The following is a 115,343-nucleotide window of genomic DNA, read 5'->3' as shown; positions in this document are numbered from 1 at the left end:
TTCGTTCCGTGCGCACGGCCTGTTGGTTCCGGTGTTCGATCTCGATCCTGAAATGCATCCGACCGAGTGGTCTTTGCCGGCCGTGACATTCGGTGAGAAGTTGAACGAGGCTCTCACGGTGGAAGGCCCTCTGACGTCCGAGCAGCTGCGCTCGCGCGATGGGCTTCGTGGCCGTCAGGTAACTCTGCGCTGACTTCCCGCTCGAACCATTGCGCTGAAACTGAATGTGGAAGCTATGCCGTTGGGCATAGCTTCCACATTCAGTCGAGCGCGTCGAAGGTTTCTACAGCGAGCCGCCTGCAGATCGCGGCGCGCTGGTGTCCGGTCCTGCTGGACTGCTCATCTCGCGAGCGACGAATTCTTCCAGATCGAACAGGTTATGGCCTGCGCGGTCAGCGATGTTGAGCAGCGTCTTCATGCTCGCAACCTCTTCGACCTGCTCCTTGAGGAACCACTGCATGAACTGCTCGCCCACGTAGTCGCCCTCTTCGCGGGCCGTGCTCGCGAGCTGGATGATCTGCTCGGTGACGGTCTCCTCCTGTGCGAGGGCCAGCGCGATGGGCTCGCGTGCATCGGTGAAGACTGATTTCGACGGATCCACGCCGGTGAGCTCGACGGTGATGTCGCGATCGAGGAAGTACTGGACGATCATCATCGCGTGGTTACGCTCTTCTACGGCCTGTGCGTAAAAGTGCTTGGCCAACTGCGGGAGATCAGCATTGTCGAAATACACTGCCGTGGCAATGTATTGGTGCGAGGCGTTGAATTCGTTGCGGATCTGGTCACGCAGAAGTGCGTGGAATTTCGAATGTGTGGTGTCTTTGATGTCAGCGCTCATGTCGTAGAGAATAGGCTGGTCAGAGGGCATTGTCATGCAAGCTCAGCCTTATTGAGGCCACGGTTGCCTACATTAGATTTACCTAACTCTTTACTTTCGACTGCCTGATTTTCGAGGTATTTCGGGGATTTGTCGGCGTGCATACGCCGTCGATCCAGGTGGTCAGGGACCGCTTGTCAGCAAGTCCTGCGGGATCTGACGGTCCTGTGCCAGTGCGTCGAAGAATTGAGATGCGCGATCGTTGTCCCACAGTAGAACGTTGCCGACGTCGGAGTCTTCGAACCCGGCGACGGGAACTGTCGTAGTGACGAGATCGCCGCGCATGGCCCATGCCAACGACGGCAGATTCCAGAAATGGTCGCCCTCGTCCACGCTGAGCGAGGAGGCGGTGTCCTTCATCAACGGCCAGATGCGCAGTGGATTGAGATAGGTAGCTGGACTGGTGGCCTTCGCGAGCAGCGCCGACATGAACTGACGCTGATTGTTCATTCGATCGATGTCGGCGAGTGCGGTTGCGCGTGAACGCACGAAGCCGAGAGCGTCGGATCCGGCCAACTCCTGGCAGCCTGCAGGCAGGCTGATGCCGGCCAGCGGATCGTCGATGGCGGACTGGAGACAGATGTCGACACCGCCGAGTGCGTCGACGATCCCGGCAAAACCACTGAACCCGATCTCCGCGTAGTGGTCGACGCGTACCCCGGTGGCGCCCTCGACGGTCTGAACCAGCAGCGGAGGACCCCCCAAGGCGAACGATGCGTTGAGCTTGTCCTGCCCATTGCCCGGTACCGAGACGTAGGAGTCACGGGGCAAGCTGACCATCGTGGTGGCGCCGCCGCCTTCGGGAATGTGAATCAGAATGATCGTGTCGGTACGACTCGGCCCTACTTCACCGCCCGTCGCCAATGCAGCTTCTTGCTCGGGCGTCATGCCTGCGCGGCTGTCGGACCCGACGAGCAGCCAATTGGTTCCTGGGGTATCGGCGACGCGGCCGTCGTAGTTGCTCAGAGCGTCCATACGGGTCAGTGAGCTGTCGACGAAGTAGACGAGTCCGCCGAGCAGCAGTGCCAACACGAGAAAGACAAGGCCGAACCGTCGACCCCGGTGTCGCTTCTTGCGCACACGTGGAGGTTTTGCCGGCTCCGGACGCCGGGGTGAGCGTTGTGGGGGAGGCGGGGTCCTTCGTCGTGGTGGTTCCGCGCCGTAGCCCTGTTCGGTATAGGGCTGTGGAGTCTGGCGAGGTGCCCAGCCCGGATCGCGCGGATAATGCTGCGTCGGATTCGGTGGGCGTGACGCCGTGCCGGGCTCGGGCGCCTGGGACCAGGCCTGCTGCTGTTTCCGACCGTCCCGGCGGATGACTTGCGTGCCCTCGGGTGGAGGCGGTGGCGGCTGCCGCTTCTGCGGTGGCGGCTGCCGGTTCTGGGGTGGTGGCCGATAACCAGGGGGAGGCGGCCGGTGGCCGGGAGGGGGACCTTGTCGAGGGGCCCCTCTGTTTCGCTGGTCGTCGTTCACGGATCGACTCTACCTACGGCAGCCACGTGAGGTGGCCACGCAAGGCGGTGTAACCGACGAACGCGACGATGTCGATGAGTGCATGCGCGATGAGCAGCGGCCATAGTCGGCTGGTCTTCTGCCAGTACCTTCCGAAGACGAGGCCCATGGCCAGGTTGCCGATGCCGCCCCCGAGGCCCTGGTAGAGGTGATAGGACCCGCGTAGTAGCGCCGATGCGAGCAATGACGAATTCTCGCTGAATCCGAGGCGTCGCAGCCGGGAGATCAGATACACGACCACGATGATTTCTTCGGCGGCCGAGTTGGCGAATGCGTAAGCGACGAGAGCGGGGATTCGCCACCAATGATCGTCTATGGTGCTCGGCACGACAGTGAGATTGAGCCCGAGGGCGTTGGCGACGAGGTAGAGCAGCAGTCCGGGGATGCCGATCAGCGCGGCCAGACCGAGGCCGGGTAAGGCATCGCTTTTCCACCGCGGCTTCGCAAGTCCGATGAGCCGAGGCCCCAGGCCCGCACGCCACAGCAGATACATCCCGAGAGCGCCCGAGGCACAGAGCCGGAGGATACGTAGAAGCTGGTAGAGCAGATCGATGATCCCGAGGCTCGAACTCGAGGTGTTCAGCGCGACGGTCTGTTCCGACAGGCTGCCCGCGACCATTGCGTCCTCGACGAGCGAGAGGATGCTGCTCAGTCCGCTGAGCCCGAACGTGACCAGTAGAACGATCGCAATCTCGATCTTGATTGCTCGTCGCTCGGTCGGGTCCGGTGGTGGGCCGGTGTCAGGCGTGGGCGGAGACAGCCAGCCTTTGAGGGCGATCACGTAACGAGTGTGCCCTGCCGACCGGTGTTCTCAGCTACGAGCTCGCAGCCCGTTCAGAAATGGGCATCCGGCGAGTACTCGGAGAGCACGGCTCAACGCCATGCTGTCGTCGACGGGCTGGCCGAAAGGCAACCGAACGTCGTTGTCGCCGTGGTCGCTCTCGATGCGCAGGCTGATCCCGTACCGATCGATCCCGAGCGGCCGGATTCGGCCCCGACGGAGCGATGGCGGCAGTCTTCTGGCCAGCTGATCGATGAGCTCGGGATGGTCGCTGTCGAGGTGCTGCAGCCAGCTCGTCTCCATCTCCCAGAAGGGGTCGGGCTCGGCGGCGAGGAGGTGTTCGACGTCGACGGGTTCGGCACCGGTGCTGTCGGCGACCACCGAAGACGACAGGATCAGGCGGAGAAGGATCGTTCCGTGGCCGATGTCGAGCAAGGCCGGGTGCGGGTGTTCGGCGGCTACGGCGCCGGCCATCGGCCGCATGAGCGAGGCGGGCACGGGTCGAAGCTCCCCGCGTAGCCACACCAGTGACCGGACCGATTCGCGGAGCTCCAGCGGTGCATGATCGGTCAGCTCGAGGACTGCGGGCACTCCGGCGCCGGAAGGTCGGCAGGCGAGTGTGGCTACTTCCGAATCCTCCGGTACCGCAACTATCACTTCGCCGTTCGAGCGCAAGTGATGAAGCAGGGTGACTACAGGTTCGCTTCCCTCGATCGCCAGCCTTGCACCTTCCGCACGCGCGCAGGCGCTGCGGACTCGTTCAGCGGTAGACGGTCCGGTGGTGGTTGCGCCGATCATGACTTCCTCCGATGCGATGCCTAGTAGGTGAGGCAAACCTAAGTTAGTTGACGCTTGCCTTGATCGCAAGTGTTCGGCGCGAATTTCCCCGGTCTACCGTGTAACGGTGTCCATTCCACTCACCCTGGGTGCGCCCCACCGGCCCGATCCGCAGGCGCTCGTCGCCGGGCTGCTGCAGCAGCGATGCCGCACCGCCGCTGAAGCCTCGGGCTGTCCCGACGCCGTCACCACCGGACCCCCGGTCATCGACGCCTCGGTCCTGGCTTCGGTGCGAACCGAGCAGAACTTCGGTCGGATCGTCGTCGAACTCGACATCGATCCGGACGATCTTCGGAAGAACCGACATGCGTTGTACGAGGTGGTCAGGTACCACGTGAACGTGCGCGAGGACACGCTCGCGGAAGCCACGTCGCTGCGGCTGCCGTCGCCGCTGGTGGTGTTTCCTGATGTGACCGAGGGCGACGTCATGGAGACGGTCACAGCAATCGTCGACGCGCACCGCACTCCTGGGTTCGGAGCGTGGGAATCTCCGCGTCGGATCGCGGATGTCCTGGCGGTGGTCGCGCACGCCGAAGTCGGATTCTCCGCTCGCGCACAATCGGGCGAAGAGGTGCTCGCGATCCTCGCGGCCACCGTCGCCGCACTTCGGGGCGACGACATACTGCGAGCTCTGGCCGAACCCGACGTCGGTGCTCTGATCGCGCTACGACCGGAGGCGGCCGAAGCAGTGCGAACGGTGTTGCTCGGCATCGAAGTGGACGACGCGGTCGGCGCGCACGCAGTCCTTCTCGCCGCCGGCCTTCTTGCAGACTGATTGGTCTGACGCGTTTCAGCGGACCCAGTAGCCTCGGACCGTGCCTGCAATCGCGTACTTCGGTCCATCGGGAACATTCACCGAGATGGCCCTCGGTCAATTCACATCACTCGGCGTTCTCGACGAACTCGGACTCACCGGAGAGGTCGAACGAGTTCCGATGACGAGCCCGCCATCGACGTTGCAGGCAGTTCGCGACGGCGGTGTGGTGGCAGCCGTCGTGCCGATCGAGAGCTCGGTCGAGGGGTCGGTTCCGCCGACTCTGGACGCTCTCGCCGTCGGAACGAGATTGCAGATTCTCGCCGAGACCGAGATCGAGGTAGCCTTCTCGATCCTCGGTGCACCCGGTATGACGCTGGCCGAGGTTCGAACAATCCGCGCGTATCCCATTGCTGCAAACCAGATTCGGCAATGGCTCGACGCGAACCTCCCCGGCGTGGAGGTGCACTTCGCCTCGTCCAACGCCGGCGCCGCCGAGGACGTCGCTGCAGGACTCGCGGATGCCGCAGTGTCGACGGTCCTCGCGGGTGAGCGCCTCGGACTTCCGGCATTGGCCCACGGTGTCGCCGATGTCGGCAATGCGCGCACTCGCTTCGTCCTCGTCGGAGCCCCACGTCCTGCGCTCGCCCCCACCGGAGCGGACCGCACCGCGGTGGTATTGATGCCGGACAATCAGCCTGGTGCTCTGCTCGGTGCACTGTCCGAGTTCGGGATCCGCGACATCGACCTCACAAGAATCGAATCACGGCCCACCCGAACCGAATTCGGGACCTACCGGTTCTACGTCGATTGCGTCGGTCACATCGACGATCCTGCCGTGTCCGAAGCTCTCGGAGCGCTGCATCGCAAGATGGAACTTCGATACCTCGGATCTTGGCCTGTCGCGACGGGAACAGGAAGGACGCCCCCGTCGTTGGATAGAGAGATCGAGTGGTTGGCGGGATTGCGCGCCGGAAAAGGGGACAGATGACGGGCAAGCTGATCCTCGTCCGACATGGCCAGACCTTCGGCAACGTAGCCAAGAGGTTGGACACGCGGCCGCCCGGGGCCGCCCTCACTGATGTCGGTCATGAGCAGGCGAGGAAATACGGGCAGTCCATAGCCGGGAGGCCGCCCGCGGTGCTCGTGTCCTCTGTTGCGCTTCGCGCACGGCAAACCGCCGAACATATAGCGCTTGCCACGTCTTCGATGATGCTCGAGCGTGATGGCCTGCAGGAAGCGTCCGCAGGCGATTGGGAAGATCGCACCGACAAGGAAGCGCACGACGGATTCACCGCCGTCTACGGCGCATGGCACCGCGGCGATCTCGACGCACAGGTGCCGGGCGGCGAGACCGGCCGCAGCGTTCTCGACCGCTACGTGCCGGTTCTCGAGCAACTACGCGAGCAGTACCTGTTCGAGGATGATCCACGCGATGTGGTGGTGGTCGGTCACGGTGCCGCCATCAGGCTGGTCGGTGGCGTATTGGGCGGCGTGGATGGCGCATTCGCCGCGGACAACCACCTCGACAATACCGGGACCGTCGAGCTCGTACCACTTGCCAGCGGCGGCTGGGCATGTGTCCGCTGGGGGACCTTCGTTCTGCCATTTCAAGGCAAAGGCAGCCACACGCTCGACGATCCGATCAGCTGACCGCGCCGATCAGCTGACCGCGCCGATCAGTCGGCCGCGCCTGTGATGAGCTCCTCGATCGCAGATCGCACGCGTCCATCAGAACCAGGCGACAACGACGTCCACTGTCGACCGTCTGCCGCCATGGACGATGTTGCCACGATCCGGCCACGCCGAGTGTCGAAGAATGCGACCGGATTTTGCCCGACAGTCCGGATTCCGGAACCGACTGTGACCGAGGTGATCTCGGCGTGGGCCGAGCACGTGCTCATGGCTGCGGCGACGTCGGCAGCTGCCGACTCCTCGATTCCGATGTGGGAGAGTCTCGCCGAGGTGGCGACGCGATCGGTCGGTGCGCCGTCGAGCGCCTCCGCCAGGAGATCTGTCGGCGCCGCGATTCCGTGAAACTCGAACGGCCTTCTCACGCCGAGTGCATCGAGCAGTTCCTCCGCCGGATTCCCGACCGATGCGCTTAGGCGGAGCCACCCACCCGAAGCCACAGCGAGGACCGAACCGCTCTCGTTGGACGCCAGAGCGATTCCGGTCATCGAAGAATCACTGGTGAACGGCCTGCTGATCAGTCGTGCAGCGATGAACCAGCGCGGCCGATCCAGAACACGCAACCACATCTCGAGGTCGGGATGAACCCGCCCGTCGGGCAACAATCCGTCGTGATCGAGGCCGTCGAACCCACGCCGAAGTGCGGCCGCTCGCTCAGCAGCCCCATCGAACCGCGGGAATACGTCCAGCACTACCGGTAGCTCGACGATTCCGAGGGCCTCGACGAGGTAGTCCATCCGATCGGCATCGAGCTCGGCGGAGGGAACGGTGTGGCCGAGAGGTCGAGTCCCCAAGTCGATCAACGATCGTTCCATGTCGGTTCTGCGCCGATGACCGACGGTGCAACCGTGCGGCCGTCACCGAAGTGCTCGAATTGCTTCAGATAACCAGGCGTCCGGTGCTCTTCGTCTTCGTCACCCTGGGCCCCGGCCGTCGATGCCGGCCCACCGGCACCACGGGCCGTGGCTGCAGCATCGTTCGCGCCCGCCCCGAACACGCCCGAGCCATTGGCGCCTGCCAGAACGCGCTCACTGCCTGCCACCGAGGACGCGCCCCCCGGTCCGTTGGGAGCCCCGAACGCGGTGCTACCGAGACCGCCCGACACCCGGCCGAAACCGACCCCGCCGGTGCCCGCTGATCCGGCGGAACCGATGGACCCGAAGGACATTGCTCGCGTTGCCGCCGAACCCAGTGCTCCAGCATCGGCTCTGCCTGCAGCCGCGAGCGATGATCCCGCCGAGCCCTGCGAAGGGTTCTGTGAGTTCATGAACGTCGACACCGCGGATCCGCCGACGTTTGTGGCCGCGGAAGCAACGGTGGTGACACTCGAGCCGGCGATCGAGCCTGCAGAGCTGGCCACCTGACCCGCGGCAGCCGCCAACGCAGGATTCTGAACTGCTGCTGTGGCTGCGGCGATGACCGCCTGCGCGGGTGAGGTGTGGGCGCTGAACCCGAAGGCTGTCGTTTCCTCGTACGAGGTGCCCCTGGCGATACTGCCGTCGGGCCCGGAGGAACCACCAGAAGTGTCGTTGACGATCTCGGGCGGCCGATCGAACGAGACCGTGATGGCCAGTGGCGTCGTCGCAGCTTCGTAGGCGTCCATGACGAGCGCAGCCCGAACGTCGAGCGTGCGGTCCGTCATCTCGAGCGCTTCGGCGCTGCCGTTCAATGCGCCACCAGAGCTGTACGCGGCAACCTTGGCGGATTTCACAGCAGCTATCTCGACCGGATTCGGCATCGCAGCGACCGCAGTCGTATAGGCCGCAGCCTCGGCGAGAGCGTGTCCGCTGATCTCGGTGGCACGCGTGGCAGTACCTTGCGTCCACGCCGAAAATCCGCCGAAGCGAGCCTGGGCGGCATTGGCCGCCTCGCCTTCCCAGCCGGCCGCGAGAACAGCCATGACCCGACCCACTGTGATCGATGCGTCGGTATAGGCAGCCGCAACCGACCCCCACGCGCCCGCGGCACCGATCAGTGGGGCCGGACCGGTTCCCAGCAGCAACGCCGCTGAATTGACTGTCGCGGTGCGTGGTAGCCACACGACCCCCGTTACTCCCAGTGTCACAACATCTCCCCCGTCATTTACCCAGCCCCGTCAGTGCTCGTGGATAGTCAGCTCTTCAGATTGTCAGTGCCCGACCGTGTTCGAAGTCGACATCTCGGTACGCGGACGCCTGTGCTCGCAGTGCGGAAGCGGCCTCGATCAGTTCGCTGATCGCGTCGGTGGCGGCCGGAGTGAACGAACCCGCAGCGCGAAGGAAGTAGCGATTGGCGAGCAGTGAGACTTCCTCGCTGCCGGCGGGTGTGATCTCGATGGGCACCGACACGGCCGTCAGACTCGTCTGGAGCCGAGCTGCCAGGGCATCCAACTCGGCAGCGGCGGTCTCGAGGGCAACCGGGTCGACGCGCACATTTCCTGGCATAACCCCACTCCTTCGTCACGCAGCGAAAATTTCGCTCTCGTAGAACTTTGACGACGGCACTGCGCAATCGGTTCCACTCCGCGCAAAAAAGCTCAGGTGATTTTTTCTGCCGCAGACCGAAGGGTCCATCGCCCACCTCGGAAGTTCAGATTCGTCACCGTCGCGGGTGGGATGTCCACACGCCAGAACGAGGACGACGGTGCGTCGAGTGCTCTGACGACGACGGCGCGGACGACAGCAGGATGCGTGACCGCCAGCAGTCGACGCCGCTCGGTCGCCATCCTGTTCATCCATTGTCCGACGCGGTAGAACAGCGCGTCGATCGATTCACCGCCCGGTGGGACGGTAGAGGTGTCGGTGAGCCATCCCAGCAGCTCGGATTCGCCGAGGTCATCCATCGTTCGGCCGGTCCACTCGCCGAAGTCGAGGTCGGCGAGGTCGGCGACGATGGCTCCCTGTACGCCGAGTACCGCCGCAGTTTGTCGAGTTCGCCGCTCCGGCGCGATCATGGTCATCTCGGCATCCGTGTCGAAGGTAAGTTCCTCCAAGCGCTTCAGCCCGCCCGAATCGACCGGTTCGCCCGAATGGAACCTGGCGCGACGCATCGCCTCGGTCGTGCCATGGCTGACCAGCGAGAGCCGCGTCACTGTCGACGGCATCGGGCCTCCTCTCCAATCATGGGCTCATCGCACCCTGGTTCCGATTGACACCGGGCCGAGATCGGTGCCAGAGTTCGCGGGTAAGCGCGATGTGTGCAGGCAATTCCGGTGTGAATCCGGAGCGGTTGCGCCACTGTGATCGGACCTCAGCGGTTCCGAGAGCCAGAAAACTGACACATCGCTTCGGTTCGAAAGGGACGCACAATCCCAGGAGGCATTCCATCATGGCCATCGTTCACAATCCCAGCAACGCCACGGAGTCGGCTGCCCTCGCAGTCGTCGCCGCGGCGGTGGTGCTCCTCGCATTCGTCGTGCTCTACCTGGTCGGTTTCGACCAGGGCGCCATTTCACGTAGTGGAATGTACATGCACGAACTGATGCACGACGGACGCCACCTGCTGGGTCTCCCGTGTCACTGACCACGTCGTCCCCGCGTGTGACCACCTTGCAGGGGACCTATCTCCAGTTGCTCGTCCGCGGACTCCTTGCGGGTCTCATCGCGGGTCTGCTCGCGGGCACCGTCGCGTTCGTCATCGGTGAGCCGCACGTGGATTCGGCCATCGCCATCGAGGAGGCGGCGGGTGCGGCCGAGCACGTCGAAGCCACCCCGGGCGCACATTCGCACGACGAGGAAGATGCGCTCGTCAGCCGTGACGGCCAGCGTGCGGGGCTGTTCCTGGCAACCGGCCTTGCAGGACTCGCGCTCGGTGCGATCTTCGCGACGGTGTTGCACTACGCACGACGGTTCACCTCGCTGTCCGGGTCGACGCTCGCTATCGCTGCAGGCGCGCTCGGTTGGCTGGCAATCGAAGCTGTGCCGTTCTTCAAATATCCGGCCAATCCACCTGCCGTGGGCGACCCCGACACCATCGACCAGCGCACCTGGCTGTGGCTCGCTTCGGTCGTTCTCGGGTTGTTGGCGGTAGCAATCGGACTGTATGTCGCAAAATCAGTGGCGTCGCACAGTTCGCTTGCTGTTCGGATCGCGGCTCCGCTGGCGGCGTTCCTCGTCGTCGTAGGCCTGGGATATGTACTGCTGCCCACGATCAACGAAGTCGGCGCGGATTTCCCGGCAACGCTGTTGTGGGAGTTCCGACTGTCCTCACTGGCGACGCAGGCAACGCTGTGGATCGCGCTCGGCCTGGCGTTCGCGTTCCTCACCGATCGGGCCGTCAGCAAGGCTCGGGAGTCGGTCGCGGCGTAGGCGTCGGGTTCAGCTCACCCCGGCCCGCTTCAGCGCCTAGTTGGTTATGGCTTACCCCGGCCCGCTTGAATGGTCCATTCATACGATCAGATGTCTTGAAATCGACCATTCAAGCGGCGGGGAACTACCCGAAACCCAGTTCGTGCAAGCGCTCGTCGTCGATGCCGAAATGATGCCCCACCTCGTGGGCGACGGTGATTGCGATCTCGCGTCGGGCAGTTTCGGCGTCGTCGACCATGTCGAGAATCGGACGACGGTAAATGGTGATCACGTCCGGTAGGTGTCCGCTGTACTCGTAACGGTCGGTGAGCGCGACCCCCTCGTACAGGCCGAGGATGTCCTCGGTTGGGTGCTCTTCCTCGACGAGAATGACGACGTTGTCCATGCGGTCGGTGATGTCCGGCGGAAGCGTGTCCAGGGCGTCGCCGACGGCGTTTTCGAAGTCGGCGCGGCTCATGTCGGTAGGGATGTCATCCTCCCGACGTGATCGGGGCCGCACCGGGCAGCGGCGTGGGGAGGGCCCGACCGTCCGGTGCCGACGGCGGCGGTGCCGGCGGTTGACCGTTGATGAGGATGTCGCCCTGTGCGGATCCGACGATCGTCGCGAAGCCACCCGTGTCGAGCTCGCTGCCTATCGAGCAGCTGACCTGACGGCTACCGGCCAGCCAACTGGTGACGTCGATGTTGTCCCAGAACAGCGTCAGCGTCTTGTCCCGCAGCGCGGTTGGGGAGCCGAGGTATGCATTCACGGCGTCGGTGCAGACCGTCGTGAGGTAGGCGTCCTGGTCGGCCTCGTTGGGGATTCCGTTCGGAAACTGTTGGCTCAGGTCTGCGACCGAGACCACCTCGAAGGCATGGGGCGCGCTGCAGTCGACCGGATCGGCGGGCACGTTCTGCAGGATGCCGATGCAGGTGCCGGGCTCCCACACGTTCGACTGATCCAGGTCGAGTACCGAGCCGGTCATCTCCTGCGGAATTCCCGTGTTGGTGGACTTCTGGATTCCACACCGCAACGTCCGTTCGCCCGATGCCCATCCTGCTTCGCTGGGGAACATCAGCCCGACACTGAACTTGCCGCTCGGATCGAACTTGGCGCCCAGGTAGTCGTCGACGGCATCGACGCAATGCTCGTCGCGTAGCTGCCCGAAGCGTTGCGCACCCGGATACATCGAGTTCGGAGCGAACTCGAGCCCGGGATAGGCACTCAGATCGACGTCGGCTGCTACTTCGAATCGATGCGGATCGGCGCAGGAAACTTCGGCGAGGTCCTGTCGGTCGGTCGCGGGGTCATCGGTCGGCGTCCACTGCAGGCACGTGCCTGGATCGGCCGAGCCGAACGTCTTGGCCGTGACGGCACCTGACGTCGCAGGACTGCTGGCCGAGTGGGTGGCGATCTTCTCCGGTTGCGAGAAGCCGCCGGACACGGAGAGCGTGATCGCAGCAGCCGCGACGGCCCCCACAGCGACAAAGACGAGTCCTCGACGCGCAACGTGCGCCGACACTGTGCGCGGGTTGCGTGTCGTTGTGGGTTTCCCCGGCCGGGCCGGATCGCTGGTGGACATCAACTCCATCATGCCCGAGTATCTTCGGTTCCTATGACAGACCCCGAGGAGACCAGTGCTGACATCGCCGAGCTTGCGGGCCGCCTGTTCACGATGGCCCGCGACGGTGATGCCGAGTCCTTGAAGGCATATTTGGACGCCGGTGTACCGGTCGACCTCAACAACGAGGCGGGGGACACCCTGGTCATGTTGGCGGCCTATCACGGTCACGCGCGCACTGTTCGTATGCTGGTCGGCAAGGGTGCCGATGTGAATCGGCCGAACGAGAAGGGCCAGACTCCGCTCGCAGGCGCGGTCTTCAAGGGGGAGGACGAGGTGGTGCGAGAGCTGGTCGAGGGTGGAGCGGATCCGCATGGTGGGCATCCGTCGGCGATCGACGCGGCGCGCATGTTCGGACGCGAGGACTACCTGGACTTGCTCGGCAAGTAAGGTTTTCCTCGTGATCGACCTGAAGTTTCTTCGTGAGAATCCCGATGTCGTCCGTGCCTCACAGCGCACCCGTGGAGAAGATCCCGCGCTCGTCGACGTGCTGCTCGACGCCGATGCATCCCGACGGGCCGCAGTGCTTGCCGGCGATCAGCTCCGCGCCGAGCAGAAGGCTCTCGGCAAACGCGTCGGGAAGGCGTCGGCGGAGGAGCGTCCTGCGTTGCTGGCAGGGTCGTCCGAGCTCGCGGCGAAGGTCAAGGCTGCGGAGGCGCGTCAGAACGAGGCAGATGCCGCGGTGGACAGCGCGCAACGTGCCTTGTCGAACGTCGTCGAAGAGGGAGCTCCCGCCGGCGGCGAAGACGATTTCGTGTTGATGGAAACCGTCGGTGAGATCCCGACGTTCGACTTCGAGCCGAAGGACCACCTCGAGCTCGGTGAGTCACTGAAGCTCATCGACATGGAACGCGGCGCGAAGGTGTCGGGTTCGCGGTTCTACTTCATGACCGGGTACGGGGCGTTGCTGCAGCAGGGGATGTTGCAGTTGGCAGCGCAGAAGGCCGTCAAGAACGGGTTCACCATGATGATCCCGCCGGTGGTGGTGCGGCCGGAGATCATGGCGGGAACCGGATTCCTGGGGGCGCATGCCGATGAGATCTACCGACTCGAAGCCGACGATCTGTATCTCGTCGGCACGTCGGAAGTTGCGCTGGCCGGGTACCACGCAGGCGAGATCCTCGACCTGTCCGACGGCCCGAAGCGCTATGCCGGCTGGTCGACGTGCTTTCGTCGCGAAGCGGGTTCGTACGGCAAAGACACTCGCGGGATCATCCGCGTCCACCAGTTCGACAAGATCGAGATGTTTTCCTACATCAAGCCCGAGGACGCAGCGGCCGAGCATCGCAAGTTTCTCGAGTTCGAGCGCGAAATGCTTGCGGCAGTGGAACTTCCGTACCGAATCATCGACGTCGCCGGTGGCGATCTCGGGTCCTCGGCGGCGCGCAAGTTCGACTGCGAGGCTTGGGTGCCGACGCAGAATGCCTACCGCGAGCTGACCTCGACCTCGAACTGCACGACCTTTCAGGCTCGACGCCTGAACGTTCGGTACCGCGACGACAACGGCAAGCCGCAGATTGCTGCGACGCTGAACGGAACATTGGCCACGACGCGGTGGATCGTCGCGATCCTGGAGAATCACCAGCAGGCCGACGGGACCGTTCGGGTGCCGGAAGCTTTGGTGCCGTTCGTCGGAACGGATGTCCTGCGCTAGAGCCGTGTCAGATGGTCGGCTCCAGGTCGTCGGCCCAGGCGATGCGCTTCGGATTTCCGTGGCACTCGACGATCGCGGCGTGATCGCTGTCGAAGTAGTCCCACGCCCAGGACAGGAAAGCGTCGACCTTGCTGTGCGCGCCGCTCAGTAGTGCGGCATGGACGCCGAGCCACGCCGCGAAAGCGAGCGGTCCCTCGACTTGATGTCGGTGCGCGCCGACCTCTGCGACGGCGGCCCCGCGGCCGATCATCGCCATGATGCCCTTGTCCTTGTACTGGAAGACCTTCCGACGTTTTCCAGCGATGGTGAGCTCGATGTTGTGGGCCGCCCAGGTTCCTGCTTGCTGAGCGACCGAACCCAACTGGGGCAACGTCTTTCCATCTACGTCGGTAATGTTCGCCACGTCGCCGACGGCGTAGACATTGTCGAATTTCGGGACCGTGAGATCTGCCAGCACGTCCAGTCGCCCACCGGGCCCGGGTTTCGCGTCGCCGGTCGCGGCCACCGGCGACGCCGATTCGCCACCGGCCCAGATGACTGTCCGCGAGTCGATACGGGTGGAGTCACTGAGCACGACGCCGCCGGCATCGACTGCGGTGACGCCGACCCCAAGGCGAACTTTCGCGCCGTGTTCGACCAGCTTGTCGTGTGCGTAGACATGTGAGCGTTCACTGAACGGCGCCAGCAACGCCGGCCCGTGGTTGATGAGCCAGGCCTCCCCGCGACCGCCTGGATGATTCATCTTGCGCAGGGCCATGAACAGTTCGGCGAATGCGCCCGCGGTCTCGACGCCGGTCGGGCCACCTCCGACAATGACGACGTCGAGTGGATCGTGTTCACCACGCAACACCTCGCTGACGTGGTGACGAAGCTTCTCGGCGTCGGCAACGGAGTACAGCGGGAACGAAAATTCTTCTGCGCCGGGCGTTCCGAAGAAGTTGGCGCGTGCTCCAGCCGCGACGACGAGATAGTCGCCCGAGATCTTTTCGCCTGCGGCGGTGAGCGACAGTGAGGCGAAATCCAGGGTGCTGATCTCTGCCTGAACTACCCGGACGTTCTCGAAGCTTTCGAAGATCGCTGCGAGCGGTCGTGCGACGTCGGCGGCAGGCAACTGTGCCGTCGCAACCTGATAGAGCAACGGTTGGAACTGGTGGTAATCGTTGCGGTCGACGATGGTGACGGAAACACCTTTGCGCGCCAGTTCGTGTGCGCAGGCAATTCCGCCCAGACCGGCACCAGCGACCACCACGTGTGTCATGGGTTCCACAGTAGTTACATCGTGCGCTTGAATGGTGCTTTCAAATTATCTGATCGTATGAATGGACCATTGAAGCGGTCAGAAAAACTGTCCCACAACGAAACCGGCGAGCAGAACGGCCGTACCGCCGATTTCGCCGCCGATCAGTGCCCACATGAAAGCGTGTGTCCCGCGGACCGGATGTTCGAATTGATTGTCGGTGTCCTTCAAAAATCCGTGCACCATGTAGCTTCCGACGGCGGCGACGAAGAAGAAGACGGCGACGAGACCGGCCGTGAGGTTCACCGCCGTCGGGAACGAGCTGAATTCGGTGAGTGCGGCGAGGACGAGTGTCGCGAACGAGTACATCAGTGCCGCACGGTGCGCGATGTCGACGTACGGGTGTGCCAGGGCCGTCGGCGATGTCGCCATCTGCCGGAATTTCCAGACCCCCAGTGCCAACGCCCAGAGCAGGATCAGTCCCGAAAGCAGCAGCAGAACCTTGGTGTCGATGCCCAGAGTTGTCACAGATTTCCTCCCCGTCGCGCAGATATGCGTGCACCCGACCGCATGAACGGCGCTCTGAAGCTATCTGATCGTATGAATGGACCATTCAAGCGGGCGGGCGGGCATTCAAGCGGGCGGGCGGCAACTCCCTCACACGACGTCACCGATGCAGTAACCGTTGGACCCGATCGTCAGGGTGAAGATCCGGTTCTGTTCGACACCGGAAACGTCGGTGACGTCGGCGTAGACCGTGGTGTAGACGCCGTCGCGTGCTGCCACATAGACGCTCTCCGGGTTGTACGAAGCCGCTCCGGTGAGCCTGCCGGGATTGTTTGCCAGCGGCGGCACTGTTGGTGCTCCGGTGCCCTGGGGGTCCCAGATGGTCCTGTTGTCGCATACGAGCGGGTAGTTGCCCTCGAGATCCGCGGGGTTCACCGGGGTGCCGGTGAAGCGGCCGAGATACCGCTCGACGGTGTACTCGCCTTCGGTATCGCTGTATGGTCCTGGCGATCCTGTCGGAGTTACCGCTGGACACGCGTATCCCGACGCTATTTCGCTGCGTTCGACGCTGAGCGTGACCGTGGGGCTGCTCCAGGTGACTGCATACTGCCCGTCGACGCCCGGGGCCTTGGCCGCGTCGAGGATGGCCGCGACGTCGCTGTAGAGGGTGGGGATTTCGGTCGGCGGAACCGTCCAGCACTTTTCCGTTACCGCGGGGACTCCGCCTACATCGAGGTCGGTGAGGAATGCTCGTAAGGCTCCGGCTGCCTCGGGGTTCATCGGAACTTCGCCGACGGCCGGACCCACCGGTGGCGGCGTGGTCGCGGTCGGCGGTGTGGTGGTGGCGCGCGGTGTGGTGGCGGGCGGCGTTGCCGTTGCCGAGCGCGTCTCGGTGGGAATGCCTTGCTGGCCGTCACCCCCACATGCGGTGAGCGTGAGAACTGCCCCGAACAGTCCCACACTTGCGAAAACTATGCCTCTACGCGAACTCATCTACAGCTGACCTTCCGACTGCGTCTTCTCCCCTGGGTCTTCCAGCGACTACGCTAGCGGACTGTGGAACCCGTCTATCGATCTGTCATCGGCATCGCTCGTGTGGTCTTCGCGCTGGAAGGCCTGAAATTCAAGGTTGTGGGTGAGGAGAACATCCCTGCCACCGGTGGCGCGGTCATCGCCGTCAACCACACCGGATACCTGGACTTCACCTACGCCGGCCTGCCGGTGCGCACGGTGAAGCGGTACATCCGCTTCATGGCCAAGAAGGAAGTGTTCGACAACAAGATCTCGGGTCCGATCATGCGATCGCTGAAGCACATTGCAGTGGATCGCGGGGCAGGTGCGGATTCCTACCAGGCTGCCGTCGCGGATCTGCGCAAGGGCGAGCTGGTCGGGGTGTACCCGGAGGCCACTATCAGTCGCAGCTTCGAGATCAAGGAATTCAAGTCCGGTGCGGCGAGAATGGCAATCGAGGCCGGCGTGCCGATCATTCCGACGGTCATCTGGGGTGCGCAGCGAGTCTGGACCAAGGGCTTCCCGAAGCGTTTGGGGCGCACCAACACTCCCATCTCCATTGCGGTCGGCAAGCCTATCGAGCCGGTCGGTCCACCGAGCGAGCTCACCGAGAAGCTGCATTCGGTGATGCAGGAGATGCTGCTGGCTCTGCAGGAAGATTACGACCACGAGCCTGGCGCCTATTGGGTTCCCGCTCGTCTCGGCGGTAGCGCGCCCACGTTGGAGCAGGCAGACAAGCTCGATGCCGAGGATCTTGCAGCGAGAAATGCTGCGCGGGAAGCGAAGAAGTCCAAGTAGAGCCTGAGCACGCTACCTGCGGCATGTGCGCTGACCCGCGCATATGCCGTCAGGCGCTGTCTTTCGGCTCTAGCGGTCGTGAAATCCAGGGGTCGAATCGACGCGCAGGCGGGTCAGATTCCGGTAGCTGATCAGCCACCGACCGTCCTCCAGACGGTATTCCTCGTGGTAGTGGCCGTATCCATGAAGGTGCTCGGTCGTGCCGGTGGCCGTGTTGGTCCACCACAGTTTGTCCTCCATCGCCCAGATCCCCGTGGCGGTGGTCGGCGAAGTCAGCGTGATCTCCGGGGTGTGGCCGTGGTGCACGCTGGTAACCGTGACCGCGCCGTCGAGCGTGCTCCGAATAGCCGCGGCCAACGCCTGCGAACCGGTCACCTGTTTGCCGATTTTGGAGGCGTCGGTCTGCGGGGCAGCGTCGGGACTGGCCCATGAGTCGCTGACTACGTCGTCGGTGTGGAAGCCCGCGTAGCGGTCCCATTCCTTGTTGTCCATACATCGCAGGCGGGCGGCGAAGAGCTGCTTGATCTCCTCGATCGCCAGCAGTTTGTCGAATGCGTCGCTCGCGTTGATCGTCATATCGGTCCACGGTGCCAGGCTCTGGGGTGTGGGCGAGTCGAATTTCCGCTGGATGGGATACGTGCGACCGGAGTGCGCTGATTTCAGGACATCGACGCTTGCCACACCAACGCAGCGGCGAGTGCGCCGATGCCGTTGAGTGACCAGTGCAACGCGATCGGGGCGATCAGACTGCCGCTGCGGCGTCGCAGCCAGGTGAAGACGAAGCCTGCGGCGGCTGTCGCGATGACCGCGGCCACGATACCTGCGATCTGACCGAACACCCCGCCGCCGAGGAAATTGCTCAGCCCCGCATTGCCCGCGGTCAGTCCGAGTGACGACGCGATATGCCAGAGGCCGAAGAGCAGTGATCCGGCGGCGAAGACGCCACGGGCACCATAGATGCGTCCGAGCGTGCCGTGCAGTACGCCGCGGAAGGCCAACTCCTCGGGGATGACCGTTTGCAACGGGATGACGATCATCGACGCCACGAGCGCAGCCGAGATGGTGGCGTACCGATCCGCCATGAAGAACGGCCTGGTCATCGGCAGCAGAGCTCCGATCGCAACGACGGTGACGACGAGTCCGACGGCACCGAGCGCGTAGATCGAACCGGTCTTCCATTGCTTCGGTGACAGGCCCAGTTCGGCCCAGCCGAGTCCGCGGCGTCGAGTCAGTGCGACGAGGATGACGGCCGCGATGGGTACCGTTGCGATGCTGGCCCATACCGTGGTGAAGTGCGCGATCAGGTTGGTACCGACGAGCACCAGAACGACGACCGCAACATCGAGGTACGCGTGGAATCCGCGTCGGCGAGATGCCTTCGCGTCGGCCTGGGTCATGAGCATCCCACCGAGTGTACGGAAAACCTGTTCGGTGCCGAGGCGACTACGGCCTGCAGTGTGAGCGAATCCTCACCTCGGCTGGGTGGCCCGGCGTAAGCCCCGCAAGGCAGGCACGACGCTCGCGGCGAAGATGATCGAGGACCACACCGCCGTTTTCAGCAGTGGAGTGCCTGCGGGTTCTCCCAGTGCAATTGCCGTCATGGTCTCGATGGCGCAACTCATCGGCTGGTTCTCCACGAACGGCTGCAACCAGGTGGGATAGGCCGCCAGTGGGACGAAGCCTGGGTTGAAGAACATCGCCAACGAGCACAGCAGCGATACCGATTCCACGAGCGCGGTCTTACCGAGGGCGAAGGATGCGGCGATGACGGCGGTGGCGAATGCGATGCCGAACATCAGCGGCACCGCGAGGAACAGCAGTGCCGACGGGAACGAACCGGTGAAGCGAAAACCAAGCAGAGCCCCGACGGCCGAGATGATCACGGTGGTGACGAGAATTCGCGTGGCCTCGGCGGTCACCCGCGCGGACAGACCGGATGCGCGGTGGATCGGCAGCACCCAGAATCGGGCGAGGATGCCCGCGTCCCATTCGCGACCGAGGGTCACGGCCCCGGCAACCGCGCCGAGCATGCTGCTGAGCAGCGCGGTCATCGGCACCGTCCCGTACAGCGAGTCGTGTCCGGCGAAGGCGGTGACCTGTTGGCCCAGGACGATGTCGAGCATGACCAGCATCGCTGCTGGATAGAGGAAAGCTTGCACGAGGGACATCGGGTCTCGGAAAAGATGGCGCATCAATCTCTGGCTCTGAAGCAGGGTCTGCGGAACCAATACCGTGGTGGAGTTTTCCGTAGTGGTCATGAGCGCCTCGTATTCAGTAAGAGAGACAGGGGTATACAGATCGCCAGCAGCGCGAAGAGCCACAGCGCGGTGGGAGTCATCGTCGACAGGGTTGCCGTGCCGTCGGCCAGATCACGTAGTGCGGTGGTGAACTGTGAGACCGGTTGGTTGCGGACGAACGGCTGCACCCACGTCGGGAACTGCTCGAGTGGAGCGAATCCACTCGAAAGCATGCCGAGCACGAGTTGGGGGAGAATCAGACTCTGAGTGGTGGCCTCGGGACTCTTCGATGCAGTTCCGATGATGTCGGCGCCGAGAATGAGCGCAAGCCCGATGAGCACGAGGACAACGAGGAACATCGCAGTGTCGACTGCGGTGCCCGAGAAGCGGAACCCGATGGCGTGACCACAGCCGAGTGCTACTGCCGAGGACACCGAGCACTTCGACATGCCGGTGGCGACGCGCGATCCCAGTGGAACGCCGGGCGAGATGGGCATCGAGGCGAACCGGGTGTTGATCCCGTCCACGGCGTCGGTCGCGGCGAGAAATGCCACCGAGATTGCCGTGAACGCGATGGCCTGTAATGCGATGAGCGGCATCAGAAATTGACCGAAGTTCTCGACGCCGTTGCCGAACATGGAGATGACCTTCTGCAGCGGAACGTAGAAACAGACCGTGAAGACCACCGGTGCTATCAACGCCGTGACCGCTTCACCTCCACGAACGGCCGTCCGCAGTTGGCGCGCAGAAAGCACCCACCACTGTGAAGCACTGGACCGCTGTACAGCACTGAACTGCTCTGGCGCAGTCACGACGCCACCGCCTCGGTGACGGGGTGGCCGGTGAGGGAGAGGAAGACCTCGTCGAGCGAGGGCCGTCGCAGTGCGATGTCGACCAGTTCGATCCGTGCGTCTTCGAGTCGCCGCAGGACCTCGGTCAGTGTGCGGGCGCCGTCGGGTGCAGGTACCGACACGTGATCGGATTCGGGATCGAACAGGAGCCCGTCCGGACACATCGATCGTAGAACTCCTGCGGCGGCGGAAAGATCGTGTGGATTCAGCGGTACCACTTCACAGAAGCTGCCTCCCGTGCGCGCTTTCAGCTCGGCGGATGTGCCTTCCGCGACGACCGTTCCGTGATCGACGACGACGATGCGGTCGCTGAGCACGTCGGCCTCCTCGAGGTACTGCGTGGTGAGCAATGTGGTGATGCCCTGGTCGGCGAAGCCCGCAACGAGATCCCACACTGCCTGTCTGCTGCGCGGATCGAGCCCGGTGGTCGGTTCGTCGAGAAACACCACCTGCGGCGCAACCACCAGACCGCAGGCGATGTCGATCCGTCGCCGCATCCCGCCCGAGTACCGACCCACGCGGCGCCCGGCGGCGTCGGCGAGGTCGAACTCGGCCAGCAGTTCGTTTGCGCGACGCTTCGCCGCGTGGCGCCTGAGGCCCATCAGCCGGGCGAACATGACGAGATTTTCGAATCCGGTCAGTGTTTCGTCGAGAGAGGCGTGCTGACCGGTCAGCATGATCGAGGCTCGGACGGCGGCGGCCTCGGCGACGACGTCGTGGCCTGCGATGCGGGCGGCGCCGCTGTCGGGGGTCACGAGAGTGGCGAGGACGCTGACCGTGGTGGTTTTGCCTGCCCCGTTGGGGCCCAGTACGGCGAGTACCTCGCCTCGTTCGGCAGCGAAGTCGATTCCGGCGAGGGCGGTCACGGAGCCGAAGGACTTACGGAGATTCGATACTTCGATGGACAGTTCGGTAGTCATGAAAGTTCTCTTTCGTTCGAGGACGAGTTTCAGGACGCAGTGGCGTATGCGAAGCTGGAGAGGTGTTCGTTAAGCACTCGCAAGATAGTTTGCAGTGCAGTGGGTTCCATCATGCGATCGTGAATCGAGTCGACGTCGTGCGAGAAGATCTTCCCGCTGACATAGGGCGCCCAACTGGACGCGGCGCCGTGGGATCGGCCGTCGTCTGTGTCTTCGGTTCGTGCACTGAAGAACACGATGTCGCCGTCGAAGACGGGTGGTCGGTAGCCGGCGAGTAGTCCGAGCGCGTTGTTGTACGAGTTCGCAAGCCGCTCGATGTGCTCGCCCTGTACCGCGTCGGTGCCGAGGGTGTCCCGAACCAGTTGTGCTGCTTGCTCGACGGAGATGTCGGCATGACTACCGTCGATTCCGAGCACCGGTGCGAACTCATCGAAGAAACCGATGGCGCTCATCGGTTCCGGTGTCGCGAGTGCGCAGGATTCCATGTCCGGGTCCAGCATCGCGAGCAGGGATACTTCTTCGCCGCTCTGCCTCAGCCGCGCTGCGACGGCGTGGGCCACGAATCCACCGAACGACCACCCCAGCAGGTTGTACGGCCCGTGTGGCCGAACCGAGCGAATTTCCTCGGTGTACAGCTGGGCTACCTCGTCCAGGGAGGTGGGAGCCGTTCTGGTTCCGGTCAATTCGGGGGATTGTATTCCGTATACGGTCCGACCCGATTCGAGTGACGCGGCAAGCCCGGCGTAGCACCATGCCAGCCCGGATGCCGGATGAATGCAGAAGAGCGGAGTTTCGTCCGCTCCTGTTTGCAGCGGTAGAACTGTATCGAATGGATCAGTGGTAGAGCGGGATTCGGCGTCGTCGATGCAACGAGCCAGCGCCTCGACGGTCGGAGCACTGAACATCCATGCGACCGCGACGTCGACTGAAAGCTCTGTCCTGAGGGCGTCGGCGACACGTGTGGCGAGCAGTGAATTGCCACCGAGGGCGAAGAAGTCGTCCTGCGCTCCGATGGGCTCCGACGGGTCGAGCACCGCGGCGTACATCTGCGCAACGACGATTTCGGTGGCGGTCGCGGGCGGGGAGAAGCTCGAGCGCTCCGTGGTGGGCGCGGGTAGCTTCGTTCGATCGATCTTGCCGTTGACGTTTGTCGGAAGCTCGTCGAGCCGTACCACTGTCGACGGAATCATGTACGACGGCAGTGTCCGGGCCAGCTGGGCGGGGAGGTCTGCAGGAGCACTCTCGTCGGCGACGACGTAGGCGACGAGCCGGCGGTCCTGACCGACCGGATCGGCCACGACGACCGCGCGCCGCACACCGGGGACAGCGGTCAGTGCGCTCTCGATGTCACCGAGCTCGATACGGAAGCCACGAACCTTGACCTGGAAGTCGCTGCGGCCCAGATGACGAAGCTCGCCGTCGCGACCCCAAAAAGCGAGATCACCCGTGCGGTACAACCGGCTTCCCGCCGGGCCGAACGGATCTGCCACGAAGTGATCGGAGGTGATGTCCGGCCGCCCGAGGTATCCGCGGGCCAGTTGGTCTCCGGCTATGTAGAGTTCGCCGGCGACGCCCGGCGGGGTCGGCCGCAGGCGCTTGTCGAGGACGTGAATCCGGGTGTTCCATTCTGGTGTGCCGATCGGCACGCCCGTTCCGGGGGAGTCGACGTGATGGGCGGTCACCGATACCGCTGCTTCGGTCGGGCCGTACAGATTGTGCACTGCAGCCCAGGCCTGCAGTCGCGCTGCCAGCGTCGAAGGGAGTGTCTCGCCGATCGCCAGGATGTGGTGGAGAGAATCGGGCAGCGTGACGGTGGTGTGGGGGACGAGTGCGTCGAGGACGGCCGGGACCGTCGACAGGATTGTGATCTGGTTCTCCACCAGCGTCTCTCGCACTGCAGCCGTGTCGAGCGGTCCGGATCGGTGGAGGACTGCGGCAGCTCCGGTGACGAGTGGCGTCCAGTACTGCCACACCGAGATGTCGAAGGTGGCGGGTGTCAGAACCAGGAGCCGGTCCGTGCAGGTGACGTCGTACTGCTCGGCGTACCAGCGAAGTTGGTTGACCACGGCGCCGTGCGTGAGCGTGACGCCCTTGGGTCGGCCGGTGGACCCCGACGTGAACATCACGTACACGATGTTGTCGGTACGCAACGGAGCGAGTCGATCGACGTCGGTCACCACTGCGGCGTCGAAGTCCGTCAGATCGAGGCGATCGACCTCGATTGCCGAGGCGAACGCGTCTTCGCTGGTGGTGAGTACACAGAGTGGCTGTGCGGCGTGCAGGACCAGGTCGATCCGTTCGGCCGGGTGGCTCGGGTCGAGTGGGACATATCCCGCGCCGGCCTTGACCACCGCGGCCATGGCGACGATCTGATCTATCGACCGGCTCATCGCCAGTGCGACCAGAGTATCCGGCCCTGCACCGATCGAAATGAGGTAGCGGGCAAGCTGATTGCACCTGGCGTCGAACTCGGCGAAGGTCAGCACCTCGGACGTACCTGCCATTACGACGGCGGTGGCATCGGGGGTGGACTCGACCTGGTGATCGATCAACTGTGGCAGCGTCAGGAGTGGCACTGCTCGTGCCGTGTCGTTCCACGTGACCGAAAGCAGTTCGTGCTCTGCGGGTTCAAGAAGATCTATGTCGCCGACCCGAACGCTCGGGTCGTCGAGGGCTGCGTGCAATACCTTCAGCAGGCGAGCGCCCACCGACTCGACCGTCGAAGCATCGAACAGGTCACTCGCATAGGTGAACCAGCCTTCGATTCCCGTGCCCGGAGATTCGACGACGATGAGGTGCAGGTCGAATTGGGAGATACCGGCGTCGATCTCCACGCGTGACGCCTCGAGCCCGGGCAGCTCGAATGTGGTCGGACCCAGATTCTCGAACGAGAACCCGACCTGGAAGAGCGGGTGGCGTGCGGTCGATCGATGAGGCGCCAGAAGTTCGACCAACCGCTCGAACGGTATGTCGGCGTGGGCGAATGCCTGCAGATCATCCTCACGAGTCTGTGCCAGCAGCGCATCGAACCCAGCGGCGAGATCGACGTGGGTGCGTAACACGAGGGTGTTGACGAACATGCCGATCAGCTCGTCCAACGACTGCTCACCGCGGCCTGCGATCGGACTGCCGACCGTCACGTCTTCGGTGTCTCCGAGCGCCGCCAGCACGACGGCGAAGGCGCAGTGCAGCAGCATGAACATTGAGGTCCCCTGTGATCGTGCGAGTTCGACGAGCCGGGCGTGCATCGCGGCATCGACAACGAATGGGACTCGTCCGCCTCGGTAGCTCTGCTGTGGGGGTCGCGGACGATCGGTGGGTAGGTCGAGGAGATCGGGCACCTCGGCCAGTGCTTCGGTCCAGTACTGGACCTGGCGGTGCGCGAGCGAGTTCGAGTCGGCTTCGTCGCCGAGCAGCTCGTGCTGCCACAGTGCGTAGTCCGAGTACTGGATCGGCAGGGGAGCCCAGTCGGGCGCATTGCCGATCAGGCGGGCGGAGTAGGCCATCATGACGTCGCGCGCCAGTGGTCCCATCGACCAGCCGTCACCGGCGATGTGGTGGAGAACCATGACGATGACGTGCTCGTTGTCGCCGAGAGTGAACAGGGTGACCCGAAGCGGGACGTCGGTGGTGACGTCGAATCTGTGCGATGCCAGGTCCACGATGTGTGCTTCGAGCGAGCTGTGCGACACCTGCACCGGAGTGAGCGAACGAATGTGACCTGCAGGCAGGACTACCTGTACCGGACCGTTCTCCGTCTGCGGATAGACGGTACGCAGCACCTCGTGCCGTGCGATGACATCCTGCACCGCTCTTTCGAGCGCACCGATGTCGAGACTGCCGGTGAGCCGAATGGCCATCGGCATGTTGTATGCGGTCGAGGCCGAATCGAATCGATTGAGGAACCACATCCGCTGCTGCGCCGACGACAGGGGGACCTCATGTGGCCGAGATCCGGCGAGGAGTGTCAATCGCCGCGGGTGTGTTCCACCGTCGCGATCGACCTTGGTCGCCAGCGAAGCAGGTGTGGGTGAATCGAACAGATCCCGCAGTGCTACGGATGAATTCGCCGCATTGTTGATTCGTGAGACGACCCTTGTCGCGACGAGTGAGTTGCCTCCCAGATCGAAGAACGAGTCGTCGATTCCGATCGTGTCGATTCCGAGCACCTCGGTGAAGACGTCGACGACGAGTGTTTCGAGCGGTGTCCGCGGGGCACGGTAGCGGCGAAGGCGTCCGGAGAAATCGGGGGCGGGCAGCGACTTCGTGTCGATTTTGCCGACCGGTGTCAGTGGAATCGAATCGATGATCTGAACGAGTGTGGGGACCATGTAGCCGGGCAACCGCTCTTCGGCGTGTCGGCGCACCCTCTCGAGGTCGGCACCAGCCTCGGCCGGCAGCACGTAGGACACGAGAACAGTGGCGCCGGAGGGGCCTTGGGCGCCGACGGTGATGGCGAAATCGATACCGTCCACTTCCGTGAGCACCGCGTCGACCTCACCGAGTTCGACGCGGAAGCCGCGGATCTTCACCTGAAAGTCGGCGCGGCCGAGGTAGTGGAGTCGCAGCCCGTCCCAGCGTACGACGTCACCGGTCCGGTACATACGCACTCCTGAGTGCAGCGGATGCGGAACGAAGAGTGTCGAGGTCAGCTCGGGCCGGTCGTGGTACCCACGGGCCAGGCCGGGACCTGCGAGATACAGCTCACCGGCGACCCCGTCGGCGACCGGGCGGAGCCAGCTGTCGAGAACGAGAATCGACGCACCGTGGATCGGTACTCCGATGTCCACCGGTGAGTTCGGTTGCAGTGGAGCCGAACCCGTCGCCCAGATGGTGGCTTCGGTCGGGCCGTAGTGGTTGAGCATGATGCGCCCTGACGCCCACCGATCGATCACCTCGTGGCTCGGTGCCTCCCCTGCGACGGCCAGAACTCGGACACTGTCCATCGGGTCTACGGTGGCGAGCGCCGCGGGGGTGATGACCATGTGGGACACCTGTTCGTTCGCGATGAGATCGAAGAGGTCTTCGCCTGCCAGTACTGTGCTGGGGGCGATGACGAGTGTCGCGCCGCTGCCGAATGCCATGAGCGCTTCGGAAATCGAGGCGTCGAAGCTGGGTGAGGCGAAATGCAGCACACGCGAGTCGGCGTCGACTCGGAATTCCTCGATCTGCGTGAAGACGAAGTTCGAGAGTCCGCGATGCGACACCGATACCGCTTTGGGCTTCCCGGTCGAGCCCGAGGTGAAGATGAGATACGCGAGGTTGTCCAGATGCGGCGTCTGGACGTTGCAGTGGGTGTGGACGCTCGGGTATCGGTCCGCCGCGTCCAGCCATGTCACGTCGCTGGACAGGGTGGGAAGCACTCCCTCGACAGTGAGGCCGAGGTGTGCGCCGCAGTCGGCGAGCATGGATTCGATTCGATCTGCCGGGAGCGACGGGTCGATGGGCACGAACGCTGCGCCGGTGTGGACGACGGCCCACAGGGAAACGATGGACTCGATCGATCGCGGGATAGCTAGTGCGACCGTTGTTTCCGGCCGTGCGCCTCGTTCGATCAGTGCCTGCGCGAGCCGAGCAGAGGTCTCGTCGAGTTCGCGATAGGTCATTCGAGTTCCCTGGAAGGACAGGGCCGTTCGGTCCGGGTGACGTGCCACCGCGTAGGCCAGAATCTCGGCGAACGTCCGCACCTGCGTGCCTGGACCGCCGTGGATGCCCGCGGCGTGAGGGTGCGCGTCGAGCGCGATGACGGGGAGCTCCGGCTCGGTACCGATGAGTGTGAGGAGATGAATGCACTTCTTCAACAGAGCGAGGGCGAGATCACCGTCGATGGCATTGTTCAGGTACTTGAGCGTGATCTCGATGGATTCCCCGGGCACGATCAGCAGGCTCAACGGGTACGGGGTCGCGTCCTTGCCGACCGCGTCGAGTACCCGCATTCCGGCCAGATCGAGCGAGGAAGCGAGTGCCTCCCGGTCCACCGGGTAGGACTCGAACACGGTCATGGTGTCGAACAGTTCGGGCAACCCGGCAACCTCGTGGATTTCGCTGAGGCCGACGTAGTGGTGATCGAGCAAGCTCGCCTGTTCACCCTGTACGCGGGTCATCAACGAAGACAGTGACTCTCGTGGATCGAGCCGAACACGAACGGGGACGGTGTTGATGAACAATCCGAGCATGTCCTCGACACCCGTCAACGCAGGAGGCCTGCCGGACACCGTTCCGCCGAAGATCACATCGGTACTGCCGGTCAGCGAGGACAACATGATCGCCCACGCGGTCTGAATCGCTGTATTGATCGTGATGCCGTGGGTGCGGGTCAGGGAGTGGAGTGCAGCTGTGACGTCCTTGCCGAGCGAGCGCGAATGCTCACAGCCTGCGGTATCGGCCGCCAAACGGCCGGCAGGTGCGATCAGAGTGGGCGATTGCACGCCGAGCAGCGCGCTGTGCCACGCGTGACGGGAGGCATCGCGGTCCTGCGCGGCCAGCCATGCCAGATACTCGCGATAGGACCGGGCGGGGCGCAATCCGCCCACGCCGTCGAATGCTGCGTACAGCGTCAGCAGTTCCTGGATGAGCAGTGGCGTCGACCATCCGTCGAGCAGGATGTGGTGGTTGGTCATCAGCAGTCGATAGCTGTCCTCGGATGTTCGGATCAACGTGAACCGGATCAGGGGCGGCGCGGCCATGTCGAAGCGCGTCGCACGATCGGACTCGACGATCCGCTCGACGTCCTGCGCGGTCGTGCCGCTCCCGCGTAGATCCCTTTCGGTCCAGGCGACGTCGAGTTGATCGAGAACTATCTGGCGTGGCCCGCAATCCAGTTCCCGGAAAGCAACTCTGAGATTGTCGTGACGGTCGAGCAGAGCCTGCGCCGCGTCGCGCAGCCGCGACGCGTCCACCGTGCCCGCCAGCGTCAGCACGGACTGGACGATGTAGCTGTCCGGGCCGTCGGCGTCGAATACTGCATGAAAGAGCAACCCCTCCTGCAACGGGGAGAGTGGCCACACCTCGCTCAGTGCCGGGAATTCGTTTTCCCAGGCGTCGATCTCTTGCTGTGTCGTGCTCACGAGGGCGAAGTCCGACGGCGTGTGACGAGTGGTGGCCTCGGCCTGTGCGTGCAAGGCCACTGCCGCGAGGGACTCGAGCCACAGCTCGATCAGCGCATCGATGTCCGCCGGGTCGAACAGTTCGGACGCGTAACCGAAGGTGACAGCCAGAGTCGTTGTCGCATCGACCTGTTCGGCGACAGCGTTGATGTCGACCGCTGCCGGCAACGGCATGCTGCTATCGCGTCGTGAAGAGAACCGCGCCGGCATCCATGGGGTGTCGTCCGCGGTCCGCGCCCGACCGAGATAGTTGAACGAGATCTGTGGTGTCACTGCGATCTCCGCGACACCGAGGCCGTGACGCAACATCCCATAGCTGATGCCGTGGTCCGGGATCGACGCCAACGTTTCCTTGACCGCCTTCAGTGCAGCACCGGCGGCAACTCCGCCGGCAAACGCGTCGGCGAGGTCGATGTCGGTCGTATCGAACGCCACCGGGAAGACCGTAGTGAACCAACCGAGCGTGCGCGATAGGTCGGCGCCTGGTACGACGTGCTGTTCGCGTCCATGGCCTTCCATCATGACGACGGTCGTGCTTCGATTTCTCCACGCGCTCACGGCCATGGCGAGGGCGGTCAGTAGTGGCTCGCTCGGTCCGCATCCGAAGCGATCGGGGACGGTGGTCAGCAGGGTGTCCGTCAGCGCTGCGGGCACCGTCACCATCGTCTCCGCTCGGGTGGAGTCGACGTCCATGTCGGGGTCGAGTGCACGCCGACCGAGCAACGGATCGTGCGTCTGTGCGACGGTTGTCCACCTGGAGCGCTCCGACAGATGCTCGACGGCGTGCTCGGCGAGGCCGTGTGCCCATCTGCGCAACGAGGTTCCGGTCTTCGCGAGGGTGCATCCGGCGGCTGTAGTAGCGAAGTCCGGCAACAGGATTCGCCAGGACACGCCGTCGATGGCGAGGTGATGCACAACGATCCAGAGTTTGTTCTCGACCCGCGCGAACTGGATCACCGTGCCCTCGGCAGGGTCGAGGCGATCGGCCGCGTGATCGAGTGCGCGGTCGAGATCTCCAGTGGCGACGGTGTACACCGCGCGGGCGTCGATCGATCCCGGCGGCAGGATCTCGTGAGTCTCGCGCAGTCGCGATCGTAGTGCGTCGTGGTGATCGAGGAGCCGCGCGGCGGCCGATATCAGCGTCTCGTCTTCGGTGCCGGTGGGAAGGGTGATCAGTACGGCTTGGCTGTAGGTGCGGAAGTGTCCGGTCTCGATCATGTCCGCCACGATGGGAGTGGTGGGGACCTCCCCGATGGCGTTGCCGGGCAGTTCGACCAGGACGGGCGTAGCCACCACGTCGGTGGCGACGGAGGCAAGTCCGGCAACAGTTTTGCGCTCGAATACATCGCGAGCAGTGAAGACGATTCCGGCGGACTTGGCGCGTGAGACCAGCTGGATGGAGATGATGCTGTCCCCGCCGAGCGCGAAGAAGCTGTCCTCGGCGCCTACCTCGTCCACTCCGAGCACCTGCTGAAACAGCTCGGCCAGTGCGAGTTCACGCGGAGTCGACGGCGGTCGCGAGGAAGTCCCGACGTCGAAAACCGGAGCGGGGAGAGCGGCCCGGTCCACCTTGCCGACCGGCGTCATCGGCACCGCGTCGAGGACCATAATCGTCGACGGAACCATATATGCCGGAAGGGTTCCCGACAATGCTGCCAGAATCGACGCGCTGTCGAACTCCGATCCTGGGGCAGGCACCACGTAGGACACGAGAACGGTCGCCCCGGTGGCGGTGGTATGGCCGAGCGTCGAGACGAAGTCGGTGTTCGCTGCGGCCGAGATGGCGGCGTCTACCTCGCCCAGTTCGATGCGGAATCCGCGGATCTTGACCTGGAAGTCGCGTCGGCCTGCGTACTCGAGCTCGCCGGTTCGAGTCCAGCGCACGAGATCACCGGTCCGATAGAGTCGTTCACCGGGTGAATAGGGGTCGGCGACGAAGCGCGCAGCCGTCACCCCGGGCCTGTTGTGATACCCGCGGGCCATGCCCGCACCTGACAGGTACAGCTCGCCCGTACCTCCGGTCGGTACCGGCTGCAGCCACCGATCGAGGACGAGAGCGGCGGTACCGCGTATCGGTGTTCCGATCGTGACCGATTCCCCCACCTCCATCGGAGCACTGAAGGTCGAGGTCACGGTCATTTCGGTGGGGCCGTAGCCGTTGAACATTCGTCGGTCGCCTGCCCACCGGGACAGCAACTCGGGCGGGCAGGCATCGCCACCGACGACCACGTCGGTAAGCTGCGGAAGATCTCGTGGATTCAGGGTGCCGAGCACCGCAGGCGTCACGTCGATATGCGTAACTCGTTGTGTGCGCAACAGTTCGGTGAATTCTTCCCCACCGAACAGTCCGGGGGGTACGACGACGGCGGTGGCCGAGGCGCCGAATGTCAGCAGCAGCTCCGAGAGGGATGCGTCGAAGCTCGGCGAGTAGCTGTGGGTCATCCGGGACGTCGAGGACAACGCGAGGCGTTCGATCCCGTCGGCGATCAGATCCGCGAACCCGCGGTGCGTGACCACGACACCCTTGGGAGTTCCGGTCGACCCGGACGTATAGATCACGTATGCCGCATTGTGCGGACGGACCGGTGAGATGCGATCGGCGTCGGTGACCTTCGCCGCGGAGTATCCGGAGAGGTCGGTCGAGGGGAACGCGTGGTCGACGACGATGCCCGCGTGGGAGTCGGTGAGCAGATGGTCGATGCGTTCTCTCGGGTAGCTCGGATCCACCGGTACGAAGGCCGCCCCTGTCTTCGTCACGGCCCACATCGCCAGGATCGACTCGTACGACCGTGACATCACCACCGCAACAGCTGTTTCGGGCTGCGCCCCGCGGTGAATCAGCAACCGTGCGAGTCGGTTCGACCGATCGTCCAGTTCTCGGTACGTCACCTCTCCGGTATCCCACGCGATCGCCACCGCGTCCGGACGCAGCGCCGCGGCGTCGGTGAGGATCGTGGGCAGCGTGCGCATCGGGCCCGGTTCGACGCCGCGGTGTACGGCTGGGTCTTCGGTCATCGCCAACCGCGTCACCGGCGCATACGGATCGGCGAGGAAGCGGTCGAGGAATGTCAGGAATCGTTCGTGATGGCCGGCGAGTTCGTCCGCCGAATACAGTGCAGGATTCGCTTGGAAGTCGAGATGGGTACTGCTGCCACCGATACCGGGATAGACGTTGACGAACAGGTCCTCGATCATTCCCGAGGTCAGTACATGCAATCGACCGACGCAGCTGCCCAACATGATTCGGGTGTCGAACATCATCATGTTGACCGAAGGACCGAACCCGGACACTTCGCCCCCGAGGTCACGAGCGATATCTTCCTGACGGTATCGCTGCCGACGCAGTGACCCGGTGAGCTCGAGTTGCGCAGACCGCACGATGTCGGCGACCGAGGTGTGGCTCTCGCACCGCAAGCGCAGTGGCACCACGTTGGCGACCATGCCACCGGACCGTCGCAGCGACGCCGTCGTGCGGGCCGAGACCGGCAGGCTCAGAGTCACTTCGGCGCTGTCGGTGGCACGAGCAAGGTAAGCGGCGAACGCGGCGACCGTCACCGGGGCAATACTCGACTGCAAGTCTGCAGCAACAGCGGCGAGTCGAGCCGCCGTCGCCGGTTCGAGTTCTCCGCGCTGCAGCCGGGGGTGCGCTGCGGCCGGTGCGGAACGCCCGGCGAGGCTCACGGGATCAGGAAGACCGGCGAGGTGTTCGCGCCAGTAGTCGCGGTCGGTAGCGAACCGGGCCGAGGCGCGGTACTGCTCGTCGGCGTCGACGATCGCGTGCAAATCCTCCGCAGTGGAGGCCGACGCGCCGGGGCCGTCGGTGTACAACTCCGCGCAACGCTTCAGCAGCGTCATCGCACCGTAGCCGTCGAGAGCGATGTGATGGATGCGCGAGTACCAGAACACGAGGTCGTCACCGACCTGCAGAACCGCCATGCTCACCAGGCGATCGGTAGTCATCCTCAGAGGCGAGGAGTACTCCGCGCGCATCCAGGCGTGCGCTGCGGCGGTGGGATCGGGTGCATGTCTGAAATCGACCGTCGGAACCGAATCGTCGACGTCCGGGTCGACGGTCTGCATCGGCATGTCGTCCACCTCGACGAGGCGGAGATATCCGGTACCGAATTCGCGGCCCGCGGTCATCGCGGCGTCCACCAGTCGCGGGACGTCGATACTGCCGTGGATCTCCACGAACTGCGCGATGGAGATCGGTACATCGCCTGCGAGGTGCTGAGCAAACCAGATTCCGCGTTGAGCTGCCGACAGTGGGAAGATTGTGGATGAAGTCTCAGGGGAGAAGTTCATGCATTTCAACCTCGTCCATCTGCGTGCCTGCAAACAGGCACCCTGGGGTGATAGCTGCCCACCCCGGGTTGAGGTGAACACCCACCCTTGGTGAGCGCACCGGCCGCCCTCGGCGGCTACTAGGGCACAATGGCGACGATGCCTGATACCTCTCGGACCCAGCCCCGCCTCGTCGCCAGCGACGTCGACGGCACCCTTCTCGACGCCCACGAGCGGGTCAGTGAGCGCACTCGACGAGCGGTTCTGACCATGGTCGGGGAGGGGACCCCCTTCATCCTGTCGACCGGACGACCGCCGCGATGGATATCACCCGTCGTCGAGCAACTCGGCTACGCACCGATGTGTGTCTGTGCCAACGGCGCGGTGATCTACGACAGTGGCACCGACCGGATTCTCGACACACAGACGCTGTCAGCAGAGACGCTGCAGTGGCTTGCCGACGTCGCGTACTCGGTGTTGCCCGGTTGCGGGCTGGCGGCCGAGCGGACCGGTAAATCGGCACACGATGCCGCGACCCCGCAGTTCGTCAGTTCACCCGGTTACGAGCACGCGTGGCTCAACCCTGACAACACGGAAACTTCCGACACCGAGGTGTTGGAAGTTCCGGCAGTGAAACTTCTCATCAGATTGTCCAGTGCGTCGAGCGGGGACATGGTCGCCGCTCTCGAACCGCTGATCGACGGCCGGGCAGATATCACGTTCTCCACCGACAACGGCTTGATCGAACTGTCGGCGCCCGGTGTCACCAAGGCATCCGGTGTCGCCATGGTCGCGGAGCGACTGTCGGTGGCGGCGAAAGACATTGCTGCGTTCGGCGACATGCCCAACGACATCCCGATGCTGAAGATGGCGGGCCGAGGCGTAGCCATGGCAAACGCGCACCCCGCCGTCCTCGCTGCAGCCGACGAAGTGACGGTGAGCAACGTGGACGACGGGGTGGCGGTGGTCCTCGAACGCTGGTGGTGACTTCTCCGGACTAATTAGGCACAGCCATATTCGGTCGCAGGCTCGACGAAACCGTGGGCTCCTCTGCGATAGCCGCAATCGGTAGCCGCTGTTTCCGTGCCCTCGCCGATGCGTATATGGGCGGCCGATGTGCGTTCAATGGCTTACGTTTCGACTACCGCAGATCCGCCGGTAAAATTGGGATTGATCTGCAGTGGATGCAACATTGGGTCGAATCGGGTGCAGATGGGCGCGCGGGTTCACTTTTCAAGACTGCTCCAGCGTTGTGAAACCATGGCCGCATGACAGTTCGACCGTGCACCGATGATTCGCCGGCTCAGTGGCTACTCACTGCGGACCGCGACTGGTCGAACCTAGCTGTCCGCGGGCCGCTCGGATTCGAGGCATACGCGCGCCTGCGTTTCATCCCGGACCCGACCCACCCAAGCCAACGCGCGCAGGAATCTGACATGAGCCGGCACTCCCTGCCAGAGATCACACAACTCTCCATCGCAGTTTCGCACCTCGCCAACCACACCACCACACCCGACAACTGCTACTTCGCCATCTGGGAAGGATGGGGCGGACTCGAACTCGTCGGACCGGTGCAAGTCCCGTTCATCAATCGTGAAGCAGTCTTGTTCAACGGTGCCGCCGACGATCTCTCGACATGGGTCGACTCGCGCGATCACACCAGCCCCGACAACTTGCCGATTCCAGCATTCGTCTGGCCTGCCGACCAGGCTTGGTGTATCGCCAACGACGTCGACTCCCACTTCGCCACCATCGGCGCGAGCTCCCATGCAATCGGAGAACTTCTCGGTGACACCACCATTGATGTCACCGAAGACGATCCCAGCCGTCCGCAACCCTGGTACATCGACTAGAGCACACACAACCGCTGACGCCGAAACCCATCCGAGGGCGGGGCTGTCAGGGAATACTGCACGTTTTGGATACTGCACATCCCCCGGTGTCAGTTTCAGAAGGCGACTGCACGATGTCAGAAGTGGACAGCACTACTCCACCCTTCCGTACCGGTGTCACTGCGCGTCGCGTTCGCATTCTGAAGCAAGGCACATCGAACGATCCTGCCTCAACATGGCATAGACCACTGTGTTCGTCCACTGACCCTCGCAGCGCCAGTCCGCAACGAAGTGAGCCTCCCGGCGCATGCCGAGCCGTTCGGCAAGCGCAGCGGAGGCGGTATTCCGACCATCCATTTCGGCGATCACCCGATGCACCTCCGGCACGGCAAACACGACGTCGTCGAGCAATGTCTGCACCGCCTCGGTGGCGTACCCGCGCCCGCGCGCATCAGCAGCAAACACCCACCCCAACTCCAACGTCTGCTCTTTCTCAGTAGCGAACCAGGCTGCGACGTTGCCGATTACAACCCTGCCTGCCTCGACGACGAGATTCACACCGCCATCATCGAGACTCGTTCTTCTGCAACGTTGTTCAACCTTGTTTCGAGCCTGTGCCTCATCCCACGGATCATGACACAAGTACTTGCAGACCTCCGGGTCGCTGTAGTACCGCAGCAAAGCACCCGCATCGGTCGAACGGTATGACCTGAGAATCAACCGGTCGGTCTTCAGCTCCATACAGTCAACGATGCCACGTCCATCTCCTGGACCAGTCATGTGAGTTTAGAAGACATCCACATCCCGTCGGAAGTTGATGACTTCACCCACCTCTCGCGATCGCCAGAGAGTCTCGTTCAATATATGAGACGTGGCAGTTCAAGGTTGAAAACCTATGCAAGAAAACGGGATTGAAGCGATCATCTCGTAAAGCAACGTGACGCTCGCACGGGTCGAACACGCCAGCTACGGAGAGATCTACACAGAACGGTACGGCACCTCGACATACCCGCTGCCCCTGTCAGGGTCCAGGGCCCACACCTTGCTCAGATCTCGTGGATCGCGTCGGATCACGAACTGGCCCAACTTCTCTCGTAGAGCGATCCATGGTTTCAGAGCGTTCGAGAAGTGCTGGATGTGGTGGATGGCGAACCCCGCCCGAGTCAGGCGGCGCCGTATGACGGGAAGGAAATCCACCAGGAATGCGGTCTCGTCCACCACTGTCGACGTCGACAGAGCATTGTCGGCGTCGTTGCTGCTGGTCCACTGCGCAGCGGTGCTCCGGCGGATTCCGGTGTGCACGTCCGCGTGATAGGCCGCGATCGCCAGGGGCAGTCAGCGTTCCAATTCTCGTAACGTCAGTCCAGCCGTGCCCTTCGAGTCGTAGCTGCCTCGTTCCGTTGGGTTCGAGAACGTGGTGCCGTGGAGTTCGTGAACCTGGGTCATGACGGTGCCGAGGATGCGTTCGACGATCCCGCAGTAATGCGGTCGAGCGAGTGGTCGGTAACCGAGGTCGATGCCGTGCTGCTCGTAATCGAACACCCTCCGACTGCGAAGGTGCTACGGGGGCCTCGCTGGTTCAGGTCTGGTAGGAATGAGCCATGGCATCCGAATCGCCGAAAGGCGCATGACCAGCTCGCGCGTATTCCGGCCCGGTCCTTTAGCCGGCCACGGCACTGATCTCTGGCTGCTCGACGTCGGAAAGCCCGTCCTACTGCACCGCACCCGAGACGGATCCACCGCGACGCACGTCATCCCCGGTGGCTCCTATGGTTCCGACATCGTCGGCCACACCCCGCGGTGGTTGCATGCCGACGGTTTGGGCTGCTGGATCGTCGGCGCCGACGGAATTGTCCACTGCGACCACACGGGCATTGTCACCACGGTCCAGGCCACCCGGATATCAGGATCAGCTCTGATGAACGGCGAATTGGCGACGTCGGTAACCGGTGTCGACGAGCTCACCCTGCGCACGGTGGGCGGTGTGTTTGCGACTGTCGGACTTCCGGCCGAGGTGCGGACGATCTACCCGTCAAGCCACGGGTTCGTGATACTGATGCGCACCGGTCGCTATGAGCCGGGAGTGCAACGCGGATCGTGGTGCGCACATGTGGGACTCGACGGAACCCTTGCGCTCGGCACGGCATGGGAGATTCGTCCCTGGCGCGGGTTGGACACTGTGGTCGACGTGGGAACGCAGATCGCCGTCGGCAAGGGTGCCTCGTTCGGGCAGGTGCTCGACACGGAACTGACGCCGGCGTTTTCGCTGCCGCTGACGTCGGAGTTTCCGCCCTGGGCGACGGCCGCAGGTGTCTGGATGGTGATGCGATCGTCCAGACTGGTTCATAGACTGGGTGATTCGGCGTTTGCGACGCAGTCCGACATGGCGCAGCCTCATTTCACCTACTTCTGTCTCGACCGCGGCCTGACGCGTCCTGAGCGGTGGGCTGGTGCTCCTGGGTTTCCGATCGGCCTGGCGGTAGTACCGGAGCTCGGCGAATTGTGGATCTCGACGATGACCGGCACGTTCGTCGGTGCGACCGGGTCGGGCCCGGTGTCGATGGAAGAAGTCGAATTCGATTCACTCCCTAACCTTCCTGTCACCGCGCCGCTCGAACTGGGCGATCCGGACGAGTGGACCGAGCGTCAACGCATCCGATTGCTGGCGGAGAACAAAGCCGCGGGCCTGCTCGACATCGAGATCGACGGCTGGTTCCCCACCACGACGTTGATTCTGACGTTCCGCATTCGAGGGATGAACGGCGTCTGTGCACGGTCGGTGTCCGTCTTCGATCGTGACGGTCGGCCGCGGTTGTGGCCGGGCGCGCCGACGTTGATGGAGTGGATCAACCTCGACATCATGGAGGCGGGCGGTCTCGAGCGTCTGCGCAAGAAGGAGCCCGGGAGGTTCGGGTATATGTGGACGTGATTTCTAGTGGAGCGGCTGAGAGGCACGTACCTCGGCCCAAGTGCACAAAGACATTTTCGCGGGACAGTTTTGCCTCATGACCATGTACTGGTAAATCTACGAGTACGTAAAGGAGTGGGATCTTCCGCTGATGCTCGGGCCCCGTTGCCGATGACCAGGGACGCAGAGCCCGGTCGCGGTTCGAACGCAGCACGGGCTCGACCGAATTCGAGTGTCGGATGGTCCGCGCCGCGTAGCGATCTTCGGTGTACCGCTTGCGAGTGATGGGATCGACTTGTCTTGTGCGACAAAGTCGGTGAGGTTTATCGCCGAATCGGCTCCGCCGGGAGCCCGCTCTCATCGAGCACAAGCCACGGCACCAGGCCCTCCGCCTGATCGACGCGGCCCCATAGTGGCAACCTGATCGATCTGATATCCCGCTGCACATCGTTGAAACACCTGCACATCACCTCTCCTGTTCGAGGTGATGTCTACCGATCCGGAGGTCTATCCGTGGTAGGAAGGCGTGTCGCCCCGTAACCCGGTCAACAGATCGAACCCCGCCGCGGCGTCGGCCGCAGCGGGGCCCGAAACCTACGGCGCCGGTGCTACCTCGGGTGCGGCAGGAGCCGGTTCGATCGGAGCCGACACGGCACCTTCGTCCATCTTCTGCTGGTAGGTGTCGTTGTAGGTCTTGATGACCGTAGTGACGATTCCGGTTGCTTCGTTGAAGATCAGCGACCCGTTCTCGAAATCGGTGCGCAGGCCCTCAGGGACGCGGTATTCATCCGTACTCGGAAGTCCGAGATCACCGTTCTCCCCACCCAGGGCGAGGAACTGCTCGAAGATTTTGCCGATCACCGCGACTGCTTGACCGGCGATGGTCGTGAAAATCGAGCCGTTGGCAAACCCGGCGGACTGTCCACCCTTGACCTGGACGAGGCCGCTGACCGGGCTTCCGAGAATTCCGGTTTCGCCGCCCGAAGCCAACCACTTCTGTGCGATCGGGTTCTGATCGGCGAGGCGGAGCAGTTCGTCGACGAGAGCCGGAACTCCGGCACCGAGCGTGCTGCTGACGTCCGTTCCCGCGGAGTTAGGGGTCTGTGCCTCCGGTGCTGCTGCCTCCAGGGCCGGTTCCGCCGGATCGGTCTCTGCAGGAGCAGAACTCACCTCGGCACCGCCCAGCGACGCCTCGGCGATATCGCGAATCTCGTCCAGCTTTGCGTAGGCACCGTCGCCGGGGCATGCGGTGTTCCCGACGTCACGGTGCGCAAAGATGACCGGCAGGTCGACGCTCTGGCCTTGGCCGACGAACGTGAACTCGGTGCCCTCGGACGTCATCGTCGTGCTGCCCTTGGGGTCGAGTCCGGCGAGTCCGAGACGCCAACCGAGGAACGACCCGACCGAATCGATGGTCGCCTGTGGTGGCGCTTCGGTGGAGAAGTCGCCCATCATGGCGATGCCCATGGTGTTTTCGTTGAACCCACCGGCGTGTGCACCCTGCACCGGCTTGTCCAAACCGCCTGCGCGGCCTTCGAATATCTGGCCGTACTTGTCGACCAAGACGTTGTAACCGACGTCGCACCAGCCGAGTGTCTGGGCGTGGTAGGCGTAGATGGCCCGCACGATCTCGACCGACTCGGACTTCGAGTACTCGTTGCTGCCTGCGGTGTGATGCACTGTCGCGCCGCCGAGGAAGTCGTCGTAGTCCGGGGTGGCGCAACGAATGGATTCGTCTGCGCCCCACTGTGACCGCGAGATCACCTTCGGGCCCGTACTTCCCGCGACAGGTGTCGCGAGATCACTGAGTGTGGCGTCCGCGGGGGACGTACCGGGCTGAATCAGGACGGCACTGATGCCGTCGATGGCCGACGCAAGCGGAGTGTCCTGCTGACGCAACGGCTTCGAGACGGACGCGGGTGTGTAACCGAGTGGCTGCTCGGGAGCGGGCGCCATCTCCGGAGCGGGCGCTGGAGCCGGTGCCGGGACTGGGGCGGGCGCCTGCGGTCGCGGAGTCATCAGCAGCTGAACTGCCTTGGTTGCTCCCACGAAAATCGGCTCGGTGCCCTGCTTCTCGGGTGCGGTTGCCGCGTCGTCGACGCCTGTGTCGACGGGTTCGGTTGCGAGCCAGGGGCCCCAGGATCCGTCGTCGAGCTGGCGACGAATCTGCGCCGACGCGTTGTCGAGACCCGTCGACGTCAGGGCCACCATGCTGAACGGGGTGTCCTGCTTCAGTTCCTTGACGACAGCGCCGAGTGGCGCGCCGGGATCGTCACCGGCAGGAGGAGTTACCGGAGCCGACACGTCGCTCGGTGCCAGCGGAACCGGCGCCTGTGCCGACGGTATCGAGGAGTCGGGGACCGTCAGGCCGGGGATCTCCGGTATCTGGAACGGCGGAATGGCGATGTTGTCCGGGAGCGGCAGGTACTTCAGATCGGACAGGCGGAGGTCGGGCAGCGGAAGACCAGTCAGTTCCCTGAGGGGGATGACGATGTCCGGTGCTGCCGCCAGAGCCGTTTCGACGATCTTGGTAGGCACTGTCACCGGGGTGGTCTCGTTGGCCGATCGAACATCGGTGGACGCAGAATCGCCGGAGATGCTGTACGCCGCGAAAGGGCTCGCGACGGCCAGCAGGGCGACAGCGCCGAGAACGATCGACGGCTTCGTTCGACGGTGCAAGGCGGTACTCCTGGTTGTAGGCGAACTGTTCATGAGGTGGTGCGTTCCGATGTGGCGGTACTGGCTACAGCCACATGGGTCACATCCACCCCATCCGACACAAGGCTAAACCTTAGCTTGAGAGTTAGCCATCGCGAGGATTGCCAGTACGTGCGGCGCGTCGAAACCCACCGCCTACGCTTTTGTCTTGTGACAGTCCATTTCATCGGTGCCGGTCCCGGTGCGCCCGACCTGCTGACACTGCGCGCAGTCGGGCTACTCAACACCAGTCCAGTGTGTGTTTACGCTGGTACATACATCGACGACGCGATTCTCGCGCACTGCCCACCGGGCGCTCGACTCGTCGACACCGCTCGCCTCGACCTGGACACGATCACGAAAGAACTCGTCGACGCGCACCGACGTGGTGACGACGTCGCAAGGCTGTGCTCGGGTGATCCGTCGCTGTACTCCGCTCTCGCGGAGCAGTCGGCCCGCCTGGACGCCGCTGGAGTGCCCTGGGATGTCACTCCCGGAGTTCCCGCGTACGCGGCGGCCGCTGCCACGCTACGGATCGAGCTGACGGTCCCAGAGGTGACACAGTCCGTGGTGCTGACTCGGACGCAGGCGCGCTCGACGGCGATGCCGGATACCGAGGCGCTTTCGCGGTTCGCCGAAACGCGGTCGACGCTGGTGCTGCATTTGGCTATCACCCGGATCCGGGCGTTGGTCGAGGAGATCGTCGGTGAGTACGGCGCCGGCTGCCCGGCCGCTGTCGTCTTTCATGCAAGCAAGCCCGATCAGCTCGTCCTGAACGGAACCCTCGCCGACATCGCCGACCAGGTCGAGGCCGCAGGGCTCCGCCAGGCTGCGGTCATTCTCGTCGGACCTGCGGTGGGCCGCACCCCCGGTGTGGAATCGCACCTCTACGACGCTTGCCGAGATCGAGCATGAAAATTCACCTCGTCGGAATCGGTGGCGGGCATCCGGACCAGATCACCGTCCAGGCTGTCGGGAAGCTTCGCGAGGTCGATGTGTTCCTCGTCGCGGACAAGGGCGCATCGGTCGGTGATCTAGGGAACGCGCGCGCGGAAATTCTGCGACGTCATGTGCCGGGGGAGTACCGCGTGGTCGCGGTCCCCGACCCGGAGCGGGACCGGAAGCCCAGCGACTACGGGACCGCAGTACTGGACTGGCACGACGCCCGTGCCCGCGCCTACGAGGAGGTGCTGCTCGGTCTGGACCCGTCGGTGACCGTGGGATTCCTCGTCTGGGGTGACCCTGCGCTCTACGACAGCACCATCAGAGTGATCGAGCGGGTCCGTGACTTCGGAACCCTCGATATCGACTACGACGTCACGCCGGGCATCAGCAGCGTGTCGATGCTCGCCGCCGCCCACCGCCTGGTGCTCAACCGAATCGGTGGTCCGATCACCATCACCACCGGCCGGGCCCTCGAGAGCGATGTGGCCGCCGGAGCGGACAACATCGTGGTCATGCTCGACGGACACCTGGCCTGCCGAGCGTTGGTCGGGGAGAACCGTTGGGGCATTCACTGGGGCGCCAATCTGGGAACAGTGGACGAAAAGTTGGTGTCCGGCAGGTTGGACGACTGCATCGACGAGATCGACCGGGTACGCGCCGAGGTCAAGAAGCAGCACGGCTGGGTGATGGATACGTACCTTCTGAGGTCAGGAGCGGAGCCTGCGGAGTGACTCGGAGAGGTCAGGAGCGGAGCCTGCGGAGTGACTCGGAGAGGTCAGGAGCGGAGCCTGCGGAGTGACTTTGGTAGTCAGGAGCGGAGGGTGTGCGGGGTGTCGGATACCCTGATTGCCCGTGACTGCCGTAAACCCTGTGCCTGTTGATTCCGACGCCTCCGTGACCGGCCGATACGACCTGATTGTCGTCGGATCCGGGTTCTTCGGACTGACTGTGGCGGAGCGCTCGGCGTCTCAGCTGGGCAAGCGTGTTCTTGTTCTGGACCGCCGCCACCACCTTGGAGGTAATGCGTACTCGGAGGCCGAGCCCGAGACGGGTATCGAGATCCATAAGTACGGTGCTCACCTGTTTCACACTTCGAACAAGCGGGTGTGGGATTACGTGAATCAGTTCACGGACTTCACGAGTTACCAGCATCGTGTGTTCGCGCTGCACAAGGGCCAGTCGTATCAGTTCCCGATGGGCCTCGGCCTGATCTCGCAGTTCTTCGGTAAGTATTACTCTCCTGCCGAGGCGCGTGCGCTCATCGAGGAGCAGTCCAGTGAGTTCGATTCGAAGGTTGCGCAGAACTTCGAGGAGAAGGCGATCTCGCTGATCGGGCGCCCGCTGTACGAGGCGTTCATCCGCGATTACACCGCCAAGCAGTGGCAGACGGACCCGAAGAATCTGCCGGCGGGAAACATCACGCGGCTGCCGGTGCGTTACACGTTCGACAATCGCTACTTCAACGACACGTACGAGGGTCTGCCGGTCGACGGTTACACCGCGTGGTTGGAGAATATGACCGCCAGCGACCTGATCGAGGTCCGGTTGAACACCGATTGGTTCGATGTGCGTGATGAGTTGATCGCCGAGAGCCCGGATGCCCCGATTGTCTACACCGGCCCACTGGACCGCTACTTCGACTACTCCGAAGGCGAATTGGGTTGGCGCACAATAGATTTCGAGACCGAAGTGTTGGCGACCGGTGATTTCCAGGGCACACCGGTGATGAACTACAACGACGCTGACGTCCCGTTCATTCGCATTCACGAGTTCCGCCACTTCCATCCCGAGCGGGCGTACCCGGCCGACAAGACGGTCATCATGCGAGAGTTCTCGCGATTCGCCGAGAGCGGCGACGAGCCGTACTACCCGATCAATACTCCCGCGGACCGCCAGAAGCTGGAGGCGTACCGCGACCGCGCGAAGAAGGAAGCCGCCGAGAACGGGGTTCTCTTCGGCGGGCGGCTCGGCACCTATCAGTACCTCGACATGCACATGGCCATTGCCAGTGCGCTGAACTTGTACGACAACACGCTCGCACCACATTTCGAGTCGGGCGCGGCCCTGGCAGGAGACAAATGACGGCCAAGCATCTGCTCGAGGACGGCGCCCTCGACTTCGCCCCCTACTTCGGTAAATCGCTTCTGCAGCGGGTGCTGTTGCCTCGTCCAGGTGAGCCGCTCGACGTGCGCACGCTGTACCTCGAGGAGGCGACAACGAATGCCCGACGGGCACATTCGCTGTCGCGCACCTCGTTGACGGTCGGCGCCGAATCGGAGGTGTCGTTCTGCACTTACTTCAATGCGTTTCCGGCGAGCTACTGGCGCCGCTACAGCATCCTGAAGTCCGTTGTGCTGCGCGTGGAGGTCTCCGGGCATTGCCGGATCGATGTCTACCGCTCCAAAGCGGACAGCTCGCGTATCCACGTCGAGGGCCGTGAAGCAGTCGACGGTGATGCGGCACAAGAGTTCGTGATCGATCTCGGCCCGTTCGAGGATGGCGGTTGGATCTGGTTCGACATCACCTCCGACTCCGAGGTCGTCCTGGAGAGTGCCGGGTGGTTCGCACCGATCGAGGCACCGGGCGAGGCGACGGTGGCCGTCGGGATCCCGACGTTCAACCGACCCACCGATGCGGTCAAAGCGCTTGTGGCACTTGGCTCGGACCCGCTGGTGCTCGATGTGATCAAGGCCGTCATCATGCCCGATCAGGGTACGAGAAAAGCCAGGGACGAGCCCGGATTCGACGAGGCCGAAGCAGGGCTGGGTGGCCGTCTTGCCATCCATGACCAGGCCAACCTCGGTGGTTCCGGTGGGTACAGCCGTATCATGTACGAGGCGCTGAACAACACCGACTGCCAACACATTCTGTTCATGGACGACGACATCGAGATCGAGCCGGACTCGATTCTTCGTGCGCTGGCAATGTCGCGATTCGCGAAGGTTCCCACGCTCGTCGGCGGCCAGATGCTCAACCTTCAGGCCCGTAGCCACCTGCATGTGATGGGCGAGGTCGTCGATCGCAGCAACTTCATGTGGACCGGTGCGCAAAACGTCGAGTACGACCACGACTTCAGCGAATACCCACTGCGCTCGAGCAAGCTACTGCACCGACGCATCGACGTCGACTACAACGGCTGGTGGATGTGCATGATCCCGCGCGTCGTCGCGGAAGAACTCGGTCAGCCGTTGCCACTGTTCATCAAGTGGGACGACGCCGAATACGGTTTGCGCGCAAGGGAAGCCGGATACCCGACGGTCACTCTCCCCGGTGCGGCAATCTGGCACATGGCATGGAGCGACAAGGACGATGCCATCGACTGGCAGGCGTACTTCCACCTGCGTAACCGACTCGTCGTCGCCGCGCTGCACATGCCCGGCAATGGTCGCGGCCTGGTGCTCGACACCGTCAAGGCCACCGTCAAGCACCTGCTGTGCCTCGAGTACTCCACCGTCGCCATTCAGAACAAGGCGATCCGTGATTTCCTCGAAGGGCCCGAGCACATCCTCGAGATCCTCCCTACATCGCTGGGTGAGGTGCACGCACTGCGCAAGACCTTCCCCGACGCCGTCGTCGTCGGTTCTTCGACCGAACTGCCCCTCGCCTCGGGCGAGGAAGTAGGAGCCGTCGGAGTGCCGACGAATCCGCTGTCGAAGATTTCTCGCCTGGCCAAGGGGCTCGTGCACAACTTGAAGCCTGCGCACGACCGCCACCACGAGCGCCCACAGCTCAACGTGCCGACGCTCGATGCGCGGTGGTTCCTGCTCTCGCAGGTCGATGGCGTCACCGTCACCACTGCCGACGGCCGCGGAGTCGTCTACCGTCAGCGTGACCGCGAGAAGGCGGCGGCACTGTTCAAGGAAGCAATGTCACTCCGAACCGAGCTCTCGCGCCGGTTCCCTGAACTCAAGGGTCGCTACCGCGACGCCGTCCCTCACCTCACCAGTAAGGAAACCTGGGAACGTGTCTTTCGTTACGAGGGGTAAGGGCGTGAACGGCTCGCCTGCCGAGGTTCGCATCCTGTCGAAGATTCAGTCGACGGTCGGCGCGCAACCGGGGGCCGTTGCAGTGGCTCGGGGTATGTCGCACTTCGGTGAGCATGCTCTGGGTTGGGTCGCCATTGCGGGCATCGGCGCTGTGCTCGATGCTCCGCGCAGGCGACAGTGGGCTGGCGTCGCCGTAGGCGCAGTGGGTTCTCATGCCGCGTCGATCGTGATCAAAAGAGTTGTGCGGCGTCCGCGCCCCAACGATCCGTCGGTGCACATCAATGTCTCCACACCCAGCAAGTTGAGCTTTCCGTCTTCGCACGCAACATCGACTACGGCAGCTGCCGTGTTGCTCGGCAGGTTGACCGGACTACCGTTGGCAGCGGTCCTGGTGCCCGCCGTCTTAGTACCACCGATGCTGCTCTCGCGGCTCGTTCTCGGTGTCCATTACCCGACAGATGTACTTGCAGGATCTGCGCTCGGCGTGATATCGGCAGCCGCCATCCTGAAGTTCGAAGGAGACAAATGAGCGAGGAAGCCTCCGTCGTCGGAGCACCACCGAAGAATCTTGCCGAAGGCGTGATCAAGGCGCTTCGACCCCGGCAGTGGGTCAAGAACGTCCTGGTACTCGCTGCGCCGCTGGCTGCGGGATCCGTCACCGAAGGCGACGTGCTTCTTCCCGTCGCACTGGCCTTCGTCGTGTTCTGTTTCGCGGCATCGGGCATCTACCTGGTCAACGACGCGCTCGATGTCGAGGCCGACCGCGCGCACCCGACCAAGCGTTTCCGTCCGATCGCTGCAGGTGTGCTGCCGGTCAACCTCGCGTACGCGATGGCCGTGGTGTCCCTGAGCCTTGCCGTCGGACTGTCTTTCTTCGCGAACTGGAAGCTCGCCCTGGTCATCGGGGTGTACATCGTCGTCCAGTTGGCGTACTGCTTCGGACTCAAGCATCAGGCCGTGCTGGACATCTGCATCGTGTCCTCGGGATTCCTGCTCCGCGCCATCGCGGGTGGTGTTGCTGCGTCCATTCAGCTCTCGCAGTGGTTCCTGCTGATCATGGCGTTCGGGTCGCTGTTCATGGCTGCCGGTAAGCGATACGCGGAGTTGCAATTCGCTGAGCGCACGGGCGCGAAGATCCGTAAGTCGCTGGAGAACTACACGACCACCTATCTGCGATTCGTGTGGACGCTCTCGGCTACCGCCGTCGTGCTCTGCTACGGCCTGTGGGCTTTCGAACAGGATGCCGCCACCACCACCAACTGGTTCGCCATCTCGATGATTCCGTTCACTATCGCTATCCTGCGTTACGCAGTGGATGTCGATGGAGGCGAGGCAGGTGAACCCGAGGAGATCGCGTTGGGCGATCGGGTATTGCAGGTACTCGCGCTTGCGTGGATCGGAGTAGTGGTTGTCGCCGTCTACCTCGCGTGAGGTGCTGCCCGCCCCTACACGCACGTCGAGGACGATCTTCGGCATCGGTGTTGCCGTGTCCGCACTGCTGTTCCTTGTCGGTGCCTGGGAACGGCGGTGGATCGCCGACGATGGTCTGATCGTTCTCCGTACGGTCCGCAATCTTCTGGCCGGCAACGGCCCGGTCTTCAATGCCGGAGAGCGTGTGGAGACCAATACCAGCACCATCTGGACCTACCTGGTCTATGCGGTCAGCTGGCTCAGTGAGATACGTCTCGAGTACGTGGTTCTGACCATTGCTTTGGTCTTGTCGACCGCTGCGATCGTGCTGGCGATGTTCGGTACCTATGCGCTTCGGACGCGGTCGGCCGGCGTGGTGGCCTACCTTCCCGCAGGGGTGCTCGTCTACATCGCGGTTCCTCCTGCCCGAGACTTCGCCACTTCGGGTCTCGAGACATGTCTGGTCATTTTCTGGATTGCAGCGCTGTGGTTGCTGATGGTCCGCTGGAGCACCAGAACCATCAGTGGCCCCGCGTGGCTGTTCCTTGCTTTCTGGGCCGGCCTCGGTCCGCTGGTGCGCCCGGAACTCCTCATTCTGTCGGGGCTCGCGCTCATCATGCTGTTTCTTGCGCGTCAATCCTGGAAGAGTCGTCTCGCAGTCTTCGTCGTCGCAGGCATCGTGCCGGTCGGATATCAGATCTGGCGGATGGGTTACTACGGGTTGCCCTACCCGAACACCGCGGTGTCCAAGGATGCGGGCGGCGCGAAATGGGCGCAGGGCTTCGATTATCTGTGGAATTTGCTCGGACCGTACATGCTGTGGTTGCCGCTGCTGCTGATGCTCGTCGTAGGCGTGGTGACGGCTGCCATGTCAGGCCTCGGAGGCCTGCGAATTCCGAGATCGCGCCGAGATGCGCAAAGCCTTTTACGCAGCCGGACCGCTGTCGTCGCATTCGTCCTGATCGGTGGACTTCTCTCAGCTGTTTATGCAGTTCGAGTCGGTGGCGATTTCATGCACGGTCGCACACTCCTGCCGGCATTGTTCACTCTCCTTCTCCCTATTTCGGTGTTGCCCGTGACAATTCCGAACAAGAATTCCGATATACGACAGGTCCTGATAGCGGCTGGTGGCGGCGTTCTGTGGCTGGTGACGATCGTGTGGGCTTTCTTTGCCGCCAACACGACTGGAATGCCGGAAGGGTCCATTGTCGGTCGCAGTGGAATCGTGGACGAGCGTGCCTTCTACTCCCTCAACACCGGGCATGCGCACCCGATTCTCGCCACGGACTACCTCGACTACCCGCGCATGCGACCGATGGTCGAAACTATCGCGAACACCCCGGACGGCGGGCTCCTGTTGCCCTCGGCACAGTTCACGTACTGGGATGTCGTGCCGCCGCCCCTGCCGATCCCACCTGGTGGCGCTGGTCACACGGTCTACTTCTTGAACCTGGGCATGACGAGCATGAACGTCGGCCTCGATGTGCGGGTAATCGATCAAATGGGCCTTGCCTACCCGCTGGCTTCTCATACCGAGCGGCTGGAGAACGGCCGCATCGGGCACGACAAGAACTTGTACCCGGACTGGGTCGTCGCCGATCTGGGTCTCGTCGACAAACATCCGTTCCTGCCCTGGTACATGGACGAGGACTGGGTCGCCCAGGCGCGTGTAGCTCTGTCGTGCGATGACACCCGTGAACTCATCGATTCGTACCGTGCCCCGCTGACCGAAGAGTTGTTCGTCAGGAACATCAAACGTTCGCTGTTCTATGCCGGCTACCGATTCGATCGAGTTCCGGAGTACGAAATACAGAGATGTGGTTTAGAGCCCCCTATCCTGCAGGGGGACAATTAGGCGGCCGTCGGTTGCTTCGGTATCCATTCGAGGCCAAGATGGGATATCTCATTTTAGTAACGGGTATCGCGCTTCGGCCGATGTATGCGAAAGATGTGTGTGAATGCTGGTCCCGCAAGGGCCAAATTTCATACCGCTGAAACGGGCGAATAGCCCACTGGTACGGCTCACCACACCGCTGAGAGGTAAGACTGCATGCTGGGAAGAACCAAGAAGAGCGGCGCGGGACGGGTGCGTCGGGTGCTCACAGCACTGATGCTCGCCGTGATCCTGCCCGCCGGTCTGGCCGTGGCCGGGACAGGCGCAACCGCCAACGCGGCGTTCGATCAGCGAGCGTTCGACTTCGTCACCGACTCCAGCATGGGCCCGATCAAGAGCCGCATCTGGCGCGCTGCTGACGGCAACACCAATCGTGTGGTCTACCTGCTCGACGGTCTGCGCGCCACCAACGACATTTCCGGCTGGGAGCACGAGACCGACGTCGGCGCGTACTTGGCGTCATGGAACATCAACGTCGTCCAGCCTGTCGGCGGTCAGTCGAGCTTCTACAGTGACTGGTACGCACCGTCCAACTTCAACGGACAGCAGACCACGTACAAGTGGGAGACGTTCCTGACGCAGAATCTGCGTAACAACCTCTCCAGCCGCCTCGGCTTCAATCCGAATCGCAATGGCGTCGTCGGCATCTCGATGGGCGGCAGCGCTGCGCTGACGCTCGCCGCCTACCACCCTGACCAGTTCAGCTACGCGGGCTCGCTGTCCGGCTACCTGAACATCTCGGCGCCCGGAATGCGCGAAGCGATGCGTCTCGCGCTCCTCGATTCGGGTCGCTTCAACATCGACGCGATGTGGGGACCGCCGTGGGATCCGGCGTGGTTGCGTAATGATCCGTTCGTGTTCGCACCGCGACTTCGCGACAACGGCACCCGCGTGTGGGTCTTCGCAGGTAGCGGTCTGCCAGGCGGGCTCGATCAGCCACGCTCTCCGATCGACTACTTCAACACCGGCAACGCCATGGGGCTCGAAGCAATCGCGCTGGCCAACAGCCGCGCGTTCCAGATCCGCATGGCGAGCCTCGGCGCGAACAACGTGACGTACGCATTCCCGGCAGTGGGAACCCATCAGTGGGGCTACTGGCAGGAACAGGCTCACATCATGGCACCCGATCTGAGTGCGAATATCGGGTAAGGTACCCCGCGAAGTCCCCGTTTTCCGGCCTTTTGTGAGAGTTCACGACGTTTAAGGGCTGGTCAGCGGGGCTTTCACAGGCTAGTCTCAGTTTCGATATCAGCCCCAGGTGGATCTGCGGCATCAAAGCCGCAGTTTTGCTCTGGGGCTGCTGGTTGGAATACCCTCCAGTCTTAGTTCACCACCGAAGACCCCTTTGCTTACGGCCCGACAGGGCCGAAGATGCCCTGTTGGCACGCCGGGCGCCGCAACATCGCGGAGACCTGCAGTAGACGAGAGAGAGCACGATTTCATGCGATTTGCTGGCCTCAGCAGTAAAGCTAGGTGGGGTAAGCGCCTCATCGGCGTCGGCGCGGCGGCCCTGGTCCTCCCACTCGCCGTCGGCGTAGTGGGTGGCGCAACCGCTCTCGCAGCACCGAGCGCAGTGGTTCACAAAGCCCCGGCCGGCGGACGCGAAGACCTGTTCGTTCCGTCCGAGATGGGTCCGATCAAGGTCCAGGTCCAGTGGGCAGCGCGCGGCGGCGATGCCGCTCTCTACCTGCTCGACGGACTCCGCGCCCGCGACGACCGCAACGCATGGTCCTTCGAAACCAATGCACAGGACCAGTTCGCAGGCGACAACGTTTCGCTCGTCATGCCCGTCGGTGGGCAGGCCAGCTTCTACAGCGACTGGTATGCCGCGTCCAACCTCAACGGCCAGGAAGTCACCTACAAGTGGGAGACCTTCCTGACGGAGGATCTTCCGGCCTACCTGGAGAATTACGGCGTTTCGCGTAGTAACAACGCTGTCGTCGGAATCTCGATGGGTGGCTCGGCCGCACTGACGCTCGCTGCTTACCACCGCGACCAGTTCAAGTTCGCCGGTTCGTTCTCCGGATACCTGAACATCTCGGCTCCCGGTATGCGTGAAGCCATCCGCGTGGCGATGCTCTCGCAGTCTTGGTTCAACGTCGACTCCATGTGGGGACCGCCCTGGAGCCCGGCGTGGCTTCGCAACGACCCGTTCGTCTTCGCTCCGAAGCTGAAGGGCTTGTCGCTGTACGTGTCCGCTGCCAGCGGCCTACCCGGCGAGTTCGACAAGCCGCGTGCTCCGATCGACTTCTACAACACGGCAAACGGCATGGCTCTCGAAGCCCTGGCGCTCGCCAACAGCCGCGCATTCCAGGTTCGTCTGGCTACGCTCGGTATCCCTGCGACGTTCGACTTCCCGTCGAGCGGCATCCATGCGTGGCCGTACTGGTCCGCCGAGCTGTTCAAGGCCCGTGGTCAGATCCTAGAGGCTCTGAACGCCTGATTTCGATCACGAGATCGAGTTCTGAATTCGCGTAAATGCCGTCCTGCACAAGGTGCAGGGCGGCATTTCTGCGTCTGTGGGCGTGAGCTCGAGATCGCACCGATTAACAATTGCACCACCAGTCACAGCGAGCCTCGTGTGCTTCGGCGTAGTTCGCGTGTAGAAAGACATCGTCAGCAAGAACGAAGGAGAGTCATCATCATGCGCAGTGGGCTTGCTCGGTTCGGAGTAGCAGCGGCATTGGCCGTCGCCCTGGCATCGCCGTTCGGCGCTGCCGGCATCGCGCAAGCGACTCCGGTACCCGCGTCGCTGCCTGCGCAGACGCAGGCACCCTCCGGAGCTACCGTCACCGACGTCGATTGGCTGTCGGACCGTCGCGTAGCGCTCTGGGTCACGTCTCCGTCGATGGGCACTCCGATTCAGGTCCAGCTCCTGCTTGCGCGCGACTGGAACATCAACCCGCAAGCGGTCTTCCCGTCGGTGTACATGCTCGATGGTCTCCGGGCAACGGACACCGAGAACGGTTGGACGCTGGAGACGGACATCGAGTCCTACTTCGCCGACAAGAACGTCAACGTCGTACTGCCGGTCGGTGGACAGTCGAGCTTCTATTCCGATTGGATCGACCAGGATCAGGGGAAGAACTATCAGTGGGAGACGTTCCTGACCAAGGAACTCCCGCCGATCCTCGAAAACGACTGGCGAACCAACCAGACTCGCGGTGTCGTCGGCCTGTCGATGGGTGGCACGGCCGCGATGTTCCTCGCCGCACGCAACGAGGGCTTCTTCACGTTCGCAGCGTCGCTGTCCGGCATTCTGACGACGACGTCTCTCGGCATGCCACAGGCGATTCAGTACGCGATGACCGACGCCGGCGGGTACAACTCCAAAGCGATGTGGGGTGCGCCTACCAATGAGCTCTGGGCTCAGCACGACCCATATCTGTTGGCCGATCAGCTCGAAGGCGTCAGTCTCTATGTATCGAGCGGAAACGGCGCTGCCGGACCGTACGATCCGCCGTCGGGCATCCCGGGCGTCAGCTCCAACTACGCCGGTATGGGTCTGGAAATTCTTTCGCGCCTGACCTCTCAGACATTTGCGACCAAGCTGAACAAGCTCGGCATCCCCGCCCAGGTCAACTACCGGCCGTCGGGAACGCATACGTGGGAGTACTGGCAGTTCGAGCTGCATCAGCTCTGGCCGCAGCTCGCCGGCGCACTCGACGTCGATGTGGACAAGCCCGCGTGCAACGCCGCCGGAGCGATCGGTAACGCGTCGGGCGCAAATTCCTGGCTGGGCGACTGCCTGACACCGGAGTACAACGTCGCAGGCGGTCGGGCACAGGACTTCAGGTTCGGACGCGTCTTCTTCTCGCCCGACACCGGCGCTCAGGTGGTCGCAGGTGCGATCGGCGGCAATTACCAGGGCTCCGGCGGTCCTTCGGGCCCACTGGGCTTCCCGAAGACCGGCGAGTTCGCAACTCCTGACGGACGAGGACGCGGAAACGCATTCCAGAACGGAATGGTCTACTTCACGCCGCAGACCGGTGCCCACGCTGTGCGTGGTGCGATCCTCGACGAGTGGGCACGCCAGGGCTACGAGGGTGGCCCCTTGGGTTACCCGGTGCTCGACGAGGTGGCGACACCGTCGAAGCCTGGCGCGGTGCAGGGCTTCGAGATCGGCGCGATGTACTTCAGTCCCGAACTCGGTACCCACTCGGTGCAGGGAATGATCCTCGGCAAGTACGGCCAACTCGGTTGGGAGAACGGCCCACTCGGCTTCCCGAAGACCAGTGAGCTCGGTCCGATCAAGGATGGCGGCCGGTTCAACGAGTTCGAGGGTGGCAACGTCTACTGGAGTCCGCTGACCGGGGCGTGGGCAATTCGCAACGGTGAGATCTTCGATGCATGGAAGAGCGTCGGCTACGAGGGTGGCCGATTGGGATATATCACCAGTGATCAGTTCGATATCGACGGTGGCGGCGTGCAACAGAACTTCCAGTTCGGCATCATCACTGTGAAGGGTGGCAAGGTCACAATCGCGCCATGATCGCTGCGTGAAAGGTTCGGGGTCCCGCTTCAGGTTTCTCTCAGCGGAACTCTGTACCCTCACGCGTTGAACGATGTCGCTCGTGAATCATGCGCTTGTGAGGACTGGATTGAACATGCGAACGTCTCTGGCCCGAACCCTGTCGATGGGTGTTCTCGCCGTAGCTGCAGGCGGAATGTTGGTCGCCTGCGGAAGCGACGATTCCACCGCCACCGGAGTACCGACCACCACCGCCACGACGACGACGACGGAATCGTCGTCCACCTCGGCAACGACCTCGTCGACGTCGGCGAGCGAGTCGACGACGTCGGCCGCCGTGACGAGTCCCGGTGAGGCGGCGACGGCACCACCGGAGCAGCCACAGCCTGTCCCGGAGGATTTTCCGGGTGCAACCCAGGCGCCGGTCGACGATCGAGGCCAAGCCTTTCTCGACGAGTTGAAAAAGGCTGGGGTCACCCCGGCAGGCAACGGTGAGATCGCGATCTCGACGGCCTCCTACATTTGCTCGGCACAGTCGCAGGGTGTCGCACCGGACGAGATCTCGACGTTCGTGACAGCCAACGTGGGGGTCGAGGCCAGCGCTTCGGGTACGCAGATCACAGCTGAGCAGGCAGGCGAGACCGCGCAGCTCTACATCACCGCCGCGCAGAACACGATTTGTAAGGCCTGACGGACTCGATGGCGAACGGGACGAAGAAAAAGAGGCGTCTGCTACCGAAGCTACTTGCGGTAGCAGTCGTTCTCGGTCTGATCATCGTGGCTGCGTGGTATCTGCTTGCCGGAAGGCTGCCGAACACTGTGCCTTCTCCGATTCCAGAGCCCGGTCCGGGCGAACAGACGTCACAACCGGCGGATTGTGCCGATGTCTCCGTCATTGCCATTCCCGGTACCTGGGAATCGTCGGCGACCGATGACCCGTACAACCCGTCGGCCAATCCGTTGTCGTTGATGCTGAACGTGACTCGGCCTCTGCAGGAGCAGTTCGAGCCGGGGCGGGCGAGCGTGTACACGGTCCCGTACGTCGCGCAGTTCTCCAATCCGATCGCGTTCCCGCCCGACGGTCAGCAGTCTTACAACAACTCCCGCACCGAGGGTGCTGCGGTAGCGAAGGCCGAAATGTCCCGCGTCAGCGAGCATTGCCCGCTGACAAGTTACATCCTGACCGGCTTCTCTCAGGGTGCTGTGATCGCAGGCGACATTGCGGCCGAGATCGGTGCAGGCAACGGCCCGGTCTCAGCGGACAAGGTTCTGGGCGTGACGTTGATCGCGGACGGGCGCCGTGACGGCACCTCCGGTCAGGACATCGGACCGCCGGTCGACGGCGTCGGCGCCGAGGTTGCGCTGGGCGGTCTCGACTTTCCCGGCGTCACGATGACCGGGGCCCGCGCAGGCGGATTCGGTTCACTCGATTCGGTGGTCAATCAGATATGTGCGCCAGGCGATCTCATCTGTACTGCCCCGTCGGAAGGTTTGTCGCTTCGGAACATTCCGCAGAGCCTCGGAATTCTCGTGGGTGCTGCAGGTAATCCGGTGCATGCGTCGTACAACACCTTCGTCGTCGACGACAGCGGCACGACGTCGACGCAGTGGATTGCGCAGTGGGCGGCCGGTCTGATCGAGCAAGCGCCGTCGATTCCACACTCCTGAGCAGAGGGGCGGGGCCCAGTGGAGGAGTCACAAGGTCCGCACCGCCCTCTGAGGAATAGGCACAAAGCTGGTCCTCGTGTACCCCGGCAGGTGTATTCCCGGGTGGTGAGCAGATAGAGTGGCCGCTTGGACTAGGCGCAATCGGCGCTGGAATCTACGCGTACCCGCATCGAGGAGACCTATACATGTGTTCCGCCCAAGCCCCGGATCTACCCGCTGACGGGCAGATCAGGGCGCTTCGTCCGTTCCGCTTCGCAGCTGGCGGTGAGGGCAACGCCGAGGAGGGTGGGGCGCGCAAGTTCATCAAGCTGGCGCAGCTGGCAGAGGAGCTCGGCTACGACAGCTTCATGATCCCGGATCACCTCGGCAATCAGGTCGGCCCGATTGCAGCGCTCGGAGCGCTCGCGGTGGCGACGGAGAAGATCCGTCTGGGTACCGCAGTTCTCGCGAACGGGTTCCGGCATCCGGCGATTCTCGCCAAGGACGCCGCGACCATCGACGTTCTTTCGGGTGGTCGCCTCGAGCTCGGGCTGGGCGCAGGTTGGATGCGGGACGAGTACGACAAGGCAGGTATCACCTACGACCGGCCGGGCGTTCGGATCGAGAAGCTCGAGGAGAGCCTCCAGATTCTCGATACTTTGCTTCGCGGCAAAGAATGCAATTTCGAGGGCAAGCACTTCAAGATCACCGGATTGAAGGGCAGCCCACGGCCACGTCAGGGACCGAGACCGCCGATCTGTGTCGGCGGCGGTGGCCCTCGGATGTTGGCCCTGGCCGCAAAGTATGCCGACATCATCTCGGTCGTACCGAGTTCGACGAAAGACGGCAAGCTTCGTCTGTCCGGTATGACATTGGAGAAGACGCTCGAGCGCGTCGAGCTCATCCGTGAGGCAGCCGGTGAGCGCTTCGAGGAGATCGAACTGAACTGGGCCATCACGACCATCGTGGTCACGGACGATCGTGAGCAGATGGCGGAGATGGCATTGGCTGCTCTCGACAACGGCTATCCGCCGAACGTCGACGTGGATGTGAAGTTGAGTATCGAGGATATTTTGACCTCGCCGTATCTCGCGTTCGGAACCTACGAGGAAATTGCCGATCAGATCCGTAACGTTCGCGCGAAGACGACGATGTCCTATGTCGGGGTTTTCCCCACACAGATGGAAGCGTTCGCGCCGGTCATCGGTTTGTTGAAGGGTGAGTGACCGGACGTTCGGCCGTCGAAGGGCGGGGCCGGCGGGTCTGGCCTTCCTGACAATTACCAGCTAGTAATATTTCACGCTGTACTGCGTTTGCGTGAGTCGAGAAGAAAATTCGGGGCGCGGGCCGTTGCCCGTTCGTGCAGCAGCAGCGGATTCCGCGGAGGAGAAGCGAACACATGAGCCACACATTCGATGAATACATCGATGAGAACGGCCACATCGTCATCGGCGAGGGTAAGACTCTCGTCCGCCATGTCGAGGTGAACGTTGCACAGAATGCCGACACACTGGCATATCGATTCATGGACTATTCGACCGAACGCGACGGTGAAGCTCACGAGCTCACCTGGGCGCAGTTCGGACGTCGTCTACGCGCCGTGGCCGCTCGTCTGCAACAAGTCACCTCTCCGGGTGATCGTGTCGCAATTCTGGCGCCGCAGGGGCTCGATTACGTCATCGCATTCTTCGCAGCCATCTACGCGGGCACCATCGCTGTTCCGCTCTTCGACCCGGACGAGCCGGGTCACTCCGACCGGCTGCATGCCGTGCTCGGCGACTGTGAGCCGTCGGCCATTCTCACAGCAACCCAGTCCGCAGCAGGGGTTCGAGCATTTTTCCGAGGACTGCCCGCCGCGCAGCGTCCGCGCATCATCGCCGTCGATGCCATTCCAGACAGCGTCGGCGAGACCTGGGTGGAACCGGACGCCAAGCTCGACGACATCGCGTATCTGCAGTACACCTCGGGTTCGACCCGCACCCCGGCCGGTGTCGAGATCACCCACCGCGCGGTCGGCGTCAACGCCCTCCAAATGGTGGACAGCATGGAGATCACCGTGGATTCACGCGGTGTCACCTGGCTGCCGATGTTCCACGACATGGGATTGCTGACGGTCATCCTGCCCGCCCTGGGCGGCCGGTACATCACCATCATGAGCCCACGTGCGTTCGTGCAGCGCCCATGGCGCTGGATCAAGGAACTTGCCGCGGTCTCCGACGGCGCGGGCACGTTTGCGGCTGCTCCCAACTTCGCTTTCGAGCATGCCGCGCAGCGTGGGTTGCCGAAGAACGGCGAGACACTCGATCTTTCCAATGTCATCGGGCTCATCAACGGCAGTGAGCCGGTCACCACGTCGTCGATGAAGAAGTTCAACGACGCTTTCGGTCCGTACGGCCTCCCGAAGACGGCAATCAAGCCGTCCTACGGCATGGCGGAGGCCACGCTGTTCGTCTCCACCATCAATCACCGCGACGAGGCCAAGATCGTGTACGTCGACCGTGTCGAGCTCAACGCGGGCAACTTCGTCGTCGTGGATCAAGATGCGGTCGGCGCAATTCCACAGGTCTCCACTGGTGAGGTTGCTCGAAGCCAGTGGGCTGCCATCGTGAACTCCGATACCGCGAGCGAGGTCACCGACGATCACGTCGGTGAGATCTGGCTGCACGGAGAGAACATCGGTCTTGGTTATTGGGGCCGTGAGCAAGAGACCATCGAGACTTTCCACAACAAGCTCGTCAGTCGTATCCCTCAGGGATCGCATGCCGAGGGTGCAGCCGACGACGCCAAATGGATGCGCACCGGTGACTACGGCGTCTACCACGGCGGCGAGCTCTACATCACCGGTCGCGTCAAGGACCTCGTGATCGTCGACGGAAGAAATCACTACCCACAGGACATCGAATTCTCCGCGCAGGAGTCCAGTAAGGCCTTGCGTCCAGGATTCGTGGCGGCATTCTCGGTTCCACTGAACCAGCTGCCCGAGGTCGTGTTCGAATTCAGCGGCTCAGCCCTGACCAAGGACCCCGACGACAGTTCGGAGCAGCTCGTAATCGTTGCCGAGCGCGCGCCCGGTTCCGGCAAGGCCGACCCAGCACCGATCGCAGGCGAGGTTCGCACCGCGATTTCCACCCGCCACGGTGTGACGGTTCGCGATGTACTCCTTGTGCCTGCCGGTTCCATTCCGCGTACTTCGAGCGGCAAGATTGCTCGACGCGCATGCAAAGCCGCTTACATCGAGGGCACCCTGCGCGGCGGTCACCAGCAGAACGCTTTCCCCGACGTGGAACAACCGGACTGAGTGTCACCCGGACGTTCTTCAGAGACCACCTTTTCCAATGGACAGGTAGCTTGGTGAGTTGATGGCAAACCATGAGATCGATGCCGTACGAGTGACAGACAGCTCTGGGGCGGATATGACCGTGTCGCAGCTGCGTGAGTGGCTGCGCAACTGGGTCGCCGACGCCACCGGGCAGCCGGTTGCGCAGATTTCCGACGATCGGCCGATGGAAGAGTTCGGTCTCGCCTCTCGCGACGCCGTCGCACTCAGCGGTGATATCGAGGAACTCATGGGTGTCACGTTGACCGCTACGGTCGCGTATCAACATCCGACGATCGCGTCGCTCGCCATCCGCATCATCGAAGGCGAACCCGATGTTCCCGACGAGGCCGCCGACGACGCGTACTACCTCCAAGGCAGAGCGGCTGGTTCTTCGCACGACATCGCCATCGTCGGCGTCTCGACGCGCTTCCCAGGCGCAGGGCACACGCCCGAAGAGATGTGGACGATGCTCAGTGAGGGCCGCGACGGCATCACCGACCTGCCCGAGGGGCGGTGGCAGGAGTTCACCTCCGATCCGGTCATCAAGGCAGCTGTCGACGCGACCGTCACCAAGGGCGGCTACCTCGATGACGTCAAGACGTTCGACGCGGAGTTCTTCGCGATGTCACCCAATGAAGTCGTCAATGTCGATCCTCAGCAGCGGCTGGCACTGGAGCTCACCTGGGAAGCCCTCGAGCATGCACGGATCCCGGCCAGTTCCGTCAAGGGCTCGCAGGTCGGGGTCTTCATCGGTAGCTCGTCCAACGATTACCAGTTGCTTGCTGTCAGCGACCCGGCGGTTCACCCGTACGCACTGACCGGTACTTCGACGGCCATCGTCGCTAACCGGGTGTCGTACTTCTACGACTTCCGTGGACCGTCCATCGCGGTGGACACCGCATGCTCGTCCGCACTCGTGGCGGTGCACCAGGCAGTTCGAAGTTTGCGCGACGGCGAATCCGATCTCGCCGTAGCCGGTGGCGTCAACATGTTGCTGGCACCGCCGATCACCGTTGGCTTCGGCCAGACGGGAGTACTGGCGCCGGACGGCAAGATCAAGGCCTTCTCCTCCGACGCCAACGGCATGATCCGATCCGAGGGTGGCGGCCTCGTCGTGCTCAAGCGGGTCGAAGACGCCGAGCGCGACGGAGACGACATTCTCGCGGTCATCGCCGGTTCGGCGATCAATTCTGACGGTCGCTCCAATGGTCTTCTCGCACCGAGTCCCGACGCTCAGGCGGACGCTCTTCGCTTCGCCTACCGTGATGCCGGCATCAACCCGTCCGGGGTCGACTACATCGAGGCCCACGGCACCGGCACCATTCTCGGCGATCCCATCGAGGCGGACGCGCTCGGACGCGTCGTCGGACGGGGCCGTAGCGAGGACAAGCCCGCGCTGCTCGGTTCGGCGAAGACGAACTTCGGTCACCTCGAATCCGCTGCGGGTGCAGCAGGTTTGATCAAGGTCGTCCTAGCACTACAGCACAACCGGTTGCCTGCCTCGCTGAACTACGCGGGCCCCAACCCTTACATCGACTTCGACAAGGCGCATCTGAAGGTCGTTTCCGAGGGAGCCGAGTGGCCTCGATACACCGGCAAGGCCGTCGCCGGGATCTCCGGTTTCGGTTTCGGCGGCACCAACGCGCACGTCGTGGTCACCGAATACGTCAAGGCTGTTCCGGCAGCTCTCGGCGCGGAAGTTGCACCAGCGGAAGCTGATACACGCATACAGGTATCTGATGTCGAGACCACGGACCCGGTTGCCGAAGCCGAACAGATTCTCGTGGAGTCCGTTCCGCAGACTGTCGTGCTGGCAGTCTCGGCCGCACTGCCCTCCAGGCGTAAGCGCGCCGCTTCGGAGCTGGCAGACTGGCTCGAAACCGAAGCCGGAAGCATCACTCCTCTTGCCGATGTCGGACGGGCACTGGCCAAGCGGAACCACGGACGTTCTCGTGCAGTCGTTCTCGCTTCGACGCACGCAGAAGCCATCACCGGATTGCGTGCCATCGCCTCTGGAAAGCCAGGGCAGGGCGTGTTCTCCGCGGACTCGCCTGCATCCAACGGAGCCGTCTGGGTGTTCTCCGGCTTCGGCTCACAACATCGCAAGATGGCACATGCGCTGTACCGCAACAATGCAACGTTCGCCGCTGCGGTGGACGAGGTCGACGAACTGCTGCTCGACGAGGCCGGTTACTCCATCAAGGAGATCATTCTCGACGATTCGCAGAACTACGAGTTCGAGAACTCGCAGGTCGCCATCTTCGTCATTCAGATTGCTCTGGCGGCAACACTGCGTGCCCATGGCGCCGAACCTTCAGCCGTCATCGGACATTCGATGGGTGAGGTCGCTGCGGCATACGTCGTGGGTGGGCTGAACCTCGAAGACGCGGTTCGCATCATCTACGCGCGCTCACGACTTCTCGCGGAAGGCCAGGAAGGTCTCGGTGCGGCGTCCCAGGGCGCAATGGCGCTCGTGGAGTACACGCCGGACGAGGTCACTGCGCTCACCGATCAGTTCCCCGACGTCGAGCCATGTGTCTATGCGGCTCCGACACATACGACTGTCGGCGGACCACGCGGACAGGTCGTGGCACTCGTCGAGATGGCCGAGGCCGCTGGCAAGATGGCCCGCATTCTCGATGTGAAGGGTGCAGGCCACACTGCTGCAGTCGACCCACTCCTCGGTGAGCTGGCGGCGGAGTTGGCAGGCATCGAGCCTGGAAAACTTCGTGCCGGTGTCTATTCTTCGGTTGACAAGCAGGCGCACTACCGCGCCGGCCACGAACCGATACACGGTGTGGAGTACTGGACCAAGGGCATGCGAAACCCGGTCTACTTCACGCAGGCAGTCGATATCGCCGTCGGCGACGGTCACACCACGTTCGTCGAGTTGGCTCCCAACCCCGTCGCGCTGATGTCGATCGCGGGTACGGCATGGGCTGCAGGAGTTGCCGATTCGACGTTGATCCCGACACTCAAGCGTAAGGAAGACGAGTCCGAGACGTTCCTCGCGGCACTCGCTCAACTGTACGTACATGGTCACGTCCTCGATCTGACGACGCTGTTCGACGATGGCGACTACGCAGCCATTCCGCGTACCTCGTACCTGCGCAAAGAGTTCTGGCTCGACTCGCGAATCAACTCGAGCGGTAACTCCCACGTCCCCGGTTCCCGGGTTGCGCTGCCGGACGGTCGGCACGTGTGGGAGGTGCAGGCATCGGCTCTCGGAAGTTTCGACGAGCTGGTGAAGGCAGCAGCGTCGCAAGTTCTTTCGAGCGTCGAACTCGGACACGCGGTGTCACACGCAGCGGTCCCCAAAATTGGGACCGTCGTCACGACGGTGACCTCCCACCTCGGTGGCGCGTCCGTTCAGGTGCACGCCCATCAGGGATCTGCGTTCACTCTGCTGCACGAGGCCGTGGTCACCTCCGGCGATCCGCTACCGGAACCCGTTGTCGCTGTGGCGCAGTCGTCGACCTCGCCGATGGAAGAGCTGCCGGAGGTCGTCGAGACGTTCGGTGATCGCTGGGACGCGAACGGTAGTCAGAAGCTAGAAGACCGGTTGGCGATCATCGTTGCCGAGTCGATGGGATACGCCCCAGAGGACCTCCCACCCGAGGTGCCGCTGATCGAACTCGGTCTCGACTCACTGAGCGCTGTGCGTATCAAGAACCGCGTCGAATACGAATTCGACATACCCACCGTGCAATTGCAGGCAGTACGAGATGCCAACCTGCTCGAGGTCGAGAAGTACCTGCGATACGCGCTGGAGAATCGTGAAGAGGTTGCGGCCCTCGCCGAGCAACAGGCCGCGGAGAAAGAGGCCGAGACTCGTGACTCGGTTTCCCCGGCCGCGCCCGCCGAAGCCGCACCCGACACGACGCCTGCTGTAGCGCAGACCGATTCGATGTCGGACCTGGGCGGCAAAGAAGGGTTCGCCGAGGCTGCAGGCTCCGACGTTCCGCCGCGCGACAACGCCGAGCGGATGACGTTCGCGACGTGGGCCGTCGTGACGAAGGAGTCCGCCAAGGGCATCTTCAACACGTTGCCGATCCTCGACGACGAGGTGGCCGAAAAGTTGGCGGCCCGATTGACCGAGCGGGCCGGTGGCGAAGTCACTTTCGACGACGTCCTCGACTCGGAGACCATCGAGCAGCTGGCCGAGAAGGTACGTCCGCACCTCGAAGGCGGCGAAATCGACGGAGTGGTACGCAACTTGCGCGCCCGCCCCGAAGGTTCCACGGCCACCCCGGTGTTCGCATTCCACTCGGCGGGCAGCTCCACGGTCGCCTACGAGCCGCTGCTCCGCAAGCTCCCAGCCGGAACCCCGATGTACGGACTCGAACGCGTCGAAGGCCCGATCTCCGTGCGCGCCGCAGAATATGTGCCGCTGATCCGTGCAATCCAGCCGGAAGGTCCCTACGTATTCGTCGGATGGTCGCTCGGCGGCATCCTTGCGTACGAAGTTGCCAGGCAAATGGAGGAACAGGGCATCGAGGTGGCCTACATCGGGCTGCTCGATACGGTGATGCCGGGAACCGAGATCCCGGACACTCGCGACGAGGTGCGCAAGCGGTGGGAGCGATACGCGGCCTTCGCCAAGAAGACCTACGACGTCGACTACCCGATTCCGTACGACAAGCTGGTCGAAGCCGACGACGAGGGCCAGATCCGAATCATCACCGATCTCGTCAAGCTCAGCGGTGCGAAGATCCCCGGCGGCATCATCGAACATCAGCGAACGTCCTGGTTGGACAACCGTGCCATTCAGACAGCGGAACTGAAGCCGTACGGCGGACCGGTGACGCTGTACATGGCCGACAAGTACCACGACGATGCCATCGCCTTGGAGCCCGCCTATGCCACCCGTGAAGCCCACGGTGGGTGGGGGCCTGTTGTGAAGAACCTCGAGATCGTCGAGATCGGAGGCGATCACCTTGCGATCGTCGACGAGCCGTACATTGGCAGAATCGCGGCACACATGACGAAGAAGCTCGAAGAAATCGAGTCAGGAGCTAAGCCTTGAGTGGTACCACCGCCGAAAAGTTGGCCGATCTGCGCGCCAACCTCGAACTCGCCAGAGAGCCGGCGGGTGAGATAGGTATCGCCAAGCGGGCGAAGAAGGGCATCCCGAGCGCTCGACAACGCGTGGACTCGCTACTGGACCCGGGCAGTTTCATCGAGATCGGTGCACTGGTCAAGGCTCCGAACGATCCCACCGCGCTGTACAGCGACGGAGTGGTTACCGGGCACGGCACCATCGACGGGCGACCGGTTGCCGTGTTCTCCCACGATCAGACTGTCTTCGGTGGCACCGTCGGCGAGATGTTCGGTCGCAAGGTAGCGGGCATCATGGACTTCGCGATCAAGGTCGGTTGCCCGGTCATCGGAATCAACGACTCCGGCGGCGCGCGCGTGCAGGATGCCGTCACCTCGCTCGCGTGGTACGCCGAGCTCGGCCGTCGGCACGAGCCGTTGTCCGGCATGTGCCCGCAGGTATCGATCATCCTCGGCAAGTGTGCCGGCGGCGCCGTTTACGCACCCATCAATACCGATGTCGTCGTCGCCACCGAAGAGGCGTACATGTTCGTCACCGGGCCGGACGTCATCAAGTCCGTCACCGGAGAGGACGTCAGCCTCGACGAACTCGGAAGTGCACGCAAGCAGGCCGAATACGGCAACGTCCACCACGTTGCCGCGGACGAAGAAGCAGCATTCGCATGGGTACGGAACTACCTGAGCTACATGCCGTCGAGCTGCCAGGAAGACCCGCCAGTAGTCAATCCGGGTATCGAGCCCGAGATCACCGAGTCGGACCTGTTGCTTGACAAGGTCATGCCCGACGCCGACAACGCCGGCTACGACATGCACGACATCATCCTTCGCATGTTCGACGACGGCGAATTCCACGAGATGTCCACGGGCATCGCACAGAACGTCATCACTGGACTCACCCGCGTCGACGGTAAATCGGTCGGTGTAGTCGCCAATCAGCCGATGTTCCTGTCCGGAGCACTCGACGCCGACGGCTCGGACAAAGCAGCACGCTTCATCCGGATCTGCGACGCCTACAACATCCCGCTCGTCTTCATCGTCGACACTCCAGGCTTCCTGCCCGGCGTCGACCAGGAGAAGGTCGGCGTCATCAAGCGGGGCGGACGATTCCTGTTCTCCTACATCGAAGCATCGGTTCCCAAGATCACCGTCGTGGTTCGCAAAGCCTACGGCGGCGGCTACGCAGTCATGGGCTGCAAGCAACTGGGTGCCGACATCAACTTCGCTTGGCCGACCGGCCGTATCGCCGTCATGGGCGCAGAGGGTGCCGTCAACATCATCGGCCGCAAGCAACTCGCCGCGGCAGGAGACAACGCCCCGGCAGTGCGAGCACAGCTCATCAACTTCTACAACGAGCACGTAGCAACACCATGGGTCGCGGCCGAACGCGGTTACATCGATGCAGTCATCGAACCGTCCCAGACGCGCCTCGAACTCCGCAAAGCACTCAAGCTGCTCGAGAACAAAGAGGTGTTCAAGAATCCGCGGAAGCATCACCTGCTTCCTATCTAATTTTCTCGCTTGAATGGTCCATTCATACGATCAGTTAGCTTGTGTGCGCCATTCATGCAGTGCGCGACGGCTGTTCGGCCGGTTCGAGGCGCGCCTCACCATCCGCTTGAATGATCCATTCATACGATCAGTTAGCTTGTGTGCGCCATTCATGCTTGGGCGATGTGCACAGGTGGCCGCGGGCGGGCAAGTGCACGGGCGTAGCCGGCTCGAAGGTCGTCCAGTACCCCTGATGGGTCGTCTCTGATCTGCTTCGGCAGGTGCGCAACGATGATGATTCCGATACGTTCCATGTCCGCTCGACGTTTCAGGGTCTTGGCGTGGTCGGCTGGGCTCAGGTGATGGGCGAACGAGTCTATCTGCCAACCGAATCCGACAGTATCTATCCAGCCGTCGGGTCGTCCGAGAAATCTGCCGTCGGTGTCGAGGATGTCGCGGTTGTGGACCATTTTCGGAAGCCCCGAGGTGATGTAGAGCTTCTGTGCTTGAACCTCGGCAACGGAATGCGCATCGTCGGCAAGTTCGCTCGCGGCTGCCCAACCGACGGCGCCGTGACGTCGGGGGCCATCCCTGAGTTCGCGGACTATCTCGTCGAGATCGGCCGCACCGCGTTGAACAGCTTCCGCGAACAGGCGAGTGCAGGCCCCGGTATGCCGCAATGCCCGTGCGGCGTCGACGAGCGCGCGTGGCAGTGGGGCGACGGCCAAGCGGCCACGATGTAATGGTTCCGGTAGGCGGTGCGTCCGCTCGACACGTACGAACGACGACGACGCTCGACGCATGGTCGCCGGAACGAGGATGTGGACGTCGCCCCCGACACGGTCGAAGCCGTGCTGCATTACGGCGGTGCCACCGGTGAGCATGCTCTGTTCGCCGCCATAGAGCAAAGCGGCAGATTGTTGTTGTAGAAGCGTGGGACTGCCATTGTGCAACAGGATGATTCCCGGCAGTATTCGACGCCACTTGCCGCCGTCAGCAGTTCGCAGGGTAATAGATCCGTCCGACACTCCGCATTGTCGAAGTGCCCGACGGGTGATGACGCCGTTGAGGGATGCCCCATCCAGGATGTATCGGTTCGTTGCCCAGCTACCGCGTTTCATAAATGGCAGTTTGCAGAGTTCGGCGACGGTCGAACGCCCTGCGACCAGGGCAGGCCGGACGCGTGTTGAGGCAGGCTTTGACTGTGGACAACTCGGCGTAATTGCCGAGACAAGGCTCCTGAATGTCAGTGCCGTGCGCTATGTGGGCCGGCGATACCGCCCTGATGACCGGCCCACCACCCGTCGCGCGCTGCTTGAATGGCGCCCCGAAGCTATCTGATCGTATGAGTGGACCATTGAAGCGGGTGGTGAAAGCCCACCCACCCCAACGGCCCACCACCCGTCGCGCACTGTTTGAATGGCGCCCCGAAGCTATCTGATCGTATGAGTGGACCATTGAAGCGGGTGGTGAGGCCCGCCCCAACGGCCCAATAGCCGTCGCGCACTGTTTGAATGGCGCCCCGAAGCTATCTGATCGTATGAGTGGACCATTGAAGCGGGTGGTGAGGCCCGCCCCAACGGCCCACCACCCGTCGCGCGCTGCTTGAATGGCGCCCCGAAGCTATCTAATCGTATGAGTGGACCATTGAAGCGGGTGGTGAAAGCCCACCCACCCCAACGGCCCACCTCCAACGGTGAAGCTACTTGTCGAACACCCGCAGATTCCCGGGAGTCCAGAGGCCCGACCTGGTGACCTCGGAGGTGTCGATGGTCGGTGGGACTGCTTGTGGGTAGTACTGGTCGTAGCGCTCGAGGGAGCCCCAATCACGGGCCCAGTCGCGGTCCAGGTAGGTGGGAACGGTGACGGGCTTGGCGAGGAGTTCTGCCCAGCCGAGGGGGCCGCCGTTGTCCCCGGATTGCCAGGTGTCGGTAGAGCTGACGGCCAGTGGACGGTCGGGGAGGATGCGGTAGTTCGGTACTTCGGCGACGCCGTATTGGTGGTCGAAGGGGCGCTGGCACGGGAATTGGAGTCCGACGGCCCAGTCGAGTAGGACGGGTTGTTCGCTGCCGATGAGGCTGTTCAGCGTTTCGAGCTGTGGTACTCGCGGCGGGGTGAACGCGAACCATTGGTCGCCGGTGAGGTTGGGGTCGTTGGCAACGATGCGTACGGCATCGGCGCTTTCGGGTAGGTCCGCGATGGGGATGCGGAGGTTGCGCCACGATGGAGCGGGTCCGATGTCGCGGGGCAGGTAGGTGCCCTGGACGTCGATCGTTCCGTCGGGTTGGCGAGTGCCGTACTCCACGAGGAGGGACTGCCCGTAGGTCAGTGCGCCGGTGTCGTCGACCGACAGGATGCGTCCGGCGGCCGAGATGACGATCAGCGGTGCGGTGTCGGATCTTTCGGGGAGTGCGTACCAGCTGGAGGTCGCCGACGCGGGTTCCTGGATTCCGGGTTGGTAGGAGCCGAGGACCGGGGTGGTGGCGGGGTCGAGTCCGAAGGGGAGTGCGGCGGTGGATCCGTTGACGCCACGGTCGCCGATTCCGCCTCCGGTTCCGGAGCTCTGGCCTTCTTCGAAGGCCGGTCCGACACTTTGCTGGTCGGTATTGCCTTGTCCTGGTTTGACTTCCACGGCGTCGGCGCTGAGGTCGGTGGGAATGCCGTTGGGAGTGAATTTCGAGGGGTCTTCGCCACCGAGGGGCCCGGTTTCGGCGTTGAAGCCGGCGGGGATCGGATCGAGGACGCCGGCGTTGGGATCCGATTCGACGAGAACGTCGGTGGCCAAACCGCAGCTCTTGCCGGTCAGTGATTCGATATTGGACCGGGCCAGTGAGTATGCGGGGTACTGCGAGACGGCTCCCTTGACGAGCGAGAGGATCTCGAAGAGGACCATGAGTCCGGCGACGACGGTGAGCGGTGCTGCAGCGAATTTCTTGATGCGTCTGCCGCGTTCGCTGGTGGCTCGTGGTTGCGGTGGCGCGTATCCCTCCCTGAGGTACTGCCAGGCAGCGAGCGCCAAGGCGAGTGCGAACAGGGCGAGGAACAGTGTTCCGGATTCGTTGCCGGCGAGGGACACGGTCTTGTCGAACCACGGGACGCCGTAGCTCGAGACGTACCAGTAGCCGTTGATGCCCGAAAATGCCAGTGCGAGAACGAACATCAGACCGGCAAGGAAGATCGTGCGGTTTCTGCGCGATCGGAGTGCACTGGCCGAGATGGCGACGGCCGTCAGTGCCGCGAGGCTACCGGCGATACCGGCGTACGAACCGAAGTGGTGCGTCCACTTGGTCGGGTTGAACATCATGAAGAAGATGGTTCCGAATACGACGCCGATGAGACGCCATGCGGGTCCGTTGGCAATGCCGGGGACGCGTCGACGTCGCAGCAGGATGAACAGTGTCGAGAACAGGCACAGCAGCATCACCAGGAATGCGAATCGGCGTGCGACGGAACCGTCGACGGTCTGGACGAACAGGTAGTAGTAGCGCAGGAAGTCCTGGTACCACGCCTCGCTCGGGCCGATGGCCGTACGGACTCGGGTGGATTCGATGACGGTGGCGAAGGTCTGGTCGGCGAAGACGACGACGAGAACGAGGAATCCTGCCGCTGCAAGTGGCGCTACGAGTGCCAACGTACCGACTTGGCGATGACGTCGAATGACGATTCGAGCCATGGGCCGTGCGCCTGCCAACAATGCTGCGACACACATCAATCCGGTAGGTGCGGCAGCGAGTGTGAATGCGCCGATCAAGAAAGCGGCGGCCGCGGGTAGCAATCTTCCGGTTGCGATGGAGCGTTCGATCGAGCACCAGGTGAGCAGCGCACCGACGGCAACGATCGGCTCCGGGCGCAGTCCGTTGTTGTACGGCAACCAGAACGCAAGGAATACCAGACCACCGGTCCACAGTGCGACGTTCGATTTGCGTACTGCGCGACCCAGGCGCGGAACTACCTCGCGGCTGATAACCATCCAGCACAGGATTCCGGCGATCAATGCGGGTAGGCGGATCCAGGGGCTGGCCGTGGACACCTTGGCGAACAGTGCGAGGACATCGTAGTACCAGCCGAACGGTGCTTCGGGGACGCCGAACCACCGGAAGTAGTTGGCCATGTAGCCGGACTTCTCGGCCGCGCGGGCCATGGTCAGCAGGTAGCCGTCGTCGGAGGTATTTGCTCCGACGAAGTGCCAGCCGATCAAGACGCCGACGACCGTGAAGTCGATGCCGGTGAACTTCCACCAGTTCGACGGGAAGAAGCGGCGGTGACCGCGGCCGTCGATGCCGTCGAGTCGGCCGAGCGCGCCCACAGCGAGGATGGTGCAGATGACCGCCAGGATCATTGCGAGCAATTTGAGGATCGTCGGGCTCGAGGAGAACCGCGAGTCGACGTCGATCGTCGCCGACATTCCTGCGGGCGCGGCACCGGAGAGGTCGGTGAAGAGTCCGACGACCTGAGGACGTAAGTCGCCGTCGAGTCGTCCGGAGCGTGGATTGCCCTGCCTGTCGGACAAGCCGGTGAACTCGGCCGTGGTCGAGTCGATGTCCGAGGTGATCTCGATGGAGCCACACGCGGCGCCCTGAACGTCCGCGCGCGGTGCTGTGGCGACGACTACGTTGCGGTCCAATACATCGACGGAGGCTTCGCTGACGCGCACGAAGAGGCTGTTGAGCGCTGCCCCTTCACCCTGAGGTGGTGCGGTTGCCAGCAAGAGGCCGCCCGACGGCGGTAGCTGTGCGACGGCGCTGCACGGGATGCTCGCAGTGAAGGCGAGGGGAGCCTGCGACACGAGAGGTGCATCGATGTCTTGCAGCGAACCGGCCTCGGGCCAGTTGATCGTCGACGTGGTCTGCACGACCGGAAGAAACGGGGTCAGGATCGCGAGAAACGCGCCTAGCAAACCGGTGATGATGGCAACCAGGCGCGTGGTGCGCACCTGGGATCGAAGATCGACTGCAGAACCCTTCCTCGGTGAGGCGGAGGGCACGGCGGAAGAATCTGTCACGGCGTCGGGCACGGTTGACGATGGTATGCGAGCGCGATCGGTTCACCGCATTCGCATCGTGAAAGAACCGGGAAGATACCCGTTTCATTCGACCCTGATCGGGCCCTCCGACTCCCATCCGCTGCGTGTCACGGTCCCGACCGTCAGCTCTGCGGGCGTTGCGGACGGATCGAGTGGGCTGAACCGTTCGAGTGATCCCCAGTCGCGGTCGAGGTCGTCGCGCAGATAGGTCGGGACGACTTCGGCGGAGAGTACGAGTTGTTGCCAGCCGAGGGGGCCTCCACCGAACGCGTCCATGACCGGACTGTGCGCGGCCGCGCCACTCCGATCCGGCAGTATCCGGTACTCGGGCAGTTCCGCGACGCCGTCTTTGTGGTCGAACGGGCGTTGGCACGGGAATCCGAGCGCGACGGTCCAATCGAGCATCACCGGTGTATCGGATCCGATGACGTCGACGAGCGGGACTGTGCGCGGTATGCGCGGGGGTGTCACGGCAAGCCATTGGTCGGACGAGATGTCGGAGTCGGTTGCGACCAGTCGGACCCGATCGGCATTCTCGGGAATCTCGGACAAGGGCACGCGGAGATTGCGCCAGGACGGCTGCGGTCCGACGTCGATCGGAGTTACTCGTCCGAGAACCTGATCGCCGGCGGCATACTCCACTTCGAGCGGCTGGCCGGATGCGACGATGCCGTCGGAGTCGACGGATCTGATTCGGCCGGCCGCGCTGATGGCAAGGAAATCCCCGTCGGGCAATGTGGGGAGTGAGAACCACTCGGTGGTGAGGGTCGAGGGCTCCGATGTGTCCGCGCCGTAGCTGCCGAGGATGGGTGTGCGCGAGGGGTCCAAACCGAAGGGCAGTGCGACGGAGCTTCCGTTGATGCCCGTGCCCTCGGTGGTGCCGCCTTCGGTGCCTGAGGACCCGGAGGAACTCGACGTCTGCTGATCGGTTGTCGTGTCGTCGCTGAATCCGCGTGTGCTCTCTTGCGATACGTCTTCTTCGTCGGCGGTGAGGTCGGTCGGGACACCGTCGGGTGCGAAGCCTGCGGTGCCCTCACCTGCGAGGGAATCTGCAAGGGTGGAACCGATCGGCGTCAGCATCGCCTCATTGGGGTCCTGTTCCACCAGTACGTCGTTGGCCAGGCTGCAGGAGTTTCCGGTCAGTGCGTTCAGGTTCGAGCGCGCCACCGAGTAGGCCGGATACTGTGCGACCGCACCTTTGACGAAGGACGCGAGTTCGAACAGCACGACGAAGGCGGACATGACCGTCAGAGCCGAGACTCCGAAGCGCGCGGACCTGGCAGTGGCACGGTAGGGCGCGCGTAAATGCTGCCATCCGGCGTACAGCAGCGCGAGAACTGTCAGTCCGAGGAAGATGGTCGAGAAGCCTTTTCCGAGGATCATCGGAGGCTTGTCGAACCACGGGATGCCGTAACTCGAGACGTACCACCAGCCGTTGGAGCCGGTGAACGCGAGAGCGGTGAGAAACAGTACGGCTGCGGTGAACAGAGTTCGGTTTCGTGGGTTGTCGCGTGTGGCCGATGCGACGGCGATCGCAGCAACGGCGGCGAGTGACGCGGCCAGACCGGCGTACACACCGAAATGGTGGGTCCATTTGGTCGGGGTGAACATCATGAGAGCCAGTGCGCCGATCACGATGCCGACGATCCGACGCGAGGGCCCCAGTGCCACACCGGGAATGCGGCCGTTTCGACGCAGCATCACGACGATCGTGGTGATGACGCACAAGATCATGACGAACACAGCGAATCTTCGAGCGAGTGAACCGTCCGGTGTGATCTCCATGAGCGAGTCCCAGCGGGTGCGCTCTTCGAACCACGGCACGTTCGGGCCCACAGCGGCACGTGCCCGCGTTGCTTCGAGGACCGTCGAGAGGGTTTGGTCGGCGAAGACCGCGGCGACGATTACTACACCCGACGCGAGAATCGGTAGCAGGACCGGGAACCAGCCGACGTGACGAGCACGCGAGATGAGAACGCGGACGAGCGGTCTACCTCCTGCCAGCAGCGCCGCGACGCAGATGAGTCCAGTGGGCCCGGCGGCGAGCGAGAACGCCGCGATGAGCACAGCGACGGCTGCGGGAAGCAACCGGCCCGTCGCGATGGCACGTTCGACCGAGCACCAGGTCAACAGGGCGCCGAGGGCAATGACGGGCTCGGGGCGAAGACCGTTGTCGTATGGGAGCCAGAACGCCAGAAAGACGAGCCCGGCGGTCCAGATCGCAACCTTGTCCGACCGCACTGCGCGACCGAGGCGCGGAATCACCTCGCGGCTGATGACGGCCCAACACAGCAGACCGGCGATCAGCGCAGGCAGTCGCATCCATGGGCTGGCCGTGGACACCTTGGCGAATGCGGCGAGCATGTCGTAGTACGGCATGCCGAACGGAGCCTCTGGGACACCGAACCAGCGGTAGTAGTTGGCCATGTAGCCGGCGTGTTCGGACACTCGTGCCATCGTGAGCAGGTAGCCGTCGTCCGAGGTATTGGCGCCGATGAAATGCCAGAGAACCAGAACGCCGGCGACCACTCCGTCGACGACCGTGATGCGTAGCCAATGCGAGGGGAAGAATCGGCGTCCGCGCCGTCCGTCCCGCAGGTCCAACCGGTGCAGCGCGATCAGCGAGATGATCGTGAAGATGACTGCGGCGGCCATCGCGAGTTTCTTGAGAAGCGTTGGGGTGGAAGAGAATCGCGAGTCGATCTGGATATCGACACGCAAGTCGGCCGGCGCAGCCCCCTGCAATTCGGTGAAGATGCCGACGGTCTGCGGGCGCGCGTCGCCGTCGATCGAGCCTGTTGCATCGGTGCCCGGTGCCGACGCGGTCGATCCGGTGTTCGTCGAGCTGATGTCGACCGACGAGCAGGACGCCAGCTGTGCGTTGGTGAGAGTGAGCAGGACGCGCTCGCGCAGCACGGCCTGCATGCCGCTTTCAGTGCGGGTGACGACCAGTCCGACGCCTTGTGCGTCGGGGGCGCTGGGCGCGGTGGTGGAGAGAACGAGTGTGCCGGGCGGTGCGTTCTCGATCACGGCACATGGAATGGACGCGTCCAAAGACAGCGGTGTGTAGGAAATCAACGGCGCTTCGACGGACGTCAGCGTCCCGTTCTGCGGCCAGCTGATCGACGCCGAATCCTGAGTGACCGGCAACAGCGGTGTCAGGACCGCAGCGAGCACGGCGATCACGCCGGCGACGACGGCAACGACTCCGGCGGAGATGCGTGGCGACGATTTCCGAGAAGTCGGGTTCGGTGCGGTGGCTGCGGCGGTGGACACGGTTGCCCATGCTATTGCACGGTCACGTCGTCGCTCGTTTCGTGCAGGTCAGTGTGTCAGGGTGTGAGCGCACGCACGTCCCAGACCCACACCCCACCGTGGAACTGGGCTTGGGTGCCCAGGAGAGTATCGACCGTCGCACGCAATGCCCTGTTGTTCTTGCCCGGTGGAAGCACGACTACGTCGGCGTTCCAGTAGTCCAGATCTTCGATGGCCTGCTTCTTCTGCTCGGCGGTGATGTCCGGAACCGTGCCGGAGTTCTGGATCGAGCCCAGCAGAAGTGCTGTCCTTCGGTCGACGGCACCGTATTTCGCCTTCTTGTCTTCGTGATCGCTCGGTCCGACGAAGTAACCGGCTGCCAGCGGGAAACCCATCCCGGCGTCGATCTGCCACAGCAGCGGACGGGCGTCCTCGGGTCGAGGTAGCGGAACGGTGACGATCGAACCGCCGTCGAGGTAGTCCCGCCATTCGCCGTCGGCGAAGAACGCCGGCGTCGGGGTTCTCTCCACCGCCTGCAACGGCGTCGGGAACAACGGAAGGAGAGCGAGCGCCAACGCGATCGACCACAGGCCCGGCAACGGGCGAAGGCCGCGTCCGAATGCCTTGTCGGTGGCCAACACCAGGATCAGCGCGAGTGCGGGCACCGCGCCGAGGACGAATCTAGTTTCCAACACGGATTCGACGAGTGGGGCCTCCGCGAACCACTTCCACGGAAGTTCGATTCCGGTGTCGTTCTTGCCGATGTACAGCACGGTCCCGAGTGAGAGGACACCCATGACGACCGCGGTAGCGGCAGCCGCTCGCACTCGGGCGTCGCGCCACATCCACAACGTCGCAGCGAGACACAGCACGAGCAGTGGCCAACCGAGATAGGCGTTCTCCTCGGTGGCATTGATGCGCACGTCCTGGCCCGGTGTCACCTTTCCGCCGATGGACTGCGTCGGGAACTGGAAGAGGGCTTTGGCGTCGTTACCCATGTTGCCGTGCTCGATGAACGAGTAACTCTGCGGACCGAAGAATTGCCACCACAGCGGAACAGCAACGACTGCGACGGCGATCACGGCTGCGATCGGCAGGCTTTTGGCCGCATTGGCGACCGCTGACACGATGCTTCGAGGGTTGCCGAGGTAGAAGACGGCGGCGAAGATTCCGAACGAGATCGCGAAGATCAGCAATGGTTCTTCGCCGAGCAAGATCTGCAGCGCAACGACGAGTCCGAGGGCGATCGTCCGCTTTGCCGTCGGTCCGTCGTGTGCGATGTGGATGACCATCGAGGCGATCACCGGCAGCAGGAACAGGACGACGAAGTTCGGATGACCGTTGGCGTGCGAGACCATGGCGGGGGCGAAACCGCAGAGTGCACCGCCCAAGGCGGATGCGCCGCGCGATGCGCCCAACCTGCGCGCAAACAGCCAATACCAGGCGTAGGCCGTACCGGCGAGACCGACGGTGAGCCCGATCGCCCAGGTCACCGTGGGGCCGAACAGTAGCGTGATCGGCGCCAATGGGATCGACAGACCGAACATCGCGGTGTTCGCCATCATGTTGACGCCCGCGGGGTAATTCTGCAGATCACTCCACAGTGGGTTGTCGAGATGCGCGACCGAGTGCGCCGCGACGGAGAGGAACCACTCCCACATGGCCTGGTCCTGGCCACTGTTGTAGAGGTATCCATTGCTGAGGTTGCGCCATTGCCCCTGCATGACGAACAGTGCGAGGACCGCGAACAACGAGGCAGCCGCCACGTCGGCGCGGTCCACGCGCGAGATCAGCACAGTGCGTACACGCGTCGAGATCGACCCGCGTTTCGACGCCGGGGCAGTCTGCGGCTGCTCGAGCACAGTCCGATCAGTGTTTGTCATCGCGCTGCACGTTACGTGAACGTTATGTGATTCTTCTAGGTGTTGCGGGTGACCAGGGCGAACGGACCGATGTCGGTGACGGTGAACCGCTGATCCTCGAACAACGATGCGTCGAAAGTGACGGTGTAGCGGCGGACGTTCGGATCGTTCGGGTACACGTCCTCGGCCAACCGAAGGGTGTAACCCTCGGCCCCACGCCGGAACAGGAACGCATCCGGCGCCGCCCATGCACTGCCGTCCATGGCCGCGATCAGTTCGTCCGGAGACTCGAGCTTCGCCCAGTCTGCGATAGCTGCAGCGCGCTCGTCGAACTGGGCGAGCGGATTCGCATAATGCGAGGTCAGGCCTTGGAACCCGAAGTACGGGTAGTAGCTCAGGAACGACGTGTCGGCAGTCAACACGATCGTCTCGTCCCGAGGTCTGCCGATCTGCTCGCCGATGGCAGCGTCGACTTCGCTGTAGTACGACACCGCGCTCGGCGGACGCATGTCGGCGCGCACGCCGTCACCGTCGGTATCGGAGTAGGCGACGGTGATCTCGGTCTGGAGGATCTGCGGAATGCTCTGTGCGAACGCCATTGCCCCGACGGCCGCGATCACGACGGCCGCAATCTTGAACCGTGACGGTTCGTTGATCGCCTGGTAGATCGCTTTGGAACCTTCGAGGAAGCCGAAAACGCCTGCTGCACCGAGCCATACGATCAGGACGGCTTCGAGTCGGAACGACAGTAGCGTCGTGCCCGCGACGGTGGCAGCCATCGACAGAAGCGTCCATAGGTAGACCGCGACGACGCCGATGCCCAACGCCTGGGCGCGACGCGAAGACGCCGCCCGCACCGCGAGCCACAACGTTCCCACAAGGCACAGTGCACCGACCAACGAGAACTCCAACATCGGAAACGGCAGTGTCGCACCGGCCTCCGGAAGATAGTGCAGAGCGGTACCCGACGTCGACGGCGTCCCGGTCAGAGCGGCCGCCAGATAGGGGAGCCACACGGTCAGCGCCACGAGAGCGGAGATAGCTGCGATGACGACGAGTCGGACGGCAACAGGAATCGCCGCGCGCCAGCTCTTCTGGGCCCTGATATCCACAATCGCCGAAACGACGGCCATCAACGTAACCGCGAACGCAGCCAGACCCAGGTACAGGGTGTAGAAAGTGGCGGCCAGGCCGAGGAACAGGCCGGTGCCCACGACCGCTCCCCATCCCCAGGAGCCCAGCGATCGCTTGCGTTCGCCTGCTGACCGCTGGGGTTCGTCCGCACTTCCCGACCGCTTCAATGGTCCATTCATACGATCAGATGGCTTGAAGGCGCCATTCAAGCGCCCGCTGATACCGGCAGCCACCGGCCTGTTCAGCGCACCCCAGGCCAACAAGAGTGCAGGCGCGATCAGCAGGGCGATGACGGCGCTGTAGGCCTCGGGAGATGCGTAGGCGACGACCAGTGCAGTGGTCACTGCGCTGACAGCGACGGCCCAGTCGACTCGCACGAGTGCTTTCCACAGCGTGAAGGCCAGCACCGCGGTGACGGCGAGGAATCCGATTGCGAACGGCTTGAACACTTCCCAGCCATCCATGCCGAGCAGGTTTCCGACGCGTCCGCCCAGCCAGAACCATCCCGCGGGGTAGAAGGGCGGGATGTCCGCGTACGTCATGTCGCGGAGTGCGGCCGAATCGGTGAGCCGCGTCAGGTATTCGGTCCGGAACTCCTGGTCGACGGAGATACCGAACAAGTACAGCTTGGTTGCGGCCAGCGGCATTCCGAGGGTGATCGTCACGAATCCGGACAGCCCGACCCACGTCAGTGACTTCGCCAACCATTCGAGCTTTCCTCGACGGTAGAGCGCGATTGCCACTGCGAACGCGATGGCGCAGGCGACTTGGCCGAGCGTCGTCACGGCGCGGGTGACGTTGGACGAGTTGAATGCCGGCCACTCGACGAGTGAGAAGGCATACAACCCGACCGTCGCAACAATTGCCGCGACGAGAGCGGCCAGTACGCCTTCGAAGGCCGTGCCGAGCGCTCGTCTCATCTAGATAGGGAGCTTGCGGAAGATCGGCCGCGGGACGTGCCGCAGAACCATCATCACCAGACGCCATGGCGCCGGCGTCCAGATGATTTCCTTGCCCTTCTGCGAAGCGTTCACCGCGAGCTTCGCGATGACCTCCTTGTCGACGGTCATCGGCGCTTCCTTGACGTGCGCGCTGAACTTGGTGCGCACCATTCCCGGCCGAACGACCGTGACGCGAGGACCGAACTCGCGCAACGCTTCTCCGAGTCCGAGGTAGAAGCCGTCGAGTCCGGCCTTGGTGGAGCCGTAGACGAAGTTGGACCGGCGAACCCGCTCACCCGCCACCGAGGACATGACGATGATGCGGCCGTAGGCCTGTGCTTTCATCTTCTCGCCCAGCAGTACACCGACCGAAACCGATGCCGTGTAGTTGATGTTCGCGGCGAGCACTGCCTTGCGCTGGTCCTGCCACAGTTCCTCGGCGTCGAAATCCACCGCGAAGGCGACGATTGCGACGTCGACGTCACCCTTGGACCAGGCTTCGTTTATCACCTTGGGGTGCGACGCTGTGTCGAGCGCATCGAAATCGATGACGTCCACGGACTTGGCGCCCTTGGCGTTCAGCTGCGCTACGGCGCCGTCACGGAGAGGGTCGTTCGGCAATGCGGCGAGAATGACGCGTGCCGGTGACTTCGACAGGTACTCCTCGGTGATCGCGAGACCGATCTCGCTTGTCCCGCCGAGTACGAGAATGGTCTGTGGGTTGCCCACAGCGTCGATCGTCACAACAATTCCAACCTTCTGGCCATATCGGAGGCGAAAACGCCTGTGGGGTCGACGGATCGGCGGACCTTGATCCACTCGTCGATCCGGGGGTACATCGCATGGAACGTCTCGGCGCTGGTGCGTGAGTCCTTCGCCGTGTAGAGGCGTCCGCCGAATTCGAGGACGCGCTTGTCGAGTTCTCGAACGAACTCGCCCAAGCCTGCCTTGATCGGGAAATCGACGCAGATGTTCCAGCCTGGGATCGGGAAGCTCAGTGGCGCTTTGTTTCCCGGACCGAACAGCTTGAAGACGTTGAGGAAGGAGTAGTGCCCCGACTTCTGAATGTCGACGATGATCTTCTTGAACTCGTCGACAGCCTCCGGCGGCACCACGAACTGGTACTGCAGGAACCCGTTCGAACCGTATGCACGATTCCACTCACCGAACATGTCGAGCGGGTGGTAGAACGCCGTGAGGTTCTGAACCTTGTTCCGGTAATTACCTGCTTTGAGGTACCACGCCTGACCGACGGCGCCGAGCGTGAACTTGTTGGCAAGCCCGTTGGGGAACACGTCGGGGAACGTCAGCAGCGGCTTCGCGTTGAAGCGCAGCGGATCCTTCTGCAGTTTCTCGGGCAGCTGATCGAGCCTCGCCAAGGACCCACGCGACACGGCGGCACGGCCGAGCTTCGGCGGGGCGGCGATGGCGTCGAACCAGGCGCTCGAGTAGTCGTAGTTGTTCTCGCTGCCATCACTGTGCAGGGCGATGGTTTCGTCGAGGTTCCGGGTGACGTCACCGTCGGCGATGAAATAGGCCGTCTCGGTCGGCGTCATCTCGATGGTCGCCCGCAGGATGATCCCGGTGAGGCCGTTGCCACCGACAGTGGCCCAGAACAGCTTGGCACTTTTTCCTGTCGGGATGAGGTGCCGGATCTGGCCATCAGCGGTGAGGAGCTCCATCGAGCGCACATGGTTGCCGAAGCTGCCGGCGCTGTGATGGTTCTTACCGTGGATATCCGTGCCGATCGCGCCACCGATGGTGACCTGACGTGTCCCCGGCAACACCGGAACCCACAGGCCGAAGGGCAGTGCCGCGCGCATCAGCTGGTCGAGACTGACGCCGCCGTCCACGTCGACGATGCGAGTTCCAGCGTCGATGCTGTGGATGCCGGTGAGCGCCGTCATGTCGATGACGAGGCCGCCCGAGTTCTGCGCATTGTCGCCGTACGAGCGGCCAAGGCCACGCGCAATGACGCCGCGGCGCAGGTGAGAGGGCTTGCTGTCGTTTTGCTCTGCGACTTGTTTGACTGCGCTCGCGATGAGCTCCAGGTCGGAAGTCGAGAGCACCTCACCGGTGGACGGCGAAGTGCGGCCCCATCCGGAAAGCGTGCGGGTCTGAGTGGGTAGCGGCGCAGTGTTCCCGGCCTGTGGTTCCAGGGGGAAGAGTGCGTCGTCGGCTGTCGTGGACATCGGTCTAGAGGGTACTCGGTCATCTGGGTCGCTTCGCAGGCTGCGCTCTCGTCGATGAGACAGCTAGTGTGGGTGATCGTGCCGCAACCCGACGACTGGTCAGCCGAAGACGAGGAACTCCAGCACCACGTTCCCCTCCCAGTCGAGCTGCCGCTGACCGAGAACATCGCCGACGACGCCCTCGATCTCAAGACGCAGGTGCTGCGCTTCTTGGCGACGGGTGTGTTGTCGGCCATCGTGGATCAGGGCGTCAATCTGATCCTGCACTTCGTGTTCGGGGTCGGGGTGACGTTGGCCAAGGCGATCGGCTTCGTGCTCGGCACCACCACGGCGTACCTGATCAACCGCCGGTGGACGTTCAATGCGGCACCGTCGCGTGCCCGGTTCCTCGCTGTCGTCGCGCTGTACGGAGTCACCTTCGCCGTCCAGGTCGGCATCTATACCTGGCTCTACCAGGTCTTTCCTGACGGCTTCTGGTACGCGAACGTGGCCTTCGTCATCGCGCAGGGCACGGCGACGGTCATCAACTTCCTCGTTCAGCGGTTCGTGATCTTCAAGATTCGGTAAATATTGTGGTGCGCTAAGTTTCCTTGATCCTGGGCCGAGGTCCTGGTTCAATAGGGCCACAGGAGGGGAGTATCCCCCAGCAGCTTCGTCGTCACCACGGCCCGGCAATCCGGGCCCGGCGAGCGGCCCGCGTCGGGCGGGAGAGACCTCCAGTTCACAGAACTGGAGGTTGTCATGTCTGTTCCATTCTGGGCTTGGGTGGCAGTACTCGGCTTCATCGTCGCCATGCTCGCGGTCGATTTGTTCGCTCATCGGCAAGCACACGTCATCGGAGTGCGCGAAGCGGCCGTCTGGTCAGGTATCTGGGTCGCCTTCGGCGTCGGTTTCGGAGTACTGATCTGGGCCACTGCCGGTGCAGAGTTCGGCCAGCAATACTTCGCCGGCTACTTGATCGAGAAGTCGCTGGCGGTCGACAACGTGTTCGTGTGGGCCATCATCTTCACGTATTTCGCGGTGCCCAGAGAGTTGCAACACCGCGTCCTGTTCTTCGGTGTACTCGGTGCTCTGGTCTTTCGCGGCATCTTCATTGCCGGGGGATCTGCCCTCATCGCCAGCTTCAGCGCGGTTCTCTACCTCTTCGCTGCGTTCTTGATCTTCACCGGCTACCGGATGGTGCGTCAACGCAACGAGCACCTCGATCCTGAACAGTCTCGAGCTCTGCGGCTGTTTCGTCGCTACGTTCCCATGACCGACGCGTTCTACGGGCAGAAATTCGTGGTGCGCATCGGGGGCGTGGCGTTGGCCACTCCGCTGCTGGCGGTGCTGGTCCTCGTAGAGGTCACCGACATCGTCTTCGCTGTCGATTCCATCCCGGCGATCTTCGCCGTCACCGACATCCCCTTCCTGGTGTTCACCGCCAACGCATTCGCCATTCTCGGCCTGCGCGCGATGTACTTTCTGCTCGCGGACCTGATGCACCGGTTCGTGTACCTGAAGGTGGGACTGGCGTTGGTCCTGATCTGGGTAGGCATCAAGATGGCACTCAAGGTGGACGTGTTCTACATCCCCACCGCCATCTCGCTCGGCGTCATCTCGTCGATTCTTGCGATCTCCGTGGTACTCAGTTTGCGAGCCACACGAGGGCAGGCTGCCCACCCGCAGGTCGACCGGTCGGCGTCTCCGTTCCGAACTGCGACAGAAACGGAACTTGCTGCGGCTCAGCCTTTGTGGAGCAGGCGCGGTCGACGGACAGATCGTTTGTAGCCCTCTCGGCGCACAGCATCGGGTGTTGGGGCGACGCCGGCACGGCCGCGGTGTCGCCCCGACGACGACTCACCGGAAGATGGGGAGGTTCCCCGCTTCGAGGGCTTCGGCGAGGGTGGGGGCGGCTTTGTCCTTGTCGGAGAGCTCGTAGGTCAGAGGTGAGCCGTCGCGGCCGGTGGTGGGCCAGTCGATGCCAAGAGCCGGGTCGAGTGGGTTGATATCGCGGTCCAGCGCCGGGGTGTACTCGAGCGAGCACAGGTACATGACGGTGGAGTTGTCTTCCAGAGACAGGATGGCGTGGCCGAGTCCTTCGGAGAGGAACACCGCTTTGCGGTCGACATCGTCGATCAGCACGCTGTCCCACTGCCCTAACGTCGGGGATCCGACCCGCAGGTCGACGATGACATCGAGGAACGCTCCGCGGGCGCAGGTGACGTATTTCGCCTGCCCGGGCGGGTTGGTGGTGAAGTGGATCCCGCGAAGGACTCCGGCAGCGGAGACCGAGCAGTTCGCCTGCAGCAGATCCAACGATCGCCCGGTTGCCTCCTCGAACGCCGACGCTTTGAACCATTCGAAGAACACACCGCGATCGTCACCGAACTGGCGCGGGGTGAATTCGAACGCACCGGGGATTTTCAATTCACGAAAACTCATCTACACAAATCCTCTACTTGCCGCGATCGACGAGGTCGAGCAGATACTGCCCGTACCCGGATTTGACCAGCTTTGTTGCCCGTTCCCGCAGTTGATCGTCGGTGATGAATCCCCGACGCCACGACACTTCCTCCGGTGAACCAATTTTCAGGCCCTGCCGTTGCTCGATGGTGCGCACATAATTGGAGGCGTCCAGTAGCGAATCGAAGGTGCCGGTATCGAGCCATGCCGTCCCGCGGGGCAACACTTCCACGGCAAGACGCCCAGCGTCGAGGTAGTGCCGGTTGACGTCGGTGATCTCGTATTCGCCCCGCGCCGAAGGCTCCAGATCGCGGGCGATGGCGAGTACGTCGTTGTCGTAGAAGTACAGGCCGGGGACGGAGAAGTTCGACTTCGGGACTTTCGGCTTCTCTTCCAACGAGATCGCCTTGCCGGCGGCGTCGAACTCGATGACGCCGTATGCGCTGGGATCCTTCACCTCGTAGGCGAAGACTGCTCCGCCGTCGATGTCACCGAATCTGCCCAGCTGCGATCCCAGTCCGGGGCCGTAGAAGATGTTGTCGCCGAGCACCAAAGCGGCACTGTCGGAGCCGATATGGTCCGCTCCGAGGACGAACGCCTGAGCGAGCCCGTTCGGCTCGTGCTGAACCTTGTATGTCAGGTTGATGCCGAACTGGGAGCCGTCACCGAGCAGACGTTGGAACTGCTGCGAATCCTGTTCGGTGGTGATGATCAGAATGTCGCGGATATTGGCCAAGATCAGCGTCGAGAGTGGGTAATAGATCATCGGCTTGTCGTACACCGGCACCAACTGCTTGCTGATGCCCATCGTGATCGGATGAAGACGCGACCCGGTACCGCCCGCCAGAATAATTCCCCGCATATTCGGAAGTCTCGCAGATCAGAAAGGTCTGCGCGCGTCCGCGGTCATTGCCATTCGATGCGAAACGGCTGTTCCTCGGTCTGTAGTGGCCAATTTCCCGGCCAATCGACCAGAGGGTCTGCGCGGAGTTCGTGTACCTCGGCGGGTATGGGTTTTGCGTCGAGTTCGATGCGGTCCCAAGTGGTGTCTTTCGCTGAAACTCGCCGAGAAAACTCACGCAACTCCGGCGACGCATGTGTCGATTCGGCGAGGCGCGCAAGAAACTTTGCAGTGACGATGTGACGCGCGGTCGATGCCCCGATGGTGACACTCTCCGCGTGCCGACGTGCCGCATCGAGCCGATTCAGCGAGTCGAGTACGCGATCTCGAGCAGCACTCGTTGCTGGGTCGTCGGTCGTGCGTCCTGCCAGGGTGCTGAGCCTTCTCCGACGGAGAACCTCTCGTCGGGAGTGAAGATCAGTGGGGTGATGTCGACAGTCTTTCCGGTGTCGATTGCGGTTTTTCCTTTGTCGAGAAAGTCGGTCAGCGGGGTCAGATGCTGTTCGATGGTCCGGCCGATCCGGCCGGTGGGATCGGCGATCGCATCCAGGAACCGCCCGAAGTCGTCGACCACTTCCTCGATGTTGCGGACAAGTTCCATGGTCAGATCCATAGCTTGCCAGCATATTTCGACAATCCGTTCGATCTGCCAGGCTTCTTCCTAAGACGGGGATCTTCTTGGCCTGATAGTTCGTGATGAACGGTGCCAACCGTTGTAAAATCTGTCCGGGGATGGTGCCGCTGAGGCCTGCATGTTCGCCGATATAGCGATGGCTCGCCAAGGTGCCGTGACCGATACGGTCCGCCAGACTTCCGAGGCCGGCGACCTCAGCGGTATCAACCTCGAATCCTCCTGTCATGTCAGCTCTTTCGAAGTGTGGAAATCAGGTCGTCGATCTCGGAACAGCTCAGTGCATTGTCAACGTCGCGTTCCGCTCGGACTATGAAGACAACGACCTCGGCGGTCGCGTATCCGGGAGTGGCGACCACGTCGAATGTTGCTTCTCCCGAGGCGCAATGCTCCTCGGCTTCGGGGATATCTTTCACCGTGGCCCGGTATCGAACAGCGGGTTGGTTGTCGATCACGAATTTCTCGTGGCCGCTGATCGACACGTTCGGCTTCTGCGAATCATCAGCACCCGAAAAGATCATTTCTGCCTTCGCGACCTCGGCCAAAGCGGTCGCATTCAGATCCAGAGTGCGCCGGCCAGTTATGCCGGTCATCGCGCGTTCCGAGTGCTCGCCGTCCGAACAGTCTGTCCTGTCGTAGAAGCCGAGGGCGCCGTACCTTGCAGATGTCCCGTCATCGCCGGTCCACCCCGCAACGCCCGTCTGCCAGACGTCCCAGCCGGTAGGAACCTCGTAGGTCAACCCGAACTTGGTTGCAAGGGGCTGAGGCTGCCCGTCGGGCACTTGGATCTTGGGGGGCGGCCGTTCTATCGACGGAAAACCCGGTGGGAGGGGAGACGCGGTGGCCTTCGCAGCAGTCCCCGGTGGCGGCCCCGCGGCTGTCACACCCTCGTATCGATCCGGCACTTCAGGCGAGATCTTCGGCAGTCCCCACAGCAGTGCGTTGAAGACGACCAGGCTTACTGCCAGTCCTAGAAGTTTTTTGCGTTGCCCCATGGCACTCCCCCCGAAGTCGCCGGCACGCTAACACGACGCAACGACAAGGTCGGCTCGAAAGCGGTAGGGCCGGTATGGTCACCCTTATGAAACTGCTCGTTACCGGTGGCGCCGGGTTCATCGGTGCCAATTTCGTGCATCAGACCGTTGCCGAGCGACCCGATGCGCAGGTGACGGTGCTCGATGCGCTCACCTATGCGGGTAACCGCTCGTCACTGGACTCGGTGGCAGACAAGATCGACTTCGTCGAAGGTGACGTCGCTGATGCAGAACTGGTGAACCGGCTTGTCGCGGAGACCGATCTCGTGGTTCATTTCGCCGCTGAGTCGCACAATGACAACAGCTTGAGCAACCCGTGGCCGTTCGTCCACACCAACGTCATCGGTACGACGACGCTGCTGCAGGCCGTCCGCGAGCACGACGTCCGCTACCACCACATTTCTACCGACGAGGTCTACGGGGACCTCGAGCTCGACGACCCGGCGCGTTTCACCGAGTCGACTCCGTACAACCCGTCGAGCCCGTATTCCTCGACGAAGGCGTCGAGTGACCTTCTGGTGCGGGCGTGGGTGCGGTCGTTCGGGGTTCGCGCCACGATCTCGAACTGCTCAAACAATTACGGCCCGTACCAGCACGTAGAGAAGTTCATTCCTCGGCAGATCACCAACATTCTGTCCGGTGCCAGGCCGAAGCTGTACGGCGCCGGGCACAACGTGCGGGACTGGATCCACGTCGACGATCACAACCACGCGGTGTGGACGATCATCGAGAAGGGCGCGATGGGCGAAACGTATCTGATCGGCGCCGACGGGGAGAAGAACAACCGTGAGGTCCTCGAGACGATCCTCGAGGAAACCGCACAGGCCGCCGACGCATTCGATTTCGTCACCGATCGACCGGGCCACGATCTGCGCTACGCGATCGACTGGACCAAGCTTGAAACCGAATTGGGTTGGACACCGGAGTACGTGGACTTCCGCAGCGGCCTGAAGGCGACGGTCGACTGGTACCGCGAGAACGAGCAGTGGTGGCGTCCGCAGAAGGATGCAACCGAATCCGGTTATGCCGAGAAGGAATCGGTAATAGCACGCTGAGAACTGACAGTGGTGTCCTGCGGGGTCGGAGTGTGCTGCAGCATGCGTCGACCCGCAGGATGGCGCTTCATTTACTCTGGATAATTGTTCTCACCGGTGCTATCACTCTCGGCATCGAGCGGTTCGGGTTCAATCCGACTGATCAGGGCTTCGTTGTAGCTCAAAGCTGGCGGGTCCTTCACGGAGAGATTCCGCATCTCGACATCATTTCGGCACGGCCATTGGGGTCTGCGTATCTGCATGTTCTGGATTTACTGCTACCAGGCCCGTTGTTTCTGATATCGATTGCAGTTGCAACACTTCAGATGATCATCCTGACCGTAGTCCTCGCGTCGTGGACGTCAGATTATCCACTCAGGCAATGGGGCCTGTTGCGGACATCGATGGTTGTCGCAGCGGTGTTTCTCAACATCCATTTGTTCCCGATCAATGCGTGGCACACCATCGATGGCATTTTTCTCGTCGTATGTGGTTGGTGGGCATTGGATATCGGACTACGTACAGATCGAACACTCCTCTATAAGTTCGGTCTCTTCGCGCTCGGATTCGCCTCGATAACCAAACAAAGTTTCGTTCCTGCAGTCGCAGTCGGTCTCGTTGTCCTGCTTGTGCATCCCGCTTCGAAGAAGCGTCCGCGTTTTCGGCGTCTCGGAATCGACATCGTGGTGCTCCTGGCGGCGCCGCTGGCCTATCTGTTGGTTGTCACTGCGGCCGGCGGTTTCGGTGACATGCTTTCGCAACTGACCGGTGGTGTCGCCGCCACGGGCAGACGCATCTTCGATCCAGGTTTTTCGTCATCGTTTGTAATCGCGATCGCGGTGTTCGTCTCGGCCATTGTTTTCATTATTGTTCTTCCGCAACGTGTTCCGGCCCGATGGTCCAGGTGGCTCAGTGTATTGCCAGCCTCGGTAGCTGTAGCAACGGTGCTACTCGTCGTCTTCCAGGGAAGGCTGGAACGTGCGGGAGTGTGGGGCATCGTCCTCTTCTGGATGCTTGCCGCATGCGTTCTCGTCGATGCACATTCCCGTCGAACCATTCCGTGGCGACCGCTGGGATTGCTTCTCCTGGCCTGGATGGCCAGCCTGTCCTGGGGTTACGACTCGCCGACGCTCCTGGCAGGCAGCATGGTCTTGTTAACGCTCGACCTGGTCAAACGGAACCTAATCTTGCCGACCGTATCGGAACAGAATTTGTGGATTCGACGGGGCGAAGCTCTTGCTGCGGCGGCAACGGTCACTGTCGTCGTTGCCGGGTTCGTGACTGTGGAGCAGGCACAGAATCCGTACCGTGACCGCCCACGCGATGAATTGGTGGCGGACCTCGGCACCGCAATTCCTGACATGCGCGGGATCGAATCCAACCCCAGTACGTTCGCCTACATTCAGCAGATACGTCAGTGCATCGAGGCCTATCCGGCGGAAGATGTCGCCATTCTTCCCGACAATGCGTTCGTTTACCCTGCGCTGCATTTGCACAATCCATTTCCGCTCGATTGGATGCTACCGATCGAGCTGATCGGAGATTCGCGCGAGAGGATACGGGCGGAGGCGGATCGGATGCAGGAGAACGATCAGTACCTGGTCTTGTTCGCAACCGTCGGACCCGAGCAGTTGGCGAGTGCATCCGAGGTTCCTGCGGTGGTCGCACCTACAGCTCCGATCGTGGACCCATCCGGTGTCCTGTCGGACATTCGCTCTCGATTGAAAGGTCGCGCAGTATCGTGTGGCAGCTTCGTCGGTGTCTGGGCGCCCCAAGCCGAGTCCCCAGCTGGACCTTGACTGGCAGCTACGCCTTGATCGGCTGCGCTACCCGAGAATGCTCGTGGACGAACATGTTTCGTAGTGCGCGAGAGCCGGCCAGTGCCGCGACTATTCCCGCGAGGACTTCGCAGAGTGTGAACACCAGACGTGAGGCGAGTGCCAGACCGAGGGCGACGCCGGCATCCATGAACGGAGACAGCGCGGCAACGATCACCGCTTCGCGAACGCCGATTCCCGATGGCACGACGATGACCAACACCCCGGCGCACATTCCGAGGGCGAGAGCCCCGATGCACTCGATGAGGCCACCGACTTGAAAACCGGCGGTGCTCGAGGCGAGGATCCACAGGTGGACCCCGTAAAGAATCCAGCTTGCCCCGCACCATCCCAAAGCCAGGCCGATCTTGCGCATGGTGAGCGGCTTGTGGAGCGGCGGGCGCCGCAGGAGCTTCAAGGCCAGGTTGACGAGATGCGTCAGGACCGGGGGATACGCGCAGACGAGTGCTATCGGAACCAGCACGATGACGGCGACCGCTGCCACGGTGCTGACCTGAAACAGCGCCGGCAGTCCAAGTAACCCGACGACGAGAGCAGAGGTCGTGCTGAGCCCGACTGTGACGAGAACGGCGGTGAAGCCTGCTGCGCGAGATACGCCAGCGCGTCGAACAAGCTCGGTCTGGAGAACGAATGCCCATACGCTGCCGGGAAGGTACTTTCCGAGTTGGCCGACCAGATAACAGCGGGCGGCGTCGAAAGCGGGGATCGGCTGCTCCAGTGCGCCGAGCGCATGCTGCCAAGCACGAACGGCCGCACCCATTCCGAGAAACACGAACAGTGCCGACGCGATGAGTGACCACCAGCTCAGCTGGTCGATGGTGTCCTTCACCTCGGACCACTGTGATTTCACTGCGAAGACGATGGCGACGAGAATCGCCAGAGTGACCGCGACGCGGGCGACGTTCGCCAGGACGGTACGTTTCGTACGTTTCGTACGTTTCGGAGCGTCGTCAGCAGGCGTGGATTCCGGTTCTTCGATAGAACTCACCGGGTTTCACCCTTTCAACGACAATGTAACGAATCCCGACGATACCAATAGCCCAGCCGTTCTCTGGACGAACCCGCGGGTGGTCAGGTCAGAAGCGGTTTGGTGACCAGCCCGTTCCACCAGGCGAATGCCTGTGCCGCTGTTTCGCTCAGCTCGTCGAGCGCCGGCAGGGAGCCTTCGGAATAAGCGGCGGCAATGGCGTCGATATCGGCAGAGTCATAGCCTTTGCGCGACATGCCGACGGTATTCGCGCTGTGCAGAAGTGCAGGATTACCCACGACGGTGGCGAATGGCGGAACATCCTTGGTTGCGATGCCACCCATGCCGACCATGGCGCCGGATCCCATCACGCGACGCTGATGGATCGTGCTGTTCATACCCATGTTGCATCCGGCGCCCAAGGTCACATGTCCGCCGAAGGTCACGGCCGGCGCAGCGATCGTGCCATCGCCCAATTGGCAGTCATGGCCGACCGATATTCGATTCATGATGAACGAATCGGAGCCGATCGTGGTCGGGCGTTCGCTACCTTTGTGCACGGCGGTGAGTTCGCGAATGACGGTGCGCGGTCCGATAGTGACGCCGAAACCATCGCTGGCCTCGGTGTACGACGCGAAGTGAGGATGCCCGTAGATTTCGGGTGGTGCTCCGAGGACCGTCTGCGCGCCGATCCAGCAGTCGTCTCCCACCTCCAGGGGGCCCGTGAGCACGGCGTACGGACCGATCGTGACTCGGTCACCGATTCGTACTCCGTCGCCGATGATTGCCGTCTCATGGATTTGGCAATTGCTGCCTACCGAACTTGCTGACACTCGAGACTGCCCTCCTGGTCGAACCACTGTTTCGTCCACAATCATTCAGCAGGGACAGTACCCGCGGGGCCAGGGCGGCAGGAACCGCGTGGTGGGTTCGATAGTGTCCTTGTGTGATTGTCCACATCGGCGGCTATCGAGTCGTGAACGAAGTCTTCCGAGGAGACGCCTAGTGATTTCTGTTTCCAGCATCTCTTTCGGGGAGGATGTCGAGCGCGAAGTGCTGGACACCTTGCGATCGGGAATTGTCGCCCAGGGACCGAAGGTGAAGCGTCTGGAGGACGGCTTCGCCCAGTTGGTCGGCGCACGCCACGCCGTGGCCGTCAACAACGGCACAACGGCGCTGACCGCTGCGCTGCAGGTGCGCGATCTCGAGCCGGGTGATGAAGTGCTCACCACACCCTTCACTTTCGTCGCGACGCTCAATGCCATTCTCGAATCGGGGGCTACCGCCAGGTTCGCGGACATCTCCGAATCGGACTTCAATCTCGATCCGGCGACCGTCGAGAGCAAGATCAACGACCGGACGAAGGTCTTGATGCCCGTTCACCTCTATGGTCAACCGGCCGATATGAGTGCGTTGATGCCGCTCGCGCAGTCGCACGGTCTCGCAGTCGTCGAGGATGCCGCGCAGGCGCACGGGGCGACGTTGGATGGAAAGGGCGTCGGGACTTTCGGCACCGGCTGCTTCTCGTTCTATGCGACGAAGAATCTCACGACCGCCGAGGGCGGAATGATCACGACCGACGACGATGCGGTGGCCGATCGGCTCAGGGTGCTCCGTAATCAAGGCATGCGGTCGCGCTACGTGTACGAGATGGTCGGTCACAACTATCGTATGACGGATCTGCAGGCCAGTCTTGCTCTGCCGCAGCTGGATACGTATTTGGAGCAGGTTGCTCAGCGCCGAAGAAATGCCGAGCTGTTGCGAGACGGATTGAACGATGTTGTCGGCTTGACCCTTCCAAGCGAACTGTCGGGAAGAGGGCACGTGTGGCACCAATTCACCGTCATCGTGGCCGAAGACGCGCCGATCAGCCGAGACGATCTCGCTGAGCGTCTGATGCAACGCGAAATCGGAAGCGGCATTTACTATCCCAAGACGGTGTACGACTACGACTGCTATCGCGAGCATCCTCGCGTGATCATCGAGGACACGCCCGTAGCGACGTCGGTTGCCGCGCGGTGCCTGAGCATCCCGGTTCACGCTCGGCTATCCGGCACCGACATCGACAAGATCGTTTCCGCCGTGCGCGAAGCAATGGGAGTCTGACATGAGCACTTCTCTACCGAGGATCGCCCTGGTCGGTTCAGGCCAGATGGGCTCGCTGCACGCCCGAGTCATCTCCCAGTCGGCATCGTGTGAGCTTGCGCTCCTCATCGAGCCGCGAGAAGAGCAGGGCCGGGCCGTCGCCGAGCGTTTTTCCACGACGTGGGCAGCAGATTTCGACGACCTGAAAGGAATCGACGCTGTCGTCGTGGCGGCGGCTACGCAGGCGCACTACGACATAGCCGGGCGGATATTGGATCTCGGCAAACCGGTGTTGGTCGAGAAACCGCTTGCGACGACGTACGAGCAGAGCGCAGACCTGGTCGAACGAGCCGCTGCTGCGGACGTTCCGCTGATGTGTGGATTGCTCGAACGATTCAATCCCGCGGTGCGCACAGCACGAGAGTTCGCCGGGGAAGTGTGGCAGGTGAACGGGGTACGTCATTCACCTTTCGTTTCTCGCATCGCGACGGGTGTGGCCACCGACCTGCTTATTCACGACGTCGACCTGGCCATCGGTTTCATCGGTTCCGAACCGACTCGAGTGAAGGGGGAATTCGGGTACTTCCATCCGGCCTCCCGTGACAATCAGGCGGAGGACTGCGCCGACGCCGTTCTGCGTTTCGAGTCGGGTTCAGTGGCGACGATCTCGGCAAGCAGGGTGAGCCAGCGAAAGATCCGTCAGCTTTCCCTTCTGGAGACCGATCGATTGATCGAGATCGACTTGTTGCGTCGAGACATCACGATCTATCGACACATCGCCGACGACATGCCGGCGGACCGGGACGGCTACCAACAACAGACAGTGATCGAAATTCCCACCATTCGATACAGCGAGGAGCCGCTGTCCGCGCAGCTCAATCACTATCTGTCACTGGTTGCTGGAACGGGTGACATCGCTGGCGAACGAGACACGATCCTTCCCGCGCATCGCGCCGTTCACGAGGCGACGGTGTCGGCTTCTTCCTGAGCTCGTTTGCGTACGGACACCTTCCGTCGACGGTATGCAATGTCGACAACGGTCAGTAGGAGTGCGGCGACCGCAGCGAGCGCGTACGCAGCGATCGACAGGCGTTGCCGCGGAGGGGCGAAGGAGATGGCCAGTTCATGATCACCAGGTGGCACGGTCACTTCCAAGAGGCCGTGCCACCCTGCGTTCGCCGGGATGTCGACGCCATCGATCGTCGCGGTGTATCCGGGCCACGCCAGGCGGGCGAACGAAATGTCGCCCCCGGTGCCCGACGTCCGGACACTCTCGCTCTGTGCGCTCGAATCTCCTTCGGCGACAAGCACGCCGGGGGACGTGTAGGACACCGTGCCGGGAAGGCGACTGATCTCGTTGCGCTGCATCACCGTACGGACGTCGTCGCGCTCGGTGATACGCCAGCCCGGTGGAGCAGACGCTGCGGCTACTTCGGGAAGCAATGCATCTTGAACGACGAGGGTATCGACCCGTAGGTAGTCCACGAGCGGGATGTCGATGTCGCCGTTGACCGGCTGCCACAGCGCGTCGTACAGCTCAGGGCACACTGCGCCGCGGTAGTCCATGCACAGTGCGTTCTGAAAGTCGGTGAATCCGATCCCGGTGTAAGAGTTGACACTCGAATCTACGGTCGATGCAAGTATCTCGTTGCCGAAAAGGATGCGACCTTCGGTGATGTCGCTCGGATTCGTGTCCTCGAGTTCGGCGAGTTGCAACACGGTGCCCTGGTATCGGTCGGTCTGTTCGGAAAGCCGCGCGGTACTGGACGGATCCTGGCGCGAATCGGCGATTACGTCGACGCTGAGTGTGAAGACCTGAAAAGACATCACCGTAACGGTGCCAAGTGTCAATGCAGTGACCAGTCCGCCAGTGCTCCACCGACGCCACGACAAGTACGACGCGACCGCCAGTAGAAGCACGATTACCGTTGCGACGGTGTGCCGTCCGGTGAGAGCTGGCGACGACGCGAAGGCCAGGTAGAAGCCGATTGCAATCGTCACTGACGAGAGGGTCAGTCGCCGACGTACATGGTCTCGGGCGAGGCCGAGCGACATGGACAGCGACAACGCAACGATCAGCCCGAGATAGAGATACTCGACCAATCGAATGGGCCATCGGAACATCCCGACGTTGGAGGGCCCGAACGTGAACAGCAGGAACACGACCGTGATCGCAGCGAGGCTGACCAGTCGACGGCCGTAGGTCGCTCGGAATCGGGGCGAGGCGAACAGTGCCCTGATCCGGCCCCATCGAATGAACGGCAACAGAGGTAGAACGAACCACCCCAAGTACAACGAGGGAAGAACTTCGATCGGCCCGCCGAACGTCATGATGACGGGAAAATATGTAGGACTGCTGAGCCCGGCCAGCCCGCCGAACTGAGGTTGAAGGAACGCGTCGTTGCTGATGCCAGTGCTGCCCGCCCGCGTCGTCACCTCGACGCTGAGAAAGAGCGGCAGGTAGGTGACCAACGCCGCACTCCCTGCGCACGCACCTGTCGCTACGACGACGAGCAACCGCCGGAATCGACGCTCGAGGAGAAGCTCCAGCCCGATTCCGGCGAGGACGATCACGGCACCGAGGGCCGCATAGGGGTTGCCCATGCTGACGGTCAGAGCGCCGATGACGAATGTGAAGAAGGGGTTGGTGCGTCCGCGGGAAAGCCGCAGCGCCGACCACCAGAAAAGGGTTACCCAGGCCACCGCCATCATCCCGGAGGGCCACCCACCTGCCTCGTAGAACAGCGTGAATCCGCCGAACGGAAGAGTCAGTCCGGCCAGAAGCGCTGGCCCGCGACGCGCGCCGTACTCCCGGCACAGCAGGAAGGTAGCGACTGCGAACAGAGCCAGGAACTCGACCATGACCACGTAGGCGGCGACCGACAGATTCTCGAAGTAGGACGTCAAGACGTAGTTGGCGAGATTGACGGGGTTGTACAGCCCGTATGCGGCCTCACCCGCGTAGTTTCCGCCCACCCACGCGTCGGGGTTCATGGCGAGCCAGTGCCCGGAGCGCAGTTCGGTGCCGATGCGGTGCCACGACGGCACGAAAGACTCGAGCATGTCGCCGGCGTAGTAGAAGCGATCGTTGATCAACCGAGGAACAGTCGCGATCAATGCGACCGCGACGGCGATGAATGCCGCGATCGACCACTCGGGGAGACGTCGTACACGCCGTCGGGATGGATCGGGCGCGATAACAGGAGTGGCCACGGAGCCAGAGCCTACGAGATGGCCGGACGCTCCCGCGATACGATGCCTGTGAGAACGCTGGAAAGGCGAGTGAACTAGATGACGGGCAGTACCGAGGCAGTCGGTTTATCCGTTGTCATACCTGCACACAATTCCAGCGCGGTGATCGAGAACACCGCGCGACGACTGATGAACCGTCTCTCGGGCGGCAACGCCGAGATCATCGTCGTCGAGAATGGGTCCACCGACAACACCTTCGCCTTGTGCACGAGCATGGCAAAGCGATGGGACGGCACCGATGTGGCGTTCACCGTATTGCAAAGCGAAAAGGGCCTGGGTAACGCACTTCGAGTGGGAGTTCAGGCGAGTCGCGGAGCCCATGTGTTGCTCACGGCGGATGACCTACCGTTCGGATTCGACGACTTGGACGGCGCGGACGCACTCGCCTCACGGAACGGCGGTCATTTCCCGGCGTTCGTGGTCGGCTCGAAAGCCCATAGCGAATCTTCGGTCGAACGGGGAGCCTTACGCGGTGTCCTCACCTGGGGATTCGCATCGCTACGGCGGATTGTGCTGGGTATGCGCACGGGTGATCCGCAGGGCACCGTACTCGTCGACGGGGACTTGATCAGAGGCCTTGCCTCGGACATCGTGGAGCCTGGCTTTCTGTTCACGACGGAACTGGTCTATCTGGTCGAAAAGCTCGACATTCGCCCGCAGGAGGTTCCAGTCCGACTCAGCGAGGACCATGACAGCCACGGGACGCGCGTCTCCAGAGCAGACGTAGTGTCCATGGGGCTCGGCCTGTTCAGAATCCGCAAGCGTCATCAACATGGCGCGAAACCGACATGGGGGAGCGTTTCGCGCTCTGTATGAACTGGGATTGCTTGGTTGGGTTGTTACTCTGCGAACCAAGTCGCCTCGCGCCGAAGTGATTGTTCGACATCCAAGTTGTGGGAAGTAGTGGGAGCATTATGGAAAAGCCTGCGTCGGTTGCGCCTGTGGATGGGAGCACTGTCGCGGTGCGTAAGGCCCTCACCGAGCACGAGAGTTCCTCGAGACTGGTGGTGCAGCGAGGATTGTTCACCGGCCCCACCCCGCTGGTGAAGGATGATCTCTACGCCACGATCGTCAAAGGGCGCGCGCATCGTGAAAGATTTGTGGTCCACCTGGAGAAGGGTGCGACGGTCGACACCGACACCTACTTCGGTCGGTTCGCTGCTAGTTATTTCCAGCGTTGGACCACGGTCACCGAAGTGCAGCTCCAGTTCCGACACGAGAACGACAGCAATGCCACGGTGCTTCTCCGCGCGTCCGACTCGGCGGGGAACGCTCGGACCCTGAGCACTCGCGTCCTCGAAGGCTCCGGGACGACATCGCTCGCTGCCACACTCGACACCTTCGTAGACGGCGGCACGCTGTGGGCCGAGTTCACGGCCGTCGACGGGCAACTGACCATCCGTGATCTCGAATGGACCGTGCCTGCTCCGCCGGTGATTCGGCCTGCTGCGATTGCCATCTGTACGTTCAACCGCGCTGACGACTGTGCAGCCACGGTTGCTGCGATCGCCGGTGACGACGGGATGGTCGCTGGAATCGACGCGGTGTATGTCGTGGACCAGGGCACCGATCATGTATCGGATCGCGAACTGTTCACCGACGTTGCCTCCCGTCTCGGAGACAAACTGGTCTACATCCGGCAACCGAACTTGGGCGGCGCCGGCGGATTCACTCGCGGCATGTTCGAGGTCTCAGCCATCAACGAGCACGCAAATCTGATCTTGATGGACGATGACATTCTCTGTGAACCCGAAACGGTCCTGCGGATGAACGCGTTCGCCAACGTCACCGTCGAGCCGACTCTGGTCGGCGCGCAGATGCTGTACCTGATGAACCCCGAGCACTTGCACGTCAGCGCCGAAGAAGCGGACCTGTCGAAGCTGAGGGCCGGTCGATGGGCGGCAGGCTCGAAGCACGACGCCAATCTTCTGAAGAAGAAGCGTCAGCAGAACAAGCGGGTCGACGCCGGTTACAACGCGTGGTGGTCGTGCTTGATCCCCGCCGAGGTCATCGCGCAGATTGGGCTTCCGCTTCCGCTCTTCTTCCAATGGGACGACATCGAATACGGAATTCGGGCACGTGCGAACGGATTTGTTACCGTCACGCTCCCGAATGCAGGTGTCTGGCACGCAGACTTTCACTGGAAAGACCGCGATGACTGGGCGAAATACTTCAGTGTCCGCAACTCTCTGATCGTTGCTGCGTTGCACAGTGATTTCGATGCGAGATCGTTGAGCCGGCAGATGGCGCGTGATATCGCTCAGTACCTGGTCTCGATGCAATACGGTCTGGCGTTCACGATGATTCGTGGAATCGAGGATTTTCTCGAGGGACCCAAGATTCTCGAGGACGGTGGAATGGCCGTCCTGAAGTCCATCCGAGCCGAGCGTGGGCAATTCCCCGAAACCGTCAAGCACCCGGCATCCGACATGCCCGGCATTCGATCGTCGGATCTGGTGACACGTCATGCCGGGTTCGAACCGAAGAAGAATCGTATCGATCTCGTGCTCGGCAAGCGGGCAGCGTTTCAATGGCTTGGACGCACCATTCCAGGAATTGCGAGTATCCCTGCAGCCGAAGCACATTGGTGGCACGTATCGCTGTTCGATCATGCGGTGGTCACCGACGCATCGCAGTCTGGTGTCCGGATCCGTAAGCGCGACAAGGAAAAAGCATCCGAGCTGTCGGCTCGCGCAGCGAAGTTGCTCGCGCGATTCCGCCAGGAGGCAGCGGAAACACAGTCGGAGTACCGGCGAGCCGCTCCGCAACTGACGAGTCGCGAGAACTGGGCCCGGCTCTACAGCTGAACCCGGGCGTAGGATTTCACCCATGAGTGGGGCCGACCTCGAAGAACTGCGCCATCTTCGTCGTGCCCGCGATCTGATGGATCGCGAGTACGCGAGTCCTCTCGACGTCCCGACGCTGGCTCGCGCGGCGTACATGTCGACGGCTCATTTCAGTCGTCGGTTCCGCGATGCTTACGGTGAGACGCCCTATTCGCATTTGATGACGCGTCGCATCGAGCGCGCCAAGGCGCTTCTGCGTCGCGGAGACATGAGCGTGACCGAGGCGTGTTTCGCCGTCGGCTGTACCAGTCTCGGTTCTTTCAGTGCTCGCTTCACCGAGGTCGTGGGTGAGACACCGAGCGCATATCGGTCACGCGATCACGACGACAGTCGGGTGGTGCCCAGTTGCTCTGCCATGGTGCTGGGACGCCCGCGTCGGACTCGGGCTCAACCGAGCAGGATCGAAGAAGCACAGGTCGTCCCGGAGTTCTAGATTTGCAGACATGACAGTCTCATTGAGCCACGTACATGTCCTCGTCGACGATCCCGACGCCGCGCTGCTGTTCTACCGCGACACCCTCGGGTTGGAGGTGAAGAACGAGGTTGCCAACGACGGGTTCCGTTGGATCACGCTGACCCCCGCCGCCCAACCTGAAATCGAGATAGTCCTGTCGCAGCCTCATGCCGGTCGATCGGTGGAACTCGGCGACGAGCTGGCCGCCCTACTGGCGAAGGGCGAGCTTCCCGGGGTGCTGTTCCGCACCGACAACCTCGATGCGACGTTCGAAAAGGTGCGGGCAGCGGGTAACGCCGAGATCCTGCAGGAACCCGCGAGTCAGCCGTGGGGAGTGCGTGACGCCGCCTTCCGTGACCCGGCAGGAAACCTCGTACGCATTTCGCAGGCCTGACCCGGCCTCCGATCGCCTACAGTGACGGCGCTCGCCTGATCCGCACGACCACCTGCTCGTTGTCCGCGGTGTAGCCGAGGTAATCGAATTCGGTACCCGTGCGTGCGACGAACTCGGTCCACGCGCGGTATTCGTGATTACGCCAGCCCGGGAAGTTGAAGTACTCGTCGAAGGCGATGACGGTCCCGACGACGAGTCGGTCGGCGACCAGGTCGAGCACCGTGATCGTCGACGAGTACAGGTCCGCGTCGAGGTGTAGGAACGCCAGGTTGTCGTCATGGTGCTTCAAGAACTCGGGCAGCGATTCCTCGAACAGGCCGGGCACGATTTCGGCACCGGGGACCTGGGGCAGGTTCTCCTGCTCGAACAGGCCTTTCGGGAATCCGCTGCGCCAGGTTTCGGGCAACCCCGAGAAGACATCGAAGCCGGCGACGATCGTCACGTCCTTCTTCGACGCCGACTCCTCGGCGATGATTTCCAGGGTGGTGCCGCTGGCTACCCCGAATTCGAGTGCCATGCCGGGGACGGACACTTCACCGAGCGCGAAGCGGAGCGTTGCGTGCGGACGGAGGAAGGTCGGCGCTTTGGGCATGACCTCCTCGGCGAACTCGGCGCTCTGCGCCGCAGCCTCGACGTCGGACGCGTACGGGATGTCGCGACGCATACGCATTTCCAGGCCGCGAATGAACGCGTGGAGGTCGTCGATCTCTCGGCGTTGACGGTCGAGGATCTCGAGAAGCTTGGCTTGCTGATCGCCCGTCTGCTCGGCCAATTGGGCCGTCTGCTTGTCGAGAACTTCGCCGATTGCCCGCTGTATTTTCTCGCGTGCCGAATGCCGAAGTCGATCCGTCAGCTTCCGAGGTTCCGTCATGCGCACACGGTAGCCGAGGACGGCCCTATGTCACATGAGCAGGGCCACCGACTTACCGCCGGAAATGCTCCCGCCGGCCGAGCCGCCTGAGCCGCAGCCACTCGGCGAGCCCCTTCGGGTTGTGAGTCGTCACAAGGAAGTACCAACCGAACCGAATCCATTCCTGCGGCAGCAGCTTTCGCATTCCGGGCTGCGACATCAGATATCCGCGATTTCGGTACGTGAAGTACCGCTTCGTCGCATCGTCCGGATACTGCGTGTGCATACGTCCGCCGAGGATCGGCTTGAATTCTGCGGCACCGTTGGGGTGCACATACGCCGTCGTCAAGCAGGTACCGAACTTCAAGCCCGACCGCTGCAGCCGTCGGTGCACCTCGACCTCGTCGCCGCGGACGAACAGTCGCAGATCCGGTACACCCACCGCATCGATGGTCGACGCCTTGAACAGTGCGCCGTTGAACAGCGAAGCGATGCCTTCGAGTAGATCGTCTTCGGGATTCTGCGGGTCGATCAATTCCGAACGAAGGCGTCGCCACGAGGTTCCGCGGCGCAACGGAAACGCGAGCCGATCGGGATCGTCGATGTCGCAGACGACGGGGGAGACCTCGTCGAGGCCGTGCTTCTGTGCACAGGCGTAGAGCGTCGCCAGGACGTCGGGGCCCTCGGGCCTGCCGTCGTCGTCGGCGAGAAAGACCCAATCGGCCCCGAGGGACAGCGCGTACAGAATGCCGAGTGCGAAGCCGCCGGCTCCACCGAGATTGTGATGTGACCCAAGATAGGTGGTCGGGATGTCTGCCGACTCGACGAGTGCGCGGACCGCGTCCTCGTGCGCATTGTCGACGACGACGAGATGATCGAGCGGTCGGCTCTGATGCGCCACGACGTCCAGCGACAGGGCTAGGAGCTCACGACGCTTGTGGGTGACGATCACCCCGACAATTTTCTCAGGCACTGTCGCGCTCGAGTTCCTTCAGAATCGTCGCGACGTGATCGCCTGCGTCGTCGCCCTCGTAGGCCCGCACGACGTCCTCGATTCCGCCTTCTTGACGGATCTCCCCGTGATCGATCCACATCGCGCGATCGCACAGCTGGGCCAGGAATTCGTTGGAATGACTGGCGAACACCAGAATTCCGGAGCGCTTCACCAGCTCCTGAAGGCGGATACGGGCCTTCTTCATGAACTCGGCATCGACGGCACCGATACCCTCGTCGAGCAGCAGAATCTCCGGGTCGATGCTGGTGACGACGCCCATCGCGACGCGCACCCGCATACCCGTCGAGTATGTCCGTAGTGGCATGTCGAGGTACTCGCCGAGCTCGGTGAAATCAGCGATCTCGTCCATTTTCGCGAGCATCTGCTTGCGTGTCTGGCCGAGGAACAATCCGCGGATGATGATGTTCTCGTAGCCGGAGATCTCGGGGTCCATTCCGACGCCCAGATCGAACACCGGCGCGACGCGGCCACGGATCGAGGCACTGCCCCGGGTGGGCTCGTAGATGCCGGACAGCAGCCGCAGCAGCGTCGACTTGCCTGCACCGTTGTGTCCGACGAGCCCGATGCGGTCCCCGTCTTTGAGGTTCATCGTGATGTTCTTGAGCGCCTCGACCACGACCACGTCGGAGGAGTTCCGATCGATGGATCCACCGGCCTTGCCGAGGAATGCTTTCTTCAACGAACGCGTCTTGGCGTCGAAGATGGGGAAGTCGACGCAAGCGTCGTGCGTGCTGATGCTGACAGACAAAGTTTCAGACCCCTAAACCCAGTAGGGCACGCGGGCCCGGTACTTCTTGAGCGCGAAGATGGCGAGCAGCCAGCCGACAATCGTGAACGCGATCACGATGTACCAGTGGTACAGCTCCTGAGTTTCGCCGAGCATGGGTGCCCGGATGATGTCGAGATAGTGAAAGAGCGGGTTGAGCTCGACCAATTTGGCGCGTTTGGCAGCGTCGCCGCCCATCGACTCGAGGCCTGCTGTGGTCCACACGATCGGAGTCATGAAGAACAACAGCGTCACCATGCTGCCCAGAATCGGCGCGATGTCGCGGTAGCGGGTGGAGACGATGCCGAACAGAATGGCCACCCACAGCGCGTTCAGCGAGATCAATACGAGAGCCGGAATTGCAGCCAGATCCGACCAATGGAAACCGTTCGGCGGGAAGAACACGGCGATGATGATCACGTAGATCAGCAGGTTGTGGCCCAGCAGCAGCAGTTGACGCCACACCAGCCGATAGATGTGCACACTCAGCGCGCTGGGCAGTTGTTTGATCAGCCCCTCGTTCGCGACGAACACATCGGCACCTTCGAGGATCGACGCACTGATCAGACCCCAGATGATGAGGCCGACAGTGACGTGCGGCAGGAAGGTCTTCAGGTCGACGTCGAGAAGTACCGAATACAACAAGCCCATCGCGACGGCTTGGACGCCGGTGGCGATAGTGATCCAGAAGGGTCCGATCACCGAGCGGCGGTAGCGCTGCTTGATGTCCTGCCAACCGAGATGCAGCCACAGTTCGCGCTGGCTCAATCCCGTCGTCAGATCGCCGAAAGCGCGCGTGAACGTCTGTGAGTCCGAAACAGGAACGGGAACGGGCACGCGTTCTCCTGCTTCGCTCTCGGAATTCTTCGGTGGGGCCGACACGACGGTCGACCCTACCCGTTTACAGGTACTGACCGGTACCGCCTCCGCCACCAGGGCCGCCGACGCCAGGGCTGAGCATTCCCCCGGCCGGTAATGCACCCTGGCGCATCTGCTCGAGCTGGGCGCGCGCGGCCATCTGTTGCGCGAACAGTGCCGTCTGAATTCCATGGAAGAGACCTTCGAGCCACCCGACGAGCTGGGCCTGTGCGATGCGCAGCTCGGCGTCGGAGGGAATGGCGTCCTCCCCGAAGGGCAGTGCCAGGCGTTCGAGTTCGTCGCGGAGTTCGGGTGCCAATCCCTGCTCGAGCTCACGAATCGACGACTGGTGGATGTCTTTGAGTCGGGTTCGGCTGGCGTCGTCGAGGGGCGCGAGGCGCACTTCCTCGAGCAACTGTTTGATCATCGTGCCGATCCGCATGACCTTGGCGGGTTGCTCGACCATGTCCGATAGAGGTTGGTCGGCGTCGCCCGGATCGGCGGGCCGATGCGGGCTGCTTCCCGCTGCTCGTGCGGCCGCAGCGGTTGCCTCCGCGCGGCTCAGTGCGAGAGGCTCTCCATTGGGGCCGATCACGACGACATGGTCTCCGGCTTCGGGATTCGAGTTCGAGTCCGATTGCGTCATAACGCTATCCTTGCGCGTTGCCAGGGATTGCGCGACGAGCGGGTCCAATTATCCTGTTCGTGGGGGCGGGATCGGGGGAAACAACCGTGCGAGTCGACAGGGCGGCGGATGCGAATAAGGGATGTGGAAAACACGCTCACGAAATCGACGCTTAGAGTGTCCGGCATGGGGTATGACGTCGCACGTGTCAGAGGGTCGATTCCCTCACTGGGCGACGGTTGGATTCACCTCGACCCACAAAACGGGATGCAGATCCCCGATCGTGTGTCGACCGCGGTATCGACGGCGTTTCGTGGAAGTGCGCCGAATCACAACTCCGGACACATGTCCTCACGTCGTAGCGCCGGGCTCCTCGAAGCGGCCAGGCAGGCCATCGCCGACCTAGTCGGCGGTGATCCGGCAGGGGTAGTGCTCGGGCCCGATCGCGGAACGATGCTGGCCTGGCTGGCGGAGTCGCTGTCGACCCGTCTCGGGCTCGGGACCGGTCTGGTTCTCTCCCGGCTCGACGAGGAAGCGAACGTTGCGCCATGGCTGCGCATCGCCAATCGCCACGGCGCACGTGTGAGCTGGGCCGAGGTCGAGATCGACACCTGTGAGCTGCCCAGCTGGCAGTTCGAGGAGCTCATCACCTCCAGTACCCGTCTCGTAGCGGTCACCGCTGCGTCACCGATCGTCGGCTCGGCTCCCAACGTCCGGGTCGCGGCCGATCGTGTCCACGCCGTCGGCGGCCTCATCGTCGTCGATGCTGCAGGTGCGGCGCCGTACGCCCACGTCGATATCGAAGAACTCGGGGCCGACGTCCTCGCCGTCAACGCTTCCGCGTGGGGCGGGCCTCAGGTCGGTGCGCTCGTGTTTCGTGATCCCAGCTTGATCGACCGCATACCGTCGATGTCGCTCGACCCGTTTGCGAAGGGCGCCGAGCGGTTGGAGGTCAGTGGGCATCAATACGCATTGCTCGCCGGTGTCGTCTCCTCCATCGACTATCTCGCCAATCTCGACGAGGGCGCCACCGGGACGCGACGCGAACGCCTTCAGCTGTCCATCGGTTCGCTACAGGATTACCACGACAAACTGTTCGACTATTTGATTCGGCGACTGGCAACGCTCGATCATGTGATGGTTCTCGGCGACTCTCCGAGTCGCATTCCCACGCTCAGCTTCACAGTCTCGGGAACCTCTGCCGACAAGGTTGCCGAGCATCTCGCTCAGGCCCGGATCGGAACGGTCAGCGGAATCCACAGCGGAAGCCGGTTGCTCGATGCGTTGGGTGTCAACGACGAGGGTGGTGCCGTCACGATCGGGCTCGCTCCGTATACGACGCGATACGAGATCGATCAGTTCGTCGAAGCATTGTCCAAGCTGGCGTAGACGCCCGGACGGCACGAGGTAGGTACCGCCGGGCCTCTACTGCAGAATTACTGCACTCGCAGGATCACCTTGCCGATGGTGTCTTCGGCGTCGAGCATTCGATGTCCCAGGGCCGCATCGGTAATCGGAATTTCGGCGTGGATGACAGGACTGATCTGCCCTTCGCTGATCATCGGCCACAGGCGAGCGGTCATGTCCGAGACGATGTTCGCTTTACTCGAGGGACCGGTTTCGGGTCTACCGCGTAACCCAGCGGCGTGGACGGTTCCGCGTTTGCCGAGCAGCGCGCCGAAGTTCAACTCACCCTTGACGCCGCCCTGCATGCCGATCGTGATGAGCGTGCCGTCCATTGCGAGCGCATTCACGTTGGGCTGCAAGTACTTTGCGCCCATGTTGTCGAGTATCAGATCGGCACCGTGGCCGTCGGTTTCGGACCGCAACACCTCGACGAAGTCCTGGTTCTTGTAGTCGATGGTGATGTCCGCACCGAGCGTCCTACAGAAGTCGAGTTTGTACGTCGAGCCGGCTGTGACTGCGACGGTGACGCCGAACGCCTTTGCCACCTGAATGGCGTGCGTGCCGATGCCGCTACCGCCGCCGTGGATCAACAGGACCTGTCCGGATCGCATGCCGCCGTACATGACGAGATTCGACCACACAGTCGATGCCACCTCGGGAAGTGCCGCAGCTGCGTGCAGATCGAGCTCACCGGGAATGGGGAACAACTGGGTCGACGGCACGACGACCTGCTCTGCATACCCGCCCCCCGCGAGGAGTGCGCATACTCGGTCGCCGACCTTCCAGTCGTGTACGCCCTCGCCGAGCTCGGAAATCACGCCCGAACATTCGAGCCCCATAATGTCGCTCGCGCCGGGAGGCGGTGGGTAGTTGCCTTGCCGCTGCATGAGATCGGCACGGTTGATCGCGGTGGCAGCGACGTCGACGACGACTTGGCCACGGCCCGGGCGCGGATCTGGGACCTCGGTCCACGCCATGACGTCGGGGGACCCGAATTCGGTCAGTGTGATTGCGTGCATGGCTTCCAGCGTAGGCGCGGTGCCGTAGCCACATTCAACGTCCCAGCGGTGTGCAATTCCAGGCAACTTTTCGGCAAGTATTGTCGGGACAAATCGGACATCGAAGGCAGGGATTTACAAACTAGTAGCAGTCCTTGCCTAATATGGTCGGGTGACGGCCGAAAGATCCTTTGGTCCAGGGGGGGACCCGCAGTGGCTCGATGCTGCGGAAATGAGAGCGTGGCGCGCCTATGTAGACGGCGGCCAACGATTGATGGGGGTACTCAACAAGGATTTGCAGGACGCACATGGCCTGACAATGGCGGAGTACCGGATTTTGGTGATGCTGTCCGAATCACCGGACGGATCGCTACGTATGAGCGATCTCGCCGACGGCGTCCTGTCCTCGCGTAGCCGGCTGACCCACCAGATTCGCCGCATGGAAGGCGACGGGATGGTCTTGCGGAACACCTGCGTCGACGACGGCAGAGGCGTGCTGGCCGTCATCACCGACGAAGGCGCCCGCAGGCTCGCCGAAGCGGCTCCGACACATGTGTCGAGCGTCCGGAAGCATCTGGTCGATCTGCTGACACGGCGGCAGCTGACGGTACTCGGCGACATCTTCGAGGAGGTAGACGCAGCGATGGCGGAGTCGGAGGTACAGGCGCGGTGACCGACCGCGATTCGCCCCGCGGCGCACGGGGCGTTTAGTATCTTCTACGGAAGCGTGGCAGAGCGGCCCAATGCACTCGCCTTGAAAGCGAGAGACGTGTAAAAGCGTCCGGGGGTTCAAATCCCTCCGCTTCCGCTGTCAGGGAAGGCCCTGATCTCACCGAGAGGTGCAGGTCAGGGCCTTTTCTCTGCCGAAACCGCGACGGCCAGTGTTCCGTCTGGCCACGTTTTGGCCACACTTCGCGCCGAAACAGCACGATCGAGAGCGGTTGCAACGGCGTCGAGATCGTCATCGAACAGGTCCGCGTAGACATCGAGTGTCATCGCCGCCGAAGCGTGGCCGAGCATCCGCTGTAGCGCTTTCACGTTCACTCCCGCACTGATGGCCAGGCTTGCCGCAGTGTGCCGAAGATCGTGCGGAGTGAGCCGAGGTACCCCCGACTTGGCTACGGCCCGCGTGAACCATCCCGTCGAGCTGACCGAGCGTCGGAGGTACTCGCCACCGCGACCGGAGAACACCAGCTCGTCACGGCCTTTACCCTCGCATACCCGCGCCAGCTCGTCGACGAGAAAGGCCGGCACCGGGACGGCCCGCGACTTGTGCGACTTCGGAGTCCCGACGTGAATCTGCTGCTCGACCTGAACCGCGTTGTCGACAACATTCAGACGCCTCCGGAGTAGATCGAGATGACGAACACGTAGGCCGATCGCCTCGCCCCATCGCACACCGCAGTACGACAGGACGAGCACGAGCACCCGGTGCTGACCGGCTGCCGTCGCGAGCAGCTCGACGTCGTCGTGTGAGAGATACACGTGAGTCTTGCGTTGCTTGCGTGGCAGATTCTCGACGCCGCGTGCGGGATTCTTCGCCAGTCGCTTCGCCTTCACAGCTGAGTCGAGCACGCCAGCGAGAACACCGTAGGCGCGGATGATGACCGTCGCGCCCTTGCCAGCTCGACCGAGATCCCCGATCCATCGCTCGACGGAATCGAGCGTGATGTCCGCGAGTTGGACCGAGCCCCAACGCGGTTGAACGTGGACGCGCCATGCCGTTTCTATCGACTTGTAAGCAGACGGTTTAAGGTCAGATTCTTTGCGCTGCAACCAATTCGGGCCGAACTCCGAAACGGTGATCCGGCCGAGTTGTGGCGGCACGTACTCACCGCGCATCATCTCGACTTCGACGGTGGCAGCGAAGTCCTGGGCGAGCCGCTTGGACGTGAACCCGCGCTTCTGTGTCGACCGGCGCTCGGGAGTTCGGTAACGGACGCGCCAGCGTTTGCCGGCCGCTGTCTCGTAGGGCTCGATGGTGGCCATCAGTCGTCATCCTCGTCTTCGAATAGGTCACCGACACCGATACTGACAGACATGTCGACGTCGTTTCCGTTGGTCTGCATCCGACGTGCCACCCGAAGGTCGGTCGGAGCCGATTCGGACGCGCGGGCCGGGACCGACTGCGGCTGCAAAAACGGCGGTTGAGAACGCACAGCGAAGTCCAGCGACTGGGCGGTAAGTGATCGCATCCCGTCGAGGAAGTACCAGAAAAGTCCGGCGCGGACACCCGCCATTCCCGTCACTGCGATCTCGCGGTTTGAATCATAGTGCGCAGGCATTAGCAGCATGTTCGGCGAAACATCAAGTGCCACAGCGAAAGCCAGTAGGTCATCAACATCTACCCGTCGCGACCCTGTCTCCACTTGGCTGATCGACGAATTGCTGATCGGCCGGCCGACTTCGGTGAGGCGCTCCGATAGCGAACGAAGGGTGAGGTTGCGCTCACGTCGGATGCGCGCGATGTTCTCACGCACCGTCTCACCGGTCGGCCCGAGGGTGATTTGCTTTGCTGCCATGATCCAAATGTATCTCCGATCTTGCGAGCACGAAAGCGATGGTGTACGAATGAAGACAACCCAAGCAAGATTGGGATAATCGAAGCAAGGAGATGCCAGATGGAGAAGTCGCCGCTCGCAACGGCCGATGAGGCCGCCGAGTTCCTGCGCACAACCAGTAGGAAACTCGCGGAAGCTCGCTACAGAGGAAACGGGCCTCGTTTCGTGAAGCACGGTCGCCGAGTGCTCTACGCCTGGGCCGACCTGAAGTCGTACGTCGAGGCGAACACGTTCCAGCGCACCGATGACCGTCCAGTGAGTGCCTGATGCCATTCACGCCCGACCCGTACGAAAACGCCCCCGACGCCGGGCATGGCATCGAGGGCAATGAACCCAGCAACCAGGCAGGAGCAGATTCAATGAACAGCGTAGACCTAACCTCTACCGAGCCCGAGTGGATCACCTACGAAGATGTCGAGGAGTCGAACCTCGGCTATACCGTCGAGCACCGCCAGGTGGACGGACTGTTCGGCTGCGGCAACGTTGCCATCACCGTCGAGGCCCGGCGTGACAATGAAGGCACCATCCCGTTCGTCGCAGTCCGGACCGACCTCGAAGCCATGCTCGACGTGGACGGCATCGACCGCCTGATCGCAGCTCTCGCGTGGGCCCGTCAGGATCTCGCACGGGTCGCGGGTGATCTGCGATGACTTCAGCAACCCGCCTCATGCTCGTTGCCGATACGCCGCTGCCGAGCAATGGCGACCTGATCCAGAAGCATCTACGAATGCTCAAGCGGCGCAACGCATCCCAGAATACGATCGATGCGCGAGAGGGAGCGCTCAAGCGTCTGCAGAACTGGCTCGACTCGTCGCTGCTACTGGTCACGCTCACGGTGCTCGAAGACTGGCAGGACAGTCTCAAGGTCTCGGTGAGTTCGATCGCGACGTACACGATTCACGTGCGGAGCTTCTACAGATGGGCCGAAGAGCAAGGGCTTGTCACCACCGACCCTGCCCGGCACATGGTGGTGCCGAAGGTGCCGAGGCGGTTGTCCAGACCGATTACCGAGGCCGATCTGAGAGACGCGCTCACCGCATCGAAGTTCGATCCGCAGCTTCACTGCATGTTGCTGCTCGCGGCGTTCTGCGGACTGCGTGCCGCAGAGGTCGCGGCGTGCCGAGTCGAAGACTTCCGGCCCGGTGAGAGCAACGGGGGAGCCTTCCTCGTCGTGCACGGCAAGGGTGACAAGGATCGGGTGGTGCGCGTGCCACCGAAGGTGCTGGCCGAGATCGAAGCGCTGGGGAGGAAAGCCGGACCCGTGTTCCCGAATGCGCTCGGTGGACATTTGCGGCCGAACCGCGTCACTCAAGTGGCATCTCACTTCTTCCAGGGCATCGGTTTGTCGTACACCTTGCACAAACTGCGGCACCGCTTCGCCAACGCGCTCGCTGATCTCGGAGCCGACGTGCGCGACATTCAGTCGAGCCTCGGTCACGAGAGCCTGCAGACCACGACGCTCTACCTCGCAGCCAACTCTCGGCGCGGTGCCGCCTCGATCGACCAGCTCTCCGAGACCTTGGGCGGTGCGTGATGTTCGCGACGATCGATGAGATGACCGACGAGCCGGTGACCGTGACGGCCGAGGGTGACCGGGTGCGCATTCGTTACGGACGTGGCGCCACGCTGTCACTCGAAATCGGTGAAGCGGTGGATCTGGTTGACGCTGTCGCGACGGTGCTCGGTGAGGTAGCCGAGAAGCGATGAGTGCCGACCCACCGTTCCGCTTTGAGTGGGAGAGCTGCGTCAAGCGCTGTCGAATGCCTGGCAGCGCCAAGTTCCTCGCACTTACATTGGCCACATTCGGATCGTCCAAGACGGGAACGAACATCCACCCAAGTATCGCTCGTCTCGCGCGCGAGATGGAGGTCACCGAGCGGACCGTGATGCGTGGCATGAAGTGGCTTCGAGAGAACGGGTGGATCGTGCGCGAGAAGCAGGGCAACCGATGGAGGAATCAAGCGGACGAGTATCGGCTCTCGCTTCCAACTGATGTGCTTGAGCAGATGTGGCTGGACCCGAACAGTCATCCCTACGAGGGAAGTTCACCTGACACCAGTGTCACTCAGACTTCCGATCTCTACATGACACCAGCGTCACCTGGACTGATGGACCAGGCCGAAGTCTAGGTGACATTTGCGCAATGTCTACATGACATTTGCGCAAGTCCAAGTGACATTTGAGCCCGGTCTACATGACACCAGTGTCACCCCATCCTTAATGAACCTGGAAATAGAACCTGGAAATAGATCCTGAGTGGTTGCGTTCGAACTCAACCACCGACGTGCACGCGAGTGAGAGAAGAAAAATTATGATCAATCGGTTTGGTGAAGAGATCGAAGAACAGAGCCGCGACGACCGTCCACACGACCCACGCTGCCGCAAAGGCTGGCTCGGTTACGACCTCGACGGACGACCCATTCCGTGCCTGCAGTGTCGCCCACACCTACGCAAGACAGCCGACGTGTACGACTCGGGGGATAGGGCGTCGTGATCGCTGCGACTCGCGACGAAAGATCTCCTCCGCGGCAGGGAATGTTTTCTCACCCAGCGCTCGAAGTACACATGTACACCGCAATGTGAACATCCAAACAGGAGCCAAAATGACCGCAGAACGCAAGATTCGGCCGATCGATCGATCCAGGGCAGCGCGTGCAGTGCTCGCGTTTCTCGACAACGACCTGGGCCAGCTCAACCGCTCACTACTGGAGGCGAACGAGGCACGCGAGGTCGATCTTCTGATTGGGGCGCTCGCTGAGGGCCTGGGCGAAACGCTGGTGCAGTCCTTCGGCGAAGATGCCACGCACAAGCTCATGGATCGAGTCATCCTCGGCGAACAGACCGGATTTCTCTCGTGAGCGACGACCAGGAGCCGGAAGCGGTGCCCATGAAGTCCGTACCTATCGAGCCGGAACAGGGCTGGCCACCGGAGCGCCCGAAGCTGGTCGAAGTGCCGGCCGAAAACGCCGACGACTGGGATTCTCGAATCTGGCACTGATCGTGCGGTAGGGTCGATCTCGAAGTAAGCGATGAGGAGCCTTCGGGCCAAGTCACGAGATCGAGACTTCATCGGAGATAGCGCAGTTCGAGCCATCGGTCACAGCCGGTCAAGTGCATGAGGAGCCTTAGCGGGCCAAGTGCGTGAGGAACCAGCCTTCAATCCGCCCGCTCACTGGCAATCCCACACCCCCACTTTCGCGGTGCCTCGATGCACCCCCATTTGCCTACGGAGGCACAATGTTTCGAATCAAACAGCTCCAGGAAGAGGCGGTCGACGTCGTCAAATCGGCCCGTGCGATCGCCGAAAAGGCGACTGGTGAAGACCGAGAAATGAACACCGACGAGCGCGGCAGGTTCGATGCTGAGATGACCAAGGGCCGTGAACTGCTCGACCAACTCAAGGCTGCGAAAGAAAACGAAGCTGAAATCGAGACGCTGAAATCGCTCGGTGGGCCACTCGGACCGGACGACCGAAATCACTCCACCGGATCGAAGTTCCTCGGCATCACCGGACCGGCCGTCAAGGGTCTGGCTCGGTCGATCGCCGGAACAATGCTGCGCGAGGAGAACGGCCGTAAAGCGGTCGCTCCGGTCGGTGTCAGCCTCACTCAGATTCCGTTGCTCTCGCAGTCTCCTGTCGACCTACCGCGTGCGCTGCAGACCTTCCTCGAGGTCATCCCCAGCGCCACCGAGTCGGCACCCTCATGGTCGTATCTCAAGCAGACCGTGCGGACGAACAACGCCGCACCGGTCGCAGTCGGAGCGGTGAAGCCGACGTCGCTGTACACCTGGGACAAGGCTGACGGAGCGCTGCACGTCATCGCGCACATGTCCGAGCCGATCGACAAGTACCTGCTCGAAGATGTGAACTCGCTGACGTCGTGGATCGAGAACGAGCTGCTCTACGGCCTCCGGGTCGCAGTCGAGAACCAGGTACTCAACGGCAGTGGCACAGCCCCTGCACTGCGCGGTCTGAACAACGTCTCGGGCGTCCAGACTCAGGCATTCGCTACAAACCTGCTCACCACGGCGCGCCAGGCCATCACCAAGTTGGAGATCATCGGCAAGTCGCCCTCGGTGTTCGTGCTCTCGCCCTCGGACTGGGAGTCACTCGAACTGTCCTCGACTACCGCCGCCGCCGTCGACTACCGCGGACTGCCGGTTGATCGGGCGACGCAGAAGCTCTGGGGCGTGCCGGTCTCACTGTCGACGGCTCTCGCTGCCAAGGCGGGCGTGCTGCTCGACACGTCGACACTGCGGATCGTCACCGACACGCAGGGCGTCGAGCTGAAGTGGTCGGAGAACTACGCCGACGACTTCGCCAAGAACCAGTTGCGGGCACGCTGCGAGGGCCGTTTCGAGCTCGAAGTTCAGCAGCCGCTCGGCACCGTCAAGATCGCCACTCAGGCGGCATAGTCCTCGGCAGTCTCAGCCGTTCGCCTCCTAGGGCGCTGAGACTGCCGACCCGATCCACCCTCAATCTTTCAGGGCCGCTGCGAACGAGCCTGAAAGTCTCACTGTGGCAATTGAACTCGGAACTGCCTACATAAGCATCTTGCCCGAAACGAGCAAGATTGCACCCGGCGTCACTAAGGCTCTCGCGGGCGCAGAGGGCGGCGCAGCCGCGTCCGGTGGCCGCATGGGCGTCGGTCTACTCGGTGGCCTCACGAAGGCTGTCGGTATCGCTGGCGGCATCGGAACGGTGCTCTTTGGTGGGTCGATCCTCAAGGGTGGCCTCGACCGGCTGACGACCATCCAGGACGCGACCGCATCGCTCACCACCATCATGGGCGATGCGGGCAAGGCTGGCGCACTGCTCGGCGAGATCAAGAAGACCGTCCAGGGCACACCCTTCGCGCTCGAGGACTTCGCCACCGCTGGGAAGAACCTCGTTGCAATGGGCGTCGGAGCGGAGAAGGTTCCGGGCTACCTCACTGCAATCGGTGAAGCTGCAGCCGCATCGGGCAAGGGTGCCGAAGGTGTTTCGTCGATCACGGACGCCTTCGGCAAAATGGCCGCTACCGGCAAGGTCTCACTCGACCAGGTGAACACCATCGCCTACGCCGGCGTTCCCGCCTTGCAGATCCTCGCCAACGGCTTCGGTGTCACGACGGCCGAGATGTCGAAGATGATCTCCAAGGGTGCCGTACCGGCAGCCGAGGCGATGGACATGCTCTCGAAGGGCATTGTCGAAGGGTCAGACGGCGCAGCGGGCGCTACCGCTGCCTACGCGGGCACGATGGCCGGACTCCGCACAACCCTGTCGGGCGCCACCGGTGGGCTCAAATCCGCTGGCGACCGCCTCGGTGCTGCGATCCTCGCTCCGTTCCTGCCGATGGCAACGACCGGCATCAACAAGCTGACCTCCTTCACGGACACGCTCACCACCAAAGTCACCCCGATTGCGCAGAACGTCGCGGACACCATGACTAAGGTCGGGTCCGCATTCGCAACCAGTGGCGCGTCGATCGAGGGCAATGGAAGCGCCTTCGAGCGGGCAGCCGTTAAGGCGCGTCAGCTCACCGATGGTCTACAGGGCGTCTACGCGATTTTGGTGAACGGGGACTTCAAGGGCGCGAAGATGACCTTCGGGCTCGAAGAGGATTCGAAAGTCGTCGACACCCTGTTCCGTATCCGGGACGGCGCGATCGAGCTGATGGGTGCGTTCAAGGACCCGAGCTCGGAGAAGTTCTCCAGTGCGCTCAGCGGCATCGCGGCGGCGGGAGGTCCGGCAACCGAATCGATCAATTCCACCAGGGATGCGGGCGCGTCGATCATCGACACGTTCCAGCAAGTCGGTGCGGCGGTCGCGGTCGCGGGTACGTCGATTCTCGGCCTCGCGGGTGACTCGACGACGGTCGCGGCAGCGGGCATTTCAGTACTCGGTGATGCGATGGGGTTCCTCGCCGAAAATACGGAAATTGTTGCGCCACTGCTGATTACGCTTGCCGCCGCCATGGTTGCTGCGAAGGTAATCGACGAGGCGTATCAGATTGCGATCATCGCCCGCACGATCCTGATGCCCGCACAGATGCTTGTGCAGCGTCAGCTCACGCAGGCCCTGATCGCGCACACTGCAGCACTGCGATCGGACATTGTCGCCAACGGCGGCTCTGTTGCGGCTGAGCGGGCCTCGATCGCCTCGCGTGTTCAGAGCGCTGTCGCGACTCGCGCGCGGACTGTGGCCGCTACCGCCCATGCAGCAGCGACGAATACTGAGACCTCGGCGCTCGCACGGTTTGCTGCCGCTCAGCGGCTCGCTGCGGCCAATTCGGGTCTGCTGGTCGGAGGTATGCGGAACGCGGCAGCCGGTGTCGCCACGTTGGGTGCAGGCGCAGCCGGAGTCGGCGCGGCGGGCATGGGGGCACTTCGAACCGGAGCCGGTCGGGTCGCAAGCTTCCTCGGTGGCGGTGGCGGCTTCATGATCGGTATCGCAGCAGCGATCGGCGCGGTTATTGCCTTCAAGTCCTCCTCGGACAAGATGAACGAAGGACTCGAAGCGAACCGCAACTCGGCAGCCAACTGGGCGAACTCGATGATCGAGTTTCGTGGCAGTCTCGACGACGCATTCAGCTCCTCGGGCGGTGACACCGATTCCGGGGTCAAGTCCCTGGTGTCCGGTCAGCTGGAACAGATCGATGCCGACCTCGAGGCCGCATCCGAACGCATCCCCAACGCTTGGGACCGGATCACGGCATCGTTCCAGGACTCGTTCAGCTTTGGGGAGGGCACCAAGCTCGGTGACATCATGGATCTCGGCGACATCGGCCGTGACGCCGAGGAAGCGCAGGCAGCATTCGAAAGCCTGAATCTGTCGCAGCGAGATCTCACGGATGGTGTCACCGGGTCGGCGGCGCAGTGGAGCGACCTCAAGACGCAGCTGATGAGCACAGGCGAATCCGGTCAGATTGTTGTCGACAAATACCAGCAGATCCGCGACGAGTTCGTGCAGTCGCAGACGTCGGCCTCTCAGCTCAAGGATGCATTCGGAGCTATCGCCGAGGGTGGTGTCGGAGCGGCGACGGGTGTCGATTCGCTGACTTCGGCTATGTCACGTCTTCGTGGCGATCAGATGTCAGTGCAGGACGCGCAACAGCAGGTCAACGACAAGTTACGGGCATTCAGTGAGGCGGCTACTACCGCTGGCGCTTCGGTCATCAACGCTTCGGGTGAGATCGACACGGGCACGGCGGCGGGTTCGCGACTCTACGACTCGATGAAGGGCGTGCAGTCGGCCTTCGACCAGGCTGGCGCTTCGGCAGCACAGTCTGCAGTGGAGCAGGGCCTATCGGCCGCTGACACCGCAAACGCGATCGAAGCGGCCGGGCAACGGGTGCGCGACAGCTTCATCGACCAGGCGGTCGCTGCAGGCATCCCACTGGCCGAAGCTCAGAAGCTCGCCGACACCTATCGTCTATTCCCCGGAGAGATCAAGACCAACGTAGGACTCACTGGCGCTTCGGAAGCTGACACGCTCCTCGACGCCATCGCCAACAAGAAACGAATTGCGCGACTCTCGGTCGAGGTCGCAGACGGCACCAAATCGTATGGTGCCGCCTTCTCCGAAGCGTTCCCGGTCCCACAACGCGCCAACGGCGGCATCGATGGTCCGCTGCCCCGGAACGCTGAGATCCGCAATCCCGCGAAGCGACTCGTCCAGTGGGCCGAACCGGAAACGGGCGGCGAGGGATTCATTCCGTTGGCTCCCGCGAAGCGGCCTCGTTCTACGGCAATCCTCGGGCGCATAGCCGACATGTTCGGCTACCGCCTGGAGAAGTACGCAGACGGTGGTATTGCGAACGCGATCACAGCGGGGCAGGGCGTCACCGGTAACGAGTACCTCTGGGGCGGCACGGGCCCGTCAAACTTCGACTGCTCGGGATTCGTCGGCTGGCTGCAGCAGATCGCGATGGGAATCGTCGGGTCGACCAAGCGGCTCTACACGACCTACAGCCTGATCGAGGGGTCGACTGCAGGTCTGGAATCCGGGCTCGGACCCTCCGGCACTCTCTTTCAGGTGGGAGTGTCGGACGAGCACATGGCGGCGACTGTCGACGGACACAACGCAGAGTCGGGTGGAGCTCTCGGAGCCTCAGCGATCGACAACGGCGCGGCCGGTGCGGCCGACGCTCAGTTCGGGTACAAGTTCCACTTGCCGAATGCTCTACTCAATCCGCAGCCGACAGCCGCAGAAGCGCCGGCCGATTCCACCACACCGGACAGCTCGACGACACCGGCCACGACGAGCGACCCTGCACCGTCAGCAGCCGCGGCAAGTGCACCCGCCACTCCGGAACTGTTCTCCGTCGCCGACCGACTCAAGAAGCTCGGCTCGGACCTCAGCAGCGTTGCCGTCGACGCCATGCTCGAGCAGCTGCCGTTCGGGCTCGGTGAGTCGCGCTTTCTCTCGACTCCGCTAATCCCGGCAGCACCGAGTTCGTTCCCGAAGGAGGATCTCGCCAACCAGCTACCAGTGACGCCCGGTCAGCCGAACTGGCTCGTGGAGATGGACAAGGCACTCCGGCGACCTGCCAACGTCCCTGTGTTCGACACAGGCGGCGTGCTGGCCCCCGGGTACAACCTCGTGAACAACCTCACAGGCGGCAGGGAGACGCTGGCAAACGTGACGGGGTTGCTCGGAGCTGAGCCCGGTGGGCCCGTTATGGGTGCCGGTGGATCCGGTCCCGACTTCTCGATCAACCACGTCACGATCACTGGCCACGACACAAAGGAGGTCATGCGGCAGATGAACTCGCTACAGACACGGCAGATGATGCGATACGGCGGCAAGCCGTGATGGGCGTGGCCACACTTTGGCCACACTTGGCCACGAAGAAGGTCGATCCACGGAGATCAAGGAAGCACTAAAAGCGCTGGTGAAGAGTGGTTCACCGCATTGACCAGCAGGGCGCAAAAGGGTTCAAATCCCTCCGCTTCCGCCACCAAGGCCCTGATCTCACCAGTCGGTGTAGGTCAGGGCCTTTTGTCTGCTCCGCCCACAGTGGCAGCGTTCTCTGCCTACCTTTGCCCACCACGCTGCGCCCTAATCCTGGCAGCGTCCGGACGGTTGCCTAGTGCACGCTGTGCGGTCGCAGCATCATCAGAGCGGCGTTGACTCCAGCGCTGATGGAGGTGTCAGTTTTTCAGAATTCGACTGCCACGAGCTATGCGCCGTCCACCTGTTCGTAGTGTTCGACTACAGGGAACGGGTCATAGTAGTGATGCAGCAGTGTGCGCCACTCTTGGTATTCCGGAATTTGTCAAGGTGGATGAGTCCAGTGGGTGTTACGCCGCTATCGAATCGTGCTCTTGATCGGTGTCAGTTGTTTCTGCTGGTTTGTTGATCCACGCGGTGTCGGGGAGGTCGAGGATTTTCGG

Annotated in this window: 95 protein-coding genes and 1 tRNA gene (1 of these 96 running past the window's edge); 51 read left to right on the top strand and 45 right to left on the bottom strand. The window is 62.9% G+C overall.

Going from position 1 to position 115,343, the window contains the following annotated elements:
* A protein-coding gene (locus O1W68_RS05400; RefSeq protein WP_269301889.1) for a DUF5926 family protein crosses the window boundary here: on the top strand, positions 1 to 193 show its 3' end. The gene continues 719 nt to the left of window position 1, outside the view; only the last 193 of its 912 coding nucleotides appear in the window; the start codon falls outside the window, past its left edge; it ends in the stop codon at positions 191 to 193.
* 90 nt (positions 194 to 283) lie between these two features.
* Here O1W68_RS05400 and O1W68_RS05395 read toward each other — a convergent pair whose 3' ends face one another.
* The 4 genes from O1W68_RS05395 to O1W68_RS05380 form a co-directional block, all read right to left on the bottom strand.
* A complete protein-coding gene (locus O1W68_RS05395) occupies positions 284 to 838 on the bottom strand; it encodes a ferritin (protein WP_269301888.1) in 555 nt (184 codons plus the stop codon).
* 162 nt (positions 839 to 1,000) lie between these two features.
* Positions 1,001 to 2,191: an LCP family protein gene (locus O1W68_RS05390; protein ID WP_269302797.1), complete on the bottom strand. Its 1,191-nt coding sequence runs from the start codon at positions 2,189 to 2,191 to the stop codon at positions 1,001 to 1,003.
* Between the two features lie 169 nt (positions 2,192 to 2,360).
* Positions 2,361 to 3,167 carry a CPBP family intramembrane glutamic endopeptidase gene (locus O1W68_RS05385; RefSeq protein WP_442972288.1) on the bottom strand — a complete coding sequence of 269 codons (807 nt, stop codon included), beginning with the start codon at positions 3,165 to 3,167 and terminating at the stop codon, positions 2,361 to 2,363.
* A 30-nt stretch (positions 3,168 to 3,197) separates the two neighbouring features.
* A complete protein-coding gene (locus O1W68_RS05380) occupies positions 3,198 to 3,965 on the bottom strand; it encodes a DUF2470 domain-containing protein (protein WP_269301887.1) in 768 nt (255 codons plus the stop codon).
* 106 nt (positions 3,966 to 4,071) lie between these two features.
* Between O1W68_RS05380 and O1W68_RS05375 the strand changes: the two genes are divergently transcribed.
* The 3 genes from O1W68_RS05375 to O1W68_RS05365 are packed head-to-tail and all read left to right on the top strand — an operon-like array spanning position 4,072 to position 6,411.
* Positions 4,072 to 4,779 carry a hypothetical protein gene (locus O1W68_RS05375; protein ID WP_269301886.1) on the top strand — a complete coding sequence of 236 codons (708 nt, stop codon included), beginning with the start codon at positions 4,072 to 4,074 and terminating at the stop codon, positions 4,777 to 4,779.
* A 40-nt stretch (positions 4,780 to 4,819) separates the two neighbouring features.
* The gene (pheA, locus tag O1W68_RS05370) at positions 4,820 to 5,749 is read left to right on the top strand and encodes a prephenate dehydratase (protein ID WP_269301885.1); all 930 of its coding nucleotides are present in this window, start codon (positions 4,820 to 4,822) and stop codon (positions 5,747 to 5,749) included.
* Positions 5,746 to 6,411, top strand: a complete 666-nt coding sequence (locus O1W68_RS05365) for a histidine phosphatase family protein (RefSeq protein WP_269301884.1) — start codon at positions 5,746 to 5,748, stop codon at positions 6,409 to 6,411. Before pheA ends, O1W68_RS05365 begins: the two co-directional genes overlap by 4 nt.
* 26 nt (positions 6,412 to 6,437) lie before the next feature.
* Here O1W68_RS05365 and O1W68_RS05360 read toward each other — a convergent pair whose 3' ends face one another.
* From O1W68_RS05360 to O1W68_RS05345, 4 genes are all read right to left on the bottom strand, one after another.
* Positions 6,438 to 7,265, bottom strand: a complete 828-nt coding sequence (locus O1W68_RS05360) for an ESX secretion-associated protein EspG (RefSeq protein WP_269301883.1) — start codon at positions 7,263 to 7,265, stop codon at positions 6,438 to 6,440.
* Entirely contained in the window at positions 7,250 to 8,515 is a 1,266-nt protein-coding gene (locus tag O1W68_RS05355) for a PPE domain-containing protein (protein ID WP_269301882.1), read from the bottom strand. Before O1W68_RS05355 ends, O1W68_RS05360 begins: the two co-directional genes overlap by 16 nt.
* A 55-nt stretch (positions 8,516 to 8,570) precedes the next feature.
* The gene (locus O1W68_RS05350; RefSeq protein ID WP_269301881.1) at positions 8,571 to 8,873 is read right to left on the bottom strand and encodes a PE domain-containing protein; all 303 of its coding nucleotides are present in this window, start codon (positions 8,871 to 8,873) and stop codon (positions 8,571 to 8,573) included.
* A gap of 92 nt (positions 8,874 to 8,965) precedes the next feature.
* On the bottom strand, positions 8,966 to 9,532 hold the full coding sequence (locus O1W68_RS05345; RefSeq protein ID WP_269301880.1) for a histidine phosphatase family protein: 567 nt from the start codon (positions 9,530 to 9,532) through the stop codon (positions 8,966 to 8,968).
* Between the two features lie 224 nt (positions 9,533 to 9,756).
* On the opposite strand from O1W68_RS05345, the gene O1W68_RS05340 reads away from it, so the two are divergent.
* Both O1W68_RS05340 and O1W68_RS05335 read left to right on the top strand, forming a co-directional pair.
* Positions 9,757 to 9,951 (top strand): CbtB domain-containing protein, encoded by a 195-nt coding sequence (locus O1W68_RS05340; protein WP_269301879.1) that lies wholly within the window; start codon positions 9,757 to 9,759, stop codon positions 9,949 to 9,951.
* A gap of 17 nt (positions 9,952 to 9,968) precedes the next feature.
* Positions 9,969 to 10,736: a CbtA family protein gene (locus O1W68_RS05335; protein ID WP_442972287.1), complete on the top strand. Its 768-nt coding sequence runs from the start codon at positions 9,969 to 9,971 to the stop codon at positions 10,734 to 10,736.
* A gap of 124 nt (positions 10,737 to 10,860) precedes the next feature.
* Here the strand turns inward: O1W68_RS05335 and O1W68_RS05330 are convergent, their stop codons facing one another.
* Positions 10,861 to 11,193 carry a metallopeptidase family protein gene (locus O1W68_RS05330; RefSeq protein WP_269301878.1) on the bottom strand — a complete coding sequence of 111 codons (333 nt, stop codon included), beginning with the start codon at positions 11,191 to 11,193 and terminating at the stop codon, positions 10,861 to 10,863.
* A 13-nt stretch (positions 11,194 to 11,206) separates the two neighbouring features.
* Positions 11,207 to 12,298, bottom strand: coding sequence for a septum formation family protein (locus tag O1W68_RS05325; RefSeq protein WP_269301877.1), 1,092 nt, complete (start codon positions 12,296 to 12,298; stop codon positions 11,207 to 11,209).
* A 33-nt stretch (positions 12,299 to 12,331) separates the two neighbouring features.
* Here O1W68_RS05325 and O1W68_RS05320 point away from each other — a divergent pair, with 33 nt between their 5' ends.
* On the top strand, positions 12,332 to 12,727 hold the full coding sequence (locus O1W68_RS05320) for an ankyrin repeat domain-containing protein (protein WP_269301876.1): 396 nt from the start codon (positions 12,332 to 12,334) through the stop codon (positions 12,725 to 12,727).
* Positions 12,728 to 12,737: 10 nt separating this feature from the next.
* Complete coding sequence (gene serS / locus O1W68_RS05315) at positions 12,738 to 13,991, top strand: serine--tRNA ligase (RefSeq protein ID WP_084348162.1); 1,254 nt, start codon at positions 12,738 to 12,740, stop codon at positions 13,989 to 13,991.
* A gap of 7 nt (positions 13,992 to 13,998) precedes the next feature.
* Here serS and O1W68_RS05310 read toward each other — a convergent pair whose 3' ends face one another.
* From O1W68_RS05310 to O1W68_RS05300, 3 genes are all read right to left on the bottom strand, one after another.
* Positions 13,999 to 15,249, bottom strand: a complete 1,251-nt coding sequence (locus O1W68_RS05310; protein ID WP_269301875.1) for an NAD(P)/FAD-dependent oxidoreductase — start codon at positions 15,247 to 15,249, stop codon at positions 13,999 to 14,001.
* 78 nt (positions 15,250 to 15,327) lie between these two features.
* Entirely contained in the window at positions 15,328 to 15,756 is a 429-nt protein-coding gene (locus tag O1W68_RS05305) for a hypothetical protein (protein ID WP_269301874.1), read from the bottom strand.
* Between the two features lie 129 nt (positions 15,757 to 15,885).
* Positions 15,886 to 16,728, bottom strand: coding sequence for a hypothetical protein (locus O1W68_RS05300; protein ID WP_269301873.1), 843 nt, complete (start codon positions 16,726 to 16,728; stop codon positions 15,886 to 15,888).
* Positions 16,729 to 16,791: 63 nt separating this feature from the next.
* Here O1W68_RS05300 and O1W68_RS05295 point away from each other — a divergent pair, with 63 nt between their 5' ends.
* A complete protein-coding gene (locus O1W68_RS05295; protein WP_269301872.1) occupies positions 16,792 to 17,544 on the top strand; it encodes a lysophospholipid acyltransferase family protein in 753 nt (250 codons plus the stop codon).
* Positions 17,545 to 17,613: 69 nt separating this feature from the next.
* Here the strand turns inward: O1W68_RS05295 and O1W68_RS05290 are convergent, their stop codons facing one another.
* From O1W68_RS05290 to O1W68_RS05265, 6 genes are all read right to left on the bottom strand, one after another.
* The gene (locus tag O1W68_RS05290) at positions 17,614 to 18,120 is read right to left on the bottom strand and encodes a nuclear transport factor 2 family protein (RefSeq protein ID WP_269301871.1); all 507 of its coding nucleotides are present in this window, start codon (positions 18,118 to 18,120) and stop codon (positions 17,614 to 17,616) included.
* An 83-nt stretch (positions 18,121 to 18,203) separates the two neighbouring features.
* Entirely contained in the window at positions 18,204 to 18,947 is a 744-nt protein-coding gene (locus tag O1W68_RS05285; RefSeq protein WP_269301870.1) for a CPBP family intramembrane glutamic endopeptidase, read from the bottom strand.
* A 66-nt stretch (positions 18,948 to 19,013) separates the two neighbouring features.
* Entirely contained in the window at positions 19,014 to 19,802 is a 789-nt protein-coding gene (locus tag O1W68_RS05280; RefSeq protein WP_269301869.1) for an ABC transporter permease, read from the bottom strand.
* Positions 19,799 to 20,593, bottom strand: coding sequence for an ABC transporter permease (locus tag O1W68_RS05275; RefSeq protein WP_269301868.1), 795 nt, complete (start codon positions 20,591 to 20,593; stop codon positions 19,799 to 19,801). The genes O1W68_RS05280 and O1W68_RS05275 overlap by 4 nt, the downstream gene beginning before the upstream one ends.
* Positions 20,590 to 21,552 (bottom strand): ATP-binding cassette domain-containing protein, encoded by a 963-nt coding sequence (locus O1W68_RS05270; RefSeq protein WP_269301867.1) that lies wholly within the window; start codon positions 21,550 to 21,552, stop codon positions 20,590 to 20,592. The genes O1W68_RS05275 and O1W68_RS05270 overlap by 4 nt, the downstream gene beginning before the upstream one ends.
* A 29-nt stretch (positions 21,553 to 21,581) precedes the next feature.
* A complete protein-coding gene (locus O1W68_RS05265) occupies positions 21,582 to 32,963 on the bottom strand; it encodes an amino acid adenylation domain-containing protein (protein WP_269301866.1) in 11,382 nt (3,793 codons plus the stop codon).
* 129 nt (positions 32,964 to 33,092) lie between these two features.
* Here O1W68_RS05265 and O1W68_RS05260 point away from each other — a divergent pair, with 129 nt between their 5' ends.
* On the top strand, positions 33,093 to 33,929 hold the full coding sequence (locus O1W68_RS05260; RefSeq protein WP_269301865.1) for an HAD family hydrolase: 837 nt from the start codon (positions 33,093 to 33,095) through the stop codon (positions 33,927 to 33,929).
* A 281-nt stretch (positions 33,930 to 34,210) separates the two neighbouring features.
* Positions 34,211 to 34,795: a hypothetical protein gene (locus tag O1W68_RS05255; RefSeq protein WP_269301864.1), complete on the top strand. Its 585-nt coding sequence runs from the start codon at positions 34,211 to 34,213 to the stop codon at positions 34,793 to 34,795.
* Positions 34,796 to 34,951: 156 nt separating this feature from the next.
* On the opposite strand, the gene O1W68_RS05250 is transcribed toward O1W68_RS05255, so the two are convergent.
* The 3 genes from O1W68_RS05250 to O1W68_RS05240 all read right to left on the bottom strand — a co-directional run bounded on the left by O1W68_RS05250 (position 34,952) and on the right by O1W68_RS05240 (position 36,316).
* Entirely contained in the window at positions 34,952 to 35,515 is a 564-nt protein-coding gene (locus O1W68_RS05250; RefSeq protein WP_269301863.1) for a GNAT family N-acetyltransferase, read from the bottom strand.
* Between the two features lie 237 nt (positions 35,516 to 35,752).
* Positions 35,753 to 36,076, bottom strand: coding sequence for a Mu transposase C-terminal domain-containing protein (locus tag O1W68_RS05245; RefSeq protein WP_269301862.1), 324 nt, complete (start codon positions 36,074 to 36,076; stop codon positions 35,753 to 35,755).
* Positions 36,077 to 36,109: 33 nt separating this feature from the next.
* Positions 36,110 to 36,316 (bottom strand): hypothetical protein, encoded by a 207-nt coding sequence (locus tag O1W68_RS05240; protein ID WP_269301861.1) that lies wholly within the window; start codon positions 36,314 to 36,316, stop codon positions 36,110 to 36,112.
* An 85-nt stretch (positions 36,317 to 36,401) separates the two neighbouring features.
* Between O1W68_RS05240 and O1W68_RS05235 the strand changes: the two genes are divergently transcribed.
* The gene (locus tag O1W68_RS05235; protein WP_269301860.1) at positions 36,402 to 37,703 is read left to right on the top strand and encodes a hypothetical protein; all 1,302 of its coding nucleotides are present in this window, start codon (positions 36,402 to 36,404) and stop codon (positions 37,701 to 37,703) included.
* Positions 37,704 to 38,276: 573 nt separating this feature from the next.
* On the opposite strand, the gene O1W68_RS05230 is transcribed toward O1W68_RS05235, so the two are convergent.
* Positions 38,277 to 40,394 (bottom strand): N-acetylmuramoyl-L-alanine amidase, encoded by a 2,118-nt coding sequence (locus tag O1W68_RS05230; RefSeq protein WP_269301859.1) that lies wholly within the window; start codon positions 40,392 to 40,394, stop codon positions 38,277 to 38,279.
* Positions 40,395 to 40,550: 156 nt separating this feature from the next.
* Between O1W68_RS05230 and cobM the strand changes: the two genes are divergently transcribed.
* The 16 genes from cobM (at position 40,551) to O1W68_RS05150 (ending at position 64,618) form a co-directional block, all read left to right on the top strand.
* The gene (cobM, locus tag O1W68_RS05225) at positions 40,551 to 41,294 is read left to right on the top strand and encodes a precorrin-4 C(11)-methyltransferase (protein ID WP_269301858.1); all 744 of its coding nucleotides are present in this window, start codon (positions 40,551 to 40,553) and stop codon (positions 41,292 to 41,294) included.
* Positions 41,291 to 42,055: a precorrin-6A synthase (deacetylating) gene (cobF, locus tag O1W68_RS05220; RefSeq protein ID WP_269301857.1), complete on the top strand. Its 765-nt coding sequence runs from the start codon at positions 41,291 to 41,293 to the stop codon at positions 42,053 to 42,055. The genes cobM and cobF overlap by 4 nt, the downstream gene beginning before the upstream one ends.
* Before the next feature lie 121 nt (positions 42,056 to 42,176).
* Complete coding sequence (gene glf / locus O1W68_RS05215; RefSeq protein WP_269301856.1) at positions 42,177 to 43,406, top strand: UDP-galactopyranose mutase; 1,230 nt, start codon at positions 42,177 to 42,179, stop codon at positions 43,404 to 43,406.
* The gene (locus O1W68_RS05210) at positions 43,403 to 45,310 is read left to right on the top strand and encodes a glycosyltransferase (RefSeq protein WP_269301855.1); all 1,908 of its coding nucleotides are present in this window, start codon (positions 43,403 to 43,405) and stop codon (positions 45,308 to 45,310) included. The genes glf and O1W68_RS05210 overlap by 4 nt, the downstream gene beginning before the upstream one ends.
* A complete protein-coding gene (locus O1W68_RS05205; RefSeq protein ID WP_442972286.1) occupies positions 45,288 to 45,839 on the top strand; it encodes a phosphatase PAP2 family protein in 552 nt (183 codons plus the stop codon). The genes O1W68_RS05210 and O1W68_RS05205 overlap by 23 nt, the downstream gene beginning before the upstream one ends.
* Positions 45,836 to 46,741 carry a decaprenyl-phosphate phosphoribosyltransferase gene (locus tag O1W68_RS05200; RefSeq protein WP_186627540.1) on the top strand — a complete coding sequence of 302 codons (906 nt, stop codon included), beginning with the start codon at positions 45,836 to 45,838 and terminating at the stop codon, positions 46,739 to 46,741. The genes O1W68_RS05205 and O1W68_RS05200 overlap by 4 nt, the downstream gene beginning before the upstream one ends.
* Positions 46,719 to 48,575, top strand: a complete 1,857-nt coding sequence (zomB, locus tag O1W68_RS05195; RefSeq protein WP_269301854.1) for a flagellar motor control protein ZomB — start codon at positions 46,719 to 46,721, stop codon at positions 48,573 to 48,575. Before O1W68_RS05200 ends, zomB begins: the two co-directional genes overlap by 23 nt.
* Before the next feature lie 195 nt (positions 48,576 to 48,770).
* The gene (locus tag O1W68_RS05190; protein WP_269301853.1) at positions 48,771 to 49,763 is read left to right on the top strand and encodes an alpha/beta hydrolase; all 993 of its coding nucleotides are present in this window, start codon (positions 48,771 to 48,773) and stop codon (positions 49,761 to 49,763) included.
* Between the two features lie 292 nt (positions 49,764 to 50,055).
* The gene (locus tag O1W68_RS05185; RefSeq protein WP_269301852.1) at positions 50,056 to 51,057 is read left to right on the top strand and encodes an alpha/beta hydrolase; all 1,002 of its coding nucleotides are present in this window, start codon (positions 50,056 to 50,058) and stop codon (positions 51,055 to 51,057) included.
* A gap of 201 nt (positions 51,058 to 51,258) precedes the next feature.
* The gene (locus tag O1W68_RS05180; protein WP_269301851.1) at positions 51,259 to 53,106 is read left to right on the top strand and encodes an alpha/beta hydrolase-fold protein; all 1,848 of its coding nucleotides are present in this window, start codon (positions 51,259 to 51,261) and stop codon (positions 53,104 to 53,106) included.
* Positions 53,107 to 53,221: 115 nt separating this feature from the next.
* Complete coding sequence (locus O1W68_RS05175; RefSeq protein ID WP_269301850.1) at positions 53,222 to 53,776, top strand: DUF732 domain-containing protein; 555 nt, start codon at positions 53,222 to 53,224, stop codon at positions 53,774 to 53,776.
* Between the two features lie 8 nt (positions 53,777 to 53,784).
* Positions 53,785 to 54,753, top strand: coding sequence for a cutinase family protein (locus O1W68_RS05170; protein WP_269301849.1), 969 nt, complete (start codon positions 53,785 to 53,787; stop codon positions 54,751 to 54,753).
* A gap of 185 nt (positions 54,754 to 54,938) precedes the next feature.
* Entirely contained in the window at positions 54,939 to 55,958 is a 1,020-nt protein-coding gene (locus O1W68_RS05165) for an LLM class F420-dependent oxidoreductase (RefSeq protein ID WP_269301848.1), read from the top strand.
* A gap of 173 nt (positions 55,959 to 56,131) precedes the next feature.
* Entirely contained in the window at positions 56,132 to 58,030 is a 1,899-nt protein-coding gene (gene fadD32 / locus O1W68_RS05160; RefSeq protein WP_269301847.1) for a long-chain-fatty-acid--AMP ligase FadD32, read from the top strand.
* 115 nt (positions 58,031 to 58,145) lie between these two features.
* Complete coding sequence (pks13, locus tag O1W68_RS05155; protein ID WP_269302790.1) at positions 58,146 to 63,077, top strand: polyketide synthase Pks13; 4,932 nt, start codon at positions 58,146 to 58,148, stop codon at positions 63,075 to 63,077.
* Complete coding sequence (locus tag O1W68_RS05150) at positions 63,074 to 64,618, top strand: acyl-CoA carboxylase subunit beta (RefSeq protein ID WP_269301846.1); 1,545 nt, start codon at positions 63,074 to 63,076, stop codon at positions 64,616 to 64,618. The genes pks13 and O1W68_RS05150 overlap by 4 nt, the downstream gene beginning before the upstream one ends.
* A gap of 149 nt (positions 64,619 to 64,767) precedes the next feature.
* On the opposite strand, the gene O1W68_RS05145 is transcribed toward O1W68_RS05150, so the two are convergent.
* The 7 genes from O1W68_RS05145 to O1W68_RS05115 all read right to left on the bottom strand — a co-directional run bounded on the left by O1W68_RS05145 (position 64,768) and on the right by O1W68_RS05115 (position 79,004).
* On the bottom strand, positions 64,768 to 65,718 hold the full coding sequence (locus tag O1W68_RS05145) for a hypothetical protein (protein WP_269301845.1): 951 nt from the start codon (positions 65,716 to 65,718) through the stop codon (positions 64,768 to 64,770).
* 581 nt (positions 65,719 to 66,299) lie between these two features.
* Positions 66,300 to 69,611: an arabinosyltransferase domain-containing protein gene (locus O1W68_RS05140; protein WP_269301844.1), complete on the bottom strand. Its 3,312-nt coding sequence runs from the start codon at positions 69,609 to 69,611 to the stop codon at positions 66,300 to 66,302.
* 72 nt (positions 69,612 to 69,683) lie between these two features.
* Positions 69,684 to 72,896 (bottom strand): arabinosyltransferase domain-containing protein, encoded by a 3,213-nt coding sequence (locus O1W68_RS05135; RefSeq protein ID WP_269301843.1) that lies wholly within the window; start codon positions 72,894 to 72,896, stop codon positions 69,684 to 69,686.
* 56 nt (positions 72,897 to 72,952) lie between these two features.
* Positions 72,953 to 74,758 carry a glycosyl transferase gene (locus tag O1W68_RS05130; protein ID WP_269301842.1) on the bottom strand — a complete coding sequence of 602 codons (1,806 nt, stop codon included), beginning with the start codon at positions 74,756 to 74,758 and terminating at the stop codon, positions 72,953 to 72,955.
* 35 nt (positions 74,759 to 74,793) lie between these two features.
* Positions 74,794 to 76,791, bottom strand: coding sequence for a galactan 5-O-arabinofuranosyltransferase (locus O1W68_RS05125; RefSeq protein ID WP_269301841.1), 1,998 nt, complete (start codon positions 76,789 to 76,791; stop codon positions 74,794 to 74,796).
* Positions 76,792 to 77,556, bottom strand: coding sequence for a decaprenylphospho-beta-D-erythro-pentofuranosid-2-ulose 2-reductase (locus tag O1W68_RS05120; protein WP_269301840.1), 765 nt, complete (start codon positions 77,554 to 77,556; stop codon positions 76,792 to 76,794).
* The gene (locus O1W68_RS05115) at positions 77,553 to 79,004 is read right to left on the bottom strand and encodes an FAD-binding oxidoreductase (protein WP_269301839.1); all 1,452 of its coding nucleotides are present in this window, start codon (positions 79,002 to 79,004) and stop codon (positions 77,553 to 77,555) included. The genes O1W68_RS05120 and O1W68_RS05115 overlap by 4 nt, the downstream gene beginning before the upstream one ends.
* Before the next feature lie 54 nt (positions 79,005 to 79,058).
* On the opposite strand from O1W68_RS05115, the gene O1W68_RS05110 reads away from it, so the two are divergent.
* Positions 79,059 to 79,571, top strand: coding sequence for a GtrA family protein (locus O1W68_RS05110; protein ID WP_269301838.1), 513 nt, complete (start codon positions 79,059 to 79,061; stop codon positions 79,569 to 79,571).
* A gap of 174 nt (positions 79,572 to 79,745) precedes the next feature.
* Positions 79,746 to 80,774: a TerC family protein gene (locus tag O1W68_RS05105; RefSeq protein ID WP_269301837.1), complete on the top strand. Its 1,029-nt coding sequence runs from the start codon at positions 79,746 to 79,748 to the stop codon at positions 80,772 to 80,774.
* Between the two features lie 69 nt (positions 80,775 to 80,843).
* Here the strand turns inward: O1W68_RS05105 and O1W68_RS05100 are convergent, their stop codons facing one another.
* The 4 genes from O1W68_RS05100 to O1W68_RS05085 form a co-directional block, all read right to left on the bottom strand.
* Positions 80,844 to 81,428 carry a dTDP-4-dehydrorhamnose 3,5-epimerase family protein gene (locus tag O1W68_RS05100; protein ID WP_269301836.1) on the bottom strand — a complete coding sequence of 195 codons (585 nt, stop codon included), beginning with the start codon at positions 81,426 to 81,428 and terminating at the stop codon, positions 80,844 to 80,846.
* Between the two features lie 13 nt (positions 81,429 to 81,441).
* Positions 81,442 to 82,311: a glucose-1-phosphate thymidylyltransferase RfbA gene (gene rfbA / locus O1W68_RS05095; protein WP_269301835.1), complete on the bottom strand. Its 870-nt coding sequence runs from the start codon at positions 82,309 to 82,311 to the stop codon at positions 81,442 to 81,444.
* A gap of 343 nt (positions 82,312 to 82,654) precedes the next feature.
* Positions 82,655 to 82,963: a hypothetical protein gene (locus tag O1W68_RS05090; RefSeq protein ID WP_269301834.1), complete on the bottom strand. Its 309-nt coding sequence runs from the start codon at positions 82,961 to 82,963 to the stop codon at positions 82,655 to 82,657.
* Between the two features lie 248 nt (positions 82,964 to 83,211).
* Positions 83,212 to 83,976: a hypothetical protein gene (locus O1W68_RS05085; protein ID WP_269301833.1), complete on the bottom strand. Its 765-nt coding sequence runs from the start codon at positions 83,974 to 83,976 to the stop codon at positions 83,212 to 83,214.
* 86 nt (positions 83,977 to 84,062) lie between these two features.
* Here O1W68_RS05085 and rfbB point away from each other — a divergent pair, with 86 nt between their 5' ends.
* Both rfbB and O1W68_RS05075 read left to right on the top strand, forming a co-directional pair.
* Positions 84,063 to 85,070 carry a dTDP-glucose 4,6-dehydratase gene (gene rfbB / locus O1W68_RS05080; protein WP_269301832.1) on the top strand — a complete coding sequence of 336 codons (1,008 nt, stop codon included), beginning with the start codon at positions 84,063 to 84,065 and terminating at the stop codon, positions 85,068 to 85,070.
* Between the two features lie 59 nt (positions 85,071 to 85,129).
* Positions 85,130 to 86,848: a hypothetical protein gene (locus O1W68_RS05075; protein WP_269301831.1), complete on the top strand. Its 1,719-nt coding sequence runs from the start codon at positions 85,130 to 85,132 to the stop codon at positions 86,846 to 86,848.
* A 7-nt stretch (positions 86,849 to 86,855) separates the two neighbouring features.
* Here the strand turns inward: O1W68_RS05075 and O1W68_RS05070 are convergent, their stop codons facing one another.
* Both O1W68_RS05070 and O1W68_RS05065 read right to left on the bottom strand, forming a co-directional pair.
* Entirely contained in the window at positions 86,856 to 87,875 is a 1,020-nt protein-coding gene (locus O1W68_RS05070; protein ID WP_269301830.1) for a lysylphosphatidylglycerol synthase transmembrane domain-containing protein, read from the bottom strand.
* Positions 87,876 to 87,958: 83 nt separating this feature from the next.
* Positions 87,959 to 88,687, bottom strand: a complete 729-nt coding sequence (locus O1W68_RS05065; protein ID WP_269301829.1) for an acyl-ACP--UDP-N- acetylglucosamine O-acyltransferase — start codon at positions 88,685 to 88,687, stop codon at positions 87,959 to 87,961.
* Between the two features lie 172 nt (positions 88,688 to 88,859).
* On the opposite strand from O1W68_RS05065, the gene O1W68_RS05060 reads away from it, so the two are divergent.
* A complete protein-coding gene (locus O1W68_RS05060; protein ID WP_269301828.1) occupies positions 88,860 to 89,960 on the top strand; it encodes a DegT/DnrJ/EryC1/StrS family aminotransferase in 1,101 nt (366 codons plus the stop codon).
* Position 89,961: 1 nt separating this feature from the next.
* Positions 89,962 to 90,927: a Gfo/Idh/MocA family protein gene (locus tag O1W68_RS05055; RefSeq protein WP_269301827.1), complete on the top strand. Its 966-nt coding sequence runs from the start codon at positions 89,962 to 89,964 to the stop codon at positions 90,925 to 90,927.
* Here O1W68_RS05055 and O1W68_RS05050 read toward each other — a convergent pair.
* A complete protein-coding gene (locus O1W68_RS05050; RefSeq protein ID WP_269301826.1) occupies positions 90,897 to 93,152 on the bottom strand; it encodes a YfhO family protein in 2,256 nt (751 codons plus the stop codon). The two genes, O1W68_RS05055 and O1W68_RS05050, sit on opposite strands and share 31 nt — an antisense overlap.
* Positions 93,153 to 93,230: 78 nt before the next feature.
* Between O1W68_RS05050 and O1W68_RS05045 the strand changes: the two genes are divergently transcribed.
* The 4 genes from O1W68_RS05045 to O1W68_RS05030 all read left to right on the top strand — a co-directional run bounded on the left by O1W68_RS05045 (position 93,231) and on the right by O1W68_RS05030 (position 96,885).
* Positions 93,231 to 94,007, top strand: coding sequence for a glycosyltransferase (locus tag O1W68_RS05045; RefSeq protein WP_269301825.1), 777 nt, complete (start codon positions 93,231 to 93,233; stop codon positions 94,005 to 94,007).
* Between the two features lie 98 nt (positions 94,008 to 94,105).
* Positions 94,106 to 95,998, top strand: a complete 1,893-nt coding sequence (locus O1W68_RS05040) for a glycosyltransferase (RefSeq protein ID WP_269301824.1) — start codon at positions 94,106 to 94,108, stop codon at positions 95,996 to 95,998.
* Between the two features lie 22 nt (positions 95,999 to 96,020).
* Positions 96,021 to 96,470, top strand: coding sequence for a helix-turn-helix transcriptional regulator (locus O1W68_RS05035; protein ID WP_269301823.1), 450 nt, complete (start codon positions 96,021 to 96,023; stop codon positions 96,468 to 96,470).
* Positions 96,471 to 96,480: 10 nt separating this feature from the next.
* Complete coding sequence (locus O1W68_RS05030; RefSeq protein WP_269301822.1) at positions 96,481 to 96,885, top strand: VOC family protein; 405 nt, start codon at positions 96,481 to 96,483, stop codon at positions 96,883 to 96,885.
* A 16-nt stretch (positions 96,886 to 96,901) separates the two neighbouring features.
* Here the strand turns inward: O1W68_RS05030 and O1W68_RS05025 are convergent, their stop codons facing one another.
* Genes O1W68_RS05025 through O1W68_RS05005 form a run of 5 tightly spaced genes read right to left on the bottom strand, consistent with a single transcriptional unit; the run spans position 96,902 to position 101,020 of the window.
* Positions 96,902 to 97,756, bottom strand: coding sequence for a TylF/MycF/NovP-related O-methyltransferase (locus O1W68_RS05025; protein ID WP_269301821.1), 855 nt, complete (start codon positions 97,754 to 97,756; stop codon positions 96,902 to 96,904).
* A gap of 52 nt (positions 97,757 to 97,808) precedes the next feature.
* Positions 97,809 to 98,708: a galactofuranosyltransferase GlfT1 gene (gene glfT1, locus O1W68_RS05020; protein WP_269301820.1), complete on the bottom strand. Its 900-nt coding sequence runs from the start codon at positions 98,706 to 98,708 to the stop codon at positions 97,809 to 97,811.
* Positions 98,701 to 99,498: a galactan export ABC transporter ATP-binding subunit Wzt/RfbE gene (gene wzt / locus O1W68_RS05015; protein ID WP_269301819.1), complete on the bottom strand. Its 798-nt coding sequence runs from the start codon at positions 99,496 to 99,498 to the stop codon at positions 98,701 to 98,703. The genes glfT1 and wzt overlap by 8 nt, the downstream gene beginning before the upstream one ends.
* A gap of 12 nt (positions 99,499 to 99,510) precedes the next feature.
* Positions 99,511 to 100,398 (bottom strand): galactan export ABC transporter permease subunit Wzm/RfbD, encoded by an 888-nt coding sequence (gene wzm, locus O1W68_RS05010; RefSeq protein WP_269301818.1) that lies wholly within the window; start codon positions 100,396 to 100,398, stop codon positions 99,511 to 99,513.
* A 19-nt stretch (positions 100,399 to 100,417) separates the two neighbouring features.
* A complete protein-coding gene (locus tag O1W68_RS05005) occupies positions 100,418 to 101,020 on the bottom strand; it encodes a bacterial proteasome activator family protein (protein WP_269301817.1) in 603 nt (200 codons plus the stop codon).
* A gap of 165 nt (positions 101,021 to 101,185) precedes the next feature.
* On the opposite strand from O1W68_RS05005, the gene O1W68_RS05000 reads away from it, so the two are divergent.
* Positions 101,186 to 102,388, top strand: coding sequence for a cysteine desulfurase-like protein (locus tag O1W68_RS05000; protein WP_269301816.1), 1,203 nt, complete (start codon positions 101,186 to 101,188; stop codon positions 102,386 to 102,388).
* 47 nt (positions 102,389 to 102,435) lie between these two features.
* Here the strand turns inward: O1W68_RS05000 and O1W68_RS04995 are convergent, their stop codons facing one another.
* Positions 102,436 to 103,425, bottom strand: a complete 990-nt coding sequence (locus O1W68_RS04995; RefSeq protein WP_269301815.1) for an NAD(P)H-quinone oxidoreductase — start codon at positions 103,423 to 103,425, stop codon at positions 102,436 to 102,438.
* 151 nt (positions 103,426 to 103,576) lie between these two features.
* Here O1W68_RS04995 and O1W68_RS04990 point away from each other — a divergent pair, with 151 nt between their 5' ends.
* Both O1W68_RS04990 and O1W68_RS04985 read left to right on the top strand, forming a co-directional pair.
* Positions 103,577 to 104,077 (top strand): MarR family winged helix-turn-helix transcriptional regulator, encoded by a 501-nt coding sequence (locus tag O1W68_RS04990; protein WP_442972285.1) that lies wholly within the window; start codon positions 103,577 to 103,579, stop codon positions 104,075 to 104,077.
* A 48-nt stretch (positions 104,078 to 104,125) separates the two neighbouring features.
* Positions 104,126 to 104,212, top strand: a tRNA-Ser gene (locus tag O1W68_RS04985).
* 38 nt (positions 104,213 to 104,250) lie between these two features.
* Here O1W68_RS04985 and O1W68_RS04980 read toward each other — a convergent pair.
* Both O1W68_RS04980 and O1W68_RS04975 read right to left on the bottom strand, forming a co-directional pair.
* On the bottom strand, positions 104,251 to 105,393 hold the full coding sequence (locus O1W68_RS04980) for a tyrosine-type recombinase/integrase (RefSeq protein ID WP_269301813.1): 1,143 nt from the start codon (positions 105,391 to 105,393) through the stop codon (positions 104,251 to 104,253).
* Positions 105,393 to 105,926, bottom strand: a complete 534-nt coding sequence (locus tag O1W68_RS04975) for a helix-turn-helix domain-containing protein (protein ID WP_269301812.1) — start codon at positions 105,924 to 105,926, stop codon at positions 105,393 to 105,395. The genes O1W68_RS04980 and O1W68_RS04975 overlap by 1 nt, the downstream gene beginning before the upstream one ends.
* Before the next feature lie 99 nt (positions 105,927 to 106,025).
* Here O1W68_RS04975 and O1W68_RS04970 point away from each other — a divergent pair, with 99 nt between their 5' ends.
* The 10 genes from O1W68_RS04970 to O1W68_RS04925 all read left to right on the top strand — a co-directional run bounded on the left by O1W68_RS04970 (position 106,026) and on the right by O1W68_RS04925 (position 114,762).
* A complete protein-coding gene (locus tag O1W68_RS04970; protein WP_269301811.1) occupies positions 106,026 to 106,232 on the top strand; it encodes a DNA-binding protein in 207 nt (68 codons plus the stop codon).
* Between the two features lie 92 nt (positions 106,233 to 106,324).
* Positions 106,325 to 106,615, top strand: coding sequence for a hypothetical protein (locus tag O1W68_RS04965; protein WP_269301810.1), 291 nt, complete (start codon positions 106,325 to 106,327; stop codon positions 106,613 to 106,615).
* Entirely contained in the window at positions 106,612 to 107,499 is an 888-nt protein-coding gene (locus O1W68_RS04960) for a tyrosine-type recombinase/integrase (protein WP_269301809.1), read from the top strand. Before O1W68_RS04965 ends, O1W68_RS04960 begins: the two co-directional genes overlap by 4 nt.
* Positions 107,500 to 107,519: 20 nt before the next feature.
* Positions 107,520 to 107,672 carry a hypothetical protein gene (locus O1W68_RS04955; protein WP_269301808.1) on the top strand — a complete coding sequence of 51 codons (153 nt, stop codon included), beginning with the start codon at positions 107,520 to 107,522 and terminating at the stop codon, positions 107,670 to 107,672.
* 53 nt (positions 107,673 to 107,725) lie between these two features.
* Complete coding sequence (locus O1W68_RS04950) at positions 107,726 to 108,094, top strand: helix-turn-helix domain-containing protein (RefSeq protein ID WP_269301807.1); 369 nt, start codon at positions 107,726 to 107,728, stop codon at positions 108,092 to 108,094.
* A gap of 182 nt (positions 108,095 to 108,276) precedes the next feature.
* Positions 108,277 to 108,459, top strand: coding sequence for a hypothetical protein (locus O1W68_RS04945; protein ID WP_269301806.1), 183 nt, complete (start codon positions 108,277 to 108,279; stop codon positions 108,457 to 108,459).
* Positions 108,460 to 108,568: 109 nt separating this feature from the next.
* Positions 108,569 to 108,823 (top strand): hypothetical protein, encoded by a 255-nt coding sequence (locus O1W68_RS04940; RefSeq protein WP_269301805.1) that lies wholly within the window; start codon positions 108,569 to 108,571, stop codon positions 108,821 to 108,823.
* The gene (locus O1W68_RS04935) at positions 108,820 to 108,963 is read left to right on the top strand and encodes a hypothetical protein (protein WP_269301804.1); all 144 of its coding nucleotides are present in this window, start codon (positions 108,820 to 108,822) and stop codon (positions 108,961 to 108,963) included. The genes O1W68_RS04940 and O1W68_RS04935 overlap by 4 nt, the downstream gene beginning before the upstream one ends.
* Positions 108,964 to 109,202: 239 nt before the next feature.
* Positions 109,203 to 110,381: a phage major capsid protein gene (locus O1W68_RS04930; RefSeq protein WP_269301803.1), complete on the top strand. Its 1,179-nt coding sequence runs from the start codon at positions 109,203 to 109,205 to the stop codon at positions 110,379 to 110,381.
* 103 nt (positions 110,382 to 110,484) lie between these two features.
* Positions 110,485 to 114,762, top strand: a complete 4,278-nt coding sequence (locus O1W68_RS04925) for a tape measure protein (RefSeq protein WP_269301802.1) — start codon at positions 110,485 to 110,487, stop codon at positions 114,760 to 114,762.
* Positions 114,763 to 115,343: the final 581 nt, after the last annotated feature.

It is taken from the genome of Rhodococcus sp. H36-A4 (assembly GCF_027158005.1).
In the GTDB taxonomy this organism is placed as follows: Bacteria; Actinomycetota; Actinomycetes; order Mycobacteriales; family Mycobacteriaceae; genus Rhodococcoides.
This window is presented reverse-complemented; position numbering and strand designations above follow the sequence as displayed.

What these genes read in the sequence shown, in the direction of transcription:
- O1W68_RS05330 (WP_269301878.1), bottom strand. Translation starts at nt 11,193, where the DNA reads ATGAGCCGCGCCGACTTCGAAAACGCCGTCGGCGACGCCCTGGACACG.
- O1W68_RS05265 (WP_269301866.1), bottom strand. Translation starts at nt 32,963, where the DNA reads ATGAACTTCTCCCCTGAGACTTCATCCACAATCTTCCCACTGTCGGCA.
- O1W68_RS05345 (WP_269301880.1), bottom strand. Translation starts at nt 9,532, where the DNA reads ATGCCGTCGACAGTGACGCGGCTCTCGCTGGTCAGCCATGGCACGACC.
- O1W68_RS05210 (WP_269301855.1), top strand. Translation starts at nt 43,403, where the DNA reads ATGACGGCCAAGCATCTGCTCGAGGACGGCGCCCTCGACTTCGCCCCC.
- pks13 (WP_269302790.1), top strand. Translation starts at nt 58,146, where the DNA reads ATGACCGTGTCGCAGCTGCGTGAGTGGCTGCGCAACTGGGTCGCCGAC.
- O1W68_RS05255 (WP_269301864.1), top strand. Translation starts at nt 34,211, where the DNA reads ATGACAGTTCGACCGTGCACCGATGATTCGCCGGCTCAGTGGCTACTC.
- O1W68_RS04995 (WP_269301815.1), bottom strand. Translation starts at nt 103,425, where the DNA reads ATGCACGCAATCACACTGACCGAATTCGGGTCCCCCGACGTCATGGCG.
- O1W68_RS05200 (WP_186627540.1), top strand. Translation starts at nt 45,836, where the DNA reads ATGAGCGAGGAAGCCTCCGTCGTCGGAGCACCACCGAAGAATCTTGCC.
- O1W68_RS05185 (WP_269301852.1), top strand. Translation starts at nt 50,056, where the DNA reads ATGCGATTTGCTGGCCTCAGCAGTAAAGCTAGGTGGGGTAAGCGCCTC.
- O1W68_RS05025 (WP_269301821.1), bottom strand. Translation starts at nt 97,756, where the DNA reads ATGACGGAACCTCGGAAGCTGACGGATCGACTTCGGCATTCGGCACGC.
- O1W68_RS04945 (WP_269301806.1), top strand. Translation starts at nt 108,277, where the DNA reads ATGATCAATCGGTTTGGTGAAGAGATCGAAGAACAGAGCCGCGACGAC.
- O1W68_RS05000 (WP_269301816.1), top strand. Translation starts at nt 101,186, where the DNA reads ATGGGGTATGACGTCGCACGTGTCAGAGGGTCGATTCCCTCACTGGGC.
- O1W68_RS05380 (WP_269301887.1), bottom strand. Translation starts at nt 3,965, where the DNA reads ATGATCGGCGCAACCACCACCGGACCGTCTACCGCTGAACGAGTCCGC.
- O1W68_RS05360 (WP_269301883.1), bottom strand. Translation starts at nt 7,265, where the DNA reads ATGGAACGATCGTTGATCGACTTGGGGACTCGACCTCTCGGCCACACC.
- O1W68_RS05340 (WP_269301879.1), top strand. Translation starts at nt 9,757, where the DNA reads ATGGCCATCGTTCACAATCCCAGCAACGCCACGGAGTCGGCTGCCCTC.
- O1W68_RS05090 (WP_269301834.1), bottom strand. Translation starts at nt 82,963, where the DNA reads ATGGATCTGACCATGGAACTTGTCCGCAACATCGAGGAAGTGGTCGAC.
- O1W68_RS05145 (WP_269301845.1), bottom strand. Translation starts at nt 65,718, where the DNA reads ATGAAACGCGGTAGCTGGGCAACGAACCGATACATCCTGGATGGGGCA.
- O1W68_RS05235 (WP_269301860.1), top strand. Translation starts at nt 36,402, where the DNA reads ATGACCAGCTCGCGCGTATTCCGGCCCGGTCCTTTAGCCGGCCACGGC.
- cobF (WP_269301857.1), top strand. Translation starts at nt 41,291, where the DNA reads ATGAAAATTCACCTCGTCGGAATCGGTGGCGGGCATCCGGACCAGATC.
- O1W68_RS05035 (WP_269301823.1), top strand. Translation starts at nt 96,021, where the DNA reads ATGAGTGGGGCCGACCTCGAAGAACTGCGCCATCTTCGTCGTGCCCGC.
- O1W68_RS05260 (WP_269301865.1), top strand. Translation starts at nt 33,093, where the DNA reads ATGGCGACGATGCCTGATACCTCTCGGACCCAGCCCCGCCTCGTCGCC.
- O1W68_RS05030 (WP_269301822.1), top strand. Translation starts at nt 96,481, where the DNA reads ATGACAGTCTCATTGAGCCACGTACATGTCCTCGTCGACGATCCCGAC.
- O1W68_RS05395 (WP_269301888.1), bottom strand. Translation starts at nt 838, where the DNA reads ATGAGCGCTGACATCAAAGACACCACACATTCGAAATTCCACGCACTT.
- O1W68_RS05125 (WP_269301841.1), bottom strand. Translation starts at nt 76,791, where the DNA reads ATGAGACGAGCGCTCGGCACGGCCTTCGAAGGCGTACTGGCCGCTCTC.
- O1W68_RS05280 (WP_269301869.1), bottom strand. Translation starts at nt 19,802, where the DNA reads ATGACCACTACGGAAAACTCCACCACGGTATTGGTTCCGCAGACCCTG.
- O1W68_RS05085 (WP_269301833.1), bottom strand. Translation starts at nt 83,976, where the DNA reads ATGGGGCAACGCAAAAAACTTCTAGGACTGGCAGTAAGCCTGGTCGTC.
- O1W68_RS05175 (WP_269301850.1), top strand. Translation starts at nt 53,222, where the DNA reads ATGCGAACGTCTCTGGCCCGAACCCTGTCGATGGGTGTTCTCGCCGTA.
- O1W68_RS05190 (WP_269301853.1), top strand. Translation starts at nt 48,771, where the DNA reads ATGCTGGGAAGAACCAAGAAGAGCGGCGCGGGACGGGTGCGTCGGGTG.
- O1W68_RS05180 (WP_269301851.1), top strand. Translation starts at nt 51,259, where the DNA reads ATGCGCAGTGGGCTTGCTCGGTTCGGAGTAGCAGCGGCATTGGCCGTC.
- O1W68_RS05300 (WP_269301873.1), bottom strand. Translation starts at nt 16,728, where the DNA reads ATGAGTTCGCGTAGAGGCATAGTTTTCGCAAGTGTGGGACTGTTCGGG.
- O1W68_RS04950 (WP_269301807.1), top strand. Translation starts at nt 107,726, where the DNA reads ATGCCTGGCAGCGCCAAGTTCCTCGCACTTACATTGGCCACATTCGGA.
- O1W68_RS05100 (WP_269301836.1), bottom strand. Translation starts at nt 81,428, where the DNA reads ATGAGTTTTCGTGAATTGAAAATCCCCGGTGCGTTCGAATTCACCCCG.
- O1W68_RS05320 (WP_269301876.1), top strand. Translation starts at nt 12,332, where the DNA reads ATGACAGACCCCGAGGAGACCAGTGCTGACATCGCCGAGCTTGCGGGC.
- O1W68_RS05045 (WP_269301825.1), top strand. Translation starts at nt 93,231, where the DNA reads ATGACGGGCAGTACCGAGGCAGTCGGTTTATCCGTTGTCATACCTGCA.
- O1W68_RS05005 (WP_269301817.1), bottom strand. Translation starts at nt 101,020, where the DNA reads ATGACGCAATCGGACTCGAACTCGAATCCCGAAGCCGGAGACCATGTC.
- O1W68_RS05170 (WP_269301849.1), top strand. Translation starts at nt 53,785, where the DNA reads ATGGCGAACGGGACGAAGAAAAAGAGGCGTCTGCTACCGAAGCTACTT.
- rfbA (WP_269301835.1), bottom strand. Translation starts at nt 82,311, where the DNA reads ATGCGGGGAATTATTCTGGCGGGCGGTACCGGGTCGCGTCTTCATCCG.
- O1W68_RS05115 (WP_269301839.1), bottom strand. Translation starts at nt 79,004, where the DNA reads ATGTCCACGACAGCCGACGACGCACTCTTCCCCCTGGAACCACAGGCC.
- O1W68_RS04960 (WP_269301809.1), top strand. Translation starts at nt 106,612, where the DNA reads ATGACTTCAGCAACCCGCCTCATGCTCGTTGCCGATACGCCGCTGCCG.
- O1W68_RS05105 (WP_269301837.1), top strand. Translation starts at nt 79,746, where the DNA reads ATGTCTGTTCCATTCTGGGCTTGGGTGGCAGTACTCGGCTTCATCGTC.
- O1W68_RS05130 (WP_269301842.1), bottom strand. Translation starts at nt 74,758, where the DNA reads ATGACAAACACTGATCGGACTGTGCTCGAGCAGCCGCAGACTGCCCCG.
- fadD32 (WP_269301847.1), top strand. Translation starts at nt 56,132, where the DNA reads ATGAGCCACACATTCGATGAATACATCGATGAGAACGGCCACATCGTC.
- O1W68_RS05075 (WP_269301831.1), top strand. Translation starts at nt 85,130, where the DNA reads ATGGCGCTTCATTTACTCTGGATAATTGTTCTCACCGGTGCTATCACT.
- O1W68_RS05290 (WP_269301871.1), bottom strand. Translation starts at nt 18,120, where the DNA reads ATGACGATCAACGCGAGCGACGCATTCGACAAACTGCTGGCGATCGAG.
- O1W68_RS05040 (WP_269301824.1), top strand. Translation starts at nt 94,106, where the DNA reads ATGGAAAAGCCTGCGTCGGTTGCGCCTGTGGATGGGAGCACTGTCGCG.
- O1W68_RS05285 (WP_269301870.1), bottom strand. Translation starts at nt 18,947, where the DNA reads ATGCTCATGACCCAGGCCGACGCGAAGGCATCTCGCCGACGCGGATTC.
- O1W68_RS04930 (WP_269301803.1), top strand. Translation starts at nt 109,203, where the DNA reads ATGTTTCGAATCAAACAGCTCCAGGAAGAGGCGGTCGACGTCGTCAAA.
- O1W68_RS04975 (WP_269301812.1), bottom strand. Translation starts at nt 105,926, where the DNA reads ATGGCAGCAAAGCAAATCACCCTCGGGCCGACCGGTGAGACGGTGCGT.
- rfbB (WP_269301832.1), top strand. Translation starts at nt 84,063, where the DNA reads ATGAAACTGCTCGTTACCGGTGGCGCCGGGTTCATCGGTGCCAATTTC.
- O1W68_RS05310 (WP_269301875.1), bottom strand. Translation starts at nt 15,249, where the DNA reads ATGACACACGTGGTGGTCGCTGGTGCCGGTCTGGGCGGAATTGCCTGC.
- O1W68_RS05055 (WP_269301827.1), top strand. Translation starts at nt 89,962, where the DNA reads ATGAGCACTTCTCTACCGAGGATCGCCCTGGTCGGTTCAGGCCAGATG.
- O1W68_RS04940 (WP_269301805.1), top strand. Translation starts at nt 108,569, where the DNA reads ATGACCGCAGAACGCAAGATTCGGCCGATCGATCGATCCAGGGCAGCG.
- O1W68_RS04970 (WP_269301811.1), top strand. Translation starts at nt 106,026, where the DNA reads ATGGAGAAGTCGCCGCTCGCAACGGCCGATGAGGCCGCCGAGTTCCTG.
- O1W68_RS05165 (WP_269301848.1), top strand. Translation starts at nt 54,939, where the DNA reads ATGTGTTCCGCCCAAGCCCCGGATCTACCCGCTGACGGGCAGATCAGG.
- O1W68_RS04965 (WP_269301810.1), top strand. Translation starts at nt 106,325, where the DNA reads ATGAACAGCGTAGACCTAACCTCTACCGAGCCCGAGTGGATCACCTAC.
- O1W68_RS05365 (WP_269301884.1), top strand. Translation starts at nt 5,746, where the DNA reads ATGACGGGCAAGCTGATCCTCGTCCGACATGGCCAGACCTTCGGCAAC.
- O1W68_RS05325 (WP_269301877.1), bottom strand. Translation starts at nt 12,298, where the DNA reads ATGTCCACCAGCGATCCGGCCCGGCCGGGGAAACCCACAACGACACGC.
- O1W68_RS05110 (WP_269301838.1), top strand. Translation starts at nt 79,059, where the DNA reads ATGAGACAGCTAGTGTGGGTGATCGTGCCGCAACCCGACGACTGGTCA.
- O1W68_RS04980 (WP_269301813.1), bottom strand. Translation starts at nt 105,393, where the DNA reads ATGGCCACCATCGAGCCCTACGAGACAGCGGCCGGCAAACGCTGGCGC.
- O1W68_RS05250 (WP_269301863.1), bottom strand. Translation starts at nt 35,515, where the DNA reads ATGGAGCTGAAGACCGACCGGTTGATTCTCAGGTCATACCGTTCGACC.
- O1W68_RS05270 (WP_269301867.1), bottom strand. Translation starts at nt 21,552, where the DNA reads ATGACTACCGAACTGTCCATCGAAGTATCGAATCTCCGTAAGTCCTTC.
- O1W68_RS04955 (WP_269301808.1), top strand. Translation starts at nt 107,520, where the DNA reads ATGACCGACGAGCCGGTGACCGTGACGGCCGAGGGTGACCGGGTGCGC.
- O1W68_RS05230 (WP_269301859.1), bottom strand. Translation starts at nt 40,394, where the DNA reads ATGAACAGTTCGCCTACAACCAGGAGTACCGCCTTGCACCGTCGAACG.
- O1W68_RS05350 (WP_269301881.1), bottom strand. Translation starts at nt 8,873, where the DNA reads ATGCCAGGAAATGTGCGCGTCGACCCGGTTGCCCTCGAGACCGCCGCT.